We start from the raw sequence: 115,343 nt of genomic DNA, 5'->3' as shown, positions 1-115,343 counted from the left end.
TTCGTGGCTTGCGGATAGATCACTGCACACCAGATGTACTCGGAATCGACAGGGCGCAGCATATTGATACTTTCAGCAGCCGTACTGCTGCCTGTCCGCAATCCGGTTGCCTGTACGGTCATCCGGCTGAAAACAGGCAATGTATTCACACCGGTAAACTTCAGTGTCAGTTTCGCATTTTCATGATTGAAGGCATTCGTGCCTGTAAATTTCACTTCAGCACCCGAAACAGGAACTTCGGGCGTACGGAGGTAGTTACTTTTCAGGAAATCCGCTTTCTTCTCCTGGCTTGCCTGGATGCCATCATAACCGACCGGGAAAGAAGCACGATACGTCACGGCAGGAAGAAAACCCAATTCACTACCTGCGGGTGCTTTCCAACTACCGGCTGCATTCAGGGTATATCCGGAGGATGCCAGCAGGGCAGTGTTACGTGTACAGGTTACATTGATCTGGTCATCGGTTCTGAATTTACTCAGATCGTAGTCATTGGCAGGTGCAGCATCCCCCAACCTATCTGTAGATGAAGGGGAAGCGGAAGTCCCGATCTCGGCAGTAATGGTGAGCGGAGTGCCTGACGCTACCGGAATACCCGATTGCTCGTCGGTGCAACCGGATGCCAGTAACAGGAAGCCGGAAGCGATATAGGGCAGTATATTTAAAATCTGTTTCTTCATTGGTTCGTTTCTCCTTTCGTCGGTTTATTCTATAACGGGCGGCACGTCCTGCGAGCCTCCGTCCTTTTCTGTCCAAGCTTTTATTTCAACACTTTTCAGGGTGATGTCATTCTTGTCGAGTTGCAAGTTGTAGGTGTAGCGATGTCCTTTCTTCCACTCACCGTTGAACAGGGCGGCGTTGGCGGCGGTCAGGGTGCGGTCGTTGGTTGACGCAGACTTTTGCCCTAATACGAGGTTCAGGGATATCGGGTTGGTACTGGTTTCGTCTTTAGCTTTCGGGGCAACCAATCCGTAAGCTACCGGTTTCGGGGCACCGATATTACCCGGAAGTTGGGAAGTTCCTGCAATTGCGGTAAAAGTGATGGTGGCTGTTGTGGCAAGAGTGATCGTACCGTCATTCAGTGCCAAGGTGCCGGCTGCATTTGCAGCACGGAAAACGGCTGTGCCCGTACCGGTGGTAAGACTGATACTTTTCACATAGTCGTACTCGCTATCGGGCACGCGTCCGGCTTTGTATTCGATGGTGAATACAAGTTGTGCTAAGGCGTGTTGCAGATAGACGGTTGGGGAGGCATTATTTGCACTTACAGTGATGGCAGTGGCATCGCCTGCAGTATTGCTTGCTGAACCGTAGAGGTAATCGATTTGTGAACAGGCAGTGGCGCTTGTGCCGTCGAAAGTTTGCGCGGCAGGTAAGAGTAAAGGTATGATCCGGGTGGTTCCGGATTCTGTGGGAACATCAGTTCCAATAACCGGATACCAGGCATAGAGGCGTGCCTGTTCGGTACGGAGGTTGAGTTTCTTTGCTCCGGTCCAAGTGGTACCATTTGTGGTGGTAAAAGTAGTATAAACCATAGCAGGATCGGCATAGGCGGTATGACCGTCGGTACGGGTAAGGTAAACGCCTATTTTATTTACCTGTCCGGTTGTTGTACCCGTTTCATTCACGATGGAGCGGGCGGAGACATTGGAGGCTGTACTGAAAGAGGGTTGCAGAAAGACAGGAGTATCCGTGTCGGACAGGCAACCATCGTCGGTACACCCGCCTGCAAGCAGGAGGGTGCAAAAGACGAACAGGTAAAAGATTGAGAGTTTATTCATATATGAAATAGAACTAATAAATTACTTAATATCCAAAGTGCCACCGACTACATCAACCCATTGCGTTACTGTAATAGTACTTATGGAAAGTTCCGTACCACTTAATTTCACTGTATAGAGATGATTTTTTCCGGCAAGCCATGCACCGCTATTATCGGAAGGTGGTGTCAGATTCACAGAATAATCAGCTCCATCAATGGTGAAGACGGCTTGAATGTTACCAGTACCGATGGAAGTAGAAATGGGTAGCACCATGATACTGAATCTTCTGGCACCGCTATCAGCAGTTCCTAATGTATAACCATCTTTAATAGTACGCGTATAGGTTGCATCTTGTGCAGTACCTTCTGTAATTACACCAGTCGTAATATTCATTTTGGGATTAGTACCTTTGCTCAAAGTAGTACCGGTCGCATTTACATCTTTCAGCACAATCTTTGTTAACTTACCTACACCTTCATAATCGGCAGCTTTGTAAACACGAAAACTTACCATAGAAAGAGCATGCTTCATGACCAGTTCCACACCTTTAGTTTGATTTGATTTATTTGTAACACCTGTAACTGACGTTGCATACATACAATCCACTTCACCAGTGGCGGCTGCTATGGGAGTACCATCTGTTGCATTATCAGTAGCAACGATTTCCGCACTGGTTTCCAAGAGGGTAACAGGAATAGTCAAACCTGTATTATCATATTTAGTAGCAGTAGGATAATAAGCATAAATAGTAGCCGCTTTATTCGTCAGGTATATTTTATTATTAGTATCGCTATTGCTCCAACCGCTACCATACGTATATACTGCGTAATTATTACCTTTATCACTCGTATAATCATCTCCCGTAGCATATACCGCCACAGTAGCACCACTACTGAACGCAGCACCATCTACTACCCCGCGTGTCAGTGTCACTCTTGGAGAAATCCGTAATTCCACCGGGTCGTTGTTTTCAGCAGTTCCGGTGTTTTGATCATCGCCACATCCGGCAGTCAGCAACAGACCGGAAATAAGGGCGAGATTCATCAGTTGTTTGGTTTTCATTATTATTTTCTTTTTATCATTCATAATAGTTCGTTTATTCATGCTATTATGGAACTAAGTCCAGATCATTATCTACCGATACCAGTTCCCAAGGAGTTACTTTCACAGACAAGATACCCAACTCATTGTCAGATAGCTTCAATGTGACTTCATGGGAAACTCCCGCCTGAAACATTCCATCCTTAGAGGCACCGGAGAAAGTGATCGGAATATTCTGGTAAGTCCCCGTCGATGTTTCCACATCCAATGTATAGACATGGCCCGTAGTCAATGGAGGAAGTAACAGATCACCCAACGCAATGGTAGTGCCATTAGCCGGAACATCTATGCCCGCACCGCCCTCACCGGGAAGTAACGAAAGACCTTTCGTGCCACTGAATGCAGGAACACCCGTTGCCAATGGCAATGTCACGGCACTTTCCGCTTCGTTTACCTTCACACGAGTAATCTTCACTGCCAAGCCACCGGTCTGCTTCTTGCAAGCCTTCAACTGCAAGCGGGTCAGCAGATGTGAGAATTCCAACGGCTTGTCATAGCTGCCGTTAGTATTCCCGGCAAAGCGGTCACCGTCCCACTTGTTTCCACGTATTTCCGGTGCATACAGCAAATCTTCCTTGCCTGTGAGTGTATAAGATACATTGCCACTACTATCGGAAACACCTGTCGGAGAAATTGCCACAGCATACAGCCAGCTACCCGTTTCGGGATAGACCGGCTGCACACCGCTCTGCAATTTCCAGGAGACGCTACCATTCGTACCGACTGTTACGCCATGACTTCCCTCATACTTCGCTGTAAGCCCGGAATAGCCTCCTTGCCTCGTGGTAAGCATTACGGTGGCATCGAAAGCCTTTTCCGGCAGGTTGTCGGCACGAGTGACGGAAGTCTGAATCAGGGCATCCCCGCCGGCACACAAATCCAACGGAACAGCCTCTTCTACAGGAAGAGAAACGTCGGCCGAACAAGCTGCGAGAAAACACAGGGAAACTGACAGCACGAAATGAAACAAAAGGTGAAAACGTCTCATGAGTAATTCTTTAAATATTTTATAATTCAGCAGTACCGGAATCGCCTACAACCCACGGAGTCACGGTAGCAGTAGTAGTAATGTTAACAGCATCTGCTGCAGTGGCCGGTTCCTTCATGGTAAGGGTGATTTTATGAGACTTACCTGTTGTGGTAGCCAAATCGGAATCTCCGTTGACAACACGGATATTATTGAAAAGCTTTTCAGCACCGTCTACTGTAATAGTCACATCCAGCAGTACTTGAGTAGACTCTTTTATCATAAACGGATTTCCCACTGCAGTGGCTGTTTCAGCAATAACAGTTTCGGTGATACCCGGAACAGCCAAAGTTGTCGCAGAACTCCAAGTAACATTACCGTTTGCAGCATCTACTGATTGGGGTACAGCAACTTCTTGTACAGCAATGCTCTTCAAAGCAATACGTTTACCATTCCATTCACCGCCACCGGCTACTTTATCCAGTTTAATCTCAAAATTCAATTGAGTAGTTTGATGGGTAAATTTCAAATCACAGGAAAGTGCTGCTGCGCCTCCATTACCTACAGTTATTGCCGGAGCATACATGACGTCCTGCGTACCATCTTTCTGGCTAAAAGCAACAACAGTTCCGGTATTGGCAACCTGACCGGCAGGAGATACACCGGCAACAAATGAATTCGTACTGTTATCTGTATGATAATAAAGTACCTGATTCAATGAAATCTCTTTGGTAGTGCCTACAACGAAAGAGGCTGCCGAAACACTGGCACGGGCAGTCAATTGTTTAGAGCCATCAATCACATTTTTATCCACTTTAGTAAATCCACTCCAGTCCGAAGGGGTATCACCGTCGCATCTCAAAATAGTGGCGGTCACACTGGTGCCATTTTCGGCTACTGCGCGTGACACTGCACTCACGCTCTGACCAATACGGATGGGCACTGCATTTACAGGAGAATCCGGCAAATTACTCTGGTCACTTTCACTGCATCCTGCCGCAATCAACAAGGTCAGCAGAGCTAAACTCAATTTTGTTTTCATATTCTACGTCTTAATTAAATGATTAATAATTTATTCGTTTGTTTATATAGTAGTTACTATCAATACTTCACTCCCAGCCGGGAATATCTCCGCTACCGGAATCACCTGCTTCCCAAGGTACAATGGTAGCGGTAACTCTGACAGATACAGGATCGGGAAATGTGGGAGTCGGCAATTCCACTTTCACCGTATAGGCTATGCCGCCTTCGCCCTCGCCACCCTCGAAGCTGATAGCCAGGTCATGGTATTCAAGATCGTGGGAACGGTCATCGTCAACGGCAATCACCATATCGAGTGTGAAGTCGGACTGAGGTTGCACCAAGGCATAACCAGGAAGCTGCAATACTCCGCCTGTAAATGGAAGCCCTTCGGCATCGGCTGCGGCCGAATAGATAGGCACAGGAACCGTGGCATCGCCATAGGATAATGCACCGGTTTGTAAAGCCAGTGTGACTTGTCCCGCCAATCCATTGAGTTGCAGAGAACGGACACGAAGGGAAGGTATATCATCGCCCTCCAAATGAATGGCAAAACTTAATTTCGTCAACAGATGATTGTAAATCAACGTCCCTTTACTGTCGGAAGTAAAAGGTGAAGAGAGGGAACCATTTTGTTCACCACTGAGCAGGAGGTCTTCGTCTCCGGTAAGGGTAAAAGTCAATGTGCCATCGGCAGCCATCGGTACAGGAGGATAGTAACCACGCAGATAGAGCGAAGTACCATCTTCGGGATAATAGCGTACAGGGGTGAGAGTAATCTCGTTTGCCGTGGCGATACCGTCCCAAGTAGTGGTATAAAGCCCGGAAGAGGTGCCGCAGGCAATGCATACAGGGGTAGCATCGAAAGCATCGACCGCCGCACGGGTATGAATACCAGTATAGAGGCGGATAGCCACAGGATCGGGAGTATCTTCGGACGAGTGTTTAGCACAACCGGTAAAGGTGGTCGCAACAAGAAGTAGCGGAAGCAGCATGCCACAAAGGTTGCCGAGAATTATGGGTAAATTCCTTTTCATTATAGATCGATCAGCTTGATTTCAGATAAATAAAGTCGGGTCATCTGGTTAATGACTCCCAACCGATGGGCAGCAGCACGGTATTGCAGATACATCTTCTCCTTGGTGGGTTGATTGCAATTCAAATGTTCATCAAGAGCTTCCAGAATATTCAGCAGGGATATATCCTTATAGTCGCGAGTTAGTTCATAGGAAGAAAGAAGCCCGGATGATGGAACTCCTTTACGATGAATCAAACCGGCCCTCTCAAACTTAGTGAGGATGTCGATCAAATCTTGCGGCGCAATAGTCAATTGTGCTGTGCGATATGGTATGCCACCAGCATAAATGTCGTATAATACGGCGATAGCTGTTTGTGTCAGTTGTGTTAGCATAATTATTGTCTTTAACCGTTACTTCGTAAGTAACGGAAGCACGCAAATACGGAAAATATAAGGTGTTATAGGAATACGGCGGGCGTCTAAAGAGCAGAATACGCAAAAATAAAGCGTAGAATATCACAGGTCCATGTTGAAAGTGAAACGTGGAAAGGAGAATTTATGTGTTTTCTCATAGCCGATAAGCCGGTAATATGTCGATTTATAATTTGTCTTGGTTGTTTGAGTCGTGTTTTCAGTTAAATATCAGTCAAAATTATTATTTATAATTTGTTTTTATTAAAAATTTAATATCTTTGCAGCAAGATTATACATCCGTTACTTACGAAGTAACAGCAAATTCAAGCTCCACTCCACACTTTTTTTCTTCCAGTAGAAATGTAATCAATTATCATCCGGTTTGCTTTTTCAAGTTCATCTCCTCCAAAACTTTTCAGATAGGTACGAGTAACTTCCAGTGAGGAGTGTCCCAATCCTTCGGAAATGATTTCTTCCGGCACTTGGCAGTACTTGGCGAGTGTAGCCCATGTATGGCGTGCGGTGTATGAGCTGACTTTCACCCCTTCTACCCCACACAGTCCGGGAAGTTTGGACAGTTGCAGGTTTAAATCGCGAAGTTTCCCCTGATATTCTTCGAAAGCTTCTTTTTCCGAACAGGTGCCACTCAGGATATTAAGAAGATAAGGAGAATCTGCTTTATGGTTACGGTAGCGTTCAATCAGTCTCATAGCTTCGGGAAGCACCTTCACGCATAGTTCCGTACCCGTCTTCTGGCGATGGCAAGTCAGCAAAGTATCATTCAGGTCCGCTTTATGCAGATGCGCCAGGTCAGTATAAGGCATCCCTTGCAACAGCACCATCAATGAGAGAATGTCTTGCGCTTGACGAACCTTCGGCGGTAACTGTCGGCTTCGGGGCGTATGCACCAACTTCTGCATCTGTGAAGCTGTAACTGCCAGCTTTTTTTCCGAAACTACTCCTGTCTTCAGGTTTGCAAACAGACGGAATTCACCCGCCACCAATCCACGGTCCACTGCCCTATTGTAAACCGCACGCAGCGCACGGATATAAGTAGAGATAGTGTTGTAACTCTTCTGCAAATCTTCCAGATAAGTCTGGAAGCGATGCAAAGCTCCCCTGTTCAGACCTCCCCAGAAGATTTCACCACCTCCCACGGATTGGGTAAATGCCCGTAGGGCATACTTGTAGATATTAGCAGTGGCGAAACGCCCCTCCTCCTGCAACTCTACAATGACTTCATTCATGAAGCCGGTTAAACTGTTTTGTTTCATAATCAATTGTATTAAAAATAAAAAGCACCACACGAACAATGTCGTGCAGTGCTATGTTTAAAATGATAGGATTTATCTGTCGATTCTTATGATTTTCTCTTAAAATGTTATTTTATGATCCATTGTTCTATGTTCCTGGTACGATTACTAAAGTTCACCCCAATTTTAAATAACTTACGGGAATCGGATTCAAAAGGTAGAGCATATTGTTTTTCTTCTATTTGCCGCAATGCTTCTTCGGCAGTACCTTCGAGCTTGAATTCCATAACATAGATATACTTATCTGTTTTCAGCACCAAGTCTATACGTCCCTCAGATGTATGATACTCTGCTTCCGTATAGAAGCCTACCAACTTGAAGATTATAAACAGCACATTCTGATAATGAAGTTCCAGGTCACTGACAAGCTCATAAGGAGTATCGGCAAAGAAACTTTGCAAACGACGGAAGAAAGCATCGGGTTGCCCACTCTCTACTTCACGAACAAACTTTTGTATCTCAAACGGAGCTTCCGCTTTGTTAACCCTTGCATAGAATGGCATTAAAAACCTTATAAACCCTTCTTCGACTTCTCTATTCGGGAACCCCAAACTGTAGGTGCCGAAACGAGAATTGTATCCCTTAATTGTCAAATATCCGCTTTGATAAATCACAGGTATGGGACTATCATCATCATAGATACTATTCAAGACATCCACACTGGTTTCTTCGTGAGTCATCTGCTCCAGATCATAATGATTATGCTTCAGCAATTCTACGAGATAAGTAGGTGTCCCAGTCTCAAACCAATAACTACCAAACTTCATTTTATAAAAGGTATTCAGTACACTGAAAGGATTGTAGATCCCTTCAGAATCTTCTACAAAATGGTAGCCATCGTAACACTTCTTCAACTCGACACAAACTTGTTCATACGTCATCTTTTGTACCGTTGCCAGTTCATGCAAATCTTCTTCCAGATTATCATGCACTTCTTTCTCCGTTAATCCACAAATAGAGACGAACGGCTCATCCATAGAGATGTCATTCAGGTTATTCAAGTCACTAAAGACACTGATTTTACCAAATTTAGTTACTCCCGTCAGCAGAGCAAACCGGATACATCTGTCCATCGTCTTGAGTACACCATAAAAAGGTTTCAGGGTATTACGAAATTCGGTCTGAAGCTCTTTGTCTCCAATAGCCTGCAACATAGGCTTGTCATACTCGTCAACAAGGATAACAACACCTTCGCCGGTTTGCTTGTAAGCCCGCTCCACTACACCTGCAAAGCGCAGAGCAAGAGTTACCTCACCCGCACCGGTACCATAAATGGCTTCCCACTCTAACAATGCCTTATTCAGAATATCGTCAAGGCTGTGGGGCGCATCATATTTCCCGATATTGAGGTCCAGATGCAAAATCGGATGTTTTTTCCATTCTTTCTCCAACTGTTCCAAAGCAAGTCCTTCAAAAAGTTCGCGTGCACCCGAGAAGTAAGCCTCTAAAGTAGACAAAAGCAGACTCTTGCCAAAACGCCGCGGCCGACTCAAAAAGTAATAGCTACCAGTCTGCACTAATCTGTAGATCAGTGCCGTCTTATCAACATAAAAGTAACCGTTTTTACGAATCTTCTCAAAACTTTGTATGCCGATCGGATAGATTTTATTACCCATGATTTGTTCTCCTTTTAACGTTAAACGACACAAAGATAATAATGTTTTGTGATAGACAGTGTGACAAAATGAAAAACCTTGCGACAGATAGGGTAAATATCAATTCAATTATTTATCTTTGTTAGCTTTTATAAGTTAGCATACAAAAAACAATAACTACAATGAAAGAATTTTTTAAATTTACGCTTGCCACCATCACAGGTATTATCGTGTCATGCGTTGTGTTGTTTTTCGTCAGCATCCTGATACTGTTTAGTATGCTGTCTTCGTCGGAGTCTGAAACACAAGTACGCAAGAACTCTGTGATGATGCTCGACATGAGAGGTATGCTCTCTGAACGCAGTCAGGACAATCCGTTCGACATGTTCCTGAGTGAAGATGAAACCACTTATGGTTTGGATGACATTCTGTCGTCTATCCAGAAGGCTAAGGATAACGAAAACATCAAAGGTATTTATCTGCAGGCCGGTTCAATGGGCGCAGGTTTTGCTTCCATAGAAGAAATACGCAAAGCACTGGCTGACTTCAAGACCAGCGGTAAATTCGTAATAGCTTACGGCGACCAATATTCACAGCGTCTGTATTACCTGGCAAGTGTAGCCGACAAGGTGATGCTGAATCCACAAGGTTCAATCGGCTGGTACGGTCTGGCTTCTACTCCGGTTTTCTACAAGGATTTGTTGTCTAAGATTGGTGTGGAAATGCAGGTATTCAAAGTAGGTACTTACAAATCGGCTGTAGAACCGTTTATCTCTACCGAAATGAGCCCGGCCAACCGCGAACAGGTAACTGTATTTCTGGATGGCATCTGGGGACAAATGTTGGGCGACATCTCCGAATCAAGACGCGTAAGCAAGGAGAAGTTGAACGAAGCTGCCGACAAGATGCTGATGTTCTACCCTGCAGAAGACTGCGTGGAATATGGACTTGCAGACACCTTAATATATAAGAATGATGTACGCAACTATCTGAAAACTCTGATAGGCATAGATAAAGATGACCGTATGCCGGTACTGACTCTGAAAGATATGGTAAACGTAAAGAAAAACGTTCCGAAAGATAAGAGTGGAAACATTGTTGCCGTGTACTATGCGTATGGTGCCATTGATAGCGGAAGTTCATATGCTGATAGCGAAAATGGAATCAACTCTGAAAAGGTGATCCGCGACTTGCGCAGACTGAAAGAAGACGAAGACGTGAAAGCGGTAGTGCTGCGTGTGAACTCTCCGGGTGGTAGCGCTTTCGGTTCGGAACAAATATGGTATGCAGTGACCGAGTTGAAGAAAGAAAAACCGGTAATTGTATCTATGGGTGACTATGCTGCATCAGGTGGATACTATATTTCTTGTAACGCAGACAGCATCGTAGCTGACCCGACCACACTGACGGGTTCCATCGGTATCTTCGGTATGTTCCCCAACGTGAAGGGACTGACAGACAAGATAGGCCTTTCATTTGACGTTGTGAAGACAAATACATATTCTGACTTCGGAATGATGGGACGTGCACTGAATGATGGTGAAAAGGCTTTGATGCAAAATATGGTGAACGAGGGTTATGAACTGTTCGTGAAACGTTGCGCAGAAGGCCGCGGCATGACTACGGACGAAATCAAAAAGATTGCCGAAGGTCGTGTGTGGACAGGTGCCAAAGCCAAAGAACTGGGCTTGGTAGACGAACTGGGCGGACTGGACAAAGCATTGGAAATGGCTATCGGAAAAGCCGGACTGGATGCTTACACCGTAATGTCTTACCCAGGCAAGAAGAGTTTCTTCGAAACGCTGATGGATACGAATCCGGGTGGATATATCCAATCTCGTATGTTGAAAGGCAAAGTAGGTGAACTTTACAATCAGTTCGACTGGCTGAATAACTTTGAGAATTACGATAAGATTCAGGCACGCGTTCCGTTCGAGTTGAACATCAATTAAAGAAAGGAGTGGATGGAAGAACCGCTGGTTAAGATACACTATTGGCTATACCCCATCTCGTGGATTTACGGGATGGGAGTATACTTGAGAAATAAACTCTTTGATTGGGGATATTACCAGTCAAAGAGTTTTGATGTACCTGTGGTATGCGTCGGAAACCTCGCTGTAGGCGGAACTGGCAAGACGCCACACACGGAGTATCTTATCAAGCTGTTGCAACAGACAGGAGCAAACGTTGCCATGCTGAGCCGCGGTTATAAACGGAAAAGCAAGGGATATGTGCTGGCTACGGAGAAAACAGACGTGAAGCGCATCGGCGACGAACCGTATCAGATAAAAACCAAATTCCCGGATATTCGGGTAGCTGTAGATGAGAATCGTTGTCATGGCATCGAACAACTGATGAAGTTGGACAATCCCAAAGTGGATGTAGTGTTACTGGACGATGCCTACCAGCACCGACATGTAAAGGCCGGACTGAATATACTGCTGACTGATTTTCACAGGTTGTTCTCGGATGACACCCTGCTTCCGGCAGGACGATTGCGTGAACCGGAAGACGGCAAAAACCGGGCGCATATCGTGATCGTAACCAAATGTCCGGAGGATATCAAACCAATAGATTTCAATATCATCACGAAAAGGCTGAAACTGTATCCATACCAACAACTTTATTTCTCCTCATTCCGATACGGAGCACTGACACCGCTTTTCGGCAAGAAGCGGAGAACTCTCACATCGCTGGAAAAAGACGAACAGGTGTTGCTGGTTACAGGAATCGCTTCACCCGCACCCTTGGTGGAAAAACTGGAAGCATATACGCCGCATGTGAACATATGCCAGTTTGACGATCACCATGATTTCAATAACAAGGATCTGCAAATGATCAAGGAACGCTTCGAACACCTGGAAGGAAATAAAAAACTGATAATCACAACAGAAAAGGATGCAACAAGGCTGCAACATCATCCGGCATTGGCCGAAGCATTGAAACCGTATCTATACGTTTTGCCTATTGAGATAGAATTTTTACAAAATCAACAACATATATTTAACCAAAATATTATTGGCTATGTTAGAGCTCATTCAAGAAACAGCAGCTTACCTAAAAGGTAAAATGCACACACAACCAGAGACAGCAATTATCCTCGGAACCGGTTTAGGCAGTCTCGCCACCGAAATCACTGAGAAGTATGAAATAAAATATGAGGAAATCCCGAACTTCCCCGTATCGACGGTAGAAGGACACAGCGGGAAACTTATATTCGGAAAGTTAGGCAACAAAGATATCATGGCAATGCAGGGACGCTTCCATTACTACGAGGGTTACTCAATGAAAGAAGTAACATTCCCCGTACGTGTGATGCGTGAACTGGGAATCAAAACCCTGTTCGTTTCAAATGCCAGTGGTGGTACGAATCCTGATTTTGAAATCGGCGACCTGATGATTATTACGGATCATATCAATTATTTCCCGGAACATCCGTTACGTGGCAAGAATATTCCGTATGGCCCGCGTTTCCCGGATATGAGTGAGGCGTATGACAAAGAGCTGATCCGTAAGGCAAATGCTATTGCAGCAGAAAAAGGAATTAAGGTGCAACATGGCGTATATATCGGTACGCAAGGCCCGACGTTTGAGACACCGTCCGAATATAAATTGTTCCATATCCTCGGTGCAGATGCAGTAGGTATGTCTACAGTGCCGGAAGTGATTGTTGCCAATCATTGTGGCATCAAAGTGTTCGGTATCTCCGTGATTACCGACCTCGGTGTGGAAGGCAAGATTGTGGAAGTAACGCACGAGGAAGTGCAGAAAGCTGCCGATGCTGCACAACCGAAGATGACGGAAATTATGAGAGAATTGATAAACAGAGCATAATCATGAGAACAGAAATATCAAGCCTCGGTGAGTTCGGTCTTATCCGCCGCCTTACCGAAGGCATTGAACTGAAGAATGAATCGAGTAAGTACGGTGTAGGCGACGATGCCGCCGTACTCTCCTATCCTACCGAAAAGCAGGTTTTGATTACTACTGACTTGCTGATGGAAGGTGTACATTTCGATTTGATTTATGTCCCACTGAAACATTTAGGCTATAAGGCGGCTGTCGTGAACTTCTCCGACATCTATGCCATGAACGGTACCCCGAAGCAGATAACGGTTTCCCTGGCTCTCTCCAAGCGCTTCTCCGTAGAAGATATGGAGGAGCTATATGCAGGTATCCGCCTGGCATGTGAGGAATACGATGTGGATATCATAGGTGGTGACACTTCTTCCTCGCTTACAGGACTGGCAATCAGCATCACTTGTATTGGTGAGGCAGATAAGGATAAGGTTGTCTACCGGAATGGTGCCAAAGAGACTGATCTGATTTGTGTGACCGGTGACTTGGGTGCGGCATATATGGGTTTACAGCTATTGGAACGCGAGAAGGTGGCTTTAAAAGGGAAGACTGATGTGCAGCCTGATTTCTCTGGAAAAGAGTATCTTCTGGAACGTCAGCTAAAACCGGAGGCACGTCGCGATATCATCGAGAAATTAGCGGAAGAAGGGATTCAACCCACTTCCATGATGGATATCTCGGACGGTTTATCTTCTGAATTGCTACATATCTGTACGCAAAGTAAAGTAGGTTGCCGCGTTTACGAAGAACATATTCCTATCGACTACCAGACAGCTGTCATGGCAGAGGAGTTCAACATGAACCTGACTACATGTGCACTGAACGGTGGCGAAGATTATGAATTGCTATTCACCGTCCCCATCTCTGACCACGAAAAGATCTCTGAAATGGAGGGTGTGAAGCTGATCGGTCATATCACGAAACCGGAACTGGGTTGTGCGTTAATTACCCGCGATGGTCAGGAATTTGAGCTGAAAGCCCAAGGCTGGAACCCGCTGAAAGACGAAACGACCGAAAATGCAGAAGCTGAAAAGGGAGAAAAATAAAAAAAACACTTTTTTTATTAAATTATAAACGCTGATACTTAGTCACATAGGCAATTATCAGCGTTTTTTATCTCCAAAGCCCTTGCACAATCCAAAAGTTTCACTACCTTTGCAACCGCAAAAGAGAAACAATGGTGCCATAGCTCAGTTGGTAGAGCAAAGGACTGAAAATCCTTGTGTCCCCGGTTCGATTCCTGGTGGCACCACTTTAAAGAAAAAGCGTTGTAAATTAATAATTTACAACGCTTTTTCTTATTCTACCGATTCACTTCTGTTACTATTTTACAGCAACCTGAGTTCATATCCTTAACTGCTACCATAAGACACAGCCTTGATTTTGACATTTAATTACGTTTTTAAGTATCAAGTCTATAAAAGTTTATACAACATTCATCATCATTTTACAAATATAAAGATTTCTCTCTGATTCACAAGAACGATATACTCCAAAATGCAGTAAGACAGAATTTTATTGTAAAACCCGACAAATTCAGAAGGCAAATCACAAAGTAAAAATATCAAAGTTAATCCTCTAAAATTATTTTTCTCAAACAATGGAAAATCACGAAAAAAAGCAGTAGATTTGCGCCATTACAAAGTAGCAACATATTATGCGACATTTACTAACTGCTATATTTATACTTATTAGCTCGACAGCGCTTGCCACCAATCTGACCCAGGCAGCAGATAGTCTTCTAGGTGTTTTAAAAAACTCCCAATCCCCTGAACAAAGAATTCAAGTATATAGAAACCTGGCGGACATATATATAGAGAACCCTGAAGCTAAAGCTTACCTATTGAAGATGTATCAGGAAGCATCAACAATCAAAGACAGAAAGAGTATGATGAATGCACTTGATGATATTCTTATTGCCGGAATCAACGATTACAATAAGGATACGGTAGCCAAATATACTGAACTTTTTGAAAAGATGGCAACCGAGGAAGAACTGAGAAGTTTATTGCCTTTCTATCATATGCGTACTTTCGACTCACGGTGCTACTCAGGAGAAAGAGACGAAGCTATCAAAGAAGAAATAAGTTTCCAAAATTCAAAGAAAAATGCCAAAGAAGATATCTACAGCCAGATAGCATCGGCTTATAATATGGGTACAAGTTTCTATATGAACAATCAATTCGTAAAGGCAACTCCTTATTTGGATAAGGCTATGCAACTTGCAGAATCACTCCCCGAAAAAGATAAATATATCTATAAGAAATTCATTATTTGGAGAGTATGTTTTACATATGCACAGACCGGAAAGGGTAAAGAGGCTGTGAAAATCATGGAACAGCTCATTAATATGGTAGAATACAAATATAAAACTGACTACCAAAAACAACGCCCATTCTATAATATTGACTTATATCTTCTTCAGTATTATTCATTTATGATTAGTAGCCTGCCTGATCTGACACTGGAACAGGAGAAATCTTACTGGAAACGCATTCAGGAAATCGGCAAGAGTCTGACCAATGACCTGGATAAATACAATTACTACCTTTGTGTCAATAACTATTACTCCAATAATCGCACAGAAAGAGATTACCGCAAAGCAATATCAGCCAATGACAGCCTCATTAAATTTGCGACAATATTGGCTCCACAGAATTTACCGGGATTATACAACATCAATTCTATGACTTATGAAGAAATCAAAGATTATCAGAACGCGCTGAAATATCTGAAAATTTCACATCAGATTCAAGACTCACTAAGTACAGAAGCTACACACAAGCAACTCAATGAATTGCAAGTAAAGTATGATATGAATGCGCTCAATAATGAGAAGACTATGCTGGAAATTAAAAATAAGAAGACCATGCTTATTTCTCTCAGCATTTTATTGATAATTGTAGTTGTCATTTGTACCTATTTATATTTCTCCTGGAAAAAAGAGAAAAAGATGAAGATGGAATTGAAAACATTACATCTCAAAGCGCAGGAAAGCGAAAAGATGAAGCAATCGTTTATCAACTCCATTTGCCACGAAATACGTACTCCGCTCAACGCTATTGTCGGATTCTCAGATCTGATCATGAATGAAGAGATAGATACGGAAATGCGAAAAGAGTTTCCTCAGGAAATTCAAAAAAACACAGTGTTGTTGACAAGTCTCATTAACAGCATGTTGGAAGTTGCAAATCTGGATGTTTCCAAAGAGAAGCTTCCATGTCAACCCATAGATATTAAGAATATCTGTGTACATGAAATGGAGCAACTTAAGAAAAAGGAAGGTATAGAATATAAATTGGAGATTACGGAAGAAAGCATGATTATTCAAAGCAATGCTCAATACCTGACACAGGTAATTGAACATTTGTTGAATAATGCCAATAAATTCACAGAAAAAGGCCAAATCACCTTGGGATATAGAGTGAATCAATCAAAAAAGGAAATCTCAATATATGTCAGCGATACCGGTTACGGAATCCCGCAAGAGAAGCATGAGGAAGTATTCAATCGCTTCTCCAAGCTTGACACTTTTATGCCCGGCAACGGACTGGGATTGTATCTCTGCCGGCTCATCACAGAACGACTTGCCGGAGAGATAAAAATAGATCCTGCATATAAGGAAGGTACACGAATGATTGTTACTCTACCCATCAAATAGAGATACTGATCCTTATCGATGCTACTTCATTTTCAGGTATATGTAAGATTGTACACCCAAGAGAATCACAAACAGATACTCAGCCGTCAGGTATACCGGAAGGGTAACTGTGAAACTATAACTCAGCAGATACAGGTAAACCAGATAGAAAGCAATAGTGGAAATCTGAAAAATAAATGCAATCCGGGTATTGCCTGTACCTGTAACTACATTCATAAAGACATAGCCGGGCAGGGCAAATGTATAATTCAATAACATTACGATAAACGGATAATAGGCAAGCTCGATTAATACTGCATTATCCGTATAAAATCCGACAATCTGCTTATTTAAAAACATAGCAATAATTATCAGGGGAAAGCCAACTGCATATCCTAATCTGAGAATTTTACCACAAAGCCGGAACATACTTTTCCCCTCTCCCGCACCAATCAGATTACTGACCAATGAACCGGTAGTAGCTGCAAAAGAATTGACTATCACAAAGAAAACAGTAGAGATACTCCTGATTATATTGGATACAGCCAATTGTACTTCACCCAATCGCTCAATAGCCACAAAGAAGAGAAACCAGGGAGCAACACTAATGAAAGCATGCATCATGCTCCATACAGATAAATGAGAAAGTGACTTTAATAGTTTTCCGTCGTAAACAGGTTTTAATCCCAAACTCTCCTTATTCATTTGCAAGTAAGTATAGATAGCCAGCATCAATAGCGAACCGGCTTCAGCCAGTGAAGAAGCCATTGCCGCTCCTGAGATCCCCAGATCAAAACTGAAAATAAACAAGTAATTACAAGGGATATTGATAAGAACTGCCATAATAGCTGCCCATGATAATACTCTCGTTTTCGTGATTCCAACAAAGAAAGCGCGAAATGCGAGAAATGGAAAAGAGAATAACAGGCCGAAACATCTCCATTCCAGATAATCGACCGCAGCTTCGTAAATCTCTGGTGAACGGATAAAATACTTCAGGATAACAGGTGACAACACATAGGAAGTGAGACTCAAAAAAACAGCCAGCCCGCTCAGAAAGAATAAACCTTGGAAAAAGGTTTTTCCCGTTTCTTTGTATCTTTGTTCTCCGTTCCTGCGGGCAATCAGAACTTGCAAACCCAGACTAAAACCAAAACCCAGCATATAAATGGCCAGATAATAAACACTTGCAAGTGCAGAAGCTCCTAACTCCACTTCGCCCACATGCCCCAGAAAAACCGCATCAGTAATATTGATTAATTGCTCCATCAGAATGCTCATCATTACAGGAAAGTTGATGAGCCATATTTGTTTATAGGTATAATTCATTGTTCAACTAAAATAAACGTATGTCATACAACTATATACATAGCTGCATGTCATTCGATATAAATAAATCAGATATGGAAACTCTGTGACGAACTACAGAAATCCGTCAAATAGCCGAATAGTTTTTATTGGAAGATGCTATTCGTGGAGCGTAGCTATATACAGAGTTGGTATTTCATAAGTTGAACAATCGTTTTATTTGAATTTCGCACAGCAAATATAGGAAAAATAATCAAATAGAGCTATTTTTAGACAGATGACTACTATTCCGTTTCCCTGTTTTCCCCTACATTTGCTTTCAGACTAAATAATACAAATGACAATATGAAAAAAATCTTTCTCTTCTTATTTTTTATCGGATATCTTACCGGATGGCCAATGTCGATGAAAGGCCAGAATCATGAAACATCCACTTTTAAGAATCCTATCATCTCCGGATTTCATCCCGATCCCAGTATTTGCCGGGTAGGAAACGACTATTACCTGGTAACTTCCAGTTTCGAATGGTTTCCCGGAATTCCTGTCTTTCACAGTAAAGACCTGATGCATTGGCAGCAAATAGGATATGTACTGAATCGTCCTTCGCAACTACAAATGAAAGACGGATTGAGGCATTCAAACGGACTATGGGCTCCTACCATTCGCTATCATCAGGGTAAGTTCTATGTCATTTGTACGGCTCAGCAAGCCGGCGGTAATTTCTATGTCACTGCCGACAAACCGGAAGGCCCTTATTCAGAACCTGTCTTTCTAACCGATGCTCCGGGTATCGACCCATCTCTCTTTTTTGATGAAGATGGCACTTGTTGGTATACGGGCTCCATCAATGACACACCGGAACAGGACAAATACCTGAACGAAGACCGCATCTACCTGCAACAACTGGATTTAAAACAAGGTAAACTTATCGGTGAGCGATACATTCTGACCAACGGACATGCTATCAATGCTCCTTACTGCGAAGCTCCACACATCTATAAAATCAACCATAAGTATTATCTGGTAGTTGCCGAAGGGGGTACTTGGGAAAATCATGCTGTAAGTGTATTTACTGCTGATAAAATAACCGGACCTTACACACCGGGATATGCCAATCCGGTATTAACACATAGGCACTTAGGAAAGAACATCGATATCACAACCATAGGGCATGCCGATTTGGTACAGACTCCTCAGGGAGATTGGTGGGCAGTTATGTTGGGGGTTCGCCCACTCAAAGATTATACCATGTTGGGACGTGAAACTTTCCTTACTCCTGTAAGCTTTCAGGATGGATGGCCTGTTTTCAATCCGGGAGTAGGACGTGTACTTGCTACTGAAAAGGCTACCGGATTGCCCCCTGTAGTATTTAAGAAAGAACCGGTAAGAGACGAATTTGATGAAGATTCATTGCGTTTCTGTTGGAACTTTCTACGAACACCTTTTGAAAAATGGTATCAACTGGAAAATGGCAAGCTGATTATTAATGTACGTCCTAATTCCGTTAGTGAGGACACCAACCCTTCTCTGATAGCACGCCGCATTGAGCACTTCAATTTCACGGCACAACTAAGTATGGAGTTTAATCCACGCAAGCAAGAGGAAGCCGGCATGATTGTTTTACAAAATGGAAGCCATCATTATAAAGTTGTTCTTTGCAAAGACTCAAACCGCAATGTAATCAAATTAGTGAAAAGAGAAGGGGGAAAAGAAGAAACTGTAGCTAACATTCAATGGAAAACAAAGAAGTGTTTCATCAAACTTGTGGCACAGGGATTGGATTATCAATTTTATATAGGCGATTCTGAAGAAAACATGCAGGCATTGGGCAGCAAACAAGACGCAAGTCTCAATAGTTCCAACAAAGCAGGTGGTTTTATAGGACCTTTCATCGGGATGTATGCCAGCAGCAACGGAGAAAAATCATCCAATAAAGCCTACTTTGACTTCTTTGAATATCAAAGTAATGAATAACGCATAACTTTAAAATATAAAGAAAATAACAAAAAAGCAGGATAGACATACAAGGATAAACAGTTACTTGTTATACTTTTGCAATAAAGAACTATCCTGTATGAAACCAACCGACATTACAAGAGAGGAAATGTGGGCCAGACAGAATTTATCTGCTGCCGATATTGACTATAGCATCTGGGAGCGTGATAAATTAATGCTCCACCAGATGTCTCATCTTAACCAGAGCTGTACCTTTGTGGTGGATGTATATAAGTTCAGATATGCCTTTGCCTCCTCCAACTTTGTGGATTTACTGGGGTATGACAGCCATAAGATAGCTACATTGGAGAGACAGGGAGATTATCTGGAATCTCGTATCCACCCCGATGACCAACAACAATTGCAAACTTTGCAAGTTCGGTTAAGTCAATTCATTTATAGTCTGCCTCCGGAGCAGAGGAATGATTATTCCAATATCTACAGTTACCGGGTACGAAATGCCAAGCAGCAGTATGTACGGGTTATCAGCAGGCAACAAGTTTTAGAAAAAGACAGTACCGGGAAAGCATGGCTCATACTCGGGAGTATGGATATCGCACCGAATCAAAAAGATTCGGATCAAGTAGATTGTACTGTATTAAACCTAAAGAATGGACAGACTTTCTCCCCTACCTTACTTACTACTCCACAAATCCATTTGACACAGCGTGAACTGGAGATTTTACAGCTTATCCAAAAGGGGTTGTTGAGTAAAGAAATAGCTCATAATCTCTGCATCAGTATTCACACGGTTCATATCCACCGGCAAAATCTGTTGCATAAATTAGGAGTACAAAATTCGATAGAGGCTATCAATGCAGGATTGGAGTTGGGGCTACTAAGCTAACCCGTAAAAATACATTATTTACGGCATCCACGTTATAACGCCTGTTGCCGGATGTTGGATTCTCCATTCCATAAATTCCTCATAACTGCGTATGCCATCGCGGATAACAGCCACGTAGTATTCCACTCCCATAATCTTTTCCGACTCAGGAGTCTCATATTTCAGTTTTAAAATAGCATACTTTGTTTCTTCAGTCAGAACAGCAGAAAGTCGTTCGGCGAACTTTTCAAAGTAGCCGTCATACCGGGAACCTTCCAGAATATGAATCATATCAATCTGCCAAAGCTCATTATCTGCATCCCGATACCAGGCATGCCACTCCACACATTCCGCCTCAGTATCCAACAAATTCTTATGTTCCATCTTCATAAAAGATTTATTCTCTGTCAATTTTACCATTGCTTGAAAACTGTCAGACAAACAAAACTGTGGGGTATAAATATGAAAATCAATATCCAGGTGTTTCATCAATAACCCCGTATTCAAAGAGCCTACGAGATTTACTCTGGCACCCACACTTTCCCAAGTCGGGATGATTTTTGTGTCTTCTATTATTTTCCAGGCTTTCTGCTGATTCCGCCTGGCAAGATCAAGGATATCCATATTTTTTCTTTTGAAATGACTTGCAAATGTAGAAAAAAGGATGGATATATAGCTATAAATAGCTATTTAATAATCTGACAATTTGGACTAACTTTGCCACTCTTTCTAAACTTTTCAGCTAAAAAATTAAAAGAACTATGACATTTTATCAAACAAAGCAACAGGAAAAAGTACACTTGCAACAAGTTATCGATATCATAAATGATACAATTCACAACACCAATACTTCAGTCAAAGAACATGTAGAAACCTTACAGGAATATAAAAATTATATCTGGTCGAACAAAGATATCGATCCTCATGAAATCCGTTCCATGCGCGAGAGTATCCTCAATCATTTTGCACTGGGTGAAAGTGTGATTGATAAACGCAAGCGGCTGGGCAGGATACTGGACATTCCTTATTTCGGAAGGATAGATTTCAAAGAAAAAAAAAACGGTGCCAACATTCTACCTATTTATATAGGTATACACACATTTTATGATTCTCAAAGCAAGATGAATCTGATATATGACTGGCGCGCTCCTATTTCCAGTATGTTCTACGATTATGAATTGGGAGAAGCAACTTACATCTCTCCTGTCGGTGAAATCAGTGGAGATGTTTCCCTCAAACGTCAGTATCGCATCCGCAAAGGCAAAATGGAATACATGATAGAAAGTTCGCTGACGGTTCACGATGAAATTCTCCAGAAAGAACTCAGCAGTAATGCAGACGATAAAATGAGGAATATCGTTACTACCATCCAGCGGGAGCAGAACCGGATTATTCGCAATGAGGAAGCCCATATATTAATTATCCAGGGAGTTGCCGGATCGGGTAAAACGTCCATTGCCTTACATCGCATCGCTTACCTGCTCTATACACTGAAAGGGGATATATCTTCAAAAGACATACTGATAATCTCACCTAATAAAGTTTTTGGCGATTACATCTCGAATGTCCTTCCCGAGTTAGGAGAAGAAAGTGTACCTGAAACCTGTATGGAACAGATTCTGTCGGGAGTTCTTGAAAATAAATACAAATACCAGAGCTTTTTTGAACAGGTAACGGAATTACTTGGAAAAACGACTCAGAGTTTTATAGAACGGATAAAATATAAATCCTCCTTTGATTTCATTTCGCAGCTTGATAAGTTTATTCTCTATATGGAGAATAACTATTTCAAAGCTATAGATGTAAAACTCACCAGGCACATCACTATTCCTTCTGAATATATTGAAGAGCAATTCAGACGCTTCAATCGCTATCCCATGCGTCAACGATTCGAAGCAATGACGGATTATATCCTGGAAATGATGAAGATACAATACTACTTTACGGTTACCACCGCCGATAGAAATTTGTTGAAGAAAGAAATAAAGAAAATGTTTGCAGGTAACAATGATCTTCAAGTTTATAAAGAGTTCTTTGAATGGACTGATAAACCCAAACTATTCAAATTACGGAAAAACAGAATACTGGAATACACTGACCTGGCCCCTTTAGCATATTTACATCTGGCTTTAGATGGAAATATTACCCAATGCCGTGTCAAGCATCTTTTAATAGACGAGATGCAGGATTACTCTCCGATTCAGTACAAAGTTATCCAGAAACTTTATCCCTGCCGGAAAACAATTCTTGGAGATGCCTCCCAGTCTGTCAATCCCTATGTTTCGTCAACTGCCGAGATAATCAGAAAAGCATTCACTATGGGCGAAGTAATGAAGCTGTGCAAAAGTTACCGTTCTACATTTGAGATTACGGATTTTGCACAAAAAATTCAAACGAATAATGAATTGGAGCCCGTCATGCGACATGGTGAATTCCCTTCAGTCCTACGATTTGAGAATACAGAAAAGGAAAGCTCCGGTATTATTGACCTGATTTCAACCTTCAAGAAATCCGGTTATAATTCACTCGGAATAGTATGTAAAACTGAAGCACAAGCGAAAGACCTGGCAGAAAGCCTACAGATATATACTGCCGAAGTTTATTTTCTATCCAATCAAAGCTCTGCTTTTGTGAAGGGTATCATCGTTACCTCATCTCACATGGCAAAAGGATTGGAATTTGATGAAGTAATCATTCCTCATGTCAATGACAAAAACTATAACTCAACTATTGATAAAAGTATGCTCTATGTGGCCGTAACAAGGGCAATGCATAAATTGACACTAACTTACAATGGGAAACTAAGTGAATTCGTTCCTGATTTTAAACTTTAAAAAAGAAATTTATTCCAGTTTCTTTCCAGATTCTCCTTCTATATTTGCAATATCATAATAAACCAAAGTATTAATTATTAAAAATAGAAGAATATGAAAAAGTTAGTTTTGTTATTAGTATGTATGTTCACGATGCACACAATGGTTATGGCGGATAATGATAAACCCATTCAAGTCAATCAACTTCCAGCAAAGGCTCAGACTTTCCTCAACACTTATTTTAAAGATCACAAAGTAGCATTGGCGAAACAGGAAACGGAATTGTTCTATAAGAGTTACGATGTAGTCTTCACCAATGGAGAAAAAGTTGAATTCGATAAGGCGGGAGAATGGACAGAAGTTAAATGCCAGCAGAGTGAAGTTCCTGCACAAATCATCCCGGAAGCTATCCGCACCTATATAAAGACTAATTATCCGGATGCTAAGATCGTACAGATAGAGAAAGATAAGAAAGAATATGAAGTGAAGCTGTCTAACCGTTGGGAAATCAAGTTCGATTCGAAGATGCGGGTAATTGATATCGATGACTAAATAAAACAGAGTAATCTGCGAGAAGTCGCACAAACGAAAATATTTTTGTTACATTTGCAGCCGATTAACAAAAATAATACCGGCTATCGGTTCAATACCGATAGCCCAATATCATGAGGAAAAGACGACTTTATAGAACGACTATACGCTTCCGGAAATGGAGCCGGAAAGCCTATGCTGCATTTGCCAGCCTGGGCCGTTGTGTCACTATTGGTTGTCTGCCCAAAAATGTAGCAGATTGTTCTCTTTCCAAACAAAATTCCGGAACATCGGCCGGCTACAAAAGCGGCGGACAAAACCTGGAAGATACAGATAACAGTAAAGGACAGGAAACGGATATAGGCATACCATTGGGATGTGAAAACGGATTGAGGACAATGCTTGAAATCTTCGGTTTCAAAGGATTGCTGCCTGTATTGTGTCCGACTACCATCGGTCCTGAAGAGAAGAAAGATATAAACACTATTATAAATAAGAGTGGAACACAAATGACGCGGATCATGCAAATGCTGTTTTCAGATTTGCACGACCCGCGTCATTTGTGTTTTGTATTCTCCTAAAAACAACGTAAGAATATGACAGTAGAAGAATTGAAAAACAAAGTACTGCAAGATGTACCCATCACACAGGCAGAAGCTGAATGGCTGGCTACACAGCCGGATAAGAAAAGCCTTTATGAAGCGGCACACGAAATTACGACCGCACGGGCATCACAGGAATTTGATATGTGTTCCATCATCAATGCAAAATCCGGCCGCTGCCCTGAGAATTGCAAATGGTGCGCACAATCATCACACTACAAGACGAAAGCGGATGTTTACGATCTGGTAGATAAGGAGGAATGCCTGCGTCATGCACTACACAACGAATCACAAGGCGTGGCACGCTTCTCATTGGTAACCAGTGGACGGAAACCTTCAGGAAAGAATATGGAAAAACTGTGTGAAGCAGCACGCTATATGAGGCAAAAAAGTTCCATTCAACTCTGTGCTTCACTGGGATTACTGAACGAAAACGAACTACGTGCCTTGCATACAGCAGGCGTGACGCGCTACCACTGTAATTTGGAAACTGCCCCAAGCCACTTCCCTACCCTGTGCAGCACACATACGCAGGAAGAAAAACTACAGACACTGGCAGCCGCCCGCCGCGTAGGAATGGACATCTGTTGTGGCGGTATCATCGGTATGGGAGAGACAGCTGAACAACGAATTGAATTTGCCTTTACATTGAGAGATTTGGAAGTACCTTCCATTCCCCTGAATCTGTTGCAACCCATCCCGGGAACACCGCTGGAAAACCAAACTCAACTGACAGAAGAAGAAGTGCTGACCACCATTGCTTTGTTCCGTTTCATCAATCCGACAGCTTATCTGCGATTTGCAGGAGGGCGTTCTCAGCTGACAAAAGAAGCTGTGAAAAAATCCTTGTACATAGGTGTGAACTCTGCCATCGTGGGAGATTTGCTGACTACTCTCGGATCTAAAGTTTCGGAAGACAAAGCGCTGATAGAAGATGCGGGATATCGTTTCAGCGACTCACAATTCGACAGGGAACATTTATGGCATCCTTATACATCGGCCACCAACCCACTCCCTGTATATAAAGTGAAACGCGGAGACGGGGCAACCATTACACTGGAAAACGGACAGGTACTCATAGAAGGCATGTCTTCCTGGTGGTGCATGGTGCACGGATACAATAACCCGGTACTGAATCAGGCTCTCCGGGAGCAAACGGAAAAAATGTCGCACGTCATGTTCGGTGGACTGACACATGACCCGGCCATAGAACTGGGTAAATTACTGTTGCCACTTGTACCGCCATCCATGCAAAAGATATTTTATGCAGACTCAGGTTCGGTAGCTGTGGAGGTAGCTATGAAAATGGCTGTACAGTATTGGTATGCCATAAGTCAGTCAGCTCCGAATCGAGCACATCTGGCTAAAAAAAGTAATTTTGTAACCATCCGGCGCGGTTATCACGGAGATACCTGGAATGCAATGTCCGTATGCGATCCCGTGACTGGAATGCATTCCCTGTTCGGTTCGGCATTACCGATACGGTACTTTTCTTCCCGTCCGCAATCACGGTTCGATGGCGACTGGGATGCGGATGATGCACTGGAACTGCTGGATATTATAGAAAAACATCATGAGGAACTGGCAGCACTGATTCTGGAACCCATCGTTCAGGGTGCAGGCGGCATGTGGTTCTATCATCCGCAATTCTTGCGGGAAGCGGCCAGAATATGCAAGGAATATAATATATTACTGATCTTTGATGAAATAGCCACTGGATTCGGACGTACAGGTAAGATGTTTGCTTGGGAATATGCAGGCGTGGAACCGGATATTATGTGCATAGGAAAAGCACTGACGGGTGGATACATGACTCTATCTGCAGTACTGACCACAAATGAAGTAGCGGATGCGATTTCCAATCACGCACCGGGAGCTTTCATGCATGGCCCCACATTTATGGGAAACCCACTGGCATGTGCAGTGGCATGCGCCTCCATACGCTTGCTGACTTCACCCAAATATGACTGGCAGGGAAAAGTGAGCCGCATTGAAGAACAGTTGTGGCGTGAACTGGAACCAGCACTACTACTTCCGCAGGTAGCAGATGTCCGTGTATTGGGTGCCATCGGAGTGATTGAAGTACAAGACCCAGTAGACATGGCCTGGATGCAGAAACGATTTGTGGAAGAAGGCATTTGGGTACGCCCCTTTGGAAAACTGGTATACATCATGCCACCGTTTATCATAGAACCGGAGCAATTGACAAAGCTGACAAGCGGATTGTTGAAGATTATAGGAGAAATGGAATGAGTATAATAGAGCAAATGCAGCAGGAGCTGCAAGAACTGAAAGAAAGCAGTAATCTGCGGACATTGCCCAACCTGATCCATGAAGGACAGGATGTCATCGCAAACGGACAGCGAATGCTAAATCTTTCCTCTAATGATTATCTGGGACTGGCTACAGACCGGACCTTACGGGAAGAGTTTCTGAAAGAACTGACAGCCGACAGTTTTTTGCCAACATCCTCCTCATCACGTCTATTGACAGGTAACTTCACCATCTATGAGAAACTGGAACAGACGCTCGCAGAACTCTTCGGAACTGAAACAGCACTGGTATTCAACAGTGGTTATCACGCTAATGCAGGTATTCTGCCTGCCGTAAGCGACGCACAGACCCTGATACTGGCAGATAAACTGGTACACGCAAGCCTGATTGACGGTATTCGACTTTCAACAGCAAAATATATCCGTTACCGGCATAATGACCTGAAACAACTGGAACGATTACTGGCTGAAAATCATGCAGCATACAGACAGGTGATTATCGTCACCGAAAGCATTTTCAGCATGGACGGAGATATAGCCGATCTGAAAGAACTGGTACGACTGAAACATATGTATGAGAATGTGTTACTCTACGTGGATGAAGCACACGCTTTCGGAGCGCGAGGTGAACAAGGACTGGGTTGCGCTGAAGAAGCCAGATGTATTCGGGAGATTGATTTTCTGGTAGGGACTTTTGGCAAAGCAGCCGCATCAGCCGGAGCATATATCGTTTGCCGGCGCACCATTCGGGAGTATCTGGTAAACAGGATGCGGACACTTATTTTTACAACAGCTCTTCCTCCGGTAAATATCGCATGGACTTTGTTTGTTGTGCGGCGATTGGCCGGATTCAGGGAGCGAAGAATACATTTAAAAAACATCAGCAATATCCTTCGCAAAGCTTTAAAAGAAAAAGGATATACTTGTCCGAGTGACAGTTATATAGTACCGATGATTGTAGGGAAAAGCTCAGACACGATTCTAAAGGCGGAAGAGTTACAACGGCATGGTTTTTATGCCTTGCCGGTACGGCCTCCTACAGTTCCGGAGGGGACATCACGCATTCGTTTTTCGTTGACGGCGGAGATAAGGGAAGAAGAAATCAGGGAATTGATAAAAATAATTATATAGATACGCGAATGAAACGGACGAACACGGATTTTTATTTTTCATCCGCATCGTCCGCGTACCTTAAAAAGCATACAGGATTATGAAACAAGTTTATATAATAAAAGACAGGCATCCCCGGCTATTGCTATTTTTTGCCGGTTGGGGAGCCGATAAAACGCCATTCAAAGATTATCAACCTGCGGACAGTGATTATATGCTCTGTTACGATTACCGGACACTGGATTTTGATGCTTCATTACTGAAAGGATATAAGGAGATCAATGTCATCGGTTGGTCAATGGGTGTATGGGCTGCATCTCGGGTAATGGATAAATTACAGGAAGCAGATCTCATAATCAAAAATAGTATAGCCATTAACGGTACTCCCTATCCTATTGATGATATGTGTGGCATTCCATCCGTTATTTATCACGGAACCCTGGAAGGGTTGACAGGTCCTTCCCTGAATAAGTTTCTAAGAAGGATGTGCTTCAACGGAGAGGCATTCAAAGAGTTTCTGAATATTACTCCCAAACGACCATTGGAAGAACTGAAAGAAGAACTGGCAGAAATAGAACGCATGTATCTCGCACAACCTGCCATCTCGTTCCATTGGCAACAAGCAGTAGTGGGAAGTAACGACCGTATCATTCCACCCGACAATCAACTGAATGCCTGGCGTAAAGAAGAAGAGAATAACCGGAAAAAGATACGGGTACATTATACGGAAGATGCTCATTATCAAGTTGAACTGTTCCGATACTATTTGCAGGATATATGGACAAAAGATTGATTGCAGAACGATTTGCCCGTGCACGGGATACCTACTCACGCGAAGCACGGGTACAGCAACAAGTAGCCGAGAAAATGTTACGGCTACTGACAGAGCATACTTTCCTCTTTCATCGTATTGTGGAATTTGGATGTGGTACAGGCAGTTATTCCAGGTTATTGTTGGACAAGCTAGAACCGGAAAGTTTGCTGCTGAATGATCTATGTTCGGAGATGAAAGAATGTCTTGCTGATTTGCTTCCACAAAATATGGTGCAATTCATTCCCGGAGATGCCGAAGCCTTGGACTTTCCCGAAGGAACGGATTTAATTACTTCCTGTTCTACACTGCAATGGTTCAATGATCCAGAAACGTTCTTCGCACGTTGTCATCGTTTCCTGTCAGAAGACGGTTATTTAGCTTTCAGTACTTTTGGCACTGAGAATATGCGCGAAATCCGTACACTCACCGGACATGGGCTTGAGTATCTGCCGATAGAAACGTTGAAAGAACTGCTTGCTCCTCATTTTGAGACTGTATACGCGGAAGAGGAAATAGTTTCTCTCCCCTTTAATACTCCACTCCAGGTATTGCAACATCTGAAAGAAACCGGAGTAACAGGAACGGAAAAGAAAGTATGGACACGAGGACGGTTACAGACCTTCTGCAACGGATACACAGAGCAATTCAGTCGGGAAGATGGAAATGTCACTCTGACGTACCACCCTATTTATATTGTCACACGAAAGAAAAACAAATAAAGCAATGGAAAACAATGTCTATTTTATCAGTGGTATCGACACAGATGCCGGAAAATCTTATTGTACAGCTTATTATGCCTGTGAATTGATTCGCAGCGGTAAACGTGTTATCACACAGAAATTCATCCAAACAGGCAATAGCGGTCATTCTGAAGATATAGACCTGCATCGCCGTCTCATGGGAATTGGCATGACAGAAGAAGACCGTGAAGGATTGACCATGCCTGAAATCTTCTCTTATCCTTGTTCTCCCCATCTGGCGGCACGTATTGACAACCGTCCTATTGATTTCGGGAAGATAGAATGTGCCACGCAAGAACTTGCCCGACGTTATGATGTGGTACTTGTAGAAGGTGCAGGCGGACTAATGGTACCACTGACCGAGGATTATCTGACAATTGATTACATTGCAGAAAAGCAATATCCGCTGGTATTCGTGACTTCCGGGAAACTGGGAAGTATCAATCATACATTGCTGAGCTTTGAAGCAATCCGCAACAGAGGGATACAACTGGACATGGTGTTGTACAATCTCTATCCTACCGTGGAAGATACTACGATACAGGAAGATACGATGCAATATATCCGCCGGTATCTGGATAAGTACTTTCCGGGAAGCAAGTTTATAGTGGTGCCCGTAATATAGTTACAAGCTACGAGCTACAAGCTACAAGTGCCTTTCGGTAGGTTAGCTTAATGTAACGTAGCAACTTGTAGCTCGTAGCTTGTGTAACTTGTAGCTTCTTATTTCCCGAACTTACGCGTATAATCATATTTTTTGTGTACATTTGCAACACAAAAAACGTCATACGACCACATGGAAACATTAACATTCAATACTACAGAACAAGCATTACTTGCCGCTGTCGGTATCCTTTTTCTGATTCAACTCCTTTATTACTTTTGTCTTTATAATCGTATACATATCCGTAGCCGTGCCGTAAAGCGAAGTGATATACATTTTTCACAGGAATTACCACCCTTATCGGTCATCATTTATGCTCGTGAAGAAGTGGAAAATCTGCGCCGGAATCTGACCGCAGTACTAGAACAGGATTATCCGCAATTTGAAGTTATCGTCATCAACGATGGCAATACGGATGAAAGCGAAGATTACCTGACGCTGCAAGGAGAAAAGTATCCGAACCTGTACCATAGTTTTGTTCCAAGCTCTTCACGCTATATCAGTCGCAAGAAACTGGCCATCACTCTTGGAATAAAAGCAAGTAAATACGACTGGCTTGTGTTTACCGAAGCAAACTGTCTTCCCGAAAGTAACCAATGGTTGCGTACCATGGCACGTAATTTTACTTCACGTGCACAAATCGTATTGGGATACAGCGGATATGAACGTGGAAAAGGTTGGCTGCACAAACGGGTATCTTTCGACAATCTGTTCACTTCCATGCGTTACCTAGGCTATGCATTAGCCGGCAAACCTTATATGGGTATCGGTCGTAACATGGCTTACCGGAAAGAGTTATTCTATTCCCAGAAAGGCTTTTCAGCACACCTGAACCTGCAACGCGGGGATGATGATTTATTTATCAATAAAACGGCTACCTCAGAGAATACACGAGTAGAAACAGATGCAAATGCAGTGGTTCGCGTGCAACCCGTTTTCCGTGCTAAAGACTGGCGGGAGGAGAAAATCAGTTATATGGCCACAGCACATTTTTATCGGGGAATACAGCGTAATTTATCCGGCTTTGAAACAACTACACGTTTACTGTTTCATGCAGCATGGATAGCTGCTCTGGTAATTGGGATACTAAACTTTCACTGGTTAGTGGCTGGTATTGTATTTCTGATATTCGCCTTACGATATACTATGCAAGCTTTGATTATCAATAAGACAGCAAAAGACCTCGGAGAAAAACGGCGTTACTTCTTTACCCTTCCGGTATTCGATATTTTACAACCAATGCAATCACTTCGCTGGAAGCTTTATTGCCAGTTCAGAAAGAGAAGTGATTTCCTAAGAAGATGACTATTTTCCAATGCCGCAAGTTAGCATTTCAAATGCCACATCTCAATAGAACAAATGCCACACTTTATCACCCACAAAGTGTGGCATTTCACTTGTTGAGGTGTGGCATTTAGGACGATAAAATGTGGCATTTCTATTCGTATCTCATAGAATTGGCAGGATGGATGCGTGTAATCAGGAAAGAAGGTCCTAAAAGCATTAGGACAGATACCAGCAGAGTACCTATATTCAGCAATAAGAACAGCAGAATATTGAAAGATAAGGGAACCGTATCCATATAATACGTCTCCGGATCAAGTTTGAAGATACCAAACCATTTTTGCAGGAAGTAGAACGCCAGTCCGATGGCATTGCCCCATAACATACCTTTTCCGATAAGAAAGACTGAGAACCAAAGGAATACCTTACGTATGGTGGTATTATTAGCACCAAGCGACTTCAGTATGCCGATCATGGAAGTACGTTCGATGATGATAATCAATAAGCCGGACACCATAGTAAAACCTGCGACACCTGCCATCAGTATCAATATTACCCAGATATTCACATCCAGGATACTGAGCCAGGCAAATATCTGTGGATTCAGTTGCTCTACGTTGCGCACGCAATAGTCTTCGCCGTACTTATCCTCTACTCCGTCCAGGTCTGCAGCAATCTGATAGGTAGTTTCTTCAAGGCGATCATAATTGCGTACCTGCAGTTCTACACCGCTCACTTGTCCCGGTTCCCAGTTATTAAGACGATTTACAAGATATAAATCAGTAAGGAGAAAAAGGTTATCGTATTCCGAGAAATTAGTCTGATAGATTCCCACAATCTGCAACCGGCGAGCACGGATATCATCCTGTATATAATAAGTATCTATCTTATCTCCGAGTTTCAATCTCAACTTCGTAGCAAGCGCCTTAGAAATAACTACCCGATTGGAAGACGCTGTATCACTGAACTGTGGTAACTCTCCTTCCACCAGATGTTCACGGAAAAACGCAGGATCAAACTCAGGTCCTATCCCTTTCAGGACCATACCTTGAAAATCTCCGGCTGTCTTTACCATGCCCGGTTTGGTAGAATAGCGCTGCACATGCTTCACCTCAGTATATTCGGATAGAATGGAGATGACACTGTCATTCACCACCACAGGACGCGTTTCATAGGAACGTGCAGCATCCGAATTCGTAATCTGAATGTCCGAACCAAAGCCAACTACTTTACCACGCACTTCGTTCTTGAACCCCACAATCACCGACACCGTGATAATCATCACTGCCAGACCGATAGCAACACCTATCAGAGCAATGAGCACGGCAGGACGGGAAATTTGCTTTCCGGCATCGCTGTCACGGTAAATACGTCGGGCCAAAAACAGGGCTAAACTCATGTCATAATAATTATAGAGATAGAACACAAATTACGCAAATAACACAAGTTCTTTAATCTAAAATCTATGAATTGTGCAATTTGCGTAATTTGTGTTCTTCTTACGTATTTATTCAACTCGTCCCGGATACTCCTCTAAAGCCTTTGAAAGCACAAAGAGCGCACGGGTCAGATCTTCCTTCTTCAGCACATAGGCTATACGCACTTCATTCCTACCGGAACCGGGAGTAGTGTAGAATCCGGAAGCAGGTGCCATGAATACAGTTTGTCCTTCATACTCGAAGTCGGAAAGACACCAGGCACAGAACTTATCGGAATCATCCACCGGAAGTTTTGCCACAGTATAGAATGCTCCCATAGGAATAGGCGAATATACGCCGGGAATACGGTTCAGTCCGTCTATCAGACACTTACGGCGTTCTACATATTCATCATACGTATCACGCAGATAATCTTCATCGGCATCCAGAGAGGCTTCGGCAGCAATCTGGCCAATCAACGGAGGACTGAGACGTGCCTGGCAGAACTTCATTACAGCATTACGGATTTCCGCATTCTTCGTAATCAAAGCACCGATACGGATACCACACTCAGAGTAACGTTTGGATACGGAGTCAATCAGTACCACATTGTCTTCAATGCCTTCCAGATGGCAGGCAGAGATATAAGGAGAACCCGTATAAATAAACTCACGATACACTTCATCGGAGAAGAGGAACAAATCGTACTTCTTCACAAGGTCACGTATCTGGTTCATTTCGCGACGGGTATAAAGGTAACCTGTCGGATTATTAGGATTACAGATCAGGATAGCTCTGGTGCGCTCGTTAATCAGTTCTTCAAACTTTTCTACTTTAGGAAGCGAAAAACCTTCTTCTATCGTAGTGGCAATGGTGCGTATCTTGGCACCGGCAGAGATGGCAAACGCCATATAGTTAGCGTAAGCCGGTTCGGGAACAATAATCTCGTCACCCGGATTGAGGCACGCCAGGAAGGAGAACAATACCGCCTCCGAACCACCGGACGTAATGATGATATCATCTGCCGTCAGTTTGATGTTGAACTTATCATAATAGCCCACCAATTTTTCACGGTAACTACGATATCCTGCACTGGGACTATATTCCAGAACTTTCCGGTCGATATTGCGTATTGCATCAATCGCGACTTGCGGTGTGGGCAAGTCGGGCTGTCCGATGTTCAAGTGGAATACATGCACTCCCCTTTGCTTGGCTGCGTCAGCCAGAGGAGCCAGTTTTCTAATAGGAGACGCAGGCATCTCCGTTCCGCGAATAGATATTGCTGGCATGTCTAAGTATTTACAAGTTGACAAATAAATGTTAATGATTGACGATACACTTTCATTATACGCAATCAAAGGTGCAAAAGTAACACTTTATTTGAAATGACGGGAGAGCATTGGCAAAAAAGTTTAAAAACACTAGCTATGACTTAAAAGATAGTGATGAATTCAAAAGAAATTGTACCTTTGGATATCAAATCGTAAATCATATACAATGCCATGGTATTAAACTTGATAACATTTGCATCGTTGCTTCATAAACAAGCATCCGTTCTCAGCTCTCACGAACTTATCCTAAACGAACTGGAGAAATATTTCACTGTAAATATCGTAGAATATCAAAACATAAACAAACTTACTAAAGATGATTTCAGCCTGCTTTTCATTGCTACCGGCGGTGTAGAACGGTTGGTTATCCAGCACTTCGAGTCTCTGCCCCGCCCTGCAATCTTACTGGCCGATGGCATGCAAAACTCACTCGCTGCCGCTCTCGAAATCTCATCCTGGCTACGTGGCCGGGGAATGAAAAATGAAATCCTCCACGGAGAACTGCCCGAAATCATCAAACGTATCTTCGTACTCCACAACAACTTCAAAGCCCAACGGGCACTCTCCGGATCGCGTATCGGTGTTATAGGCTCCCCCTCTTCCTGGCTTGTTGCCAGCAATGTAGATTACCTTCTCTCCAAACGGCGCTGGGGAATTGAATATACGGACATACCACTGGAACGCGTTTATGAGTATTATAATCAGATAACTGATGATGAAGTAGGCGAAGCCTGCGCCACTTTTGCCGGTAAAGCACTTGCCTGCCGCGAAGCAACACCGGAGGATCTGATAAAAGCAATGCGCCTGTATCGCGCCATTAAACGGATTGTGGAGGAAGAAAAACTGAGCGCACTCACCCTGAGCTGTTTCAAACTGATAGAGCAAACCGGAACCACCGGATGCCTCGCTCTCTCCCTATTGAACGATGATGGCATCATTGCCGGATGCGAAGGTGACCTGCAATCTATCTTTACCCAACTTGCCGTAAAAGTACTGACCGGCAAGGCTTCTTTCATGGCAAACCCTTCCATGATCAATGCACGCACCAACGAAATCGTACTTGCACACTGCACCGTGGGTATTGCACAAACGGAGCAATACATTATCCGCAGCCACTTTGAAACAGAAATGGGTATCGGTATTCAGGGAATCCTTCCTACAGGACACGTAACTCTGGTAAAATGTGGCGGAGAATGTCTGGACGAATATTACCTGAGTACAGGCACCCTGACCGAAAATACGAACTACATCAATATGTGCCGCACACAGGTACGCATAAAGCTGGATACACCAGCAGAGTATTTCCTCAAAAATCCATTGGGAAACCACCATATCCTGATACAGGGGAATTACGAAATACTACTAGATGAATTCCTGCAAGCAAACGGATGCAAAAGAGTTGAATAATACTATTCATTAAAATCGGGTACACGTACTGTAAAGCGTGTACCTTTTCCTAATTCAGAAGATACGTTTATTTCACCTCTGAAACGCTCTACAATAGTCTGGCAAATACTCAGTCCCAGACCGGCACCCTGCGTAAAGCTATCCACTTTATAGAAACGCTCGAATATGCGTCGCTGATTCTCTTCCGAAATGCCACTTCCGGTATCTTCCACAAAGAAAACGGTGTAGCCCGGGTCTTCTGTCTGGAAACCGAAAGTGATAGAGCCTTGAGTAGTGAACTTCTTGGCATTGTTGATGAAGTTGTTAATCACCTGTTTCAGACGGACAGAATCCGTTATTATCGATTTACTCTCACCTTCGGGCAACTTCATTACCAGTTCCACACCCCGAGGCATACTCAGGCGCTGAGAGTCATAGATCTGCTGCATCACAAACGTGAGGTTGTATCCGGCAAAACGGAAATCCATCGAACCGGACTCGATACGGGACAAATCGAGAATATCATTAATCAATGCCAGCAATAAGGTACAGTTCGTATTGATCGTATCCACAAACTGTTTCACTTCTTCAGGACTGAATGCCTCGATGTCCTTCAGCAAGTCGGAGAAGCCGACAATAGAATTCAGCGGGGTACGGATTTCATGACTCATATTGGCAAGGAAAGCCGACTTCAGAGTATCAGCCTGCAAAGCTTTGTCACGGGCTGCTATCAGCTCTTCTTCGGTAGCCTTATAACGCTGGATACTTTGACAAACACCCAGTACCATATACGGTGCCTCGGAATCCAAGCCGTTGTAAGAAGCACTACGAAATTCCCACCATTCATATTTACCCTCTCCGCTACGCATACGGAAACTCATCCGGGTATCCATTTCCTCACCTTTGAAAATGGCAGTGAAATGTTGATGAGCCTCTTCCAAATCATCCGGATGGATAAAAAACTCCAACTCTTTCCGCAAGATAGTCTGCTTACCGGGAAGCCCGAAGTAATCAAGCAATGCACCTGAAAAATGGAAACTATGTGTGCGTATGTCATATTGCCAAGGATATACAGAACTTGCGTCCACAGCCAGATTGAAGAAGCGTTTATGCATTTCTTCCTCCGAAATATTGCGGCAACAAATAGCCATACCTGTCATCTTGTTCTTGGAATAGATCGGTACAATCTCACCGGAAACAGGGAAATAGGTTCCTTTATGAATTTCCTGCATGAAAGCCTTTTCCGGAATAGGAATTACACGACGCTCTGTCCTCACCTGTTTCAGTAAAGATTGCAGAATGTCCTCTCCGTTTGAATAAATGTGAAAGATGGAACCCGCCATCTGCCCTTCGTAAGAACGTGCCGTATGAGTGTCAGGGTCCAGTTCGAGCATCAACATCAAAGCACGGTTGACAAAATGTATACGGAAATCCGTATCATAGGTAATCAGTCCGTCACGAATAGAACAGAAGATATTATCAAATTCATCACGTTGTTCAACCAGACGATTCTGTATCAACAGACGTGTCTGGGCGTGCATACGACGACGGGATTCATGACGGTTCAAGCGATAGAGCCAGATTACAAGGAAGACCAATGATCCAACAACAATAGAGTATAACAGCACAAACCAAATACGATAACGCTCCATCAAAGGCGCATTCATGATAATGCCACTATCACTCACTTTATCAGCGTTTACTCTAAAAAAATCCAACTGCTTGAAGTCATAAAGCAGCCTACCTGGAAGATCCACAACTCCTATCACAGAGGGTAAAGCACCTTGCAAAACCTGAGCCGCACACTTGCCCGCCGCACTGGCCCCTTCATAAGGTTCCATATCATGCACACAGAATACTCCATTTGTCAATGCAAGACTTTGCCCGGCAAACACCGGAGCTTTAGAATTCTTTCCAATGAAAGAAAGGAAAGGTGTCCATTTGGGAGCAATGACAATACGATTATAAGCATTATAATCATAGCAGATGGAAGAGATAACAGGATTGGGAGCTTGTGCCTGCACATTCATTACTTTCAACTTACATTCAGGATGAAACTTTTGGTAATCAGGCCATGCACGCTCTAATTCAGCAACCCCTCTAAGCCCTAAAAGACTACTGTCCGAAACACAAACAACTTCTGTACGATTGGGAAATATATGACGTGCATTTTCGAGCAGGTGTACAAAATCAATCTTGGATGTATACCCACAAACATTGGGCAACTTCGACATCAGTTTTTCATTGGGATACTTAATACCCGATACAACAACAGGTAACTTATAGGGTAAGGAATCCCCACAATGCATCAAGGTATAGAAAGCCTCATCACTGGCAGTAATAATAAGATCTGTATTTCGCTGGCGCGCCCGTTCACAAATACGCCGCATGATGACACACTCTGATGAAAAAGCCCAGTAATCGGCATCCAGATATTCTGTTGTAACTTTCGCTTTTATACCTCCACGTGACAGACCATCACGCACTCCTTCCGTCAACCGGTCATTCCAGGGAGTACGATGATTATATGACTGGATGAAAAGCACGTTGTATGTACGTTCTGCAGCGGAGAAGTGTCCGGCAAATACAATGCAGGGAAACAATCCGATGAACATAATGAGGAGTAAGCGTCTCTTCATATCTGAATTTTCTTCTGTTTGGATAAATGTGCTATGACTTTTCCTCGCAAATATACGGATTATATTGAAAAACAGAACAGAATGCACCTTTTCTTTTACCCTATGCAAAAGAAAAGGTGCACATATAGAAGAAAACCTGACTATTCGTCGTGTAAGGCATCCGCCGGTTTAACTCGCATCGCCTGTGCAGCAGGGAAGCAGATACCGGCAATTACCATCAAAGTCATAAGAAAGAAAGTGAATAATGAGACTACAACAAAACGAAGTCCGGTAGCATCAGCCTGTTCTGTCATTATAGCTTCCGCCATAACCAGATTACCGCAAATAATCAGAGCCGGAATAGCAGCCAGCACCAACAACAGCAACCCTTCTCCCAACAACCGGGAACGTATCCGGGAACGACTGCTTCCCATCGCCATACGCAAAGCTATTTCACTACGGCGGTGACGAGTACGGAACCAGAAAGTACCCATCAACCCGATAAAAACATTGAAGCTAAAGAATATAGCGATAAGCCGTGCACTACGGATATACGGAGTAATCCCCTCGGATGCATCACGCTCCGCTTTCTGTTCATCATAGCTACGAACCTCAAACAAATAGAACGGAGCAACCTGCAACTGAGGCGTCATATCACGAAAGAAGCGGGTCGCAAAATCATTCGTATCAGCTTCGGGACGCACGCGAATGGAAATAAAAGGAACAGCCTGCATGCTATAAAACCAATCAGGAAGAGGGGTCAGAATGAAAGATTCATAGCGGGCATAATCATCTGTTTTCTGATGGTCGCATACGGCAGTCACCCGGTATCGGAGACTGCTACCTGTATAGTAGTCGAAAAATTCCTTCCCTAATACTCCGTTATGAGCGTGAAAAAGACTGTCAGCCAGCTCTAATGTGATGACAGCGGGCAATGGAGTGACAGCAGGATTCCACTCGACTGAAGCAAATGACAGCGAAGAACCGGAGGTACTTTCAAAAGCATTCATATCTGTAGAAAACATTCCTGTACCTTCTTGTATCGGAATCCGCATTACATCAAAGTATTCAGGAGATACATAACGAATATTAGCATCCTTCACACTTATACTGTCTGTAGTGTATCCTTGGAATACAGTGTTTCGAGTATAAGCATCAGAACCAAGCCAAATACTGGCACTCTCTACATCCGGATTTTGTTTGATACGACGAAATACTTCCTCCATAGGCTTGAACCAGAAATTTTGCAAACTATCTTCGGAAGAACAAAGCACCAACTGAGTGGGATTCGTGGAAATACGGACTTTATATACATGCTCCAGATCATACCCTTTAGGCTGACGTTCTGCATAAGCAAAGGCATAGAGCATGTCAAGACAATACCATAACAACACGAAAACAATCAGCAGTTCTGCGAAGATCCAACCGTTCAAGCGGCGTTGGTTCCAAATTTGGGTCAGAATGGACTTTATCATAATGGGTTATCTTTAGTTTTTAAACAATCATTCTCCGCAGATAACTTCTGCTATCGGACGGCGAGTGGCATTCCATGCCGGAATAAATACGGATAGCAAATTGAAAAGCAGACATACGCCCAATACCATCAGGAATACAGCAGGCCGTAGGAAAAGCCAAATGCTAACCTCAAAGTTTCCACTGGTATATCCGCCTGCCAACATCCAATCTTTACCCAACCATAACAACAGGCATGAGAGCAGGAATCCCAGTAATGCACCGATAAACGCCATCAGCAAGTTCTCAATCAGTAACTGTGACATCAAGGTCAGACGACTGGCACCATAAGCTTTGCGCACCGCAAGTTCCGACAGACGACGTGACATCTGGGAAGAGATAAGTCCACTGACATTGATTGCAGGCACAATAAGTAAAATAAGTCCCAGAAAGATGCAAGTAGCCATAGGGTTAAGAAAATCATCACGGAAGAACTGGCGCTCAGCATAAGTACTCAGGTCGGGAAGTGCCAACTCATATTCAGTAAGTGACGCATTCAAGCGATCCAATGAACTTTCTATCTGTTGTTTCATTTCATCCAAACTGACATCAGGTTTACACAACACCATCGCTTCAAAGCCACCACGCAAACCTTCACTCCCCCAAGCCGGGTCTTTAGTATAGTAAGGCACCCACACCTCGCCATAAGCGAAGGTGAAAAGGGAACTTACATCTTCCGTAACCCCTACTACACGTTTGGGACGGAAACCGACAAAATAGCTCTTGCCAATAGCTTCTTCAGCAGAACCGAAAGCTTCGCGTGCCAACCGCTCGGCAATGACAACAACATCCGAACAAGCATCAAATTCTTGTTGATCGAAAGGACGACCGGCTACGAAACGAATGTCATAAAGACGCCAGAAGTTCAGATCGACACGACGCTTCTGATAACGGTTACCTTTCTCGGGTGAAGCACCGCAATACTCCATGAAAACATAGCTGGTATAAGTAACAAGTTCCGCACCGGGTAGGTCCTCGAAAACACGACTGGCAGCCTGGTAAGACATGCCAGTGTTTGCATTACTATGGTCTGCCTTACGATAGCTATAACCATAAGACGAATAAACCATCCGATCACGATGCGATTCGGGACGAATATTGGCAGTCTGAATGTCATAAACCATGTAGACTACCATGGCAAAAGCAATACTCACCGCCGTACCGATGATGGAAACGACGCTGAAAAACGGATTTTGTCGCAAAAGTGTAAATGATTGTCTGATTATCATTAGGTATATTTTTTCTAAGAAAACAACACTATTCGTCATGAAGTGCCTCAGCAGGTTGTAACTGCATGGCTTTATAAGCAGGATACCAGATGCCGACTACAATCATCAACGCCATAAGCAACCACGTAAGTATAGCTGCAATCAGGAACCGGTCGACTGTAAATTGCATTTTACTGATATCCACCAACTCGGCAATACCCACATTAAAAGCAATAATCAAAGCAGGAATGGCAGCTACCGTCAAGAGTAATATGCCTTCTCCCATCAAGCGCAGAAAGATACCGCGACGACTGGATCCCATTGCCATACGTAACGCCACTTCACGGCGACGATGTTGCGTACGGAACCAGAACGTACCAATCACTCCCAAGAAGATATTCAGCATCAGGAAGAAAAGGATGCAAAGCTGTGTCTTCACTTCGTTCACATCTTCAAGTTCGCTGATGTGACGAATATCGCTGAAAGAAGATGCCTCCAACAGAAAGATATTACCTACCCTATATAAACGGTCGGCATCTGCCATAAGTGCATCTACAAAGTCGTTGTCCTCATTAGGAGAGACACGGAGACTCACCTGAACATAGCGCACGTTACCCAGCTCATTAATCAGCTCATCTCTATTCAGATTATGCCCGATAAACGCCCCACCCCATTCGTGCGATGTTTCAAAATGAGAACGGCGTACAGGAACGGCAATGGCAGCAATACGACGATGATACCCACGATCGGGATAAGTCAGAGCCACTTCACGATTCAATAGCGGACGTGCATCGGGTAAATCAAGTACTGGATAATCCTCAGTGACATTGGACGTGATAATCATGGTTTGGTCGGAAATAGCAGCAGCCAGTTGCTCGGAAGAGCCTCCATCAACTGCCTGATAACGGAAAACACGATAGAAATCCGGATCAGACCAAACCAGATAAGCACCCACATGAATACTATCCTGCAAATAAAACTGAGCGCTGTTACTTCCCTCATTATAAGGGTAACAGTTCTGTGAAATGGAGACAGCCTCCACACCCGGACGATGCCGTAAACGCTCGGTTACCTCAAGCAAAGCATCTATATTATCCTCAACTGTGAGTTCCGGATTATAAAGCGCCGACTTGGATGTCAAGGTACTGAAAGACAAGTTATAGCAATGTTCCGTATCAAAGCCCATCGGAGCGCGATAAACACGCGCAGTGACAGTAACCCAGTCTACAATGTACCAAAGTACAGCAAAAACCAGCAGTAACTCCACGAGCAGAAAGAGGTTACTTCGCCATTCATTTTTAATTTGTGTAAGTAGATTCTTCATAGCTATCTTTGGTTTATTGCATCAGTAATATTCATCCGCGACGCACGCCATGCAGGAATACCTGCAGAAAGTACATTCATCAGGAGGCAGAATGCGAAAGCTGCTATAAAAGCCCACGGTGATAATAACATACCGGGAGTCAGTGCTGTCTCTCCACTGAGGTAGGCATTCGTCGAATTACTGAAAAGAAAATCATTCAGTAGGAATGTGGCTGCATAACTCAATGCTAATCCGACAACACCGGCCAGCAACGTCAGCACTAAATTCTCAAAGAAAACTTGCCGCATCAGTTCACCGCCAGTAGCACCGAAAGCCTTACGCACACCTATCTCCGCCATACGGCGACGCATACGTGAAAGAGTCATGCCGGATAAGTTCACTGCCGGAACCAATAATAAGATAGCGATAACGATACCATAACGTAACATAACTCCGGGAACATCAGGTTCAGCGTACCAACGACGATAGAGATAAGCCAGTTGTGTATCGGGTTGCCCGCGATAGAAAATCTCTACATCCCGTAATCCGTCATTATACTTTTGGCGTAAGAGTTCTGTTTCCTTTCGGATCGCATCAAAGTCCGCCGATGAGTGGGCAAGGATAACCGCATGCATAGGCCCCATCGTGTCATCCCGCCAAGAGAGGGATTCCGCATCGGCTGCAGTGTAAGGTACCCATATCTGTGCATAAGCGGACGTAGCAAGCATAGACACGTCTGCCACAACACCTGCAACTGTGTAATCTACATAGTTTAATTGCACCGTATGCCCGACAACATCGGTAGTACCAAAGAGTTGGCGGGCAATCGTAGCACTCAGCACGGCACGCGGTAATCCGGCATCACAATCAGCACGGGTAAATCCTGCACCACTGAGAAAACGGAAACTAAAAACGCTCCAGAAAGCTTCATCAGTCTGTACCATATCAGCAGTAGCTTTCGATCCGGCAGGCACAGATGCACGCACTTTGCCAGCACTACTGACTAAAGTCACGGCTTCGGGCGTAGTCAACGCACGGAAACATTCACGTCCAGTACGCACTGACATAGAAGCATTAGCCGATTCATTGTCCGATTTCCCTTTCAGCTTAACGGACATATAAGGTACGTAGAGTGTACGTGAACGATTCACTTCAGGCTCACAATCTACGAGACGCACCTGGAAAGTAATGACAAGCACCATAATCATACAGATGGCCATTGCCGTACCTAACACGGACACCCAAGTAATGATAGGGTTCTCGCGCAAGTGGTAGAGGGCTTGAAGGAAATAAAGTCGTATCATATTTTAAAGTCATTTAATCGTCATGTAAAGCCTCAGCCGGTTGTACCTTCATCGCCTTACGTGCCGGAATACCAATGCCGATGGCAATCATCAGAGCAATCAACACGAAACTGATAAGTGCACAGAACAATAATCTGTCCCACTCCAATGTAGTACCGTTTCTCCATGAATTCAATTCCATGTGTGCCAGATTCCAGTCTATAACCAATGCTACAGGCGTAACAACTGCCAGCAACAGCAAACCTTCACTCAGCAATCGGCTGAAGATAGCACGGTCCGTCGCCCCATGGGCTTTGTGCAATGCAATCTCTGAACGACGTTGCTGGGTACGGAACCAGAATGTGCCAAGCAATCCGAGGAAAATATTCAAAAGCAGGAATCCCATACCCATTACATAGTTACGGATATCATTGGTCCATGCTTGCTGGAAGTTACGGCGTATATCATGGAAAGAACGAATTTCTGAAATAAAAATATTACCTATCCGAAACTGGGATTCACTGTCTGCCTTCAAACGTTGAATGAAATCATGATCCTGCCCCTCACGAACACGGACACAAAGTTCCAGGCCTACATAATAGAATGACTGTTTGCATAAGAAGCAGTACGAATAACGCGCCTGGTCATAGTCATGATAACGCACATCTTGTAATGCAGCCCCCAAACGATAGGTTCTTGTCGTGTCACCAAAAAGTTGAAAGCGTTGACCTATGAATTCAGTCATCTTACGATTATATTTATTATAAAGATTGTTAGAAGTAAGAATTTCACCGCGCTCCAGCATTTCAGCCATTTGTTCGGGCGTCTCACCTTGTGCACCCTGATAACGGAAGACACGGACAAAGTCGGGGGTCACCATGCGACGGATAGTCCAACCGGGAGAGTTCAACGTGTCGATTTTCACCTCTCCACTACTGTTACTTCCATTATAGGGATAGGAGTTCTGTGAAAGGCTGACAGCTTCCACTTCTGGGCGGCGACGCAACCTTTCTACCAGTTCAGCAATATCATTGTGAGTATCTTCTGATTTCCGGTCGACAATGTAATCCGGACTCTTTGGCGTCAGTTCGCCCAACTCTATCAGGTAACAGTGTTCAATGTTGAATCCGCGGGGTTCCAGATAGGTAGCCGCACGGGTGTATAGGTAGTCCACCACATACCACATCACTACGCTCACCACAAGCAGCTCTAACGCCAGCCAGAGGTTGCTGAGCCATTCGTTCTTTATCTGTACAAGAAGTTTCTTGGTCATTTTCTTTAATGTTTAGTGATTAGTGATTAGTGCAGGCGACCGCCCAACGCATTTACAATTCCCACTCTCGAAGCACGCCATGCCGGAAAACCGCTACTCAATAAGTTCAGCAGAAAGCAGAACAGCAACGCCCAACCAAAAGTCGATGCATGCAGTAATATGCTGGCATCCACAGTGGGAGGGCTCAATGTCTGACTGAATTCCTGTGCAAACAATAGTGTGTTGCCCAAGTAAGCAAACGCTACGCTCAACAGCAATCCCAAAGCACCGGCCAGCAGTGTCACAACCAGATTTTCAGCTATAATCTGTCCCATCAATTCCAACTTTGTTGAACCGAATGCACGGCGTACACCTATCTCTGCCACACGTTGGCGGAGTCGGCTCTGCGTCATACTACTCAGGTTTATAGCAGGCACGATCAGCAGGATTATGAAAATAATCATACGCTGGCGACGATGCTGATCCAAGTCAGGCTCCTGATTGGCACTGAAAGCGATGGAACTTTTCTCCTGGTCATAAGGGCGATTACGGTATATCAACTCATAGCCATCCTCACCAATAATACTATTGTACTCTTGTCTGCGACGTTCCGCTTCTGTACGAATGGCATCAAAGTCATCACGACTCCGGGCCAGCATAGTGCAACTCATCATACCCATATGGGCATCACTCCAAGTGTCCTTAGTTATTTCCGTCGAAGTATAAGGTACCCATACTTGCCCGTAAGCAACATTGGCCAGTGTAGAAACATCTTTCACCACGCCTTCTACTTTATAGGGTGCATGGTTCAACAGAAATTCACGCCCCACAGCATCTGTAGTTTGAAACAGTCGGCGCGCTACGCTCTCCGTAATCACTGCTACGGGTAATCCGGCATCGAACGTTGCTTTATCATAAGGTTTTCCGGCAGTGAAAGAATAATCAAATACATGCCAGAAAACATCATCCGTCTGCAACAAGTCAATGCCCACAGCCGGTTGTCCCGGCAAATTGACAGGTGTGGAAACAACCATGCAAGTGTAGATAGTCACTGCTTCGGGTATTTTTAAAGATTGAAAACACTCGCGTGCTGTCTTGACACTCATCGGTCCGTTACTGCTTCCACCACCCCAATTCTTATTCGTAATACTCATGAAGTGGACATGCAGAAAGCGGTCACGGTTGCTCTCCGGAGCAAAAGGCGCCACCTTCACCTGCTGCATCATCACCACCAGCATAATGAGGAAAATGGCAAGTGCCGTACCGGCTATGCTGACAGCACTTATCAGCGGTTGTTGCCGAAGCTGTGCCCAAGCCTGAGTAAAATATTGCTTTATCATTATTCTCCAATCTTCAGATTACGTGTATTCACTCCACCAATACCACCCTTAGAAATATCTGCCTGACGTGCCTGCCCACTTAGAGTAACGCTACCTACACCTTCCATGCTGGCACGCAAACGATCACAATCCACATGGATATCAGCTTTACCCACACCTTCCATCTTTACAACGAGAGATTTACAGGTCAGGTCTTTCACATTCACTTTACCTACGCCTTCGATCTCGAAATTGACATCATTCAGCTTCAGTGCACCTTCACAGTTGAAAGAACCTACACCAGTAAACTCTACATCTTTCAGATCGGGTGCACTCAGATAAATAGTCACACCTTTGTTACGATTATTATCACCATCTTTCTTATTTTTAAAACCAATAATCAGGCAATCTCCTTTTACCTCCGTAGTAGTAGTGGTTACATACTCTTCTCTACCTTCTATTTTCAAAGAATAAGAATTACTCTGCGTAAAATACACCGTCGCTACAGACGTTACCTTTACAGAAGAAAAAGCTTCCACCTTACGAACTTCGCTTACCTGCGGGTCCTTTTCATTAGCTGCATATACTGTGCCGGCTACTGCGGCAAATAATAAACTCAAAGTTATAAATAAAGTCTTCATAAGTTTTGCTATTTAAAATTGTTTCTACTATTTCTCTTTTCTATTCTTCATGTAAAGCTTCAGCCGGCTGTATTTTCATCGCCTGTCGCGCCGGAAACCAAATACCCACCATCACCATAAGCGCTATCAGGAACCAAGCCCCTAAGGAACCAAGCAGGAAACGTACAAAATTCCACTCTACCGGCCAGGTAGAAATAAGTTCCGTTCGTCCGATGGTAAACTCTGCAATACCTATATTATAGCAGATAATCATGGCAGGCAGTGTTACTAATGCCAGCAACAATAATCCTTCGCCCGCCAGTAATCTGAACACCTGATTCTTTGTACTCCCCATTGCCAGTCGTAAGGCGATCTCACTGCGACGGCGGCGCGTGCGGAACCAGAAAGTACCTATTAACCCCAAAAATACATTCACAAGTAAGAAGAGCACAACGATAGCCTGACTGTTCACTTTATCCGTATCGCCGTTCATGACTTCAAATTGCAGTTGTTGCTCAGTATAAGGCACCGCATCGGCTACAAACAGATCGTCTACATCCAGTCTGGGTGCAATCTCACGAATGAAATTTGTACGATAGTCGGGGCCATCGGCAACAGGCTTCACACGAAAAACGATTTGCGCCCAATCATCGGTAAACTGTGTTTTTATCAGATTCTCATCTATGCGATAGAAGAAACAGACGGCATCACTTCCGTAGCGATAAGTTCTGAAAGCTTCTATCTTTCCACCCTGCGTGACGACTGATGTAGAGTCACCGTATTTACTCAATGGTGTATCCAGCGAGAACGTTGGCATCCTTTTCTGAAAACGGTCGAAAGCAGCCTGGCTCAGCATCACATTGTCCCATCCCGAAGGGGTCTTCGCAAAGGGACGTTGCGGATCATCGCTCATGCGGAAGACGTTAATGTATCCGCCGGTAGCGTTGATGATACGTGCATTTACTCCTATAGTATCTTGCGCAGCCAGTGAATTGTAACTGTTGCTTCCATTCATCGGCAAACTCCAGTAGCACAGGGTAGCTGCTTCAACGCTGGGTTCTTGCTCCAGTTTCTGCAATGCACGCAGATATCTGTCGGCATTTGTCAGCGTCGTGTCATTGGTTGGACCACCTATAACCGTGGTGAGCGTGTAAACGTGGTCAATGTTGAAACCAAGGGGACGGTAAAAAGTATATTTGAGGCAACCCAGTGAGTCACAAAGGAACCACATCACGATGAACACCAGAAATAACTCAGCCAATACCCAGCCATTGCTACGTAGGCGAGACCAAATCATGCGTAGATTATGTAGTATGAATTTCATAAAGTTCTTCTCCTTCTATTTATCATTCAATGAATCCACAATCGTACGACGGGCAGCAAGCCAAGCAGGTAGTCCCGCACTCAGCAAATTAATCACCAGACAGAAGACAAAAGCCAACACAAATACCAGTGGACTAAACAATGCGTCCATGCTCAGACTAAAATCACCTGCCGTACCAATATTTTGGCTATTAGTGAATAGCCACGTACGCATAGCGTAGACAGCAAGGTAACTGAATATTAATCCTACGATGCCTCCTATCAATGTCAGTACCAGATTTTCATTTAATATCTGGCGGATAAGTGTGCTATTCGTTGCCCCGAAAGCTTTGCGCACGCCTAACTCGCTGACACGTTGTTGCATACGACTATTGCTCAGTCCGCAAAGATTCAGAGAGGGTACCAGCAGAATGATGAAGAGGGCAATGGCATATTGCAAATAAAGCATCGGCAGATCCGGTCCTACATTAGCCCAAACATGGTTCACATGCGCCACAATATTGTCAGGCTGCTCCATAATGTCTATCTGCATTTCTTCCATACCGGCATTGATATCCTTCACCCGTTTCTCTACTCCTTGCTTTATGGCGGGAAAATCATCAGGAGTACGTGCCATTACTGCAATAGTCTTTCCGCCACTATAACTCCAATAGCCGGTTACTTTCAGTTCATCAATATGGTATAGCCCCCACACTTGGGCATAAGCATCCTTAGCGGTGACGGAAACATCCTTTACAACTCCGATGATACGCGACAGTTCTCTGTTCAGCAATATTTGTTGCCCCGTAACCTCCGTAGTTCCAAAGAGTTTTCGGGCCACAGAAGCGCAGATCACAACCGATCGCATGTCTCCTCCCCGATCAGCCTCAGTAAGCGCCCTTCCAGCAAGAAACTGCATACTGAATACTTTCCAGAAGTCAGGATCAGTATTCACTGCATCCACCTTCAAGCGATTGCTTCCATCGGCCAGAGACACCAGTGCTACATTTGTCTTAGTGAATGCAGTGCAAGCTTCCACTTCAGAAAGCGGCTGTATACACTCTTTCATGAAAGCAGCTGAAGGGGCATTATAATTGTTCCAATCCTTATTCTCCTTTCCCTGCATATGCATGGCAGAGAAATACAGACATCGACTGCGGTTCACCTCCGGTTCCAAGTCAGCATACTTCGTCTGCCAGGTAATCACGATAGCCATAATCATGGTAATGGCAAAAGCCGTACCCAATATGGATATAGTGCTCAGCAACGGATTCTGCCTCAGAATCGTAAAGGCTTGACGAATAGTTTGCATCATAATAATTACGAGTTACAAATTACAATTTATTTATTCTACCTGGCGTCCGTCGAAGAAGCGTACCGTACGACTGGTCTGTTTAGCCTGCTCCTCATTATGGGTTACCATTACGATTGTACGCCCGTCTTCCTTATTCAACTGATGCAACAGTTCCATTACCTCAGCACCCATCTTAGAGTCCAGGTTACCGGTCGGCTCATCGGCAAGGATGATCTCAGGATTACCAATAATAGCACGGGCAATAGCTACACGCTGACACTGACCACCGGAGAGTTGTGTAGGCATGTGACGCATACGATGACTCAAACCAACCTTCGCCAGCACCTCTTCTGCCAAATGGCGGCGTTCCTTTGCAGAAACCTTTCTATACAATAAAGGAAGTTCTACATTATCAAGCACATTCAATGAGTTAATCAAATGGAAAGACTGAAACACAAAACCCAGCTTCTTATTACGGAAAGCAGCCAATTGCTTATCCTTCATACCATCCGTACGAGTACCGTCGATCTCAATTATCCCGCTCGTCGGAGCATCCAAAAGCCCTACAATATTCAGCAATGTGGATTTTCCGCAACCGGAAGGTCCCATGATACTGAGGAATTCTCCTTTTTCAACTTCAAGGTTCACATTTTCCAATGCCACGGTTTCAATCTCATTCGTACGATAAATCTTGTTTATCTCAGTCAATTTAATCATAATGGTAAGTATTTAATTGTTATTAATTGATTCAATTCGTAATTTATTTGTTCTTCACATATATTAATCAAATGATATGCCAAAAAAGACATATACTCATTATCAGCTAATTAAGTTCACAAGCATGTGTCCGAAAATGAACACCCTGTTCGTTTTCAGTTGTCCGCTTCTATCCTATTCGTCACGCAAAGCCTCAGCAGGCAATATCTTCGCTGCCCGAGTGACGGGTGCATAAGTACCCAATAAAGCAATAACAAGTAATATCACATAAGTCAATATGCTGACTATAGAGAAGTGCGTATACGGCTGATTTTGCCAGTAATCGGGATTTCCATTCTCAGTAGGATTAGCAAAGCCGGACATATAGACACGATGTATTGTTAACGGCAGAGAAACGATAAATGCTATCGTCACCAACAACCATGCTTCCATAAGGAACTGATTACAGATACCTTTTTGGGTAGCCCCCATACTCCGCATCAATCCGATGTCCTGTCTCCGCGCATTACAACGTATCCAGAATGTGCCCACCATACCGAGGAATACACACAACAAGGCAAACCCCGCCAGTGAATATTGCAGACGCAAGGTATTCGTCACTCCACTCTCATTTTCATATTTGCGACGGATATCTGTAAAACGTCCTAACTTCGTAAAATAGAAATTACCAACGTTGAGTTGTGGAACTACTTCCGCTTTGAAACGTTTCTCAAAAGCAGCAACATCCACATTCGGCTTTAACCGGAAAGTCACCATATACATCCGCTGAATCCATTTATAGCCCGGAATCTTGCCATCTACCTCTATCAGCAAGTTACCCGGCTGTTCATTAATCCGGTGTTTATAGTCCTGCAACACTCCCATTACCTCGTGATAGGTACTGTCATAATACCTCACTTTCTTACCTACCGCATCCGTAGTACCGAAGAGGTCGTTTGCCATACGTTCTGAAACAAAGACTCCCTCACGGGCGGCACAGTCTTCCGGCAGGGACATTATTTCACCACTTTTGGCATCCTTCATACCGAATGTACGAAATACATCACCACCTTCTGTCTGTATGAATTGGTAGTATTGAGAATGTACCTTTATAGTATCATTAAAGTACTCTCCGCCATTCCACGAATTACAATTTGGAAAACTTGCATTAGTCACCAAGGCAAAACTTTCCACTTCGGGACAGTTCTTCACCAGACGGGTGATGCGATACAGGTTTTCCTGTTTGATGGCAGTACTGTCCTGCGACTTGTCATAGTTGCCATGCTGTTCGTCATAGTAGTCCATATAAAGAGCGTATGCCCGTTCCTCATCATAGCCGGGAGCAATAGCGAGATTAGACGTCAACACATAAATAGGATCAATTACCGTCCAAAGGAAAAAGCTCACGACAACCAGTTCTACAAATATCCATCCATTCTGCCGACATTGATTCCATAACTGATGTCTTATTATCTTCATCATAGCATATTAACGTTTAGAGTTCAACGACTGAGTAATAGTACGGCGCAATGCCCATACCGCAGGAATAAGTGCGGATATGAGATTAAGCAACACACAAAGTCCGAATGCCGTACAGAAAACCATCGGATTGAAAAGCATCTCAAATGAAAGGAAAGGAGTCTTCTCAACATCCGTATAACTGTCAAAAAGGGTCAGTATCCAATCACTCGCCGTCAGCACAATCAGATAAGAAATCAGCAGGCCGAGCAAACCGCCGATGCAGGTAAGCAGAAGATTTTCCCACAGCACTTGTCCGATAAGGCTTCCGTTAGTCGCGCCATAGGTTTTGCGTACACCCAACTCAGCAAGTCGTTCGTCCATACGCGAAGACATCATACCGCTCAGGTTCATAGCAGGGATGAAAAGCAGAGCAAGCAACATATAAAGATATACTCTCAACTCGGATGCCAGATCGGGAGCTCCGCATGAATTCACCCGGAATGTACTGGTCCAGTAATCATCAGGTTGCCCCATAAGGTCATTCATATATTTAGGAGCTGCAAGATTGAATTTTCGGAAAACCTCACGCACTTCTTCCTTCAAAACTTCTTTATCCGCAGCCGTAGGTGCCGTCATGTATATTTGCGCATTGCCTACCAATTTTCCTGTATTGTCCGATACAATCCAGGAATTAAGCGTTATCGGCATCCATATATCTCCAACGGAAGAAGGTGTAGCAGCAGAAACATCGTCAACCACACCGCAAATCCGGTATTCCTGCGCATCCATTTTAAAATATCTGCCTACAACATCATCCACAGCAAACAATCGCCTCGCCAAACTTACCGGAACAACCACTTCCCTGCGTTTTGCATCGACATCTGCTTGTGTAAAAGGCTTGCCGTACAGGAAATGAAATGTAAAGACCTGCCAAAATCCTGTATCCGTATAAAGCGGAGCAATACCTATAGGCTCATTATTATCCGGAACCTCCACATAATTTTCGCGATAGTTACTTGATGTGGCACCAATAGCATTCAGGTGTGGCAAGTCCTGCAACATCTTCACGACATCATAACTGACACCGGAACAGTTCCAACTCTTGTCATCATTCTTGGGATAAGATTTCATCATTTTCAGCACTATCATCCGGTCGCGGTTATACTCCGGATATATAGCTGCAAACTTTACGTAGAAGATGATAAACATTGTCATGGAAAGAGCTATTGAAAGCCCTGTACCCACCACATAGATACCAGTAAAGAGACGATGCTGCTTTATCAGCGTCCAGGCCTGTTTCAGATAAAGTTTAATCATAGTATAGTCATATTTTTATTATTCGTCACGTAATGCCTCTGTCGGTGGGATACGACTAATCTTACGGGCAGGAATATAGATCCCGATCAATACCACCGCCAACAGAATAAAGAAAACAATGAATGATACGATGAGGAAATGCTGCGCGAAATCCGTGATCCAACATTCATCAATAATTTGCCTCCAGTTGTTACCTCTCTCCAGTCCTTCTTTAACAGCATATTGCAAATAAAGCAAGCAGCCTGTCAATACAGCTACAAACGTCAGCACTGTTCCTTCACCCATCAACAAGCGGACAATATATCCCGGCGTACCGCCAAAGGAAAGCATAACCCCCACTTCTTCGCGACGAGTACGTGTCTGTAACCAGAAAGTACCGATAACACCCAAGCAAAGATTAATTAAAAAAAATGCCGCCATTGCCAGATTACGCCGATACAGCGGGGTAACATCATAAGACTCATTTTTCGTTATCAATGCTTCATAAGACCGAACGTTACGGGCAAAAAGATTACCGACCCGCAACTCTTTCACCATCCACGGTTGAAAATCATGCAAGAAACGCTTCATACTCACATTCTCTTTCAAACGAAGCAATATCCGCATATCATCGTAAGCATCTTCCATATCAATAGATATCAAAGGACGAAAAATGACAGGAGCCGGACGGGAATCGCTGGTTGCTTTAAAGTTTCCCACTACACCGATAACCGGTGAATAAATTGTATCGTTCCCCTCTTTAGACCAACAACGCTTATTACCCGCATTTTTAGTGTGGAACAAATGTTCAGCCGTATTTTCTGTCAATACGATGTCATTTTCCGTATAGTCATAATCCGATAATTCTGCTGGGGTTCTGCCTCGTTCGGAGCGAAAGCCATAAGTTTCGAAGAAATTCGTATGAGGTATAAACTCCATAATCATTACCGGCAAATCCAAGGTATCACCTTCCGCACGGATGGCTGTATTGCTATTCCCCGTCGAATTGGGATAAGCGAAACCCAATACCGGAGCAGCTGATTCTATGCCGGGATAGTCCTTTACCAATCGTGTCATATTAAAGTAAGATTTCATAATCATAGCCGAATCCTCAGCCTCTTCATTATAACCGGGCGCTTGTGGCTGCAAGGTACTGAGAGTAACAAAACAAAGGCGGTCAGTATCATAACCTAAAGGAATACTACGGTCATACGTCATCACGATAACCGGGTCAAGGATAATCCACGTAACAATACTGACCAGAATCAATTCCGCCAGTAACCAGCCATTACGGCGACGGCGTGCCCACAGGTTCTTTAATATAAGTTTCAGCATAGTCTTTATCTTTTTTCATTCAGTGAATACACAATCGGCTTCCGTAACGCATACCATGCCGGAATCAACGCTGATAATAAATTCAGCAAGATACAGAACAAAAGAGCAACAGCAAATACCACCGGGGCAAACAGCACCTCCCCGGAAACCAGCACATTCACTCCTTCCGGAACCGGTTCGGCCCAGTCTTCCAATATCATAAATACCCACTCACGACAAGTATACAGAGCAAACCACGCCAACAATAATCCCAATATACCACCCAACAATGTCAATAAGAGATTCTCCCACATCACTTGTGAAAGCAATCCGCCACGGCCGGCACCGAATGACTTACGCACTCCCATTTCCGACAAGCGGCTTTCCATACGACTCGCTATCATCCCACTCAGATTCAAGGCAGGAACCAGCAGGAGCACCAGCAATATTAAAAGAAGATAGCGTATCTGTGCCCATACACCGGTAGTCATACTAGGATAAGGTTTAAACAATCGCTGCAAATGGGATGTAGGTTGTTCCCAAAGATTCACCTGCCACTCATCCGCATGCAACAGATTTTCCTTACGGACAATTTCCTGAATTTCGGCACGCAACGCTTCAGCTTGCGCATCGTCCTTTACAAGAAAAGTAACGCCAAATGCACCTAGATAAGGTATTCCATAATTGGAGTCACGATATTTAGGAATTACACTATAAGGGATATAGACCTGCGCATAAGAATCCGAAGTCAGATAACTTGCACTACGCACAACACCACAAACTCGATAATTGACATAATCCAAACTAAACGAGCGTCCCACCACACCTTCGGTCATGCCAAACAGGCGACGGGCCAGTTCTTCTGTTATGACAGCCGTACAGATACCGCTTTCAAGGTCAGATGTAGTAAAAGCCTTACCTTCCGAAAAATAAAATGGATAGATGCAAAAGAAATTCGGGTCAACCAACTTTAAACTTACTGTAAAATCCCCGCTACGGTCGGCCGGTTGAATATAATTGTCATCTGACCTGTTATTCATAACCCCCGAAACAACCTCAGCATTCTTCAACGGATAAAACCACTCTTGTAATGCCTGATAGGAAACGGCCCATTGAAAAGTCTGTTTATTCTGCTCCGTTCCTTTTTGAAATCTTGCAGAAGTCAGATAAAGCGTTTGCATGCGATTCAACTCTGGATAAACCGGGGCTACCTTGACGTAGTAAATCACGGCTACAATCATAGTCATAGCAATAGCCAGCCCTGTACCGACTATGTAAAGAGTACTGAAAAGCGGATTCTGCTTCAACAAGACCCATGCTTGCTTCAAATAGATTTTTACCATCCCTGAATATATTAAGTAGTTTATTTATTCGTGATGCAACGCTTCAGCCGGTTGCTCTTTCATAATCCAGCGTGCCGGCACCGCAATGCCCAATACAATCATCATTGCGAGAGCTCCCAATGAAATAGCAAAATCTACAATCCAACGACCTGCCGTATAAGGAACTTTAGCACTCAATAAATCCATGTGGTGGAAATTGAGCACAATAATAATGATAGGAATCAACGCCAGCAACAGAATTAATAATCCCTCCGCATTGAGCCAGAATACAATCCGCCCCTTCGACGCACCGACAGCCATACGCAATCCTGTTTCCGAACGGCGTGCCTGTGTACGCATCCAGAAAGTCCCGGTAACACCAAAAAACACATTCAGCAACAAGAAAGCGACAACGAGTTGTATCATTTGCCAATCCGTTATAGCATAATCTATACGGTCGGCACGCATCTCTTTAAAACCTGTTACGGCATTTACATAGATATTGCCGGACGTCAACCGTTCACCCAAAGAAGCAAGCCATTCTTCCATCTCAGTCTGTGTCATATCACGTTTCATGCGTAGCGAATATTCCAATGAAGAAGGACGATACCACTCGAAAAGCTCTTCCATCGTAGAACCAGAAGCTTTAATATAGAACGTGGGAGTAGCCGGTTCAAAATCATTCTCACGAATAGTAGGGGCAACAGCCAGCACAGGCGTCCCGTCCAGTTCGCCGGTATTTACCAACCGGCCGCGCGGTTCCTTCCCACCGAAAAACTTCTGCGCTACCTTCTCCGTCAGGATAACCTCATCTTTTGCCGGATTTTCCAGTTCGCGTATCTGTTTTCCATTCACGTCATGAATGCCGAAAACTTCAAAGAAACCGGCATCACCCAGTTGGCGGTGCAAAGATTCCGAATAAGCATTGACACTATCCGCACCTGCCGGTTCAACGCTCGTCCACGAATTGCCCTGACTGTAGGGGCAACTGTAAAAGCTGCATCCCACAGCTTCCACCTCACCGGTATTCATCAGGCGTCGAGTCAATTCCGTGATACGTTCCCAACATTTGGCTCCACGTTCGTCCTCGCCTGTATAACCTTCGTTACCAGGTTCCGTTTCCTCCAGATGAAGCCGCCAGCAACGATTGATATCATAACCTAAAGGCTCATTATAAAGAGTGTATTTACTATAACCGCCATCCGTAATCATAAAGACAGCCAGTAAAACCAATGCCATTTCGGCAAATATCCAGCCATTTTGTTTGCGCTGGTTCCATATCAGAGTGATGAGATGACGTATCATGGTTTATTCTTGATTATTCAACGATTTGACAATGTTATACTTTCCAGCACGCCAGGCAGGAATGCCGGCACACAGCAGGTTCAGCAGGAAGATAAAAAGCAAAGTCACCAGAAATGTTTCCGGACGTATCAGCATCTCCGCATTGAATTCCGTACCCGATGGGAAGAAGATGTCACGTGTCAGCAGCAAGACACCTATGGAGAGCATCAGTCCGAATATGCCGCCAATAAAAGTAATTATGAGATTCTCATCGAGGACCTGGCGGAAAACGTTACCTGCTGTCGCTCCGAACGCTTTACGAACACCTATCTCTGCACGCCGTTTACGAAAGTTGGTCAGCGTAATGCCAATCATATTGAGCGCCGGAAGCAATAATAGTAAAAATACGAAACCGCCTTGTTGCAAAAACCAATTGCCATAGGGAATTTCATTAACAAAACCATTATTATCGGTTACCAACAGATCCAGATTAGTCATCGGCCCGTTAAAGAAGCTGACAGCATATTCCGATGTATTCGTATTCAGTTGTTTAGTAACCTTTTCCACTTCTGCACGGATAGCAGTAAAATTATCGGTGCCATGTGCCAGCATCACAACATTGAAAGGACCTACCAGCCCCTCATACACATTGGCAGCCGTCTCCATAGCGGCACTCGAATTATAGGGCAACCATACATCTGAATAGGCGTAACGGGCAGTACGAGGTACATCTTTCACCACACCACATACCGTGTATTCTGTCCGATTAATAAATAATCTCTGTCCTTTCACCTCCGTCTTACCGAAGAGGCGGCGTGCCAGTTTTTCACTGATAACTGCCTTACGGATGCCACTTTCATTATCTTCGTACGTAAAAGGAGCGCCATTCAGAAATGTGTAATCGAATATTTTCCAAAAACGTTCGTCTGTATAGGTAGCCCGGTATTTTGTAAAGGTACGCTTGGCAACGGAACTAACGGATACCGTGCTACGGGCATAGCCACTCACCTCCTGCGGGGTTTTCAGATTATAGAAAAGCTCACGTACCACACGTTTTCCCATTCCCCCATTATTCCAGTTTCCATCATTACTTTTTAGGAAAGAACGGGTTGCAACAATGTGCAACATACGACTGCGCTCTGTCTCTGGTGCATATTCGGCCAAACGCACTTGTATCACAAGAATAATCATCATTACAGCGGTAATGGCCAGTGCCGTTCCTGCAATAGAAAGTCCGCTGACCAACGGATTTTCTTTCAGCAGGCTCCACGCTTGCTTTAAATATATTCTTAACATATCCTGCGTTATTTAGGCTAATTCAACTTCAGCTTATTCTTATTTTTATACTGGCTCATGTCGCTCACTACCACTTGATCGCCCGGCTGCAAACCACTGATAACCTCTACAAACTCGAAATTGCTATCGCCCAATTGCACTTTACGCTTCACTATTTCTTTATCAGAGTCACGCACAAAGAGGTCATATTCACCACGTCCTACATAATAAGAAGCATTGGCAATCCGCATCACGTCTTCTTTCACGGCATTCATCACATACACATCCGTCTTCAAGCCCGAACGTAAGCGGCGGTTATTATCCTCATTCAGTTGTACTGTGAAAGAGATCACTCCATTTTTTGACAAAGGAGTCACACTGCTGACCGTACCTTCCAATTTCTCACTGCCAATCTTTACAATCGCTTTGCCACCGGCAGCCACACGGTCACCATACGTATCTGCAATTTCACCTTCCACCTTGAAATGGCTAAGATCGGAGATTACAGCAAGCTGGCTTCCTTGAGACACCTGCGCACCAATTTGGTTATTAATATAGGTAAGGATAGCTTTGCGCGGAGAGCGAACTTGTGCATCATCCAATGTACGCTTCATCTCGGCAAGACCTTTACGGAAAATACTGAAATCCAGCTCCTGAACTTTATATTCGGCAGCAAGTACTTCCTTTTCATTGTCATACTGCTGTTTCAGCTGCTCATATTCCAACTGTGCTACATTATAGCTGAGTTCCGCCTGACGCACTTTATCCGTAGTTCCCGAACCCAAGCTGTCAAGATATTGCTCATTGCGCAATTCCACTTTCTTACGGTTCAACTGCATGGCCGATACTTTAATCTTCATTGCCAGATCATTCAGTTTGGTCTGATTATTCACTTTGAGTTGGTTCAGCTTATAGCTGCGCATTTGCTCTTCATCCAGCAATTTCTTGTAGTCTGTCTCCACGCTCTGCAAGTCGAGCTTCAAAATCGGCGTGCCTACATCTACACTATCTCCACCTTTCTTATATATCTCTACAATACGGGTATTGATAGGTGAATTGATAATTTCCTCAAAAGCCGGCACCACTTTTCCCGATGCACTGACACTAACTTCAATCGTGCCTTTATCTACTGTAGAAAACACCAAGTCTTTCGTTTTCACTCCCGTACGCAAAAATGAGATGAGTACGCTGATAACTATTATACTTACCACGCCGATGCCGCCGTAACGGATAATTTTCTTATTGCGTTCTTTATTACGCACTTCTTTCGGAATTTCTCTGTCCATGTTGAATATTGAGTTATTTATTATTTTATCAGATTTCAGCCTGTTCCGCTTTTAAAAACGAACAGGCATATTATTCACATTATTTATATATACTAAATGCGTGCCAAAAATGTAAGTAGCTGATAACAAGTAAAAAAAGAGAAAAGCAGGGTGTCCGATATCGAACACCCTGTACATTTTCGGATAGGTATATAACACTTTAAAAGGTTCATCCCATGCATTTTGCATCAAAAGCTTCAGCGATCAATTTATAACAGACAAGTAATCGTCTGCTTTTGCCCGGCTTGTTTGGTAACTCTATAATAAGTATTATCAGGTGTCAACCTTGGTCAACAGCTCTGTCAACCTTGGTTAACGGGCCTGTTGACCAAGGTTGACAGGGCTGTTGACCAAGGTTGACATCCAATTATTCCTAAGGATAAGTACAATATTCATTAGTCGCGAACAAAACACTCCCCTGATACAAAGCGAATGAATAATGGAAAAGATTTCATGAAGAACTTTAATTGAAGAAAGGCGCTACATATTCCGAAGATTTATTCTGTACAATAATTCGGTTCATATTGTATTTAATCACAACCGTTTTTGTTTCCTTATTCATTTCAAAAGCATCCATATCCTGATTCAAAGGAATGAAAGAAGGAATCTGCGCAATAGTATATTCTGCTGCCGAAGGTGTATTGGCAGCTTCCGTTTCACATACCGGAAAACGAATACCCAGATCGGCAGCACGTCTGCCTTCCGCCATAAAAATTTCCTGTCGCATCAGGTAGAGTACTTCTAAAAGCCCATCGACTGTGGTCGGAGTATCAATCATTGCTTCTGTAACGGAAGTACCGGAAATATAAAGAACAGAAATCAAATGAGGTGCCTGACGGTCGAGCACAAGTCCGCCTCTGAATTCATCCTCCGAAGATGCAGCCACCCGGTATTCCGAACTGTTAGGATATTCTTTATACCCCCCGTTATAACGGCCTTCCAACTGATCACTTATATCTGTCGCCATCGGACGATTTCTGACGAGTGTCAGCAATGTTTTCAAAAGACTCTTTGCTCCGTTTAAATCATTGTCAGCTAAAGCTGCCTCAGCCAAAATCAAATAGGGCTCTTCCGCTTTAGCAATACAGATAGGACGTGCCTCTCTTGCTTTAGTCTGAAAATATTTCGGGTCAAGGAAATCCAGGCGAGGCAATGGCTGGAAATTGGTGCCATAAATATATCCCTGAATAGAGCTTATCACACCATTCTCCCCATCAAATGTTACTTGTTTTGTGAAATCTGTTGATAATGCCAAGGCATTATCGGCGTACTTCACTGCATTTACTTTATCTCCCAGCCGATAATAAGCACGGGCTATCAAGGTGTTGATAAATGCCGTTTCATCCGTATCACTTGTAAATTTCAAAGCTTCCGTAAATGTAGAGATAGCCAGATTTAGGTTCTCTTTCCAGCCTTTCACCTCTCCCCCATTTTCAATAGGGAGCGCCCGGAAATATTCTCCTGCCAGAAGATAAGAATATCCCTTGATATAATAGAGATTATAGCGTTGTTCATCTGTAGTAGTTGCATCGGCCTTAGCCACCACCTCTAATCCCTGGATCGCCGTTTCCCGCAACGTACCTACATGGCGTTGCAAATTGGTTACATCTATATCCGTATACAGAATCGTGGGAAAATCGAAAACCTTACTACTCTGACTATAGTTATTAAAATAATTATCGGAGAGTATTTCAGTCAGTTCCACATACGAACCGATAATCGTGGCAAACGAGCGGTTGGCTCCGTTTACCCAGGTACTCATAGCATTAGGAGTTTTCAGAAATGTATCTTCATCTACATTCGGATTGATGATCTCATTCGGTTGCAAAAGTTCACAAGACGAACAAACACAAGCCAGAGAAGCTATCAACATATATTTTTTTAATTTCATATCTATATTTATTTACGAGTTAAACTAATGATTAAAAAGAGACACGTATCGTTCCTACATACTGGCGGGGAGTGGAATAAGAAGAGTAGTTCAATCCACCTACTGCTACTGCACCTTGCGAACGGGCACCTGCCAAGGCAACTTCCGGGTCTACCGATGAGGCTGTAAAGGCAAACGGATTATAAACATTGAAAGCCAGATTGACTGATTTCAGATATTTTTTCGGCTTATAATCATAAACTATTCCGATATTCCTGATTTTCAAGAAATCTGATTTCTCTACGAAAAAGTTAGTGAAGTTAAGCCAGTTAGCACCCTGGTCAAGTCCTTCCAATGCTTTCTCTGGAATAGCATCGTCTTTCAGACCCTTTGAGAAACGGAACTGGCGGTCGAACGAATGTACATAAGCTCCATATTGATAATCACCACTGAGCATGAACGAAAGATTCTTATAACTTGCCGACAAAGAGAAGTTACCATAAGCTGTAGGAAGTGTAGAACCCAGGTTCTGTAAAGGCAGAATTTCCTTCAGTGAGTTATCCGGATTCAGTACGGCCTTATAACCACGGATGAAACCTACCGGTTCTCCTTCAGCTACCACCGTTTGAACCGTTCGCGAAGAGAAACCGCCAATAGCAAAAGGCACTGCATTACCAATACTCAGTACTTTATTATGATTCGTATTATAAGATGCATTCAGGCGAACATTCCAATCCTTTGTATCCACTATTTGCAGCCCTATGCTCAATTCAATACCTTTATTCTCTATTTCACCGACATTAGATAAATAATTGGCAGACTGACCGGATGAAGGAAGGGACGGGATACTGAAAAGAGCGTCTTTGGTCAGAGCATAATAATAAGTAAATCCCAGATTCAACACACGGTTAAAGAGCACAGCATTAAAACCGGCTTCATACGAATGTTTCTTTTCGGGTGCCAGGTCCGGATTTCCATATTTACCAAAAGAAGCGGCTTGCCCTCCCTGGAAAGAATTGAACGCCACAGTGCGTTGATATTCAAAAGCAGGAGGATAACTACCGGCAATACCATAGTTGGCCAGAATACGGAAACTGCTTACAAGATTATTCTCTTTCAGTCTCTGCATAAAAAGTTCTTCGGAGAGAACATAAGAAAGTCCCACTTTGGGATAATACTGCCAGCCTACATTGTCACCAAAAGCAGTATTATAGTCCGAGCGCAATCCCAGATCAATGTAATAGCGGTCCAGGAAACCGATATTTTCCTGAATAAAGTAACCGTAATTATACAGATAGCTCAACCATTCATTAGAAGTTAATGTTCCTGCACCCTCTATTATCTGGGCACCATCGCGTACGTTTGTTCCATTATATACCGACTGGTGGTCATAAGTGCTAAAGAACTGGAAGCCTGCTGTAGAAATCAGACTAAAAACATCTTTATAGCGATATTTATGCTGTCCGTTCAAATCCAGAGTCAGACCAAAATAGTTGCGGTCGAAGTTGGAAATGCTTCCTGCATCTGACGTTCCTTCCGGTTTCTGTTGGGTGTGAATCAGATATTCATTAGTTATGATGTTCTTATTGGTGTTCAATCGATAATCAACTCCTAATACCCCTTTGAAAGTCAGATTAGTCAGGGGAGCATAACTCAGAGATTGAGAAGTCTGAAAACGCTTTACGGACTCACGGTTGTTTTGCAACGCTTCCGCTTTCGTAACAAAAGCCTTCATCTGAGCAAAAGTATAATCATCCAATGCATCCAAATCAGCGCCATAATTCACCAGTTCGCCCGCTGCATCCGTATATCTGAAGTTGGTAGCCGCAGCACCTTCTGTAAACCACAATCCGGTATATCCTCCCTGATTACCGTTGCGACTTCTCGCGAAGTCCTGTATCACCATACCAAATGAATTCTGATATTCAAATTGCTCATTGAACTTCATTCTCGAACCGAAACGCAAGTCATATTTGCGATCCTCGTTACCGTTCTTTATCAGAGTTCCCGTACCATTACTCATGCTACCGCCAAAACTATAACCGAACTTTTCTGTTCCACCGTCAAAACCAATGCGGTACTTCTGCGTAAAGCCTGTCTGATGCAACAGTTCTTTGGTACGTTTAAAATGATAAAACTGGGAAGAAGCAATATCCGCCTCCAATTGAGTTTCGGCAAAGAACGTGGTCTTCTGCTCTGCTCCTTTCTTTGTGAAAATCTGAATAACGCCATTGGCTGCATCCGAACCGTAGAGAGTAGTAGCCGCACCACCCGTCACATACTCAATGTGATCGATATTCTCCATCGGAATATCACCGATAGAACCGGTCACTGCGCTGTTTCCGCTTAATGAGTTATTCAAAGTTGCACCTGTATTCATATTGTCCACACGCACTCCGTCTACATAAATCACGGGAGTAGAGTTAGAGAAAGCGGAAGACAACCCCCTTGACTTTACCAATGAAGTTGCACCCGCCTGGCCGCTGGACATCGTTATCTGCACATTGGGGAGAGCATTTTGCAATACCTGATCTATACGCCCCTGTTTCATGCGTTCCAGTTCTTTACTGCTGACAGTAGTTACATTCGATGATAACCGGCGTTTCTGCACTTCAGCTCCTTGACCGGTCACCACAACCTCATCCAGCTTGAAGTTGTCCTGATCAAGTTCCACTTTCAATTCCTCAACCGGACTCATAGCAACCATCTGCGTTTCGTATCCTATATAAGACACCTTCAACTTGCTACCCTGGGCAGCAGTTATCTGAAACACTCCATCCATATCAGTAATGGTACCTACAGACGGATTATCATTCAGAACCAACGTTACACCTGCCAACCGTTCCCGCGTCTTCTTATCAAAAACAACTCCCTTCATCCTGACTGTAGAAGCTTTTCTGGAAACTTCCTTTTTGAATATCAGAATCGAATTATTTTCAATCTTATACCCTATTGTAGCGGGTAGCAATTTCTCCAAGACTTCTGTTATTTCCGCATTCTCTGTCTCAATACTGATTTTTGTATCTGCATTAAGCACCTGCGAACTATAGGCTACCGTCAGCCCTGTCTGTTTCGTAATTCTGGCGAAGATTTCCTTTAAGGCAACTTCCCTACACTTCAGAGTTACTTTCTGAGCAGCCATAACAGAAGCCAAGCTCAGAAAAAACATTAAAACAATCAAAATACCTCGTTTCATTTTTATACGTTAAATGATTAATGAAATTAATTCAATATGATCTTTATACGTACTATTGACACAAAGGGGGAACTAAAGTGTATAACGGGAACATGTCTTTTACATGTCAATACTATTTCATCCGTACCCGGACGGTATCTCCCTTCTGAAAACGGACTGGGGAGATTATTTCAAGTGTCTTCATCACTTCTTCCAGAGAAGCCTTCTTCACACATAAAGTATAAGAATACTGATAAACAGCCGTATCTTCAATGCAGAAAGGAATCCCATAATGCAAATCCAATTCTTTCAGCACTTCCTTCATCGAAGTATTCCGAAAATCGATCTCTTGTTCTTTCCAACGAATAAGCCCGTTTCCTCCTTCCTGTAATTGAAGCATACAAGCATTTTTCACTTTATCATATATAAGTGATTCACCCGGACGCAAAGAATATTCTTTCCGGTCACCATAAAGTAGATCTACCTGCCCCTCATCCAGTTCAACTGTGATGTCCGGCTCACAAGCATAGGCCTGTACATGAAAAGAAGTTCCTGTCACCCGAATAGAAGCCTTATCCAAATCGACAATGAAGGGTCTGTGAGAATTCTTGCTCACTTTAAAATAAGCCTCTCCATCCAAAGTCACCCTCCTGTCCGTCAAACCGAATTTATCCGGATAACGAAGATGGGAACCGGGATACAAATAAACACGGGTACCATCTTGAAAAGCAATTTGCATCCGTTCTCCCTTCGCCACATGGATATCCTGATAAAACGGATGTTCAAAAAGAGAAACCTGCGTATTAAGATAGAGTAATATAGCTACAACTGCTGCAACAGGTGTCATCGCCGCCACCACTTTTAAAGTTAGTACAGCAAAACGTTTTCCCGAAATCTTCTTTTGCAGATTGCAGAATACCCTTTTACGAGATTCTTCACAGATACTGTCATCCATATCTTCTCTTTCCTCAAAGAAATCGGCATCCATTTGCACAGCAAGATACGCCTGCCCTTCATCCGTAGCAAGCCAACGCCCCCACTCTCGTGCCTTTTCCTTACCGGCTTCACCGGCAAGTACCTTGTTCATCATTGCATCTTCTACTGTATTCATCAATATAATTCTTTGAGGTAGTATTTCAATAACTGTATGGATTGCGTATAATAGTTCTTCACTGTCCCCACCGGCATATTCAGTTTATGAGCTATCTCTTGATTATTCAACCCTTCATATATTTTCAGCAGACATATCTCCCGTTTAGCTCCCGGCAGTTGCTTTACAGCCCGGTAGAAGCAACTCAGTTTTCTTTCTTCCTCCAGCTTTTCCTGCAAACCGTCGTCTGCAATATCATTTTCCTGCTGAATGTTTTCATATTGCCTGACTATCCATTCATTCTTATCACGAATCATATTCAGAACATGATTCTTCGCCATTGTATAAAGGTAATTTTTCAGACTCGCTGTAATGCAAACAGAAGAACGGGATTCCCATAAACGCAAATAGACCTGCTGAACCACGTCTTCAGCAAGTTCCCTGTCTTGCAAGTACCTGCAAGATAAGGAGTATAGCATAGAGTAATACTTATTGTATATCTGCGTAAATGCATCCTGACTGCCTTGCCTTAGCAAGGAAAGCAAGTACTCGTCCTCATAAAAAGGGTCGCTTGTTGCCATAACCGGAATATTTTAAAAGAAAGTGCAAAAGTATGCCCATGAGAAGGACTTTCCGGTTACAAGCAAATTATATCTCTGTTACAATTGTCTGCCATATACTAAAAATGACTGCCTATAAGCAGTCATTTTTAGTATATGCAATCTATTTATCTTAATCTTAACCTGTCGCCTACTTCCGGTATATATTCATCATCTTTCCGGTTCATCTTATACAGGTTCTTCAGCCGTATACCGTACTTTTGCGAAATGGTATGCATGGAATCGCCATCTCTCACGATGTAAACCGTATGCGGCTTAGAGGCTTTCTTTTTCTTACTTTTCAAATAGATGATATCACCCGCTTCCAATGTATAATCCTTATGCAGGTCATTATACTTCACAAGCTTCTTCCAACTGATATCGAACTCCTTGCCCAATAAACGGAAAGTATCGCCGTCACGAGCTACGACATAGGCTATATCATTAGCTATATATACCTGATGCGGATTAGCCAGCCAAGGTTTCTTCTTCAGTTCTTTCTCCCAATTACGGTTTTCACGATTACTCATACCGCGACTGTCATACTTATAAAGTTCATAATCCTCTATAATCGTTATCAAACGGTTCGCATAAGAGGGATCAGTAGCATATCCGGCTTTCTTCAAACCACGTGCCCAACCTTTATAGTCCGTAACCTTCAAATCGAACAGGAATGCATAACGCGCACCCCGCTTCAGAAAAGCAGAATGATCTTCATAAGAATCTCTGGGATTACTGTAAGCCCGAAAACATTCATTGCGGGCATCGTCATCGTGACGCACTGTGCGCCCACGCCAGTTATTACCGCACTTAATACCGAAATGGTTATTACTTTTGCGTGCCAATGCACTTTGTCCGGCACCACTTTCAAGAAGTCCCTGAGCCAGAGTAATACTGGCAGGTATCTTGTGTTCCTTCATTTGTTGTACGGCAAGCGGAGCATACTTCTCTATATATTCCACGTAACGGGCATTCTTGCGCTGCGCCTGGGCGGAAACGGTACAAACCAGAAGTGCCAGGATTGCAGTGAGTCTGATAGCGTTCATTCTATTCATAGCAATATAAGTTGAGGTACAAAAATCTTAAAAAGAATTGGAATTACCAATCTCTTTCCTAACTTTGTAACATTAATTACAATATACCTTACTGCCTTATGAAAGATTTGACCTTACAAATTGACATTAAAATATACGATTATAGTGAATTAAGTGATGCCGACCGCCAACTCATAGATTCAGCGCGTGAGGCTACCCAACGTAGCTATGCCCCCTATTCACACTTTTCAGTAGGCGCCGCTGCACGATTGGCAGACGGTACAGTTGTCACAGGTACCAATCAGGAGAATGCAGCTTACCCGTCGGGACTTTGTGCCGAACGTACCACTTTATTTTATGCAAACTCCCAATATCCCGACCAGGCAGTAGAAACTCTTGCCATTGCCGCACGCAATGAACGGGATTTCCTGGATGATCCGATTCCTCCCTGTGGTGCATGCCGCCAGGTAATGCTTGAAACGGAAAAACGCTTCAGGCAACCCATGCGCATTTTACTTTTCGGGAAAAAAGGTATCTATGAAATGAAGAATGTAGGTGCTTTGTTACCTCTATCATTCGACGCATCTTCTATGGAGTAATCCTTCTGATTTATTTAGTTTCTTTCTCTATCCATTTACTGACCATCCTGCGTAACTCAAGTGGCGAAACAGGTTTGGTCAAAAAGTCATTGCAACCCACATTGAGTGCCAATGCCCTATCATCGTCGTAAGCAAATGCCGTAAGTGCAATGATGGGCACCCGGGCACCGCCCTCCCTTAACATAACGACTGTATCTATTCCGTTCATACCCGGCATCTTCATATCCATAAATATAAGATCAGGAGATTGAGTATTGAAAAGCTCTATAGCCTCATTACCATCATGTGCTCTCAGCAGACGATAATCCTTCCTGAGAAGTGCCTCGATCAGTAAATAGTTGCTGTCTATATCCTCGGCCACCAGAATCAGAGGTTTATAATTTCTTGAGATGATCTTTATAACCTGGTCACCACCCTTTGTTACAGCATCCGAGTCCAATGAGGCATCAAGCGTATATGGATGTGTGAACCAGAAACACGAACCTTTTCCCTCGCGGGAGTCTACTCCAATCTCTCCTCCCATTCGCTCTACCAAACTCTGGCATATAGACAATCCAAGACCGGCCCCCTGAGAGAACGAGTCGAGTTTCACAAAGCGACTGAAAATTTCATGCTGCTGTTCAGCAGGAATACCCTTACCAGTATCCGTCACACAGAAACGCACCTGAGTGTCATTTTCCAATCTATAGGAAAGAGTAACCGATCCCTTGATCGTAAATTTCAAGGCATTCGTTACGAAATTAGAAAGCACCTGCATGATTCGGTTCTTGTCGGCATCAACCATTATCTGTGGCGAGCTTTCGTCAAAACGCAGTACAACCGCTTCCTCATGTTTTTTGTGTGAACAAGTGGAAATTACCTCACGGCAAAGTCGGGGCAAATCCACCCTTGTTATAGTCAGCTCCACTGTACCGGCCTCTATTTTAGAAATATCCAGAATGTCAGAAATAAGGTTGAGCAACAGTTCGTTGTTCTCCTCTACCAAAGACATATACGATTCACGCTCATCATCATCGGCTTCGGCAAGCAAGCTCGAGAACCCCACAATAGCATTCAGAGGAGTACGTATTTCGTGGCTCATATTAGCAAGGAATGCCGATTTTAGTCTATCTGACTCTTCTGCTTTTTCCTTGGCCTGAATCAACTCCAATTCTACCTGCTTACGGGTAGTGATATCAGTAGCCAATTCCATGATTGCCCATCGTCCGTCAAGCCACTTTATCGCCATACTCTGAATGGTATACCAGCGTTCGGTAACGGGATTGTAGTCTTCCCAGAAATGAACACCTGTGAACTTACGGTTGGCATCGAGCAACTGCGGTTTCGGGCAATGCGCACACAAACCGTTCAATCCTGCATTCAGCATTTTCCAACATTCTGCATTTTCCGAAACCTGCCCGGCTTCTTCCCTGAAAGGTTTGTTTGCAAAGAGTACCTTCTGTGTATCATAATCGCAAACAAAAATATTGGCATTGATGTTATCCAATACCTTTTGCATAGTTCGTTGAGACAATTGCAGGGACGTTTCTACCTGCCAACGTTTCGTAGCGGTAGATACAATTTGCGATATCTGGCTCATTAATTCCACATCCTTTTCATCCCACTGCTTATTCCAGCAAAAGTTAAATGACAGGAAACCGAAATGTACCCCTAACTGCGACAGAGGAAAAACAGCAATGGCTTTTACGCCTTGCACCTCAAGCATCTGGGTAATAAAGGGGTCGAGCGAATAGATATCGGACGTACAGATGATATGATTCTTTTCGAGCATGTCAAACCATGGCTTTCCCGCTTCAATGGTCATACTCCGCAGATAATCTATGGCCGGCTCGATACCATCGTTGCACCATTCGTTGGTGCATCCGTACGTGACCCCGTCAAGATGGTTTTCCCATGTTGCCAACCGGTCAACACCGGTATAGCGACCTATTTCAGCAAGTGCCATATTCATGGCTGTAGGTATGTCCGGTTCCAGTTGTAATATTTGCAACACTTTTATGAATAATGCCTGCCGCCGGTTGGTTGCTTCCAGATTTTCTTGAATGGCAATCAGGTCCTTAGATTTTTCTTCGACCATTTGTTCGAGCCGGTTACGGTACTGTTTCAGTTCCATGCCGACTCCTTCTTGTTCGGAATCAGTAGATTTCATACGAGATTTATTGAGATAAATTAAGTATAATGATTAATTGTTCTCTGACGAGATACACCCTATATTTTGCAAATATATGGTTTTATTTAGCAAATATATGGTTTTATTCTACAATTTAAGAAAATCTTCTTAAAAACGGTATTTTACCTAAAAGTCTAATAATCGAAGGCTTATCGAAATACTCAGAACATCCACCTTTTGATAGTAATATTGCAATATCCAAAAGAAATACCTATCTTTGCGCCCACTAACTAATAATTACTACGATGAGAATTTCCAAGTAAAGACAAACATTTCGGTAAACATCACTTTTTACATGCTTTATAATTCAGAACGCTGAGCATCACAAACGTGAATGTTTAGCCAATACTGTGTTTGTCTATCCCCTCCACAATCGAGATTTTATTGTATCCAAAACACTTTTTGATACAGTGTATTCACCTCTTTAAACACAGTATTTACCATGAGTATTATTATCAGAGATCTTAGCTATATCCATTCCGACAAAGAAATCTTATTCCAACATTTGAACCTTGTTATCAACCCGGGAGACAAAATGGCACTGACCGGAAACAACGGTTGCGGAAAATCCACTTTAATGCGGATTATTGCAGGTGATTTATCTGCTACAACCGGGACGGTCAGCCACCCGGAACATCTCTATTATGTGCCTCAACATTTCGGGCAATATGATGACCGGACCATTGCACAGGCTTTAAGGATAGATGGCAAACTGGAAGCCTTACATGCCATCCTGAACGGAGATGTATCTGAAAAACATTTCACCACACTGAATGATGACTGGAACATTGAAGAACGTGCCCAAGCTGCCTTGTCGGCATGGGGAATGGATGGTATTCCCCTCTCCCGTCTGATGGACGGATTAAGCGGGGGAGAAAAAACACGTATCTTTCTTGCCGGCATGGAATTGCACTCACCTGTCGCTATTCTACTGGATGAGCCAACAAACCATCTGGATGCAACAGGACGGCAACGGTTATATGATTTCGTACGGCGCACTCCGGCCATTGTACTTGTTATCAGCCATGACCGTACCTTACTAAACCAATTACCTGCCATTTGTGAATTAGCCTCTAACGGACTAACTTTCTATGGCGGCAATTACGATTTCTTTAAGGAACAAAAAGGAATCCAACTGAATGCCCTACAAGAGCAACTGGAAGAAAAGCAAAAAGCCCTGCGGCTTGCCCGGAAAACTGCCCGTGAATTAGCGGAACAAAAGGCAAAACAGAATGTACGGGGTGAAAAGGCTGCCATCAAGAAAGGCATTCCCCGCATTATGATGGGTGCTATGAAAAACAGGGCGGAAGTAAGTACTAATAAACTAAAAAGTGTACAGACCGAGAAAGCTGAAAAGTTACAGCAGGACATGCAAAATATAAAAAGTACTCTTCCCTTTGCAGAGAAATTAAAAACAAATTTCAATGCCTCCACTCTGCATGAAGGTAAGATATTGGCTACTGCAAAAGAAATGAACTTTCAATATCCGGATGCTCCCCAACCCATGTGGATAACACCGTTAAGCTTTCAGTTACGGAGTGGCAACCGCTTCTATATTGAAGGCAATAACGGCAGTGGTAAAACTACATTGCTAAAGCTGATTTGCGGCGAACTTGCTGCCGTCAGCGGAACACTTGACCGTATTGATTTCAGCACTGTTTATCTGGATCAGGAATACTCTCTTATCCATAATGAATATAGTATTCTGAAACAGGTTGATCATTTCAACCATCGTCATCTACCGGAGCATGAATTGAAAACTATTTTGAACCGTTACCTTTTTCCAGTAGCTACATGGAACAAGCCTTGCAAATTGCTTAGTGGTGGAGAAAAGATGCGTCTCTCTTTTTGTTGTCTGATGATTGCAGATAATACCCCGGATGTCTTCATACTGGACGAACCGACCAATAACCTGGATATTGAAAGCATCGAGATTATTACGGCAACCATCCGGGACTATACAGGAACGGTAATCGCCATATCACATGATAAGGAATTCCTGAAAGAAATAAACTGTAAATCATGGGTTAAGTTAGAAAGCAAATAGCTTACTACCTTTCTTTCTCTTACTTACTACGAAAGACCTACCAGTTGTACAACTCATGCAGCCTGAGTTATACAACTTGACACATACGAGTTGTACAACTGGTAAAATCTTCGTAGTAGACAAAACAGGAAGAAGCCGCAAGTATAAAGGTTCTTCCGTTAAATCATAAAAAAAGTACTATTTTTGCACTTGAAGTCATATTAAGAATCACTTCAGCAGCAAGAAGAAAAAGATTATAAATCAATATATTATGGCAGGTATCAAAGATTTAGAGACATTATTATCCAGTATCGATCCTGTTCTGGATGAACGCAATTTTGTTTTTTGTACTTTTCCCGAATTCCATAGGGATGACATACATCAACTGAACCCCATCGGCTTCTTCCATGAAAAAGAGGGACTGACGCTTATCATCACCCAACAAGAGGCTATCGATAAAAATATAGATTATGAATCCGTTTATAAACTCATTTCCCTGAATGTCCATTCAAGCTTAGATGCTGTTGGGCTAACGGCTGCATTTTCAGCAAAACTGGCAGAAAAGAATATTAGTGCCAATGTGGTTGCTGCATACTATCATGATCACATTTTTGTACCTGAAGAAAAAGCAGAGCAAGCTTTAGCCGCTATTTCCGAGTTTCGTCTACAAACCCATCCGGTTCGTCTCAAATAAAAGAGTAGCCTATAGCAGAGACCTATCTTTGTCGCATTAAACTCAAAACGATAAAGATGGATAAAACTAAAGTATTAGTAATAATCGCATTACTAATTTCAATTTGCTCTTTCGGAAAAGAAGTTTCTAATATCCCCGGACAAGCATCAGTCGATGATGAGAATATCCCACAAAGTAGTGGGCGTCCTATACAAACACTACGAGGAGTGGTTAATGACCGAGCGTCGGGGCACCCTATACCCTATGCAACGATACAGTTGACGGACATTCCGGGTTTAGGGATGATGTGCGATAGTCTCGGACGTTTCGCACTTCCCAAAGTTCCGGTAGGCCGCCATTCCGTGCAAGCTTCGTTTATGGGATACGAACCGACAACTGTGCGGGAGATTTTGGTGACTTCCGCTAAAGAAGTCTATCTGGAAATAGCTTTGCTGGAAAGCGTAAACGAACTGAGCGAAGTAGTGGTGCATGCACACAACCGGAACGAAGCAATGAATAAAATGGCTGTCGCAGGAGCACGTATGCTCAGCGTGGAGGAAGCAAGCCGCTATGCAGGCGGATTTGATGATCCGGCCCGATTGGTTGCCTCATTTGCCGGAGTAACGCCAAGCGTTTCCAATAATGGTATATCCATCCACGGTAATGCCCCGCATTTATTACAATGGCGACTGGAAGATGTGGAAATTCCAAACCCAAACCATTTCGCAGATATCGCCACTTTAGGAGGTGGAATTCTTTCCTCACTCAGTGCACAGGTTTTAGGAAACTCAGATTTTTTCACGGGTGCTTTTCCGGCAGAATACGGTAATGCCGTTTCCGGCGTCTTCGACATGAAACTACGCAACGGAAACAACCAACGAAATGAGAATACATTCCAGGTAGGCATCATGGGAATAGATTTCGCTTCCGAAGGTCCGTTAAGTAAGAAGCGTAAGGCTTCGTATATCTTTAATTATCGCTACTCTACTACCGGATTACTGAACGTAGACTTAGGTGGAAAGATGGACTATCAAGACCTGAACTTCAAACTAAACTTCCCTACCCGACACGCAGGTACTTTTGCCGTATGGGGTACTGCATTGCTTGACAAATATAAAAGTTCACTCGAAAAGAATCCTGATAAATGGGATTATCTGGAAGATGCCGGACAAGGGCGCTCCACCCAGTACATGGCAGCCGGAGGTGTTACTCATCGCTACTTCTTCAATGAAAACACCTTGCTGAAAACCACACTTGCCGGAACTTATTCCGACCAAGAGGCTATTCAAACCACTTACGACAGAGAATTTAATCCTTCACCTTACATCGATCAGAACAGCAGAAGCACGAACCTGATACTGACTTCATCACTGAATCGGAAAGTAAGCAACCGTTTTACCAACAAAACCGGATTCACCTTCACGCAAATGTTCTACAATATGAATTTCGAGCTTGCTCCATTCATCGATCAGCCGTTGGAAACAATCTCAAAAGGAGATGGAAACACCAGCCTGATTTCAGCCTACAACAGCTCTGCATGGGGAATAAACGACAAACTAAACCTGAACTTCGGACTGCACGGCCAACTGCTTACACTAAATAACCACTGGACCCTTGAACCGCGTACCAGCCTGAAATGGCAAACCAATACCCGAACTTCCTTTGCTTTGGCTTATGGCATGTACAGCCGTATGGAAAAGATGGATGTTTACTTCGTAAAGACGCAAAGCACCGGTGACCAGTCAGTAAACAAAAACCTAGATTTCACCAAAGCACACCATCTGATGCTTTCATTCGCCTATAAGGTTTCAGAAAATACAAGCTTGAAAGTGGAACCTTACATTCAGTTTCTATACGATGTACCCGTCATGCGCGACAGCTCCTTTTCGGTACTTAACCGAGATGAATTCTTCGTGGAAAACGCTTTAGTGAACAAAGGACGAGGACGCAACTTCGGTGTAGACTTCACTTGGGAACGGACACTAAACAAAGGACTTTATTATATGATAACCGCCTCTCTGTTCGACTCCCGTTATTGCGGTGGCGATGGTATCTGGAACAACACACGTTTCAACCGGAAATATGTATTGAACGGACTGATCGGCAAAGAATGGATGCTGGGACGCAACAAACAAAACATTCTCAGTGTCAACATGAAGCTTACCCTACAAGGTGGAGAACGCTATGCTCCGATAGATGTGGAAGCAACAATGGCCCACCCCGACAAAGAAGTGCAATATGACGAAACGCGGGCATATTCCATTCAACGCTCTCCGATGCTGATTGGTAATTATACGGTAAGCTACCGCATCAATAAACGACGTGTATCTCATGAATTCTCCGTGAAAGGCCTCAACTTTACAGGTAGCAAAGAGTTCATTCAGCACCTCTATAATATAAAAACAGGAAAGATAGAGGCAAGTGAACAGAAAACAGGTCTGACCAATATCAGCTACAAAATAGAGTTTTAATTTAGGATAATCCTGTGTTTTATATGAATTTATTCTATCTTCGTCACCTCAAATGAAAGATATTCCCATGAAAGTAATACCTATTATAGGCGATGATAATTCTTTTCTATATCGCTTCCTCGTCAGTTCACGCTTCCGGGTAGCCAGACATACTACTGTCGTCGTGGCACTGTTTGTCATAGCTTGTAATCTGGTATTATTCAGCTGTCAGGGTTATATAGAGATATTGGGAAAGTGGACCTATCTTCTCATCTTCAACATGTTTCTGCTCTACGGTGGCATTTTTTATTTCAATTTGCTCTATCTGGTACCCCGTTACTTGCTCAAACAAAGATATCTGACGTATATTCTTTCCCTGTCAGGTGCTTTAGTTATAGTTTTTATCTTTCAAGCTACACAGGAGTATATTGTATCCGATATCTTCTCTGTACCTAATATTTACGTGGGATATTCTAAGGTGGCATTTGTGATGGATTATCTTTCCTCTTTCCCATTGACGCTTCTCAGCATCATGGGCGGCGGTATGACTGTCCTGTTGCGGCTCTGGATACTGGAAAACCAACGGGTGATGCAACTGGAGAAAATCAGGTTACAGTCCGAAATAGAACATCTGAAAGAACAAATTAGTCCCTCCATGTTATTCCGAGTACTCCACCATTCAGGAGAGCAGGCATTGGTGAACCCGGGAAAAGCTTCGGAAATGCTAATGAAACTGAGCCAGATACTCCGTTATCAGTTGTATGACTGTAACCGGGAGAAAGTGCTGCTAAATACGGAAATTAAATTCCTTTCTAATTATCTGGAACTGGAACAACTTGTTTCGGATAAATTTGATTTCCACATGAGTGCCTCGGGAGAGACAGGACGTACATTTGTATTCCCATTGCTCTTTATACCTTTTATCCAATACACAGTAAAACAAATAGAAATACAGGAAGAACAATCCGCATCCATTGAAATTCATTTACAAGCGAAAGATGAGACCATTCTGTTCAACTGTCAGGTATCCATATCTTGTCTGGAACCGGAGCAGGAATTGAATAAAATCCGGCAACGCCTCGATTTACAATACGGAGAGAACTATCGGTTGGAATTAAATAATCAGAGCATTCTGCTTGAATTGAAAGGAGGTGGAAAATGATCAATAACCGTTTTACCAGTTTCCTGCTTGCCCCACGCTACCGGATGGCAAGGCACTTGTTTCTGCAATTCGTAGTATTCATGATTACTGTAAACATACTCTGGAATGTCCCCATGCGCCCACTCAGTCTCCCTCAAAGGTTGTTGGGATGGGCCATCTATTTTATTTCCATTGATACTGTTTTCTATATCAATCTTTTTTGGCTATTCCCTCGCTTTCTGCTGAAAAATCGCCTGTTGATGTATGTGCTCGGTGTATTCGGAGTCAGTCTGACAGTTATTGTAGCTGTAGCCATATTCCAAGTTTTCACTATCGACATTTCGGTTCCCGCATCCGATAACAGCCTATTTCCTATCGTGGTAAATGCCATATCGGGAGTATTGGCCATGGGATTTACCGTAGCCGGAATGTCTGCCATACTCCTTCTTCGCCACTGGATACTCTATAACCAGCGGGTAGATGAGCTCCAATCTGCCACCCTGCATTCCGAATTGAAGTTTCTCAAGAATCAGATAAATCCTCACTTCCTGTTCAATATGCTGAATAATGCCAATGTTCTTATCCGGAAGAATCCCGCAGAGGCATCCAAAGTATTATTTAAACTTGAAGATTTATTGCGTTACCAGATGAATGACAACTTCCGCGAACATGTGCCTCTCCGCTCTGATATCCGCTTCCTGAACGATTATCTGAATCTGGAAAAAGTACGGCGTGATCACTTTGATTACAATATCACTGAGGAAGGTAGTATCGATGCCATACAATTACCGGCTTTACTGTTCATTCCTTTTGTTGAGAATGCCGTGAAACATAATTTCGACAGTGAACATCCGTCATACGTTCACCTCTTCTTTAAGGTTGAAGACGATCAACTGGAATTCCGATGTGAGAACTCCAAACCTGCCGTAGCAACAGGCAAAAGCCATGTGGGTGGAATCGGACTAACTAATATCCGACGCCGGCTTGAACTCCTATACCTCGGTCGCTATTTGCTGGAAGTAGCCGAGACGGAAAACAAGTATGTAGTAATTTTAAAACTGGATTTATGAATTGTATTATAATAGATGATGAACCACTGGCACGCGAGGCCATGGAAATGCTGGTGCAAGAAAATAAAGAGCTTTGCCTACTGGGCATGTTCAATAATACCGTATCCGCCACACGGTTTATGGAAGAACATTCTGTCGACCTTATCTTTCTGGATATTCAGATGCCGGGTATCACCGGCATAGAATTCGCGCATACCGTCTCCAAACGGACACTTATCATCTTTACTACCGCCTATACGGAATATGCACTGGACAGCTATGAAGTCGATGCTATCGATTATCTGGTGAAGCCCATAGAACCGGAACGTTTCCAAAAGGCAGTACAGAAAGCCCTCTCCTATCATTCATTATTGATGAAAGAAGAGAAAGAGGCTATTGAAACCAATGTTTCTTCCGAGTATTTCTTCGTGAAGTCCGAACGAAAATACTTCAAAGTAAACTACACTGATATTCTCTTCATCGAAGGATTGAAAGACTATGTAATTCTTCAACTCCCGGAGCAGCGCATCATTACCCGCATGAATATGAAAGGCATCTCCGAGCTCCTGCCCCAAGATATGTTCCTTCGGGTAAACAAGTCGTATATCGTTAATACCCGTCACATCGATTCATTCGATAACAATGACATTTATATAGGTAACTATGAGATTGCCATAGGCAATAGCTACCGTGATACATTCTTTGAAGAATTTCTAATGAAAGGAAAAAGAAAAGGATAATATAAAAATAATGATGTACATTTGTATTCCGAAATAAGCAAATTAACAGGTTTATAGATATGATACAAATTCGTCCCAGCCAGCTTTCAGACTTAGACCGCCTGATGGAGATATTCGATCATGCCCGCAAATTTATGGCATCTGTAGGAAACGGAAACCAGTGGATCAATGGCTACCCACAGCGTGAACTGATTGCCCGGGAAATCACCGCCGGACATTGCTATGTATGCGAAGATGAACATGGCAAAATCGTCGGAACATTCTGTTTTGTTCCGAGTCCCGATCCTTTTTATGCCATCATCGAAGACGGAGCCTGGTTGAATGATGATCCCTATTATGTGATTCACCGCATCGCCTCCGACGGAAGTTACAAAGGCATCGGAGATATCTGTTTAAACTGGTGCGCCAAGCAATATCCAAGCTTGCGTGCAGATACGCATAAAGACAATATTATCATGCAAAACCTCCTTGTGCGCAACGGATTTATCCGTTGTGGGACGGTTTATGTCTCAAATGGGACACCCAGAATTGCATACCAAAAAATATCCCGATAATCTTCGAAATTTTTCTGCCAGTAGGAAGATAGAAAATGATTTTTTTTATCTATGTTTGCGCCTTGAAATAAGTAATTTCAAGTAATAGCAACAGAGTATGATAGAAAATCGTCTCAGCCAGCTTTCTAACTCAGCTATGCAGCATGTCATCATGCAGCATTTGTTTATACAAGACGAATGTATTCGTTGTAGGATGATTCATGCAACAAACACAGCGGCACGCACAACATTTCTCAATTAGCAATCCTTAGCCAGTATTTTTTTCACTTGTATAAATGCATCTTTATGTGTGTATTTATGAACTTAGATAAATAACAGCTCAAACGCATGGAAAAAGAACAGAAACACTCACTTGCAAACGATATTGCCGAACATGTTAAACTACAGCAGCAATATGATAGTCTTTATAACCAGAGTATGACTATCCTCAACTCACTTCCGGTAGCAGTAGCAGTCTACAACGCTGAAGGAAAAATCCTGTATTTCAACGAACGTTTCTGCCGGATATTCGGGACAGATATGGAAGAGATGGCAGAAAGTCATCCAAACATATACGACAGTCCGGTGGTGACCGATGAAATAAAAAATGCAATAAAAGCAGGATTACCCATATTCACTTCTTTCCCGTATGATTTTGGAAAAGTAGATGGATACATCACTACCGTCTATACCGGTATTCGTCACCTGGAATGTAATGGACAACCCATCCATAACTCAAATGGAGAACTGGCAAGTTATGTCATCATCATGGAAGATATCACAGAGTCTTTGGAGAAAGAGGAAATGCTTCGTCAAAGCCGCCTAAAAACAGAAATAGCCATAAAAACAGCAGATATTATGCTTTGGGAGTTTGATGTTAATTCCCAGCTGTTTTTCAGTGACAACGAGCCTCTGAACGGATATGACAAGTCTCGTCCGGTATCAATGGCTCTCTATCTGGAGACGATTCATCCTGACGAGCGTAAAGAAATGGTCGGCATAATGCAAAGAATGAGTGCAGGTGAAGACTTCACATTTTCATTCGAAGGACGTATCAAGTTATTCGGCTCTTCCGAATGGCAATATTGCTTCGTCAATGGTTCACCATACTCTTATAGCGAAAACGGACAGGTACTAAAATATGTAGGTACCCGTAAAAACAACACAGATATCCATAAAAAGAAACAACTTCTGGATAAGATATTGAATAATCTCCCCCTCTCCATCCATATCAAAGATATAGAAGACAACTTCCGTTATGTATTCTGTAATGAAGAAAGTAAACGTATGTTCGGTACAAGCGAAGATACGACAACTTACGATGTTATGGACGAAGAACAAGTGGCACGTATTCAGAAAACGGATCTTGAGGTATTCAATACCGGTACTCCTTATCTGGGTCTGGAACGGGTAAACCTGAAAGATGGGCGCAGCTATGATACAATCGTGCGTAAGAGCGTTATCGAGGATGACGGAAAACGCCTATTGCTGAATACCCGCTGGGATCAAAGTCTGCAAAACGAACTTAAACGCCGCGCACAGATTCTGTCAATTACTTTGGGAGCCATGAACGCCTTTACCTGGTTCTTTGAACCGGACAAAAACAGGATAAGTTTTGGCGAAGGGTTCAATGAAGTTACCAAAAAGGCTCCAGATATCTGCTCAGTAGAGAAATTCCTGAACTGCGTGCATCCTGACGATAAACAAAAGTTCAATGATTCCCTGCAAGCCATCGTCGAACAGGAAAATGGCATTTGGGAAGTGGAATACCAGCTCGATTTAAACGGTGACGGAGTTTATCAATGGTGGCAAACCCGTGGTATGCTCGAAACAAGCACCCTGAATGATGCTCCCTATAAATATATGTTTGGTATGACCATCTGCATAGATGCACATAAACAAGCAGAGCTAACATTACTGAAGAATAAAGAGGAACTGAAGAAATTAGTCACTCTGAATGAATTAGTACTCAACAATACCAATTCCGGATTAGCATATATCAGTCGTGACTATCGCGTGCAATGGGAAAATATCTCTTCCTGTTCAAAAAGCTTATCTTTCGAGGCCTACAAACAAGGTGAATTCTGTTATAAAAGTGCTCACAACAGGACCTCACCGTGTGAGGAGTGCATATTAACACGTGCTTTCCAATCCCGTCAGACAGAGCTCATCAAATTCAAGCTTGACAATGCACACGTTGTCGAAGTATATGGAACTCCTGTTTTTCTTGAAGATGGTACAGCCGATGGTATAGTCATCCGCGTAGATGATGTAACCGAACGTGAAGAGATGATTAAGGAATTACAGATAGCCAAAATGCATGCCGAGCAATCAGACAAACTTAAATCTGCTTTCTTAGCCAATATGAGTCATGAAATCCGTACGCCATTGAATGCCATTGTCGGTTTCTCCGGACTGATGATGTATGCAAGCGATGAAGAGAAAGAGGATTACATGCAGATTATCAATAACAACAATGAGATGTTACTGAAACTAATCAGTGACATCCTCGATTTGTCCAAGTTGGAAGCCGGCTCTGTAGAATTGAAATATGAGGAATTCGACCTGACGGATTATTTCAACTCCATGTTTGCTTCCATGAGACAGCGGGCTACAAACCCCAAAATACAAATAGTAGCAGTCAATCCTTACCAGCACTGTTTGGTTACTCTCGACCGCAACCGTGTTGCACAAATCATTACCAACTATGTAACCAATGCCATCAAATATACCCCGGAAGGAACTATCGAGATGGGCTATGAATACAGAGAAGAAGGAATCTATTTTTATGTAAAAGATTCGGGAATCGGTATACCGGACGAAAAGAAAAACAAGGTATTCCACCGGTTTGAAAAATTAGACGAATTCGCACAAGGTACAGGTTTGGGGTTATCCATTTGTAAAGCAATAGCGGAAGCAATGGGAGGCAATGTAGGATTTGAATCTGAGTATGGCAAAGGATCATTATTCTGGGCACTGTTACCCTGCGAAGTGGAAATACCATCTGAAATTACCCTGCAAAGAGCAGAAGAAGCAACCTCATCAGATAAAAAGGATGTTGCTACGGGAACCTCACTAAGTAATACTCCAGGACGTAAAACGATTTTGGTTGCTGAGGACATTCAAAGTAACTACCAGTTAGTATCAGCTTTGTTGCGGAAACGTTTTAATCTGGTGCATGCAGCCAATGGTCAGGAAGCTATAGAGATACTGCATAAACGTCACATAGACCTGCTACTCATGGACATGAAAATGCCCGTCATGGACGGATTGACAGCTACAGCTGAAATTCGTAAATTCAATGCAGAACTACCTATTATAGCCCTAACGGCACATGTTTTTGAAAATGACCGCCTGACTGCCATGGATGCAGGATGCAACGAGTATCTTGTTAAACCCATAGATAGAGCAAAATTAATAGCTGTATTGAAAAAATATAGCTAATATATAATCTTTTAAACAGATATTTTATAAGGAATGGAGAATAGTAAAAACCAAAACCCTACGCAGTGGTTCGTCTTTTTTAAAGACCAACTGCTGCTGAAAAAAGAGAAAACAGAAAAAGGAGAAATAAAATACAGTGTACCTTATGGTACAGAACTACCGTTGAATCCCGGTGCAGGTAGTACGATTCACGAAGTATTTCTACCTACGGATGAAATGGTACACACATTCGCCATCGAACAACTCGTTGTGGAAACGGAAGAATGGGTTATGGTCAATCTCCGGGGCTCCTATGAATATATCACCTTGGATGAATATAAAGCTGCCGGTAAAGCATATCAAATATTGTATTGGGATCAACACAGCCGTTTTTGTCCTGCATGTGGCATGCCTACGGAACACAAGACACCTATCATGAAAAAGTGTCCTTCGTGTGCCTACGAAATATATCCTCCCATCTCCACAGCTATCATCGTGTTGATACGTCGTGGAGAAGAAATCTTACTGGTACATGCCCATAACTTCCGCGGAACATTCTATGGCCTGGTAGCCGGTTTTCTTGAGGTAGGGGAAACTCTGGAACAATGTGTACAACGTGAAGTAATGGAAGAAACCGGATTGCGAGTGAAGAATATCACTTATTTCGGCAACCAACCCTGGCCCTATCCCAGCGGATTAATGGTAGGTTTTATTGCCGATTATGAAAGTGGAGAAATCAAGTTGCAAAAAGACGAACTCAGTGCCGGAGCATTCTATTCGAAAGAAAATATGCCGGAAATTCCACGGAAATTGAGCATAGCACGAAAGATGATAGACTGGTGGCTAAGCAATAATTAAAAGACAAAAAACATTCAAATAAAAACAGATTGCGGAGGACATGCATTCAACAAACGAACAACTACGAATGAAACGACTCTCATTCACATCAACCAATTAGCATGCAACCGCAATCTGTATATCTTCTCATCTCCCGGTCATCCGACCTTCATCAAATCATTCTAAATATATCCATCAGAAACAAAAGAGGATAATGGCAATTTATATCAACTGGTGCTTTCACTATTGAAAACGTTCTTACGCCACTAATTGCCAAAATCCCCTTCTACCATCCTGATGGATATTAACTAAGGTTTAGGTTAGGTTTATACGTTGCATATAAAACGGCATTTAACAGAGAATGATTTCAGAGTTGACTTAAAGAAAGCAAAAGAACCTTAAAGCGGAAAGAATGTCCACGCTAACGGATAAAAAACAGAAAAGGTGCAACCCTTCGCAGGATTACACCTTCCCTTCTGCCTATCAGCAGTTTATCTTTCTCAAATACCGAGTGACTTGCGTACTGCTACCACTTTCTCTTCTGCTTCCGCATCAGCACTGGCATAACATTTCGGACAACCCATTTCACCCTTCACCTCAATGTAGAACTTAATTTTCGGTTCAGTACCTGACGGACGAACAGAAATCTTTGTACCGTCTTCTGTGAAGTATTGAAGCACATTTGAAGCTTCCGGCATATCCAGTTCACTAACCTTTCCCTGGGCATCAGTAATCTTCAACGTCTTATAATCCTTGATCAGTTTAACAGGTGAACCTCCGATTTCCTTCGGCGGGTTAGCACGGAAATTATCCATCATGGCTTTGATTTCATCTGCACCGCTCTTACCGGGTTTCACTACGTTTACAGTCGTTTCTTTAGAGAAACTATATTCTACGTAGATATCCATCAGCACGTCATACAGTGTCTTGCCCTGATCCTTAGCCCATGCACAGATCTCAGCCAGCAGTGAACAAGCAGAAACGGCATCTTTATCACGAACAAAGTCTTCTGCCAAGAAACCATAGCTCTCTTCACCACCACCGATGTATTGCTGCTTACCTTCGCTCAAACGGATTTCACGTGCGATCCACTTAAAACCAGTGTAGCAATCACGCATTTCAATCTTATTCTTATCAGCTACAGCCTTAATAAGTTCAGTAGTTACAATGGTCTTCACAATGAAGTCATTCGGCTGCATCTTACCCATTGCAATACGGTTCTTGATGATATAATACAGGAAGATCAGACAAGTCTGGTTACCATTGATAAGTACCCACTCACCCTTATCATCTTTACAAGCCATACCTACACGGTCAGCATCGGGGTCGCTGGCCATTACGATATCAGCATCGATCTTCTTCGCCAAAGCGATAGCCATAGAAAGTGCCTCAGCATTTTCCGGATTAGGAGATACCACTGTCGGGAAATTACCATCCTTCACCATCTGCTCGGGTACACAATTTACATTTTCAAATCCCCATTCTTTCAGAGAAGCAGGAATCAATACACGGCCTGCACCATGCAGAGGAGTATAAACAATGCTGAGATCTTTCTGACGTTTGATCACTTCCGGATCGATAGAAATAGAATGAACCATATCCAGATAGATCTTATCCACATCAGCACCGATAATCTGAATCAGGTCTTTATTACCCTTAAACTTAATGTCAGCTACTGTCACCTTATTTACTTCATCAATGATAGCGGTATCGTGCGGAGCAAGTACCTGTGCACCATCATCCCAATAAGCCTTATAACCGTTGTATTCTCTCGGATTATGGCTTGCAGTGATATTGATACCACTTTGGCAACCGAAGTGACGGATAGCAAAAGAAACTTCCGGTGTAGGACGCAAATCATCGAAGAGATATACTTTAATACCGTTTGCAGAGAAAATATCTGCAGAAATCTGAGCAAACTTATCGCTGTTGTTACGGCAGTCATAACCTACCACTACAGAAATCTGTTCTTTATCCTTGAAGCATTTGTTCAGATAGTTGGAAAGTCCCTGTGTAGCAGCACCTACCGTGTAAATATTCATACGATTGGTTCCTGCACCCATGATACCGCGCAAACCACCTGTTCCGAATTCCAAATCCTTATAAAAGCAATCTATCAGCTCGGTTTTATCTTCGTTCTCCAACATGCGTTTCACTTCCGCCTGAGTTTCGGCATCATAAGCCGGGGTGAGCCATCTCTGGGCTTTCTCAGTTACCTGTTTGATAAGTTCCTGATTCTCCATATAATTATTGTTATTTTAGAGGTTAAAATATATCTGTTATTTGTAAGACACAAATGTAGGCGAATAAGTTCAAATATCCTACATTTTCATGAAAGATTTACACTGTATTGTACAGATTTCACAGGAGAAATGAAGTTCCTGTGAAATCTGCAACAGGGCATTATTCCGGCATTTTATAGCGGTCACCGGTTTGTTTTACATACTCTTCCAGGAATTCTTTCGGGTATCCGGGACGTATCACACCAGCCGGCTGACCGATGGAATTACGTTCGAACTTACCATCTTTCATACGCTTCACTACACCATCGTTGTATTTTACGATAAGGAATTCACCCAGACGTTTCCAAGTATCGAGTGTGCTTTGTGCAGTCATATTGGTATAGTTAGTCAGGAATGCTTTAGCCTGGGCAGGATCTTTGGCATACAGTTTGGATGCAGCAGATTCAATACCTTCCTGCGCATCATTGAAAGTAGTTTCCATTTCCGACTGGCTTGCACGTACATCCTCAATCATCAGATCATAGCGAGGATAAACCATATTCGCCACCCAATTGAAAATCCAGAAAGAAGAATTCCAGGAGAAAGTGATATAGTCGGCACCATCTACGCGTGAGTAGCATACAGGCACTTTATCCGTGCAGCAATATACAGGTGTGAACACCGTCATATTGGCATCATCCGTACCGAACCAAAGTACACCACCGATAGCGTCAGGCATAGAAGAACGCATCTGAGATACAAAAACAAAGCCGGACTGCTGAGTAGAAATAGGACGTTCATTAAAATATTCCTGGTCGTTCACCTTGAAAGAAAGCGGAGAAAGACGATAAGGTGTGTGGTAAGGGCCTGCACCGAAATCCTTGCTGATATCCAGCGGAGTACCTTCATAATGGTCGCGCATGGCATTCTTCACATCCTGTACGGAGATTTTGCGGTTTGCTTTCAGATAAAGCGGCATTGGCTGATCTGTTTTACCTTCTATATACGGAAGGAATTCTTCTCCGCGATCGGTAAACATATTGAAATAGCTCCATACACGGGCTTCACAGTAGCGGCGTGCACCGAAATCCAGAGGAGCATATGCATCTGCAAAACTGAAATCCTTATTCACGCCGGTAAAGTAACCTTTTTCGCGGGCAAAAGAAATCACATCGGAAGAATAAAGACAATTATTCTTGTCGTTCATATCGAACTGGTGGATACGGGATTGGTTGGCATGAGCAGAGATGCAATCATCCGGAATACGTACAGCTACCCATACAGCACCACGCACACCGGGACCTTTACCTATCATTTCCATAATCCAGATCTCATTAGGATCGGCAATAGTGAAAGACTCACCACTGCTGTAATAGCCGTATTCCTGTACAAGATCGGTCATCACCTTAATGGCTTCACGGGCAGTACGGGCACGTTGCAATCCCAAGTAAATCAGACTGCCGTAATCAATAATACCGGTGGTATCCACCAACTCCGGACGACCGCCGAAAGTAGTCTCGGCAATAGTAAGCTGGAATTCGTTGATGTTCCCAATAACATTGTAAGTCTGGCGGGCTTGCTCTATCCGGCCCAGATATTTGCCGGTATCCCACTCATGTACATCCATCAGAGTGCCTTTCTTATGTACACCGGCAGGGTAATGATATAACTCACCGAACAACCCGTAGGAGTCGGCAGAATAAGAAACGATGGTAGAACCGTCTGTAGAGGCATTTTTACCTACAATAAGATTGGTACAAGCCAATGCATTTGCCACGGCTACCACCATACCTAAGACGGAAAGAGTCAGTCTTTTACTTTTCATACTTCAGTTATATTAATTATTAAATCAAATGTCGCACATAAGCCGCTACCTACCAAGTCCGTATCAACTCCGTACCAAGTCCGTGTCAAGTCCGTAGTTATAGATACGGAGATGGTACGGAGATGACAGGGTTCAGACACGGGGGTATTTACCAGACAAACTCAAACTTTTCTGTTGTCTGATTCCCACATCCATCCGTTACAGTCATTTCCACAACATGTTTGCCTCCCTTTTTTACATGATTCGAGTCGAGTTCGCACACCAGATTCCCACTGATGGAATTGGGTTTGCCAAACAAGGCATACTTGCCGTCTATGGTTCCGCGGTAACTGCTGATACCGGTCTCTTCATCTTTTGCTTTGAATACGATGCGCCCTGTACTTCCCCATTGTTTCGGATTAAGCGGAGTAATTTTAGGCGGTACGGTATCAATGGCAACAGTGTAAGTACCCAATTCACGGATAGTGGTTTTCATGAAACCATCTTCATATTTACCACCGATACTATACTTCTTACCACGGCTAGCCACACCTGCCACATAATATTTCGTCATATCTTCTAACGGACGGCGGCGCAATCCGATACTTAATTCGCAACGACCATGCAAAGGTATGCGTGTATCATTCAACTGATAGGTGAAAGCGATATCCCCACTATCAGCCCGTACGGTATAGTTCAGGTATGCGTCGTCATAGAGCATTCCCCGGGGGATAACCAGATTCAGGCCAGGTTCTTGCAGGATGTTCACCTTATCCCAATGGAAAATATATTTCTCCCGATGTTCCACAGGTTTCATTTCCGTACGCTTTCCATGTACGGTAAAACGCACCTTTGAGGTGTTTCCCAATGCATCTTTCAGTGTATATACAAAGTGATAGGGGCGTTCTTCATTGATCTCAATCAATCCCCGGTTACCATTGGAAGCATGCAGCATACGCAATGTATTTCCAGGCTCGATGAAAGACTTCATATACTGCCCATACGTCCACGAATTTATCATCCGGTTTTCGTTTTCCGAGAAACGGTCTACCACACTACGGAATACTTCCACACTATCTACTTCCAGAATGACAGTATGTACTCCGTAACGATTGCTCACTCCGTCCATATAATCATAGGCACGAATAGCTGAACCTATCAGTCCCCAGGCGGTAATCGGCTGTTTGGGATTAAGAGGAAAGGCCCGATGCTTCTGGTTTCCTCCCACCACTCCCCTGCCCGGCTGTGGAAAGAGCATAATACCTTCGGCACGGGGAGCTGTATTGTCTTTCACTTTCTTCTTAAAGAAGGGTAACGGGTCGATATAATCGTCCGTATCCGCCTCAAACATATCCAAGTGCAGGTGCGGACCGAAAGAATAACCGGTGTTACCACTCAGAGCGATAACTTGCCCTGCCTTTACAGGATATTCACCCGGTTCGGGTGTAATCTCCACTTCCCATGACTCCTTTTCATATTGCAAGTCTTCTACCCTACGGGCTACATCGCCCACAAAGGCACTAAGGTGTCGGTTGATGGTTTTATATCCATTATTATAGGCTACATCGAGCACATAACCCGAACCATGTGTGACACGGATACGCGAAATATATCCTTCGCCCAAGGCATGCACCGGTTTACCGATAGTACCTCCTGTTTTGAAATCCAGTCCGCCATGAAAGTGATTGGCACGTATTTCGCCGAAGTTCCCGGAAAAAGTAATGGGGAAATCAAAAGGCGGAGTAAAGGTAGCATCCTGTGCATGAACAGCAGCAGGAATCTGCACTCCACCGAACAATAATAAAAAAGATAAATATATAGTAGATTTGGTATATCTATTCATAGGTGTAATCTTTGTTTTTAAACGCAGGCAAAGATAAAAAATATCCCCATCTTTGCCGCAATAAATATCATAATTGTACTTGCATAATTCCCCAAAAGACATATCTTTGCAACGCAAACTATATAATAAACACTTATACAAACACCTATGAGCCATACAACTTTCACCTACACATGCCTTGTTTTAGCAATACTTATTGCCATAGGCTTTATAATAATGATTATCACCATACGTCGTTTACGCAAGGCACAAAAGCAACTGCAAAAAGAAAACAAAACAGATGACCAGGAAAAAAGATATGACTGGTACAGGCACTAATCATTTCATATTCATACATGAACAACCTCCTGAGCAAAATATTGAAACTCAGTGGGCATCCTATTATTTCAGATTAAAACCTGTATAAAAATACTGTTGTAAAACACCTACTCCCAAAGTACATCGAAACACGGAAATCGCTACATTGCGACATGTTTAACCCCCAATTAAAATTGTAAGGTTATGATTATCGGAGTACCTAAGGAAATCAAAAACAACGAGAACCGTGTAGGAATGACCCCTGCCGGAGTAGCCGAGTTGGTGAAAAGAGGTCATACAGTGTATGTGCAGGCATCTGCCGGTGCAAACAGCGGTTTTCCTGATGAAGAGTACACTGCAGTGGGTGCGAAAATGCTGCCAACCATCGAAGCTACATATGCCGCAGCTGAAATGATTGTGAAGGTGAAAGAACCTATCGCCCCCGAGTACAAACTGATTAAAAAGGGTCAAGTGGTATTTACCTATTTCCACTTCGCCGCCGATAAAATACTTACCGAAGCCATGATAGAAAGCGGTGGCATCTGCATCGCTTACGAAACCGTAGAGAAAGAGGACCACTCTCTCCCATTGCTCACTCCCATGAGTGAAGTGGCCGGACGTATGGCTACACAGGAAGGTGCACGTTTCCTGGAAAAGCCGCAAGGCGGAAAAGGGAAATTACTGGGTGGTGTACCCGGCGTTCGTCCTGCACGTGTATTAATTCTGGGGGGCGGTGTAGTAGGAACCAATGCTGCACAGATGGCTGCCGGAATGGGTGCGGAAGTACTGATTACCGATATTAATCTGACGCGCCTGCGCTACCTCAGTGAAGTGTTACCAAAAAATGTAAAAACTCTATATTCTTCTATGCATAACATCAGGATGGAATTGCCCAACATAGACCTCGTGATTGGTTCCGTACTGATTCCGGGAGATAAAGCGCCACATCTGATTACCAAAGATATGCTGAAGATGATGAAACCCGGAACCGTTCTCGTGGATGTTGCCATAGATCAGGGCGGATGCTTTGAAACCTCTCATCCTACCACCCACAGCGAACCGACGTATGTAGTGGATGGTATCGTGCACTATGCGGTAGCTAATATTCCGGGAGCAGTACCATTCACTTCAACTATGGCACTGACGAACTCCACACTACCCTATACTGTGGCTTTGGCAGACAAAGGCTGGCGAAAAGCATGTAAAGACGATCCCGCTCTGGCACTGGGACTGAATGTAGTGGAAGGTAAAGTTACTTATAAAGCTGTAGCGGATGTATTCGGACTGGAATATGAACCGATTGCCTTGTAATAAAAGAGCTTCATTCAGGAGTTTAGTAAGATAATAATCTATTTATAACGTGCAGGTTGAATTGATCGGCACGTTATTTTATGTTCCTTTTTCTCTCTGTGATTCTTCACGACATGTTCAATGTGTCTTGGAAAACCAATCCTTAAACTCCTGCACACGTGCCTTGCTCACCAGTACTTTTTCATCTGATACCTTGCAACGAAGATTAATAGACAGGCGATTGTTAAACCATAAATCAATATCCTTAATTGCCTCGCGGGAAATCAGGAATTGCCGGTTGACACGGAAGAACAGAGAAGGATCTATACACTCTGTTATCTCATCCAGTGTTTGTGGAAATGTGTATTCCTTGCCATCGACAAGAACAACCTTTACTTTACAATCCTGAATATAAAACAACAGAATCATATCTACCGAAACCGGCAGTAGTTTATCCCCTTTCACCGGAATAAGAAAATGCGCTTTATAGTTTTCCTGCTTTTTCAGTGAATGGATTAACTGCAACAGGGTATTGTCAGGAGACTGCATTTGTTCCGAACCATGTAGTTGTTCCAACTTATGGAAAGCTTTTTTGATGTCACTTTTGCCAATAGGCTTCAATAGATAGTCCACACTGTTCACTTTGAACGCACGAAGGGCATACTCATCATAAGCAGTAGTGAAAATAATGGGACAGGTGATATCCACATGACCGAAGATTTCAAAAGCCGATCCGTCCGCCAAATGGATATCCATAAAGAGCATATCCGGCATAGAGTGTATGGCAAACCAATCCAGTACGGCTGCAATACTATCCAGAGTGGCCTCCAATTCCACTTCCGGTTTCACTTCCTGTAACAAAGCTTTCAGGTTGCGGACTGCCGCTTTCTCATCTTCTATGATAATAACTTTCATGAAACATTCGATATTAGGGGAATACGTATAGTAAACTGCTCGTTCTCGCTGATTTGTATCTCCCGTTTGTAAAGCAAATGATAGCGCTTTGCAAGATTTGCCAAACCGATACCAGTTCCCGTAGTAGCAGTCAGTTTGGGTTGCACAGGATTGGTAACGATCAATTCTTCTCCTTCGGTATAAATACGGATATTCAGTGGATGTCTGTCGCTTATTTCATTGTGCTTCACTGCATTTTCTATCAGCATCTGAACCGCCATAGGAGGCAGATAATAATTGGCATATTGATTATCGATACAAATGTCAAAAGAGAGATTATCCTCAAAACGCATCTTCAACAAAAAGATATAGGCTGACACAAATTCTATCTCATCCTTCAGAAACACACTTTTCGAATCATTTCCCTGCAAGGTGTAACGCAAAACACGGGAGAGTTCCTGAATGTATTCCTGCGCCTTATCCTGATCTTCACGTACCAATGACCGGAGAGTGTTCAGAGAGTTAAAAAGCATGTGCGGATTCAGCTGATTCTTCAAAGCCTCATACTGGTTCAGGATGTTCTCGGCCTGCAATTGCTGGTTTTCTACAACGACTTCCTGCTGACGCCGGATAAGGTAGGATATATAACAACTTCCCGATACGGTACAGGTTATTATAAAATCACGCAAAGGATGCAAATAATGATGCACCATAGCATCAATGGCCGGAATATCGAAAGTGTGGTGCAGGAATACAAAACATTTCCCTAACAAACTGCTTAAAATCCAAGTCAGTATCAATGACAATATCATCTTCTGCCAGGTGATTTTTACAGCCGGTTGATTAAAGTGGAATAACAAAATGTTCACCTCAAACAGAATCATAAGAGAAATGAAAGTGAAAAACACTTCGCTTGCCACATCAGCAGGTCTCATGCCTGGAAACAGTGTCTGGCTCTCGAAGACATCAAAGAGAGAAACCAGTTCCGGGAAATGAATTAATGTTGCCACGGAAATGGAAACGATGAGTATGAACAGAGTATACCGATTTTTCATGCTTGCTGTATTTTGCACACAAAGATACATTTTATTCTATCGCGACCTTATTTTTTCAAAGATAAGGAATCTTTCTTTCCAGCAGAAGCCTGCTCTTTCATAATCCTCGCTGTGACGTACATGCCTGGACGGAATTGGCTGTCCACAGTATCTACCCTGGCATAGACTTCAACAGAACGTGTATCTTCATCCACTTTCTGCCCGATAGATATCAAAGTAGCCTTAAATACAGTTTTGCCCATTCCGTTTACACGAAATTGCACCGGATTTCCCACTTTCATATCTGCCAGATCCTTCTCATAGGTTGTCAATCTGAGTAAAGTCCGGCTTTTATCTACTATTTCACAAAGAGCATCTCCTACATTCATATATTTACCGACATTCATTTTCACATCTGCCACATAACCACTGATCGGAGCTTTAATCTGCAAAAAAGGTTGAATGCCCTCCTTCAGCAAAACTTCAGGTTCAACTTCCAGTAATTTCAACTGTGCAGCTGCCGCCTCTACACGACTTTTCATTGAAAGGTAATCTGCCTTACTTTGCTGAAGTTTCTTTTGGGAGGCAGCTTGTTCGGCAGAGAGAGCTTGCTGGCGAAGGAATTCCGCTTCCAGAAACTCAGTCTGCGCATGACTGTCCAGATAAGTCTGTTGTAAAGTTATAAAATCGGGATTTTCCAGAGTTGCCAATACACTCCCTTGCCGAACAGGTTCGCCGGGCAGCAAAGAAGTACTTTTAATTACCCCACCCATCGTAAGCGAAACGGTCGCCATTCGTTGTGGGGGAATAACCATTGTACCGTTAAATGATACCTGATTAGGTTTTGAAGTAGCTGAAGTGATGGCATCTACTTGAATGCTATCCGTAACGTTTTCTGCTATGGCAACGGCAGTAGCTTCTTCTGCCGGTTGTGCTTCTTTGTTCTCGCTGCATGCTGTCAGTATCAGCAGAATTAAGGGGAAAATTATCTTTTTCATCGTCATCATTCTATTTAAAAAGTTCGTATTCAAGGGCTGCTATATTGTATTGATATACCGTTTCAAGGTATCCGCGACGGATGTCACGCGCCACATTAACAGCTTGTATAAATTCAGTTATATTAGTTTCGCTATGTTGCAACTGCAGGTTGGCTACCTTCATCAGTTCATCTGCTTCTTTCAACGCCGATGTTGTATAGTAGCGTAAACTTTCAGACTGGCGGCGTAAACCGGCAATAGCTTCCGACACCTTATTATATAGATTATGTGTATTTGTCTCCGCTTCGGTTCTTGCTATAACAGCCGCCACTTTTGCCTGTTTTATCTTACTATGCCGCGGCACGAAATAAACCGGAAAGGAAACTCCAACCATCCACGAATTCAATCCTTTCAGCGGAAGGATATCCTGGCGTACGTAACCGAAGGACAGCTCAGGAAAAAATCGGCTTCGCTCCACATTTAGTTGTGCTTTGGCCTCATTGGCCTGACTCTGAAAATAATTCAGGTGAACTTCCGAAAAAGACGGTTTCCGATAATCTACCGGAAATTGCACCAATGCCGTATCCACCGGAACTAATGGATGGTCTGCATAACAAACCCAATTCAGCCGTGACAAAGCCAGTTTTTCTTCTTCCTGTGCCTGAAAAAGGCGATTCTTCATATCCGCCGCCATACTGGTGGCCATGTTTTTCTCCAGCAGAGTTATTTCTCCCTGGTGATAACGCAACTCACCCATACGCTGCAATTGCTCAGCCAATTTGTTCTGGTCATTGTATAAAGCACAAAGATTGCAAGCATACAGATAATATGCCCATGCACGCTTCACTTCCGCCACCACTTCTTTTTCAACGATTTGCCGGTAGAAGGTCCCCGTTTCAACCTGCCTGTTCACCAAGGCATTCTTATAAAAAGGAGTCAATAAAGAGCCCAATCCCTGGGTTACTTCCCACTGCTTGTCTTTTCTAAGCTCACCATTCAATTGTCCCCACGAATAGTTCATCTCGGTAGAAGACAATTCCAGTACTTCTCCCCTGCCCGCCTTTACTTGGCGGATTGCCGCAGAAGCTATTTTCAACCGGGGGTGATTCTGCTTTGCCAGTTCTATGGCCTGATCCATTGTCACTTTCTCCTGAGCTTTCGCCGTAAAGGGCAGCATAACAGCCAACAACAGAAAGAAGAACAAGAACTTTTTCGCAGAGAAACGGCGTTTCCATACCACTGTATAGCTTACAATCTGATAGAAAACAGGAATAATAAGCAGTGTCAATACAGTAGACACAATCAGTCCGCCAATAACTACGGTAGCCAACGGACGCTGTACTTCGGCACCGGCTGAGGTGGCAATGGCCATAGGAACAAATCCCAGCGAAGCAACTAATCCCGTCAAGAAGACAGGCCGCAACAAATGAGCGGTTCCGCGGGCAATCACCCGTCTGGTAGAAAGAGCATACATAGTTTCTTTTCTTATATCGTTAAAGTGATTAATCATTAAAATACCATTGAGAACCGCCACACCGAAGAGGGCTATGAAACCTACCCCCGCCGAGATACTAAACGGAAGACCACGTAGCCATAGTGCCAAGATTCCGCCAATCAATGAAAGAGGTACGGTGGAGAACACCACCAATGTGTAAGTAACATTTTTGAAAGCGAAAAACAATAATAACAGAATCAGCATCAGGGCTACCGGCACGACAACCAGCAAAGTATTGATGGCATTCTGCAAATTCTCAAATTGTCCGCCATATTCAAAATAGTATCCGGGCTTCAATTTAATATTCTGGTCCAGTGTCTTTTGTATATCCTGCACTACCTGCTGAATATCCGCTCCACGCACATTAACCCCAATTACGATACGACGCTTGGTCGCATCCCGGTTAATCTGTAACGGACCATTCACCAAATCAATGGTGGACACCTCACTCACAGGTATCTGAATGCCTTCATTGGAACGGACAAAGAGTTTATCCAGATTCAAATCGGCCACTTTATCCTGATCCAGACGAACCACCAAGTCAAAGCGACGCTCATTCTCAAAGACCACTCCACTTACCTCTCCGGCATAAGCCGTACGGATAATGGTATTCAGTTCTTCTATATTAATGCCATAGCGGGCAATCTTTCCACGGTTATACTTCACCACCAATTGGGGCAGCCCCATTGTCTGTTCCACAATTACATCCGATGCACCGGGCACTTTTTCTACAAAAACAGCAGCTTCTTTTGCCTTCTGATAGAGTTCGTGTGTGTCTTCTCCATAAAGTTTTACGGCAATATCTGCTTTGGCTCCTGTCATCAGCTCGTTAAAACGAAGCTGGATGGGTTGAGAGAAATTAAATTCTGCACGACTCGCCAGAGGTTCAAGAGCTTCTTTCATCTTCTCTACCATTTCGGCACGACTGGTAGCATTGGTCCACTCCTTGAAAGGTTTCATGATGATCATTACGTCGGCATCTTCTACAGCCATCGGGTCTGTCGGAACTTCCGCCGTACCTATCTTCGCTACCACATGTTTTATTTCCGGGAGTTTATTCATCAAGAGCTTCTCTGCCTCATTAGACACTTCAATACTTTCGCTCAATGAACTGCCGGCGGGAAGTGTCATCTGCATAGCAAAATCTCCTTCATCGAGTGTAGGGATGAACTCTGCGCCCAGACGGGTGAAAAGAAACAGAGAAATAATCAGAGCCGCAAACGCCGTTGCAACAGTTTGCCACTTAAAACGCAGGCAGAATGTCAAAGCACGGGCATATATCTTATTTAATCTTTCAAAGAATTTATCAGCAATGGTCGGCTTCGTCACAATGTGATGTTTCAGGAACAGAGAAGCCATCATCGGGACGTAGGTCAGCGACAAAAACAGGGCACCGATAATACAAAATACCAGCGTCTTAGCCATCGGCGTGAAATACTTTCCTTCAATTCCCGTCAATGTCAGTATGGGGAAGAATACAATCAGAATGATGAATACGGCAAATGTGGCGGAGCGTACCACTCCTGAAGCACCTTTCTCTACTTCCACATCCATTTCTTCTGCCGACAGGGTACGGCCTCTGAACTTCTTACTGTAGATATGCGCCAGTATACCCTCCAATATGACAATGGAACCATCTACAACAATACCGAAGTCTATCGCCCCCAAACTCATAAGGTTTGCAGAAACATTGAAGATACGCATCAGAATGAACGCGAACAGCATCGCCAATGGAATGACGGAAGCCACGATCAGTCCGGCACGTACATTGCCCAGGAAAATAATCAGTACCAGAAACACAATTATCGCACCTTCTATCAAATTGTGAATGACGGTAGAAATGTTACGATTTACCAGCTCCGAGCGGTTCAGATAAGGTTCGATAGTGACACCCTCCGGCAAAATCTTCTGTATTTTTTCTACCCTTTTCTCCAATTCTCCGGTGACGACATTGGCATTGGCTCCTTTCAGCATCATGGCAATGCCACCTACACATTCGCCCTTGCCATCCATTGTCATGGCTCCGAAACGTTTGGGAGCTCCGAAGCGTACCGCACCAATGTCACTGATACGGATAGGAATGCCATTGCGATTGGCTACCACTATCTGCTCCACATCTTTAGTACGGCTTATCATTCCTTCGGAACGGATATAATAAGCACGGTTTACCTTCTCGATATAGCTGCCGCCTGTATTCTGGTTATTCTTATTCAAGGCTTCGAAAACTTCTCCGATAGTGATATTGAGGGAGAAAAGCACATCCGGATCAACGGCTACTTCATATTGTTTCAGATAGCCTCCGAAGCTGTTAATCTCAACAATTCCCGGGATGCCGGACAATTGCCGCTTCACAATCCAGTCCTGAATGGTACGAAGTTCCATGGCATCATATTTATCCTCATACCCCGGCTCCACTTTCAGCACATATTGATATATCTCGCCCAGTCCGGTGGTGATAGGCATCATCTCGGGCATACCCAACTCGGAAGGTATCTCACCGGCCACACTCTGTATTTGCTCGTTCACTAACTGGCGGGCATCCAGAGTAGGTACACTCTCTTTAAAGACTACTGTCACCACCGACAGCCCGAAGCGGGAGACGGAACGTATTTCAGTGACATTCATAATGTTGCTCATGGCAATTTCCACGGGCATTGTGATAAGTTGCTCCACTTCCTGTGGCGCCAAGGTTGGTGACACGGTAACAATCTGTACCTGATTGTTTGTAATATCCGGAACGGCATCTATAGGAAGTGTCAACATGGAATAAATTCCACCAATCAAAAGAAACAAAGTGGTAAGCCCCACAAAAAGCTTCTTTTTTACTGAGAATCGAAGGATAGCGTCGAACATGTTTTATACTTTTGGTTTTTACACAAAAGTAAGCTATCCGCATTAGACACAGAATGCCTGTGTGCTGAACCGACTATTTTAGTAATTCAACCGTCAATATCAATCATTGAAGTGAAACTACCGACTTACAACTTATCCCCGAACAGAAAATCTTTCTTCCTCCTATAAGCCCATATCAATGCAAGTATCGTAATGCAAAGGTTAAAGATAAACGGAAACTCCTGCGAACGTACATGAAACAATGATTGGAAAAAATCTACGATAAACGGGCAAAGCAACACAGCCAGATAATTCATTGCCATCACAAAAGCCAGTGCCAGCGTGGTTTTCTGGGGAACAGCCGTATCCACCGTTTTATCATAAATCAACGGTTGAATAACCCCATAGCCCAATCCCACCAGTATGCAGCCCGGTATGATCAGCCATTCCTTGGGAGAAATCCATATCAGTGCCAATCCCAGTGCAATACACAGCAGGCTGTAGAATTTTGTCTTCTCCTTCAGATACTTTACAACATGTCCCAAAAAGAAACCGGGTGCCATAATAGCAAGGAAGAAAAGGGAAATCATCATTCCCGAGTTTCCACTGGAAAAGTGATGTGCCTCCATCAGGAACGGAAGGTTGAACGTCACGATCAATACGATATAAGTAGTAAGCCCGTAGAAAAGCATCAGTTGCAGCAGATGACGGACATGAATACCATACTTACCGGGGATAGCGGGAACAGCCTCTTCTACCGATGAAGAAGTATTGGCAAGAGATTTATCCGATGACGTGATTTGTGCTTCGCCATCCGCATTTTCGTCTTTCAGATGGATGGTGAGTATGATGGCTACCAAAGGTAGTAAATAGACCAGGAAAGGCAGATGCCAGTTCACTTCTGCCAGATAGCCGGTAACAGCGGTTGCCACCACCAGCGTAACATTTGTAATGGCGGAACTGTATCCAAACTGCTTCACCCGATAGGTTCCCGTGAAATAACGGGATATCAATCCGGTAGAAAGCGGAATAATCAGTCCCGCACCAATTCCCAGCAGGGCGCTGACGGCTATCAATTGCCACATTTTTGTGGAAAACAGGTACAGCACCCCGCTCGCGGCGAACATCCAGAGCCCCGCGCGTAACAGACGGACAAAGTCGCGTTTCTCGGCCAACTTGCCCGCCAACAAAATAAAAGGTATAATCAATAACGACGGCAAAGAACTAAGCATCTGAATATCCAGTTCCGAAGCATCAGGAAAAGTAGTGGAAAGCTGTCCCAGAATAGGAGAAACAGCCAGTCCAGGCAAAGAGGTCAATGCAGAGATAGACCAGATGCCGATCAATGTAATAAGAGGAATGGTTCCACGGCCGGTATTGATTTTCATATACACATATATATTTATAGAGTTTGAAATAGTGCAAGAGAAAACAATTAGGGCTATGGAAAGTTCAAAGAAAGAGGAAAGGATAAATAATAATTTAGCGGTGGAAGAATGGATACGCGGACGACGCGTATCCATTCTTCCACCGCTAAATTATTATTGACCTTCCCTTTAATAAACGCCAAAATATGTAAAACGCCGGAACTTTCCTCCGCAAACACCGTTGTTGTGGGAAATTCGACGGGGAAAATCCCCGCCGCCTAAACCTAAACTAAAACGTTAGTAAAATGGAAGATGTAAATTTCAGAAAAGGTGATGCCAAAACAGAAGTGTTTGGATCAAACAGAATGTTGCAACCCTCTCCGGTAGAGAAGATCCCTGATGGGCCTACTACTCCCGAGATTGCTTATCAGATGGTAAAAGACGAAACTTTCGCTCAAACTCAACCCCGTCTGAACCTGGCAACTTTCGTTACCACTTATATGGACGATTACGCCACCAAGCTGATGAACGAGGCGATCAACATTAACTACATTGACGAAACGGAATATCCCCGCATCGCCGTGATGAACGGAAAATGTATCAACATCGTAGCAAACCTGTGGAACTCTCCGGAAAAAGATACTTGGAAAACAGGTGCGCTGGCCATTGGTTCAAGTGAAGCATGTATGTTGGGTGGCGTGGCAGCCTGGCTGCGTTGGCGTAAAAAACGCCAGGCTCAAGGCAAACCGTTCGATAAACCTAACTTCGTTATCTCAACCGGTTTCCAGGTAGTATGGGAAAAGTTCGCTCAGTTGTGGCAGATTGAAATGCGCGAAGTGCCTTTGACCCTTGACAAGACTACTCTTGACCCGGAAGAAGCCTTAAAGATGTGTGACGAAAACACCATTTGTATCGTGCCTATCCAGGGTGTGACATGGACCGGACTGAACGATGACGTAGAAGCACTGGACAAAGCTCTCGATGCATACAACGCCAAGACCGGTTACGATATTCCTATCCACGTAGACGCTGCCAGTGGTGGTTTCATCCTGCCGTTCCTCTATCCTGAAACGAAATGGGACTTCCGCTTGAAGTGGGTTCTTTCTATCAGTGTCAGCGGGCATAAATTCGGTCTCGTCTATCCGGGTCTGGGTTGGGTTTGCTGGAAAGGCAAAGAATATCTGCCCGAAGAAATGTCATTCAGCGTAAACTATCTTGGTGCAAACATTACTCAGGTGGGATTGAACTTCTCCCGTCCTGCTGCTCAAATCCTGGGTCAGTACTACCAATTCATTCGCTTAGGATTCCAGGGATACAAAGAGGTACAGTATAACTCACTGACCATCGCGAAGTATATCCATGATGAAATCGCTAAGATGGAACCGTTCGTCAACTATTCAGAAGAAGTGGTGAACCCGTTGTTCATCTGGTACATGAAACCGGAGTACGCCAAGAATGCTAAATGGACGTTGTACGACCTTCAGGATAAACTGTCGCAACATGGTTGGATGGTACCGGCGTATACCCTGCCTTCTAAACTGGAAGACTATGTCGTAATGCGTGTGGTAGTACGCCAGGGCTTCAGCCGCGACATGGCAGACATGTTGTTGGGCGACATCAAGAATGCTATCACTGAATTGGAGAAATTGGATTATCCTACTCCTACCCGCATGGCTCAGGACAAGAACCTGCCGGTAGAAGCGAAAGTGTTCAATCACGGTTGTAAAGCTCACAAAGCAGCGAAATAATCAAGGGAACAAATCAACAAAGGGACAAGCTAACTCGTCCCCTTGTCAATTCTAAAAAGAAAACTTATGGATAAAAAGATTTCAATCTCTCAACTAAAAGAGGTTGCCCAAGAAGCCTATGAACAGGTGAAGGGTAACACCGGGGGAAAAAATGCCGATTACATCCCCTACCTTGCCAACATCGACAAGAATCTGTTCGGCATCAGCATCTGTCTGATGAACGGACAAACCATTAATATAGGTGACACTGACTACCGTTTTGGTATAGAATCTGTTTCCAAAGTACATACAGCCATCCTTATCCTCCGTCAATACGGAGCACAGAAGGTGCTGGATATGATTGGTGCAGATGCTACAGGATTACCTTTCAATTCCATCATCGCCATCTTGCTGGAGAATGACCACCCCTCTACCCCATTGGTAAATGCGGGTGCCATCTCAGCATGTTCTATGGTTGAACCTGTGGGCGATTCGGATAAAAAATGGGAAGCTATTGTTCAGAATATTACTGATTTGTGCGGTTCAGCTCCACAATTGATTGATGAGCTGTATAAATCGGAAACGGCTACGAACTTCAACAACCGCTCTATTGCATGGTTACTGAAGAACTACAACCGTATCTACGATAATCCGGATATGGCACTCGACCTGTACACCCGTCAATGCTCATTGGGTATCACTGCCGGGCAACTGGCGGTTGCTGCCGGAACCATCGCCAACAGCGGTGTAAACCCTGTCACCAAGAAAGAAGTGTTTGAAGCTTCATTAGCTCCGAAGATTACTTCCATGATTTCTACCGTAGGTTTCTACGAACATTCAGGTGACTGGATGTACACTGCTGGTATACCTGCCAAGAGCGGTGTGGGTGGCGGAGTTATGTCTGTACTGCCCGGTGTATTCGGCGCAGCTGCATTTGCACCTCCTTTGGACGAAGCAGGGAATTCTGTTAAATCACAACTCGCCATCAAGTATATCATGAACAAATTGGGTTTGGGCGTGTTCAATGGTGACCGTGTGACTATTGTAGAATAAGACAATCTCTCTTTTTCATAAATAAAAGGCGTCGTCAGTCCGGAGAGGATAGGCGGCGCCTGTACTTTTAAAAGTTACAAAAATGAAGCGCACAACTTACGTACCTCATTCCAGCGTTCTTGTGTGCGCTGATCGGCACGCGCCATCTGCATATTGTAACGGGTCTGCATATTGAGCAACATCTCAGGGTCAAGTCCCAAAGCCGCTTCAAATAGCAAAGCAAGTTCCGTATTAACCGAACGCTTGCCGTTCAGTACCTCATTCAGTTGTGAATACGAAATTCCCATTTGGCGAGCCAAGGCACGCTGCGAAATTTTCCGATATTCAATTTCGTCTTTTAATATCTCACCAGGATGCGTGGGGCAAAACGGGGTGAGTTTATTTGCAAGCATAGTCATACCTTACTTATTTATAATGATTGGACAATTCTATAACATTACATACACTTATGATAGTTTCAGCATCTGCTACAACTCTGACTGTAAATTCTATGCGATATTTTGAAGTAACCCGTATGGAAGAAAGGCCTTCCTTATCTCCTATTAAGGTTTCATAATTCAAGGAGTTGTGTTTATACAAAGACTCAACACTATTCGATGCAATCAGCGTATCAATACATCTTTTATACCTCTTTATCACATCTGGTTGAAAGCGATGTTTCTTATCACTACATTTACCGGAGACATAAAGTTCTTTAAGATATTCTTTATCAAATGTAACTAACATAAGCGGTCGTTTGTTCGTTACAAAGATAGAGAATTTAATTCAGATGTTCACTAAATAGTGAACAATCTTTCAGGCTTCTTTTCATTATTCCTCATCCTAACCACATAATCCGGATAATATTACTTTATATCCCCTCCCTGCAACTGCTTATAATATTCTTCTTTCTCCTGATTCCTCTTCTGCACCAGACTCGTCACATATACTGTAAATATCGGGAACATCATCATCCCCAATGCCGCCAACAAAACCGACAACACACGCCCCGTCACTGTCACAGCAATAATATTGGACCCAACCGTCGTTACATCCATAAACGCCCACCATAAAGCATCCCCATAGCCTGTAACTAATGTATTTACCCCATGCTCCATAACATAAAAAGCCAGACTGGAGAAATAAACCGTAGCAAGCAAAGTCGTCAGGTAAGTAACAAACAGACCGGATGCCTTATTATACGTCAACCAGCCTACCACAATGGCCAACGCATAGCCACCGCGCACTAAAGGAATAAAACGCAATAAATAAGTGATTTCCTCGGAAAACGTCCATCCGGCCCAGGAAATAATGCTCTGGTAAGGGATGGCTACCAGAAGAAAAACGAAGTGAGTAGCAAAATAACGTCCTTTATGCTTTGCTAAAAACCACTCCAAAATAAAGTCCAGCAAAAACAGGATGCACACGGCAAACTGAACCTTCATAAATACTGTCTGGGTATAGAAAGGAATACCCTTGAATGTATCTACTGAAATACTAACCACTAAAAACAACGAAAGTAACAGAATCACAATGTGTAAGACACCATAAATTCCCTTCTCTCGTAATGCAAATTCTGAAAGAGCCATTTTCATAATAATACCTATTATTTATTCTGATTTAATATATTACTGATTTCTGCCTGATTGCCCTAAAACGTCTTGCACAAGGCATTTGTTTAAGTGTTAATTTACCAACTTTCACTTTATCCCTGAAAACAACTCTACCGGGTCGTTGTTATAGAGACTGATTTTAAAACATATTTTTCACCTAAAACCTTAACTTATGGCAAATATTAAACAAACAGTGAAGCTGGGTGTGTTCACCCTCGCAATCATGAATGTAACGGCAGTAGTATCCCTACGTGGACTACCTGCCGAGGCCGTGTACGGAATGAGTTCGGCCTTTTACTATTTATTTGCAGCTATCGTATTCCTTATACCGACGTCACTTGTCGCTGCGGAATTGGCTGCGATGTTCCAGGACAAACAAGGTGGTGTGTTCCGCTGGGTAGGAGAAGCCTACGGTAAGCGGCTCGGTTTCCTTGCCATCTGGGTGCAATGGATTGAGAGTACCATCTGGTACCCTACCGTATTGACATTCGGTGCTGTATCCATCGCCTTCATCGGAATGAACGACGCACATGATATGTCGTTGGCAAGCAACAAGTATTACACACTCGCCGTAGTGCTCATCATCTACTGGCTCGCCACTTTCATCTCATTGAAAGGTATGGGATGGGTAGGTAAGGTAGCCAAAGTCGGCGGTATGGTTGGTACCATTATCCCGGCAGCCTTGCTGATTATCCTGGGTATCATCTATCTGGCTACAGGGGGACACTCCAATCTGGACTTCCACAGCAGCTTCTTCCCCGATCTGACGAACTTCGACAACGTCGTACTCGCCGCAAGTATCTTTCTCTTTTATGCCGGTATGGAAATGGGCGGTATCCACGTTAAGGATATAGAAAACCCCTCCAAGAATTATCCGAAAGCAGTATTTATCGGTGCAGCTATCACAGTTATCATTTTCGTACTGGGTACTTTCGCACTGGGTGTTATCATTCCGGCCAAAGACATCAGTCTGACACAAAGCTTGCTGGTTGGTTTCGACAATTACTTCAAGTACATCCATGCTTCCTGGTTATCACCGATCATCGCTATTGCACTGGCATTCGGTGTGCTGGCAGGTGTATTGACTTGGGTTGCCGGTCCGTCCAAAGGTATTTTTGCCGTAGGTAAGGCAGGTTACATGCCCCCGTTCTTCCAGAAGACAAACAAACTGGGTGTACAGAAGAACATCCTGTTCGTACAAGGTGGTGCTGTAACAGTATTGAGCCTTTTGTTCGTAGTAATGCCTTCCGTACAGAGTTTCTATCAGATCTTGTCACAGTTGACAGTAGTTCTTTACCTTATCATGTATATGCTGATGTTTACAGGAGCTATCGTATTGCGTTACAAGATGAAGAAGTTGAACCGTCCGTTCCGTATCGGTAAGGGTGGTAATGGATTGATGTGGTTCATCGGCGGACTCGGTTTCTGTGGTTCTCTGTTGGCATTCATTCTGAGCTTTATCCCGCCCAGTCAGATTTCAACAGGTAGCAATACAGTTTGGTTCTCTGTATTGATTATCGGTGCCATTGTTGTAGTGGCAGCTCCGTTCATCATTTACGCTTGCAAGAAACCGACTTGGGTTGATCCGAATACTAACTTCGAGCCTTTCCATTGGGAAGAACAGCCAAAAGTTGCAGCAAACGCAGCAACAGCCACTGCAACAGCAGCAGGCACAACAAGCACAGCTACGGCAACACCAACTGCAAATCCTACCGTAAATACAACTAGTACAACAAATAATTCCGGTACACCTAAATCATAGGGCCGCAATCGGAAAACATAAAAATGGGACTGTACAGATTGACGTACAGCCCCATTTTTTATTTTGGACGGGGAATGGATACGCGGACGAGGCGGAATAGGCGGACGCGTATCTATTAATTTATCGCTATACCGACCTCTCCTATACAACAAAATTCGTCCCATGAGATGAATCTTTTCGCCTCACGAGATACTTCTTTTTATCTCGTAGAACAGATTTTTTCATCTCATGGGACGAATTTCGTCGTCTCATGAAGCTAAATTCTTATTCCTTTAGCGCATCCCACGCTCTTTTATATCCTTCCGTCAGTTCCTGCATCACTTCAGCAACCGTCTCTATCTGCTTACCGTAAAGTAGTGCAGAGGCCTGACCAATCTCTAGTTCTCCTTCTTCCAGGTCTCCATAGAAAATCCCTTTCTTGGCACGTCCATGAGCCAGAAGAATACGAAGTTCATCTTGTGTAGCCCCCACTGCTTCGGCCGCCTCTACAGCATCACGGAAATTATTCCGCACTAAACGCACCGGAGCAAGCTTCTTCAACAACAAGCGGGTATCCCCTTCCTGTAAACGCAGACAATATTCCTTAAAGTATTCATGAGCAGAACTTTCCTGAGTCAATGCAAAGCGTGTACCTATTTGTACTCCTTCTGCTCCCAGCACACGGGCAGCAAGCATAGCCTCACCTGTAGCAATTCCTCCGGCAGCAATCAATGGTAAAGTAGTAGCGGCACGTACGGCAGGTATCAGGCACAAAGTGGTAGTCTCTTCCCTTCCGTTATGCCCGCCGGCTTCGAAGCCTTCGGCAACAACAGCATCCACACCCGCCTCTTCGGCTTTCATCGCAAAGCGGGAAGAACTGACCACATGCACCACTGTCACTCCTCGCTCTTTCAGCCATCCCGTCCATTTGGCAGGGCTTCCGGCGGAGGTGAAAACTATGTTGACTCCCTCTTCTACCACTATCTGCATGATTTCTTCAATCTGCGGATACATCAATGGAATATTGACTCCAAAAGGATTATGCGTAGCAGCATGGCACTTACGGATATGCTCACGTAACGTTTCAGGATGCATGGAACCTGCACCAAGCAAGCCCAATCCACCCACATTACTTACTGCCGACGCCAAGCGCCAGCCACTGCACCAAACCATACCACCTTGTATTATTGGATATCGGATTCCGAAAAGGGAAGTAATTCTGTTCATAGTTTTTCCGTTTAGGGATTATTAAGGAGAAACAAGAAAAAAGGATGAAAGGTTCGGAAGAAAAGACGAATTGTAATAAAAAACACACCCGGAAATACAAATTTACAACATACATATCACCGGATGTTCAAATTATACAAATCCCTAATTCTTAATCGTCTTGACAGCTTCTTTACCCCGCACCGTTACCGAGTCCCCATATGCACGTAACACTTCCAGCGTACGGGCACGGCGCTTACGCCCCTTGACGTTCCAGAATTCTTTTGTAAAAGGCGTCATAAAATCACCGACGAATCCCAAACCGCCACTGGCGCCCTGCCAGCTACCTACAGCCATATTATTAGCCCGTTCTGTCATTCGGTAGCGCATTCCGGTTGCCTCTATTTCATCCATACTTTTCCGGAGACCTTTATCTAAAGGAGTTTTTGCCCAATCGGAATAAATGCGAAGTCTTTTAAGTTCATAGAGAGGATCCCCTCGCCACGTGTCCTTATCTATTTTAATTTTCTTCTGATACACCGGATCCCAGTTATACTTCGTATTTGCTGTATATGGACGCAAAGTAAGAACAACTTTCTTCTTCGGTGTATTTGGTATTTCGGGAAGTGTTGTGTTGAAATCCAGCCATTGTTTCTCCATTGATATCTGCTGTTTGCCCAGAGGTTCCTGTACTCCCATCTCTTTCAGAACTTCCGGATTCAGCTTAATCTCTCCTTCTCCATCCAGTAGACGGCGCAATCGCAGAGAGTCCTGAGGTGTCCAGTTCTGAGCGCAAACGGGAAGGACTACTACTAAAAGCAGTCCGATTATAGTGCAATATTTTCTCATTTAATTTATTTTCTTACCACCACATATATCCGCTTCCACAAAGCGGTTCATCATAACAAGGGTCTATGGTCCACATCGTACGGGGGTATTTGCGGTTTTCCCACCAGCGGCGATAACGGGCGGAAGCATCCAGAACTTCATCATCCGATAAGAAGTAAATGCCTTCGTAATTCTCTGCATCCACATGTACCATTTTGCACCCCATCGAAGCATTCTGCCCCAGACGGATTGTTTCTACTGTCCACAAAATGCACTCACCTAAACGAAGCTTGCCACCTGCGGAATAAGAAACCGGAGCCAACGGGAAAGAAGGGATTACCGTTAAATCTTCGGCATACTTCAACAAGTCCCCTATGTCATCAACAGTAAACCGAGGAATAGTGTTCAGCCCTTCCGGACTTTCGACAGAATATTTTCCGGCCTTCAGTTGCTTGACGAATAAATCCACGTCAGGATTATTGTAGTCCAACGTCTCTTCCGTACATGACACAAAAGAAAGAGAAAAGAAGAATATCAAAATGGCCATTACGGCACGTATATTAGAAATTGCTTTCATTGTTGCATTGTATTAAGGTTAATATGTCATACGAACACCGCAAAGTAGATTAAGGTTCGTTGGACGTTCCGTTCGCAGCGTTTTTGTTTGCGAATCCGTATCAAAATGATGAGATACCGTAGGCTCTGCAAACAGAGCAATCCGGTCGTTCAACTTATAACGGACTCCCAGACCTGCCGCAACGGAAAGTTGTATGGGCTCTGCTCCAAAACCATTGTCCCCGGCTCCGGCTATGCATTTCTCCGCAGCACCACCCAATGTAGCGTAAAAGTCTACTTTAGAATTACTTACCAGCACCGCATTCAGTTTTACCGGAACAGCCAGTGTGTGTATCGCATGGTCTCCGTCAAGACGGTTGTATTGCAAACCTGCCTCCAGAGAAAAATGTTTGTTCAAACGACGTTCAGCAGAAACTCCTGCGGTGAACGGCATCCCGAAATCTCCCTTTGGCAACGCTGTACCTATACCTGCTTTGAAAGCCCATTTTTTAGCGGAACCACCCGCATTGGTAATGGGGAGCGTCTTATCGGAATCTGAACCAAACTCTGTATTTGTAGCTGCGGGATCAGTAGCCGTGGCACGATGATTATTTTCATTCCTTGATGAAGCTGTTTGACCATACATTCCGTTACCTTGGTGGTGATTGCCATATACGCGTTGGGAAATTGTAATGGAGACAGTGACTGATACAGTCTCTTCATCATCACCATTCGCAGCAAGTATGCCTCCGGATGATACTGGTACAGGATTCTTATGACCAGGATTTTGCGCTGCAGGTTTAGTCTCATGAATAGAGGGGAATTTTTCCTGCACCACATCTCCATTCAAGTTACCTTCCGGCGTCAGCGTAGCCACCTTGGTGAATGCTTCCTGAATCTCATCTTTCGGAGAGAAGTACCAGAATGCAGCGGAAGCAGCTCCAAGCACTAATACTACAGAAGCAGCCGCAGCCACCCGGTAGAAGCGTGGAGTAAGGACAGAACGTTTCTGTTTCTGTCCAGACAAGTTCCCCGCCTGTCCGAAAGCAACAGCTGCAGAAGTATTAGTTGCATCGGTTTCAACTCTTGACAGGTCGCCTTTCAGCTCCTCCCAAAAGCCATCCCGCACCGTCATCTCTGCACCAGAGAGGCGACTGCGGAACAAACCGGTTATTTCATCATTTCCTTTCATACTCTGTATATTCTTTAATTCTTTTTGCTAACAAATTCTTGGCGCGATGCAGTTGCGAGGTGGATGAATGTACCTTAATCCCAAGCATTTCCGCTATCTCCTTGTGTGATTTCTCTTCAAACACATACAAGTTGAAAACGGTTCGGCATCCATCGGGTAATTCTGCCACAAATGCCATCAACTGCTGTTCGGAGAGGCGGCTACCGCTATCGGCTATACTTGCTTCGTCGGGTATGTCGGGCAATTGTTCTTCGTTCACCACCAGTTGGGTGATACGCTTCTGCTTTCGCAGATAATCTATTGCTTGTGTCACCATTACTCTTGTTACCCACGTTGCCAGCGCACATTCGCCCCGGAAAGTGAAATGGGTAAAGATCTTGATGAACCCATCGTGCAGTACGTCATGCGCGGCATCTTCGTCGCCCGTATAGCGGTAGCATACCGCAAGCATCTGCCTGGAATAAAGGGTATACAGCTCCTTACGCGCGGAATTCTTTCCTGCCCGGCAGCCCTCTATCAGTTCTATTTCATTTTCCAATGTCAGTGCTCTTTTTTACGGACGCCTCTTCGCGTCGTTTGTTAGTTAGACGCAGCTTTCCGTAGAATGCTGCAATGTAATATCTAAAAAGAAGTTAAAGATACGGAGATTATTTATACTTTGCCTTCAAGGTTTGGATTTGCCTGTCGAGCAATTCATCCAATTTATCAAAGTCGTCCCAATTCAAAAAGCCGGGAACCATTATGACAAAATTGTTAAAGTTGTTATGTCCCAAAAGAAATAAGACTTCATCCCGATAATTCCTGTCGCTTCTCAAAACATCTTCTGTCTTCTGAGACATAGCAGTACCCATAATTACATTAGTCTTCGCTGCATAGTAATCACTGACATCTTTCCTTCTTCTTTCCAATTCAAAATAAGCTTGTAACACATCTTGCAGCAGACGTTTGTCAGGAATGTATTGCATCAGCGAGGAACCTTTCAATACATCCAATGCATCCGTTCTATAAAAGAACTCGGCTATATTGTTGAAGAGTTTATCATACTTCCATAAAGTATCCATAGGTATTTCAGATATATCCATTTTACGCTCAAGCAACAAAGAACTCATGTGTATATCTATATTCAGCAAACGCCTTATATCATGCAATTCTTCTCTATTGTGTTCCAATTCTTCCGCTACCAACTGCATCACTGCCCGTACTTCCTTCTGGCGAGTATGCTCGGTAAGTTTATCGCTTCCCCAAAAAGTTACAATGATACCTGCCGCCACGATGCTGAACTGACGGAAATAATCTCCCAGCCTCCAGTCTTTAATCGCAGACTTTATTTTATCTATTTTTCCCATAAGTATTTATCTTGAACCATATTTCTGTTCAATGGCCTGAATCATTTCATCAATCTTTTGCTCCACACCTTTTTCATATCTGGAATGGAAATACTCCATAGGTGTTCTCATGAAATTGCGTACCGTTTTATCCGAAAGATATATCTCCCACATTTCATAACCGCCCTCCAACAACGAGTTAAACTGCTCGTCGGTAAGTGACAGATGGAAAGGGTTAACAGTCTGCTCCTTCATGTCATAATATTGGGTTATGAGGGTTCTAAAACTTTCCAACGTCTCATACGCTTCAATTAACGACAACAGAAATTCCTTATCTGATATCTTCTGCATCAACATCGAATTTTTAAGCAAATCCATCGCATTCCGGCGACAAGAGAAAACACGGAAATGCCCCAAAACAAACCCAAATTGCCTTAACGAGTCTTCGGGTATCATCCGGAACTTCATATCATGTTCCATAAGGAGAGTAGAAATACGTTTATCCTTATTAAATTCCGACATAACATCTTCAAACTGATCCCGATTGCTTTTCAGTTCATCCCTAATCAGCAGCATAGTAGATTTAATATCTTTCTGCTCAGAACAACGGGTAACCAGTTCACTGCCAACAAAGGTTATCAGCACACCAATCACCACAATAGAAGTTTGCCGTATATACTCGCCAGGCTTCCAATTTCTGATAGTCGTTTTTACCTTCTTCCAATCTATCTTTCCCATACTTCTTAAATGTACCAGAAGTAAAAAGCCTCCCATAAAGATTGAAACTTATGAGAGGCTTCCTGCTATTTTCTAAATACGGCCTTCCGCCCTTGTCAACATGCCTTAAAACTCATATCCAGTCCTTTTACAGAATGTGTCAGAGCACCTACAGAGATAAAGTCTACACCACATTCGGCATAGTCACGCAGTGTATCGAAAGTGATACCACCCGAAGACTCGGTTTCATAACGACCACCCACCATATCCACAGCCTTCTTTGTCATTTCAGGTGTGAAGTTATCAAACATGATACGGTCTATGCCACCAAGATCAAGCACTTGTTGCAATTCATCGAAGTTACGTACTTCAATCTCTATCTTGAGGTCTTTACCTTTTTCCTTGCAATATTCTTTAGCACGATTGATAGCCTTGTCGATGCCTCCGGCAAAATCCACATGATTGTCTTTCAGCAAAATCATGTCGAACAGTCCGATACGATGATTTACACCACCGCCAATCTTTACAGCCATCTTCTCAAGGATACGCATACCGGGAGTAGTCTTACGGGTATCGAGCACACGCGTATTCGTACCTTTTAGTTTCTCAGCATATTTATGCGTCATGGTAGCAATGCCACTCATGCGTTGCATAATGTTCAGCATCAGACGTTCTGTCTGCAACAGAGACTGCACCTTGCCTTCCACTACCATTGCTATATCGCCCGGCTTCACCTCAGCTCCATCATTGATGAAGACTTCTACCTTCATAGTAGGGTCGAAACGACGGAACACTTCTTTGGCAACTTCGATACCAGCCAGAATGCCCGGCTCTTTAATCAAAAGTTTGGATTTACCCATCGCCGTAGCGGGAATACACGAAAGGGTGGTATGATCTCCGTCACCTATATCTTCTGCAAAGGCGAGATCTATCAGCCTGTCAATCAGTTCTTCTTCCTTATTCATTCGTTTTATCTATTCTTATTTGATGTATAACATATTTGTTCTGTACTTTTCTGAAGAAACAATTCACTCGAAAGTTTCCATTTGCGGTTCCCAAAGTACCGATGATGAAACTTGATTCATCTCGTTTTCCTTCGTGGTTCACATTGAAGCTGCTGACTTTGTTCTCGGCAAAAAAATTAGCCATAGTTCCTTCTGCCGTTTGCCTGTCTGCATTGATCGTGCGATTATGGATAATCAGATCCACCTTATCACCCAGATACCTGTTTAGTTCCTGAGAGTTTCCCTTCTTGAAGGCCACAACCACCCCCACAGGCACGTCCTGAGCAAAGATCGAGGACACCCATAAGAAGAGGCAGGTCAACAATAAAACTGCTCGTTTTTTCATAATCACAAGTATTAATGATACGCAAAGGTAAGCATTTATTGTAAAATACAATAAAAAAGCGCTAATTTTGTGCACAAATCAGAATGTAAGCAGCATGAAAACAACATTACTCGTCGTAGGAAGAACTGTAGAACAGCACTTTATAACTGCCATTAATGACTATGTACAGCGTACCAAACGCTACTTATCCTTCGAAATGGAAGTTATCCCGGAATTGAAGAATACGAAAAATCTTTCAATGGAAGTGCAGAAAGAAAAAGAAGGGGAATTGATATGCAAGGCATTCCAGCCGGGCGACGTGATTGTATTGCTGGACGAAGGGGGAAAAGAAATGCGCTCCATAGAGTTCGCAGACTATATGAAGCACAAGATGAACACCGTAAATAAACGGCTTGTATTTGTTATCGGTGGACCGTATGGTTTCTCACCCAAAGTATATCAGGCGGCACATGAGAAAATGTCCCTTTCTAAAATGACTTTCTCGCATCAGATGGTGCGGTTGATTTTTGTAGAGCAGTTATATCGAGCCATGACTATACTTAATGGTGGCCCTTATCATCACGAATAACTAACCCCAATTCTCCTCCTCCCGGGAAGAGTACCCGAAGGGGAGGTGGTAGGCAAACATATTCTCAAGACCTTGAAATTTGAAATCCCGTCCCTGACAGCGCCATTTCTACAAATCGTGCGCGAGGGTTCGGAACATTCTGCGTCAGTATCTCCCGGATGCGCAATGCAGCCTGCGGATCTTTCGCCACCATATACAAATAACCTCCCCCACCTGCACCGGGCAGTTTATACCCCAGTGTATAATCCTTAATCTTACTGATAATTTCTTCTACCGCCGGGGGATTAGTACCACAATCCAGAGCTTTATTCTGCATCCACGTTTTACCGATCAATGCACCATAGGTCTCAAAGTCGTTCCTTTGAATAGCTTCTGCCATATCCAATGCATGCGCCTTCATATCTTCCAATATAGCTAAATGGGTAGATGAATTAAGGAACATGGAACGCACAATCTCTGCCAGAATGCCTTTAGCAGTACGTGTAATTCCCGTATAATATAATAGGTGGCAGTCACGATATTCAGGATGGGTAAAGAGATGTTCGGGCAACCAGTGTATCAACGGATTCTGTACAAACCCTGTTTCTGTTTGTAACAGTTTGATGCCTTGCAATACTCCGCCATACTGATCTTGCCAGCCACCACCTGTTGTCAACAACTGTTCCAAAGCAAGTGTACGACGGCATATTTCATTCTTATCCCACATCAAGCCACAGAAATCGCTCAAAGAACCTAAAACCGTAGAGGCCAATATAGAACTGGTTCCCAAACCCGAGCCAGCCGGAATAGCGGACAATAAAGTAATCTCTATACCTGTGCCGAATGCCTGCAACTGTTTCTCTAACGAAGGATAAACCACTTCTGAAAACACCGGGCCAAAACCGGCCAACGTCAATGCTGCTTTCGGAATAGAGAAAGGAGAACCAATCTTGCAGTAATCCTGCAATTCCCCGAAAGTATTCACAACTTCCATTGCTCCCATATCAATAGAGCGCAAATCAATGCGATACTCTTTACAAGGCTTCACATAAACTTGCAAAGGAGGTTGACCATTCAATTCAATGGCCAGATTCACAACATTTCCACCCGCAAAAAGAGAATATGGCGGAGTATCTGTCCAGCCACCTGCAACATCAATACGCACAGGACTACGTCCCCAAACAATCTGATCGCTATATACATTCAGATGCGGGCTGCTTTTCTTTTCATACAAATCAAGAAGTAACCCTTCGCGCAATAGTCCGAAAGCCTCTTTTTCATCATTCTGAAAGTCTTTTCCGTTCAGTTTGTCTATCTGCGCCCGAAGCATCCGGTTATGGATACGCTGCATCTGAGGTGCATCGGCCGGTAACACATCCGGTTTATCTATCTCCAAATTGTGGAAATTCCCGGCAACATCAGCCAAATCCAATTGATAGAATACACTCTTTTCATAATTACGTGCCAGCAATTCCCAATTGCCTTTCCTGAAACTCTCGCGCTGGACATATAATTGACGTAAATCAGCTTTCGCTGAGATTTCATCGGCAGAAAGACGTTGACTCTTCAACCAGATTTCCTTGCCTTCTGCCAATTCCGGTTCCGAAGTCATCCAACGAAGTACTTTGCCCATCTGTTCTATATCTTCTACTGCTGGAAAGATTCCTGCAGCCTGTAAGTCGTCTTTCCTTCCGGTTACATCATCCGGAGTCAATCCACGTTTTGCCAACCAATCAATAAAGGGCATTCCCAGGAACAAAGTCTTTTCATCCCGGATATCTCCTTTAGATACATCATCAAAGCCATACGGACGAACCGCCCAATGCTTCTCCGCAAGAGGCACAATGTCTACACACACTCCATCCGGCAGTACCAACGTCCAGTCATTTCTCGGTACGCCTGTAATAATTTGCCGGGAACCAATCTTCCACGATGCACCAACAAAGCTATTTTCAATCCAAAGGTTATCATTATTAGAAGAAAGAATTACCCCTATTTCTGCATTCTGCACAAAGATTGCAGGATTTGGTTTTACTTTCCGATGCATAATCTGACGTTGATCGTACACTTTATTCTGTAAAGTAACAGTTGAGGAAAGCAATTCACGGCTCGTTCCATAGTGGTAGAATTCACCACCCGGTAAGGGCAAAATAGCCACAGACAGCTTATTCAACTCATCATCAATAATGCGCGGGTGGTTACCCAAAGACAAGCCGAAGTCTGAATATAAATCATAGTATTTCAAATCAGAATATGAAGCATCTTTCTGTGAACGTTTCATCAATAATTCCACCGCCCGATCGCTCAGCAACCAGATACCTATATCCATCAGAAAGAGATGAGTCTTGGAAAGATTTTCCAACTCTTGCAATGAAGGCTTCTGCAACATAAAATCCAATGCTTCCGGCTGTTTGCGGTCAGAAACAAACACCCCATGATGTGTTGCTAATACCGGATCGACCCAGAGTCCATAACATACCACATCTGCATCCGGTATATCCTGCAAAGGTTTCTCGGCACGAATATAGACATCACCACTCGCAATCAGTGTACGCAACTTTTCCGGTGCCCGTTCCATGAT

The 115,343-nt window shown here is 43.5% G+C and carries 90 protein-coding genes and 1 tRNA gene (2 of these 91 cut by a window edge); 33 read left to right on the top strand and 58 right to left on the bottom strand.

Going from position 1 to position 115,343, the window contains the following annotated elements; translation table 11 throughout:
• The 9 genes from DW036_RS15660 to DW036_RS15620 form a co-directional block, all read right to left on the bottom strand.
• On the bottom strand, positions 1-677 hold the 5' portion of the coding sequence (locus tag DW036_RS15660) for a fimbrillin family protein (protein ID WP_118465205.1). The gene continues 190 nt to the left of window position 1, outside the view; the window shows 677 of its 867 coding nt (coding positions 1-677); its start codon is at positions 675-677; its stop codon lies off the left edge, out of view.
• Between the two features lie 24 nt (positions 678-701).
• Positions 702-1,778, bottom strand: coding sequence for a fimbrillin family protein (locus tag DW036_RS15655; protein ID WP_118465204.1), 1,077 nt, complete (start codon positions 1,776-1,778; stop codon positions 702-704).
• A gap of 21 nt (positions 1,779-1,799) precedes the next feature.
• Positions 1,800-2,822, bottom strand: a complete 1,023-nt coding sequence (locus DW036_RS15650; protein WP_233560453.1) for a fimbrillin family protein — start codon at positions 2,820-2,822, stop codon at positions 1,800-1,802.
• 46 nt (positions 2,823-2,868) lie between these two features.
• Positions 2,869-3,849 (bottom strand): fimbrillin family protein, encoded by a 981-nt coding sequence (locus tag DW036_RS15645; protein WP_118465203.1) that lies wholly within the window; start codon positions 3,847-3,849, stop codon positions 2,869-2,871.
• Positions 3,850-3,868: 19 nt separating this feature from the next.
• Entirely contained in the window at positions 3,869-4,870 is a 1,002-nt protein-coding gene (locus DW036_RS15640; protein WP_118465202.1) for a hypothetical protein, read from the bottom strand.
• Positions 4,871-4,937: 67 nt separating this feature from the next.
• Positions 4,938-5,885, bottom strand: coding sequence for a fimbrillin family protein (locus DW036_RS15635; protein WP_118465201.1), 948 nt, complete (start codon positions 5,883-5,885; stop codon positions 4,938-4,940).
• On the bottom strand, positions 5,885-6,259 hold the full coding sequence (locus DW036_RS15630; protein WP_118465200.1) for a hypothetical protein: 375 nt from the start codon (positions 6,257-6,259) through the stop codon (positions 5,885-5,887). The genes DW036_RS15635 and DW036_RS15630 overlap by 1 nt, the downstream gene beginning before the upstream one ends.
• 344 nt (positions 6,260-6,603) lie before the next feature.
• Positions 6,604-7,554, bottom strand: coding sequence for a site-specific integrase (locus DW036_RS15625; RefSeq protein ID WP_118465199.1), 951 nt, complete (start codon positions 7,552-7,554; stop codon positions 6,604-6,606).
• 107 nt (positions 7,555-7,661) lie between these two features.
• Positions 7,662-9,209 carry an ATP-binding protein gene (locus tag DW036_RS15620; RefSeq protein WP_022392227.1) on the bottom strand — a complete coding sequence of 516 codons (1,548 nt, stop codon included), beginning with the start codon at positions 9,207-9,209 and terminating at the stop codon, positions 7,662-7,664.
• Positions 9,210-9,370: 161 nt separating this feature from the next.
• Between DW036_RS15620 and sppA the strand changes: the two genes are divergently transcribed.
• From sppA to DW036_RS15590, 6 genes are all read left to right on the top strand, one after another.
• The gene (gene sppA / locus DW036_RS15615) at positions 9,371-11,140 is read left to right on the top strand and encodes a signal peptide peptidase SppA (protein ID WP_118465198.1); all 1,770 of its coding nucleotides are present in this window, start codon (positions 9,371-9,373) and stop codon (positions 11,138-11,140) included.
• A 12-nt stretch (positions 11,141-11,152) separates the two neighbouring features.
• Positions 11,153-12,256 (top strand): tetraacyldisaccharide 4'-kinase, encoded by a 1,104-nt coding sequence (gene lpxK, locus DW036_RS15610; protein ID WP_118465197.1) that lies wholly within the window; start codon positions 11,153-11,155, stop codon positions 12,254-12,256.
• Positions 12,213-13,022, top strand: coding sequence for a purine-nucleoside phosphorylase (locus tag DW036_RS15605; protein WP_118465247.1), 810 nt, complete (start codon positions 12,213-12,215; stop codon positions 13,020-13,022). Before lpxK ends, DW036_RS15605 begins: the two co-directional genes overlap by 44 nt.
• A 2-nt stretch (positions 13,023-13,024) precedes the next feature.
• On the top strand, positions 13,025-14,092 hold the full coding sequence (gene thiL / locus DW036_RS15600) for a thiamine-phosphate kinase (RefSeq protein ID WP_118465196.1): 1,068 nt from the start codon (positions 13,025-13,027) through the stop codon (positions 14,090-14,092).
• Positions 14,093-14,225: 133 nt separating this feature from the next.
• Positions 14,226-14,298, top strand: a tRNA-Phe gene (locus DW036_RS15595).
• A gap of 405 nt (positions 14,299-14,703) precedes the next feature.
• Positions 14,704-16,707: a sensor histidine kinase KdpD gene (locus DW036_RS15590; protein WP_118465195.1), complete on the top strand. Its 2,004-nt coding sequence runs from the start codon at positions 14,704-14,706 to the stop codon at positions 16,705-16,707.
• Between the two features lie 21 nt (positions 16,708-16,728).
• Here DW036_RS15590 and DW036_RS15585 read toward each other — a convergent pair whose 3' ends face one another.
• The gene (locus DW036_RS15585; RefSeq protein WP_118465194.1) at positions 16,729-18,015 is read right to left on the bottom strand and encodes an MATE family efflux transporter; all 1,287 of its coding nucleotides are present in this window, start codon (positions 18,013-18,015) and stop codon (positions 16,729-16,731) included.
• Positions 18,016-18,339: 324 nt separating this feature from the next.
• Between DW036_RS15585 and DW036_RS15580 the strand changes: the two genes are divergently transcribed.
• Entirely contained in the window at positions 18,340-19,968 is a 1,629-nt protein-coding gene (locus DW036_RS15580; RefSeq protein WP_118465193.1) for a glycoside hydrolase family 43 protein, read from the top strand.
• A gap of 100 nt (positions 19,969-20,068) precedes the next feature.
• Positions 20,069-20,836: a response regulator transcription factor gene (locus tag DW036_RS15575; protein ID WP_187374620.1), complete on the top strand. Its 768-nt coding sequence runs from the start codon at positions 20,069-20,071 to the stop codon at positions 20,834-20,836.
• A gap of 18 nt (positions 20,837-20,854) precedes the next feature.
• Here DW036_RS15575 and DW036_RS15570 read toward each other — a convergent pair whose 3' ends face one another.
• Positions 20,855-21,439, bottom strand: a complete 585-nt coding sequence (locus DW036_RS15570; protein WP_118465191.1) for a phosphoglycerate mutase family protein — start codon at positions 21,437-21,439, stop codon at positions 20,855-20,857.
• Positions 21,440-21,576: 137 nt separating this feature from the next.
• On the opposite strand from DW036_RS15570, the gene DW036_RS15565 reads away from it, so the two are divergent.
• From DW036_RS15565 to DW036_RS15525, 9 genes are all read left to right on the top strand, one after another.
• A complete protein-coding gene (locus DW036_RS15565; protein ID WP_118465190.1) occupies positions 21,577-23,649 on the top strand; it encodes a UvrD-helicase domain-containing protein in 2,073 nt (690 codons plus the stop codon).
• A gap of 93 nt (positions 23,650-23,742) precedes the next feature.
• Positions 23,743-24,180 carry a PepSY-like domain-containing protein gene (locus DW036_RS15560; protein ID WP_118465189.1) on the top strand — a complete coding sequence of 146 codons (438 nt, stop codon included), beginning with the start codon at positions 23,743-23,745 and terminating at the stop codon, positions 24,178-24,180.
• A 113-nt stretch (positions 24,181-24,293) separates the two neighbouring features.
• Positions 24,294-24,740: a hypothetical protein gene (locus DW036_RS15555; protein ID WP_118465188.1), complete on the top strand. Its 447-nt coding sequence runs from the start codon at positions 24,294-24,296 to the stop codon at positions 24,738-24,740.
• A gap of 15 nt (positions 24,741-24,755) precedes the next feature.
• Positions 24,756-27,014, top strand: coding sequence for an adenosylmethionine--8-amino-7-oxononanoate transaminase (gene bioA / locus DW036_RS15550; protein WP_118465187.1), 2,259 nt, complete (start codon positions 24,756-24,758; stop codon positions 27,012-27,014).
• Positions 27,011-28,165: an 8-amino-7-oxononanoate synthase gene (locus tag DW036_RS15545; protein WP_118465186.1), complete on the top strand. Its 1,155-nt coding sequence runs from the start codon at positions 27,011-27,013 to the stop codon at positions 28,163-28,165. The genes bioA and DW036_RS15545 overlap by 4 nt, the downstream gene beginning before the upstream one ends.
• A gap of 79 nt (positions 28,166-28,244) precedes the next feature.
• Positions 28,245-28,937, top strand: coding sequence for a pimeloyl-ACP methyl esterase BioG family protein (locus tag DW036_RS15540; protein WP_118465185.1), 693 nt, complete (start codon positions 28,245-28,247; stop codon positions 28,935-28,937).
• Positions 28,922-29,677, top strand: a complete 756-nt coding sequence (gene bioC / locus DW036_RS15535; protein ID WP_118465184.1) for a malonyl-ACP O-methyltransferase BioC — start codon at positions 28,922-28,924, stop codon at positions 29,675-29,677. The genes DW036_RS15540 and bioC overlap by 16 nt, the downstream gene beginning before the upstream one ends.
• Positions 29,678-29,681: 4 nt before the next feature.
• Positions 29,682-30,323, top strand: a complete 642-nt coding sequence (bioD, locus tag DW036_RS15530; RefSeq protein ID WP_118465183.1) for a dethiobiotin synthase — start codon at positions 29,682-29,684, stop codon at positions 30,321-30,323.
• Positions 30,324-30,494: 171 nt separating this feature from the next.
• Positions 30,495-31,667 carry a glycosyltransferase gene (locus tag DW036_RS15525; protein WP_118465182.1) on the top strand — a complete coding sequence of 391 codons (1,173 nt, stop codon included), beginning with the start codon at positions 30,495-30,497 and terminating at the stop codon, positions 31,665-31,667.
• 133 nt (positions 31,668-31,800) lie between these two features.
• On the opposite strand, the gene DW036_RS15520 is transcribed toward DW036_RS15525, so the two are convergent.
• Both DW036_RS15520 and DW036_RS15515 read right to left on the bottom strand, forming a co-directional pair.
• Positions 31,801-33,045, bottom strand: coding sequence for an ABC transporter permease (locus DW036_RS15520; RefSeq protein WP_118465246.1), 1,245 nt, complete (start codon positions 33,043-33,045; stop codon positions 31,801-31,803).
• Between the two features lie 108 nt (positions 33,046-33,153).
• Complete coding sequence (locus DW036_RS15515) at positions 33,154-34,353, bottom strand: pyridoxal phosphate-dependent aminotransferase (protein WP_118465181.1); 1,200 nt, start codon at positions 34,351-34,353, stop codon at positions 33,154-33,156.
• Between the two features lie 213 nt (positions 34,354-34,566).
• Here DW036_RS15515 and DW036_RS15510 point away from each other — a divergent pair, with 213 nt between their 5' ends.
• Complete coding sequence (locus DW036_RS15510; RefSeq protein WP_118465180.1) at positions 34,567-35,802, top strand: fucose isomerase; 1,236 nt, start codon at positions 34,567-34,569, stop codon at positions 35,800-35,802.
• A 2-nt stretch (positions 35,803-35,804) separates the two neighbouring features.
• Here DW036_RS15510 and DW036_RS15505 read toward each other — a convergent pair whose 3' ends face one another.
• The 23 genes from DW036_RS15505 to DW036_RS15395 form a co-directional block, all read right to left on the bottom strand.
• Complete coding sequence (locus tag DW036_RS15505) at positions 35,805-38,420, bottom strand: PAS domain-containing sensor histidine kinase (RefSeq protein ID WP_118465179.1); 2,616 nt, start codon at positions 38,418-38,420, stop codon at positions 35,805-35,807.
• Between the two features lie 140 nt (positions 38,421-38,560).
• Positions 38,561-39,874, bottom strand: a complete 1,314-nt coding sequence (locus tag DW036_RS15500) for an FtsX-like permease family protein (RefSeq protein WP_118465178.1) — start codon at positions 39,872-39,874, stop codon at positions 38,561-38,563.
• Positions 39,875-39,901: 27 nt separating this feature from the next.
• Positions 39,902-41,140, bottom strand: coding sequence for an ABC transporter permease (locus tag DW036_RS15495; protein ID WP_118465245.1), 1,239 nt, complete (start codon positions 41,138-41,140; stop codon positions 39,902-39,904).
• Between the two features lie 28 nt (positions 41,141-41,168).
• Positions 41,169-42,443 (bottom strand): ABC transporter permease, encoded by a 1,275-nt coding sequence (locus DW036_RS15490; RefSeq protein ID WP_118465177.1) that lies wholly within the window; start codon positions 42,441-42,443, stop codon positions 41,169-41,171.
• Positions 42,444-42,445: 2 nt separating this feature from the next.
• Positions 42,446-43,726, bottom strand: a complete 1,281-nt coding sequence (locus tag DW036_RS15485; protein WP_118465176.1) for an ABC transporter permease — start codon at positions 43,724-43,726, stop codon at positions 42,446-42,448.
• A 13-nt stretch (positions 43,727-43,739) separates the two neighbouring features.
• Positions 43,740-44,978 (bottom strand): ABC transporter permease, encoded by a 1,239-nt coding sequence (locus tag DW036_RS15480; protein WP_118465175.1) that lies wholly within the window; start codon positions 44,976-44,978, stop codon positions 43,740-43,742.
• 26 nt (positions 44,979-45,004) lie between these two features.
• A complete protein-coding gene (locus tag DW036_RS15475; RefSeq protein WP_118465174.1) occupies positions 45,005-46,297 on the bottom strand; it encodes an ABC transporter permease in 1,293 nt (430 codons plus the stop codon).
• Positions 46,297-46,917 (bottom strand): GIN domain-containing protein, encoded by a 621-nt coding sequence (locus DW036_RS15470; protein WP_118465173.1) that lies wholly within the window; start codon positions 46,915-46,917, stop codon positions 46,297-46,299. Before DW036_RS15470 ends, DW036_RS15475 begins: the two co-directional genes overlap by 1 nt.
• A 40-nt stretch (positions 46,918-46,957) precedes the next feature.
• Positions 46,958-48,220, bottom strand: coding sequence for an FtsX-like permease family protein (locus tag DW036_RS15465; RefSeq protein WP_118465172.1), 1,263 nt, complete (start codon positions 48,218-48,220; stop codon positions 46,958-46,960).
• 15 nt (positions 48,221-48,235) lie between these two features.
• Positions 48,236-49,510 (bottom strand): ABC transporter permease, encoded by a 1,275-nt coding sequence (locus tag DW036_RS15460; RefSeq protein ID WP_118465244.1) that lies wholly within the window; start codon positions 49,508-49,510, stop codon positions 48,236-48,238.
• Positions 49,511-49,543: 33 nt separating this feature from the next.
• The gene (locus tag DW036_RS15455; protein ID WP_118465171.1) at positions 49,544-50,209 is read right to left on the bottom strand and encodes an ABC transporter ATP-binding protein; all 666 of its coding nucleotides are present in this window, start codon (positions 50,207-50,209) and stop codon (positions 49,544-49,546) included.
• 174 nt (positions 50,210-50,383) lie between these two features.
• A complete protein-coding gene (locus DW036_RS15450; protein ID WP_118465170.1) occupies positions 50,384-51,670 on the bottom strand; it encodes an ABC transporter permease in 1,287 nt (428 codons plus the stop codon).
• Positions 51,671-51,676: 6 nt separating this feature from the next.
• A complete protein-coding gene (locus DW036_RS15445; protein WP_118465169.1) occupies positions 51,677-52,966 on the bottom strand; it encodes an ABC transporter permease in 1,290 nt (429 codons plus the stop codon).
• Positions 52,967-52,984: 18 nt separating this feature from the next.
• Complete coding sequence (locus DW036_RS15440) at positions 52,985-54,280, bottom strand: ABC transporter permease (protein ID WP_118465168.1); 1,296 nt, start codon at positions 54,278-54,280, stop codon at positions 52,985-52,987.
• A 5-nt stretch (positions 54,281-54,285) separates the two neighbouring features.
• Positions 54,286-55,602, bottom strand: a complete 1,317-nt coding sequence (locus DW036_RS15435) for an ABC transporter permease (protein WP_118465167.1) — start codon at positions 55,600-55,602, stop codon at positions 54,286-54,288.
• A 24-nt stretch (positions 55,603-55,626) separates the two neighbouring features.
• Positions 55,627-56,886 carry an ABC transporter permease gene (locus DW036_RS15430; RefSeq protein WP_118465166.1) on the bottom strand — a complete coding sequence of 420 codons (1,260 nt, stop codon included), beginning with the start codon at positions 56,884-56,886 and terminating at the stop codon, positions 55,627-55,629.
• A gap of 3 nt (positions 56,887-56,889) precedes the next feature.
• On the bottom strand, positions 56,890-58,161 hold the full coding sequence (locus DW036_RS15425) for an ABC transporter permease (RefSeq protein WP_118465165.1): 1,272 nt from the start codon (positions 58,159-58,161) through the stop codon (positions 56,890-56,892).
• Between the two features lie 17 nt (positions 58,162-58,178).
• Positions 58,179-59,426 (bottom strand): efflux RND transporter periplasmic adaptor subunit, encoded by a 1,248-nt coding sequence (locus tag DW036_RS15420; RefSeq protein ID WP_118465164.1) that lies wholly within the window; start codon positions 59,424-59,426, stop codon positions 58,179-58,181.
• 502 nt (positions 59,427-59,928) lie between these two features.
• Positions 59,929-61,356 carry a hypothetical protein gene (locus tag DW036_RS15415; RefSeq protein WP_118465163.1) on the bottom strand — a complete coding sequence of 476 codons (1,428 nt, stop codon included), beginning with the start codon at positions 61,354-61,356 and terminating at the stop codon, positions 59,929-59,931.
• A 31-nt stretch (positions 61,357-61,387) separates the two neighbouring features.
• Entirely contained in the window at positions 61,388-64,531 is a 3,144-nt protein-coding gene (locus tag DW036_RS15410) for a SusC/RagA family TonB-linked outer membrane protein (RefSeq protein WP_118465162.1), read from the bottom strand.
• Positions 64,532-64,643: 112 nt separating this feature from the next.
• Positions 64,644-65,621 carry a FecR family protein gene (locus tag DW036_RS15405; protein WP_118465161.1) on the bottom strand — a complete coding sequence of 326 codons (978 nt, stop codon included), beginning with the start codon at positions 65,619-65,621 and terminating at the stop codon, positions 64,644-64,646.
• Positions 65,621-66,181, bottom strand: coding sequence for an RNA polymerase sigma factor (locus DW036_RS15400; RefSeq protein WP_118465160.1), 561 nt, complete (start codon positions 66,179-66,181; stop codon positions 65,621-65,623). Before DW036_RS15400 ends, DW036_RS15405 begins: the two co-directional genes overlap by 1 nt.
• Before the next feature lie 146 nt (positions 66,182-66,327).
• On the bottom strand, positions 66,328-67,245 hold the full coding sequence (locus DW036_RS15395; protein ID WP_118465159.1) for a glucosaminidase domain-containing protein: 918 nt from the start codon (positions 67,243-67,245) through the stop codon (positions 66,328-66,330).
• A 107-nt stretch (positions 67,246-67,352) separates the two neighbouring features.
• Between DW036_RS15395 and cdd the strand changes: the two genes are divergently transcribed.
• Positions 67,353-67,832 (top strand): cytidine deaminase, encoded by a 480-nt coding sequence (gene cdd / locus DW036_RS15390; RefSeq protein WP_118465158.1) that lies wholly within the window; start codon positions 67,353-67,355, stop codon positions 67,830-67,832.
• Positions 67,833-67,842: 10 nt separating this feature from the next.
• Here cdd and DW036_RS15385 read toward each other — a convergent pair whose 3' ends face one another.
• Positions 67,843-69,981 (bottom strand): GAF domain-containing hybrid sensor histidine kinase/response regulator, encoded by a 2,139-nt coding sequence (locus DW036_RS15385; RefSeq protein ID WP_118465157.1) that lies wholly within the window; start codon positions 69,979-69,981, stop codon positions 67,843-67,845.
• A gap of 463 nt (positions 69,982-70,444) precedes the next feature.
• On the opposite strand from DW036_RS15385, the gene DW036_RS15380 reads away from it, so the two are divergent.
• From DW036_RS15380 to nudC, 9 genes are all read left to right on the top strand, one after another.
• Entirely contained in the window at positions 70,445-72,049 is a 1,605-nt protein-coding gene (locus tag DW036_RS15380) for an ABC-F family ATP-binding cassette domain-containing protein (RefSeq protein WP_118465156.1), read from the top strand.
• Positions 72,050-72,299: 250 nt separating this feature from the next.
• The gene (locus DW036_RS15375; protein WP_118465155.1) at positions 72,300-72,722 is read left to right on the top strand and encodes an ACT domain-containing protein; all 423 of its coding nucleotides are present in this window, start codon (positions 72,300-72,302) and stop codon (positions 72,720-72,722) included.
• Between the two features lie 56 nt (positions 72,723-72,778).
• Complete coding sequence (locus tag DW036_RS15370; RefSeq protein WP_118465154.1) at positions 72,779-75,172, top strand: carboxypeptidase-like regulatory domain-containing protein; 2,394 nt, start codon at positions 72,779-72,781, stop codon at positions 75,170-75,172.
• A gap of 67 nt (positions 75,173-75,239) precedes the next feature.
• A complete protein-coding gene (locus DW036_RS15365) occupies positions 75,240-76,313 on the top strand; it encodes a sensor histidine kinase (RefSeq protein WP_233560452.1) in 1,074 nt (357 codons plus the stop codon).
• Positions 76,310-77,362, top strand: a complete 1,053-nt coding sequence (locus tag DW036_RS15360; RefSeq protein ID WP_118465152.1) for a sensor histidine kinase — start codon at positions 76,310-76,312, stop codon at positions 77,360-77,362. The genes DW036_RS15365 and DW036_RS15360 overlap by 4 nt, the downstream gene beginning before the upstream one ends.
• Positions 77,359-78,081, top strand: a complete 723-nt coding sequence (locus tag DW036_RS15355) for a LytTR family DNA-binding domain-containing protein (protein WP_118465151.1) — start codon at positions 77,359-77,361, stop codon at positions 78,079-78,081. The genes DW036_RS15360 and DW036_RS15355 overlap by 4 nt, the downstream gene beginning before the upstream one ends.
• A gap of 59 nt (positions 78,082-78,140) precedes the next feature.
• Positions 78,141-78,635: a GNAT family N-acetyltransferase gene (locus DW036_RS15350; protein WP_118465150.1), complete on the top strand. Its 495-nt coding sequence runs from the start codon at positions 78,141-78,143 to the stop codon at positions 78,633-78,635.
• A 327-nt stretch (positions 78,636-78,962) separates the two neighbouring features.
• On the top strand, positions 78,963-82,058 hold the full coding sequence (locus DW036_RS15345; protein ID WP_118465149.1) for a response regulator: 3,096 nt from the start codon (positions 78,963-78,965) through the stop codon (positions 82,056-82,058).
• A 33-nt stretch (positions 82,059-82,091) separates the two neighbouring features.
• Entirely contained in the window at positions 82,092-82,895 is an 804-nt protein-coding gene (gene nudC, locus DW036_RS15340) for an NAD(+) diphosphatase (RefSeq protein ID WP_118465148.1), read from the top strand.
• A gap of 479 nt (positions 82,896-83,374) precedes the next feature.
• Here nudC and DW036_RS15335 read toward each other — a convergent pair whose 3' ends face one another.
• The 3 genes from DW036_RS15335 to DW036_RS15325 form a co-directional block, all read right to left on the bottom strand.
• Positions 83,375-85,117, bottom strand: a complete 1,743-nt coding sequence (locus DW036_RS15335; protein WP_118465147.1) for a phospho-sugar mutase — start codon at positions 85,115-85,117, stop codon at positions 83,375-83,377.
• A 160-nt stretch (positions 85,118-85,277) separates the two neighbouring features.
• Positions 85,278-86,921, bottom strand: a complete 1,644-nt coding sequence (locus DW036_RS15330) for a C69 family dipeptidase (RefSeq protein WP_118223138.1) — start codon at positions 86,919-86,921, stop codon at positions 85,278-85,280.
• Between the two features lie 148 nt (positions 86,922-87,069).
• Positions 87,070-88,743: a M23 family metallopeptidase gene (locus DW036_RS15325; protein WP_118465243.1), complete on the bottom strand. Its 1,674-nt coding sequence runs from the start codon at positions 88,741-88,743 to the stop codon at positions 87,070-87,072.
• Positions 88,744-89,244: 501 nt separating this feature from the next.
• Between DW036_RS15325 and ald the strand changes: the two genes are divergently transcribed.
• The gene (gene ald, locus DW036_RS15320) at positions 89,245-90,351 is read left to right on the top strand and encodes an alanine dehydrogenase (RefSeq protein WP_118465146.1); all 1,107 of its coding nucleotides are present in this window, start codon (positions 89,245-89,247) and stop codon (positions 90,349-90,351) included.
• A gap of 117 nt (positions 90,352-90,468) precedes the next feature.
• On the opposite strand, the gene DW036_RS15315 is transcribed toward ald, so the two are convergent.
• From DW036_RS15315 to DW036_RS15295, 5 genes are all read right to left on the bottom strand, one after another.
• A complete protein-coding gene (locus DW036_RS15315; RefSeq protein WP_118465145.1) occupies positions 90,469-91,245 on the bottom strand; it encodes a LytTR family DNA-binding domain-containing protein in 777 nt (258 codons plus the stop codon).
• Positions 91,242-92,279 (bottom strand): sensor histidine kinase, encoded by a 1,038-nt coding sequence (locus DW036_RS15310; RefSeq protein WP_118465242.1) that lies wholly within the window; start codon positions 92,277-92,279, stop codon positions 91,242-91,244. The genes DW036_RS15315 and DW036_RS15310 overlap by 4 nt, the downstream gene beginning before the upstream one ends.
• Before the next feature lie 47 nt (positions 92,280-92,326).
• Positions 92,327-93,256, bottom strand: a complete 930-nt coding sequence (locus DW036_RS15305) for an efflux RND transporter periplasmic adaptor subunit (RefSeq protein ID WP_118465241.1) — start codon at positions 93,254-93,256, stop codon at positions 92,327-92,329.
• Positions 93,257-93,266: 10 nt separating this feature from the next.
• A complete protein-coding gene (locus DW036_RS15300) occupies positions 93,267-97,583 on the bottom strand; it encodes a CusA/CzcA family heavy metal efflux RND transporter (RefSeq protein ID WP_118465144.1) in 4,317 nt (1,438 codons plus the stop codon).
• Between the two features lie 125 nt (positions 97,584-97,708).
• Complete coding sequence (locus tag DW036_RS15295; protein WP_118465143.1) at positions 97,709-98,950, bottom strand: MFS transporter; 1,242 nt, start codon at positions 98,948-98,950, stop codon at positions 97,709-97,711.
• Positions 98,951-99,234: 284 nt separating this feature from the next.
• Between DW036_RS15295 and DW036_RS15290 the strand changes: the two genes are divergently transcribed.
• Both DW036_RS15290 and glsA read left to right on the top strand, forming a co-directional pair.
• Positions 99,235-100,677, top strand: coding sequence for a glutamate decarboxylase (locus tag DW036_RS15290; RefSeq protein WP_118465142.1), 1,443 nt, complete (start codon positions 99,235-99,237; stop codon positions 100,675-100,677).
• 66 nt (positions 100,678-100,743) lie between these two features.
• Positions 100,744-101,709 carry a glutaminase A gene (gene glsA, locus DW036_RS15285; protein ID WP_118465141.1) on the top strand — a complete coding sequence of 322 codons (966 nt, stop codon included), beginning with the start codon at positions 100,744-100,746 and terminating at the stop codon, positions 101,707-101,709.
• A gap of 74 nt (positions 101,710-101,783) precedes the next feature.
• On the opposite strand, the gene DW036_RS15280 is transcribed toward glsA, so the two are convergent.
• The 3 genes from DW036_RS15280 to DW036_RS15270 form a co-directional block, all read right to left on the bottom strand.
• Positions 101,784-102,107: a HigA family addiction module antitoxin gene (locus DW036_RS15280; RefSeq protein ID WP_118465140.1), complete on the bottom strand. Its 324-nt coding sequence runs from the start codon at positions 102,105-102,107 to the stop codon at positions 101,784-101,786.
• 7 nt (positions 102,108-102,114) lie between these two features.
• Positions 102,115-102,435 carry a type II toxin-antitoxin system RelE/ParE family toxin gene (locus DW036_RS15275; RefSeq protein WP_118223154.1) on the bottom strand — a complete coding sequence of 107 codons (321 nt, stop codon included), beginning with the start codon at positions 102,433-102,435 and terminating at the stop codon, positions 102,115-102,117.
• A gap of 119 nt (positions 102,436-102,554) precedes the next feature.
• Positions 102,555-103,283 (bottom strand): potassium channel family protein, encoded by a 729-nt coding sequence (locus DW036_RS15270; protein ID WP_022392002.1) that lies wholly within the window; start codon positions 103,281-103,283, stop codon positions 102,555-102,557.
• A 190-nt stretch (positions 103,284-103,473) separates the two neighbouring features.
• On the opposite strand from DW036_RS15270, the gene gadC reads away from it, so the two are divergent.
• Positions 103,474-105,063, top strand: coding sequence for a putative glutamine/gamma-aminobutyrate antiporter GadC (gene gadC, locus DW036_RS15265; RefSeq protein ID WP_118465139.1), 1,590 nt, complete (start codon positions 103,474-103,476; stop codon positions 105,061-105,063).
• A gap of 264 nt (positions 105,064-105,327) precedes the next feature.
• On the opposite strand, the gene DW036_RS15260 is transcribed toward gadC, so the two are convergent.
• The 9 genes from DW036_RS15260 to DW036_RS15220 form a co-directional block, all read right to left on the bottom strand.
• Positions 105,328-106,269 carry a nitronate monooxygenase family protein gene (locus DW036_RS15260; protein ID WP_118465138.1) on the bottom strand — a complete coding sequence of 314 codons (942 nt, stop codon included), beginning with the start codon at positions 106,267-106,269 and terminating at the stop codon, positions 105,328-105,330.
• 144 nt (positions 106,270-106,413) lie between these two features.
• The gene (locus DW036_RS15255; RefSeq protein WP_118465137.1) at positions 106,414-107,097 is read right to left on the bottom strand and encodes a DUF4858 domain-containing protein; all 684 of its coding nucleotides are present in this window, start codon (positions 107,095-107,097) and stop codon (positions 106,414-106,416) included.
• A 13-nt stretch (positions 107,098-107,110) separates the two neighbouring features.
• A complete protein-coding gene (locus tag DW036_RS15250) occupies positions 107,111-107,653 on the bottom strand; it encodes a DUF4943 family protein (protein ID WP_007209683.1) in 543 nt (180 codons plus the stop codon).
• Between the two features lie 18 nt (positions 107,654-107,671).
• The gene (locus tag DW036_RS15245; RefSeq protein ID WP_118465136.1) at positions 107,672-108,823 is read right to left on the bottom strand and encodes an outer membrane beta-barrel protein; all 1,152 of its coding nucleotides are present in this window, start codon (positions 108,821-108,823) and stop codon (positions 107,672-107,674) included.
• Positions 108,810-109,361, bottom strand: a complete 552-nt coding sequence (locus DW036_RS15240) for an RNA polymerase sigma factor (RefSeq protein ID WP_118465135.1) — start codon at positions 109,359-109,361, stop codon at positions 108,810-108,812. The genes DW036_RS15245 and DW036_RS15240 overlap by 14 nt, the downstream gene beginning before the upstream one ends.
• Positions 109,362-109,470: 109 nt before the next feature.
• A complete protein-coding gene (locus DW036_RS15235; protein ID WP_118465134.1) occupies positions 109,471-110,169 on the bottom strand; it encodes a hypothetical protein in 699 nt (232 codons plus the stop codon).
• Positions 110,170-110,175: 6 nt separating this feature from the next.
• On the bottom strand, positions 110,176-110,886 hold the full coding sequence (locus tag DW036_RS15230; RefSeq protein ID WP_118465240.1) for a hypothetical protein: 711 nt from the start codon (positions 110,884-110,886) through the stop codon (positions 110,176-110,178).
• Positions 110,887-110,981: 95 nt separating this feature from the next.
• A complete protein-coding gene (gene nadC / locus DW036_RS15225; protein ID WP_007209688.1) occupies positions 110,982-111,830 on the bottom strand; it encodes a carboxylating nicotinate-nucleotide diphosphorylase in 849 nt (282 codons plus the stop codon).
• Positions 111,823-112,215 (bottom strand): DUF4783 domain-containing protein, encoded by a 393-nt coding sequence (locus DW036_RS15220; RefSeq protein ID WP_118465133.1) that lies wholly within the window; start codon positions 112,213-112,215, stop codon positions 111,823-111,825. Before DW036_RS15220 ends, nadC begins: the two co-directional genes overlap by 8 nt.
• A gap of 94 nt (positions 112,216-112,309) precedes the next feature.
• Here DW036_RS15220 and rlmH point away from each other — a divergent pair, with 94 nt between their 5' ends.
• Positions 112,310-112,783 carry a 23S rRNA (pseudouridine(1915)-N(3))-methyltransferase RlmH gene (gene rlmH, locus DW036_RS15215; RefSeq protein ID WP_118465239.1) on the top strand — a complete coding sequence of 158 codons (474 nt, stop codon included), beginning with the start codon at positions 112,310-112,312 and terminating at the stop codon, positions 112,781-112,783.
• Between the two features lie 64 nt (positions 112,784-112,847).
• Here the strand turns inward: rlmH and DW036_RS15210 are convergent, their stop codons facing one another.
• Positions 112,848-115,343, bottom strand: the 3' portion of a protein-coding gene (locus tag DW036_RS15210; RefSeq protein ID WP_118465132.1) for a bifunctional fucokinase/fucose-1-phosphate guanylyltransferase. The gene runs 339 nt beyond the window's last position; only the last 2,496 of its 2,835 coding nucleotides appear in the window; its start codon lies beyond the right edge, outside the window — the gene reads right to left on this strand; it ends in the stop codon at positions 112,848-112,850.

Origin of the sequence: Bacteroides sp. AF39-11AC, assembly GCF_003474285.1 — a bacterium.
Taxonomy (GTDB): domain Bacteria; phylum Bacteroidota; class Bacteroidia; order Bacteroidales; family Bacteroidaceae; genus Bacteroides.
This window is presented reverse-complemented; position numbering and strand designations above follow the sequence as displayed.

Coding starts and splice junctions, on each gene's coding strand:
- DW036_RS15655 (WP_118465204.1), bottom strand. CDS start 1,778: ATGAATAAACTCTCAATCTTTTACCTGTTCGTCTTTTGCACCCTCCTG.
- DW036_RS15650 (WP_233560453.1), bottom strand. CDS start 2,822: ATGAAAACCAAACAACTGATGAATCTCGCCCTTATTTCCGGTCTGTTG.
- DW036_RS15645 (WP_118465203.1), bottom strand. CDS start 3,849: ATGAGACGTTTTCACCTTTTGTTTCATTTCGTGCTGTCAGTTTCCCTG.
- DW036_RS15640 (WP_118465202.1), bottom strand. CDS start 4,870: ATGAAAACAAAATTGAGTTTAGCTCTGCTGACCTTGTTGATTGCGGCA.
- DW036_RS15635 (WP_118465201.1), bottom strand. CDS start 5,885: ATGAAAAGGAATTTACCCATAATTCTCGGCAACCTTTGTGGCATGCTG.
- DW036_RS15630 (WP_118465200.1), bottom strand. CDS start 6,259: ATGCTAACACAACTGACACAAACAGCTATCGCCGTATTATACGACATT.
- DW036_RS15625 (WP_118465199.1), bottom strand. CDS start 7,554: ATGAAACAAAACAGTTTAACCGGCTTCATGAATGAAGTCATTGTAGAG.
- DW036_RS15620 (WP_022392227.1), bottom strand. CDS start 9,209: ATGGGTAATAAAATCTATCCGATCGGCATACAAAGTTTTGAGAAGATT.
- sppA (WP_118465198.1), top strand. CDS start 9,371: ATGAAAGAATTTTTTAAATTTACGCTTGCCACCATCACAGGTATTATC.
- lpxK (WP_118465197.1), top strand. CDS start 11,153: ATGGAAGAACCGCTGGTTAAGATACACTATTGGCTATACCCCATCTCG.
- DW036_RS15605 (WP_118465247.1), top strand. CDS start 12,213: ATGTTAGAGCTCATTCAAGAAACAGCAGCTTACCTAAAAGGTAAAATG.
- thiL (WP_118465196.1), top strand. CDS start 13,025: ATGAGAACAGAAATATCAAGCCTCGGTGAGTTCGGTCTTATCCGCCGC.
- DW036_RS15590 (WP_118465195.1), top strand. CDS start 14,704: ATGCGACATTTACTAACTGCTATATTTATACTTATTAGCTCGACAGCG.
- DW036_RS15585 (WP_118465194.1), bottom strand. CDS start 18,015: ATGAATTATACCTATAAACAAATATGGCTCATCAACTTTCCTGTAATG.
- DW036_RS15580 (WP_118465193.1), top strand. CDS start 18,340: ATGAAAAAAATCTTTCTCTTCTTATTTTTTATCGGATATCTTACCGGA.
- DW036_RS15575 (WP_187374620.1), top strand. CDS start 20,069: ATGAAACCAACCGACATTACAAGAGAGGAAATGTGGGCCAGACAGAAT.
- DW036_RS15570 (WP_118465191.1), bottom strand. CDS start 21,439: ATGGATATCCTTGATCTTGCCAGGCGGAATCAGCAGAAAGCCTGGAAA.
- DW036_RS15565 (WP_118465190.1), top strand. CDS start 21,577: ATGACATTTTATCAAACAAAGCAACAGGAAAAAGTACACTTGCAACAA.
- DW036_RS15560 (WP_118465189.1), top strand. CDS start 23,743: ATGAAAAAGTTAGTTTTGTTATTAGTATGTATGTTCACGATGCACACA.
- DW036_RS15555 (WP_118465188.1), top strand. CDS start 24,294: ATGAGGAAAAGACGACTTTATAGAACGACTATACGCTTCCGGAAATGG.
- bioA (WP_118465187.1), top strand. CDS start 24,756: ATGACAGTAGAAGAATTGAAAAACAAAGTACTGCAAGATGTACCCATC.
- DW036_RS15545 (WP_118465186.1), top strand. CDS start 27,011: ATGAGTATAATAGAGCAAATGCAGCAGGAGCTGCAAGAACTGAAAGAA.
- DW036_RS15540 (WP_118465185.1), top strand. CDS start 28,245: ATGAAACAAGTTTATATAATAAAAGACAGGCATCCCCGGCTATTGCTA.
- bioC (WP_118465184.1), top strand. CDS start 28,922: ATGGACAAAAGATTGATTGCAGAACGATTTGCCCGTGCACGGGATACC.
- bioD (WP_118465183.1), top strand. CDS start 29,682: ATGGAAAACAATGTCTATTTTATCAGTGGTATCGACACAGATGCCGGA.
- DW036_RS15525 (WP_118465182.1), top strand. CDS start 30,495: ATGGAAACATTAACATTCAATACTACAGAACAAGCATTACTTGCCGCT.
- DW036_RS15520 (WP_118465246.1), bottom strand. CDS start 33,045: ATGAGTTTAGCCCTGTTTTTGGCCCGACGTATTTACCGTGACAGCGAT.
- DW036_RS15515 (WP_118465181.1), bottom strand. CDS start 34,353: ATGCCAGCAATATCTATTCGCGGAACGGAGATGCCTGCGTCTCCTATT.
- DW036_RS15510 (WP_118465180.1), top strand. CDS start 34,567: ATGGTATTAAACTTGATAACATTTGCATCGTTGCTTCATAAACAAGCA.
- DW036_RS15505 (WP_118465179.1), bottom strand. CDS start 38,420: ATGAAGAGACGCTTACTCCTCATTATGTTCATCGGATTGTTTCCCTGC.
- DW036_RS15500 (WP_118465178.1), bottom strand. CDS start 39,874: ATGATAAAGTCCATTCTGACCCAAATTTGGAACCAACGCCGCTTGAAC.
- DW036_RS15495 (WP_118465245.1), bottom strand. CDS start 41,140: ATGATAATCAGACAATCATTTACACTTTTGCGACAAAATCCGTTTTTC.
- DW036_RS15490 (WP_118465177.1), bottom strand. CDS start 42,443: ATGAAGAATCTACTTACACAAATTAAAAATGAATGGCGAAGTAACCTC.
- DW036_RS15485 (WP_118465176.1), bottom strand. CDS start 43,726: ATGATACGACTTTATTTCCTTCAAGCCCTCTACCACTTGCGCGAGAAC.
- DW036_RS15480 (WP_118465175.1), bottom strand. CDS start 44,978: ATGACCAAGAAACTTCTTGTACAGATAAAGAACGAATGGCTCAGCAAC.
- DW036_RS15475 (WP_118465174.1), bottom strand. CDS start 46,297: ATGATAAAGCAATATTTTACTCAGGCTTGGGCACAGCTTCGGCAACAA.
- DW036_RS15470 (WP_118465173.1), bottom strand. CDS start 46,917: ATGAAGACTTTATTTATAACTTTGAGTTTATTATTTGCCGCAGTAGCC.
- DW036_RS15465 (WP_118465172.1), bottom strand. CDS start 48,220: ATGAAATTCATACTACATAATCTACGCATGATTTGGTCTCGCCTACGT.
- DW036_RS15460 (WP_118465244.1), bottom strand. CDS start 49,510: ATGCAAACTATTCGTCAAGCCTTTACGATTCTGAGGCAGAATCCGTTG.
- DW036_RS15455 (WP_118465171.1), bottom strand. CDS start 50,209: ATGATTAAATTGACTGAGATAAACAAGATTTATCGTACGAATGAGATT.
- DW036_RS15450 (WP_118465170.1), bottom strand. CDS start 51,670: ATGATGAAGATAATAAGACATCAGTTATGGAATCAATGTCGGCAGAAT.
- DW036_RS15445 (WP_118465169.1), bottom strand. CDS start 52,966: ATGATTAAACTTTATCTGAAACAGGCCTGGACGCTGATAAAGCAGCAT.
- DW036_RS15440 (WP_118465168.1), bottom strand. CDS start 54,280: ATGCTGAAACTTATATTAAAGAACCTGTGGGCACGCCGTCGCCGTAAT.
- DW036_RS15435 (WP_118465167.1), bottom strand. CDS start 55,602: ATGGTAAAAATCTATTTGAAGCAAGCATGGGTCTTGTTGAAGCAGAAT.
- DW036_RS15430 (WP_118465166.1), bottom strand. CDS start 56,886: ATGATACGTCATCTCATCACTCTGATATGGAACCAGCGCAAACAAAAT.
- DW036_RS15425 (WP_118465165.1), bottom strand. CDS start 58,161: ATGTTAAGAATATATTTAAAGCAAGCGTGGAGCCTGCTGAAAGAAAAT.
- DW036_RS15420 (WP_118465164.1), bottom strand. CDS start 59,426: ATGGACAGAGAAATTCCGAAAGAAGTGCGTAATAAAGAACGCAATAAG.
- DW036_RS15415 (WP_118465163.1), bottom strand. CDS start 61,356: ATGAAATTAAAAAAATATATGTTGATAGCTTCTCTGGCTTGTGTTTGT.
- DW036_RS15410 (WP_118465162.1), bottom strand. CDS start 64,531: ATGAAACGAGGTATTTTGATTGTTTTAATGTTTTTTCTGAGCTTGGCT.
- DW036_RS15405 (WP_118465161.1), bottom strand. CDS start 65,621: ATGAATACAGTAGAAGATGCAATGATGAACAAGGTACTTGCCGGTGAA.
- DW036_RS15400 (WP_118465160.1), bottom strand. CDS start 66,181: ATGGCAACAAGCGACCCTTTTTATGAGGACGAGTACTTGCTTTCCTTG.
- DW036_RS15395 (WP_118465159.1), bottom strand. CDS start 67,245: ATGAACGCTATCAGACTCACTGCAATCCTGGCACTTCTGGTTTGTACC.
- cdd (WP_118465158.1), top strand. CDS start 67,353: ATGAAAGATTTGACCTTACAAATTGACATTAAAATATACGATTATAGT.
- DW036_RS15385 (WP_118465157.1), bottom strand. CDS start 69,981: ATGAAATCTACTGATTCCGAACAAGAAGGAGTCGGCATGGAACTGAAA.
- DW036_RS15380 (WP_118465156.1), top strand. CDS start 70,445: ATGAGTATTATTATCAGAGATCTTAGCTATATCCATTCCGACAAAGAA.
- DW036_RS15375 (WP_118465155.1), top strand. CDS start 72,300: ATGGCAGGTATCAAAGATTTAGAGACATTATTATCCAGTATCGATCCT.
- DW036_RS15370 (WP_118465154.1), top strand. CDS start 72,779: ATGGATAAAACTAAAGTATTAGTAATAATCGCATTACTAATTTCAATT.
- DW036_RS15365 (WP_233560452.1), top strand. CDS start 75,240: ATGAAAGTAATACCTATTATAGGCGATGATAATTCTTTTCTATATCGC.
- DW036_RS15360 (WP_118465152.1), top strand. CDS start 76,310: ATGATCAATAACCGTTTTACCAGTTTCCTGCTTGCCCCACGCTACCGG.
- DW036_RS15355 (WP_118465151.1), top strand. CDS start 77,359: ATGAATTGTATTATAATAGATGATGAACCACTGGCACGCGAGGCCATG.
- DW036_RS15350 (WP_118465150.1), top strand. CDS start 78,141: ATGATACAAATTCGTCCCAGCCAGCTTTCAGACTTAGACCGCCTGATG.
- DW036_RS15345 (WP_118465149.1), top strand. CDS start 78,963: ATGGAAAAAGAACAGAAACACTCACTTGCAAACGATATTGCCGAACAT.
- nudC (WP_118465148.1), top strand. CDS start 82,092: ATGGAGAATAGTAAAAACCAAAACCCTACGCAGTGGTTCGTCTTTTTT.
- DW036_RS15335 (WP_118465147.1), bottom strand. CDS start 85,117: ATGGAGAATCAGGAACTTATCAAACAGGTAACTGAGAAAGCCCAGAGA.
- DW036_RS15330 (WP_118223138.1), bottom strand. CDS start 86,921: ATGAAAAGTAAAAGACTGACTCTTTCCGTCTTAGGTATGGTGGTAGCC.
- DW036_RS15325 (WP_118465243.1), bottom strand. CDS start 88,743: ATGAATAGATATACCAAATCTACTATATATTTATCTTTTTTATTATTG.
- ald (WP_118465146.1), top strand. CDS start 89,245: ATGATTATCGGAGTACCTAAGGAAATCAAAAACAACGAGAACCGTGTA.
- DW036_RS15315 (WP_118465145.1), bottom strand. CDS start 91,245: ATGAAAGTTATTATCATAGAAGATGAGAAAGCGGCAGTCCGCAACCTG.
- DW036_RS15310 (WP_118465242.1), bottom strand. CDS start 92,279: ATGAAAAATCGGTATACTCTGTTCATACTCATCGTTTCCATTTCCGTG.
- DW036_RS15305 (WP_118465241.1), bottom strand. CDS start 93,256: ATGAAAAAGATAATTTTCCCCTTAATTCTGCTGATACTGACAGCATGC.
- DW036_RS15300 (WP_118465144.1), bottom strand. CDS start 97,583: ATGTTCGACGCTATCCTTCGATTCTCAGTAAAAAAGAAGCTTTTTGTG.
- DW036_RS15295 (WP_118465143.1), bottom strand. CDS start 98,950: ATGAAAATCAATACCGGCCGTGGAACCATTCCTCTTATTACATTGATC.
- DW036_RS15290 (WP_118465142.1), top strand. CDS start 99,235: ATGGAAGATGTAAATTTCAGAAAAGGTGATGCCAAAACAGAAGTGTTT.
- glsA (WP_118465141.1), top strand. CDS start 100,744: ATGGATAAAAAGATTTCAATCTCTCAACTAAAAGAGGTTGCCCAAGAA.
- DW036_RS15280 (WP_118465140.1), bottom strand. CDS start 102,107: ATGACTATGCTTGCAAATAAACTCACCCCGTTTTGCCCCACGCATCCT.
- DW036_RS15275 (WP_118223154.1), bottom strand. CDS start 102,435: ATGTTAGTTACATTTGATAAAGAATATCTTAAAGAACTTTATGTCTCC.
- DW036_RS15270 (WP_022392002.1), bottom strand. CDS start 103,283: ATGAAAATGGCTCTTTCAGAATTTGCATTACGAGAGAAGGGAATTTAT.
- gadC (WP_118465139.1), top strand. CDS start 103,474: ATGGCAAATATTAAACAAACAGTGAAGCTGGGTGTGTTCACCCTCGCA.
- DW036_RS15260 (WP_118465138.1), bottom strand. CDS start 106,269: ATGAACAGAATTACTTCCCTTTTCGGAATCCGATATCCAATAATACAA.
- DW036_RS15255 (WP_118465137.1), bottom strand. CDS start 107,097: ATGAGAAAATATTGCACTATAATCGGACTGCTTTTAGTAGTAGTCCTT.
- DW036_RS15250 (WP_007209683.1), bottom strand. CDS start 107,653: ATGAAAGCAATTTCTAATATACGTGCCGTAATGGCCATTTTGATATTC.
- DW036_RS15245 (WP_118465136.1), bottom strand. CDS start 108,823: ATGAAAGGAAATGATGAAATAACCGGTTTGTTCCGCAGTCGCCTCTCT.
- DW036_RS15235 (WP_118465134.1), bottom strand. CDS start 110,169: ATGGGAAAAATAGATAAAATAAAGTCTGCGATTAAAGACTGGAGGCTG.
- DW036_RS15230 (WP_118465240.1), bottom strand. CDS start 110,886: ATGGGAAAGATAGATTGGAAGAAGGTAAAAACGACTATCAGAAATTGG.
- nadC (WP_007209688.1), bottom strand. CDS start 111,830: ATGAATAAGGAAGAAGAACTGATTGACAGGCTGATAGATCTCGCCTTT.
- DW036_RS15220 (WP_118465133.1), bottom strand. CDS start 112,215: ATGAAAAAACGAGCAGTTTTATTGTTGACCTGCCTCTTCTTATGGGTG.
- rlmH (WP_118465239.1), top strand. CDS start 112,310: ATGAAAACAACATTACTCGTCGTAGGAAGAACTGTAGAACAGCACTTT.